We start from the raw sequence: 112,775 nt of genomic DNA, 5'->3' as shown, positions 1-112,775 counted from the left end.
ATGCTGTTGTCGGCGTCCGCAAAAAGAGTGGGCTTCACATAGCATCCGCGGTCGATGCCGTCCGGCATGTCGGTGCCCCCGACGACCATTCGGGCGCCTTCGCGCTCGCCGATTCGGATGTAGCCCAAGACGCGTTCTTGCTGGCGACGGGAGACCAGCGGGCCCAGCTGGGTGTCGGGGTCGTTGGGATCGCCCACCCGCAGCCCGGCCATTTCAGAGGCAAGCGCTTCAACGTATTCGTCGTGGCGTCGCAACGGCACCAGAAGACGCGTCAAGGCGTTGCAGATCTGGCCGCTGTTGGACAAGCTGGCCGATCGCACCCCGGCGGCGACCTGCTCGGGTACCGCGTCGTCGAGGATGATCGCGGCCGATTTGCCCCCGAGTTCAAGACTGACTTTGGTGAGATTGGCGGCGCAGGCCGTGGCCACGGCCCTGCCTGCAGAGGTCGAACCGGTAAACGACACTTTGTCCACACCGGGATGGCTGACCAGCAATTCCCCGACGGTGCTGCCGCCGGGCAGGACGCTGACCACACCCGGCGGCAGCGCGGCCTGCTCCAGCATTTCTGCCAAAAGCAGTGCATCCAAAGGGGATTCGGGAGCGGGTTTGAGGACCACGGAGCAGCCGGCGAGCAGCGCTGGCACCAGTTTGGCGATGATGAGGAACTGCGGCATGTTCCACGGCACGATCGCCGCGACCACCCCGACCGGCTCCTTGCGGATGTGTACCTCTGCGCCGAAGAAACCGGGTCGAGCTTCCTGCCATGGATGCCGCTGCGCCAGGTCGCAGAATGCGCGCATCATCATTGCCGGCAGGCCGACCTGGGCACGTCGGGCGAAGGTGATAGGGGCACCGATTTCGGCGGTGATGGTCTCGGCCATCTGTTGTCGTCGCTGGTCGTACACGTCGGCGAGCCGACGTACCACCGCGATGCGCTCCGACGGTTGGTAACGACCCCACGGTCCCGTATCCAGTGCAGCGCGTGCAGCATTGACGGCAGCGTCGACATCGGCAGGTCCAGCGGCCGCGACTTCGGCGATGGCCTGCCCGGTGTGGGGTGACACGACGTGAAAAGTCGTCCCCGATTGCAAGCGGTCCGTCACCCGAGCCTCCGATCCACGAATATCAACTACTTGTGATTCAGCCGTCGAGCATATACCGTCGGCATCGACCGACTCCTATCGATCACTGAAGCCGGTGCTGCTTGAGACCGGGACAGACAGGAGCGCCGATGGCTCGATTCCCCAAGCCGGCAGAGGGTAGCTGGACGCAGCACTACCCCGAACTGGGTACCGCGCCGGTGTCCTATGAGGATTCCATCAGCCCGGAGATTTACGCCCTGGAGCGCGAGGCGATTTTCAAGCGGGCCTGGCTGAATGTCGGTCGGGTGGAACAACTTCCACGTAAGGGCAGTTTCTTCACCAGGGAGCTCAAGGTCGTCAACACCTCGATTATCCTGGCGCGCACGGCATCCGGGGATGTGAAGGCATACCACAACGTCTGCCGCCACCGCGGGAACAAGTTGGTGTGGAACGACATGCCACTCGAGGAGACCACCGGGGTATGTCGCCAGTTCACCTGCAAGTACCACGGCTGGCGGTACGACCTGGACGGCAACCTGACCTTCGTGCAGCAGGAGGAGGAGTTTTTCGATCTCGACAAGAGCCGTTATGGCCTGGTGGCGGTGCACTGCGACGTGTGGGAGGGCTTTATTTTCGTCAACTTCGCGAAGCAGCCCGAACAGTCACTGAGGGAATTCCTCGGGCCAATGATCCTCGCGCTGGAAGGTTATCCGTTCGACAAGATGACCTCGCGGTGGGTTTACCGCTCGGAGGTGAAGGCGAACTGGAAGCTGTACATGGACGCGTTCGCGGAGTTTTATCATGCGTCGGTACTGCACGGGAACCAGTCGCCGACCGCGTATTCGAAGGCCGCCGCCGAGGCCGGTTTCGAGGCCCCACACTACCGCCTGGAAGGCCCGCACCGGTTGGTCAGCACGTCGGGGGTGCGGGCCTGGGAGCTGCCGGACGAGATGCGCAAACCGATCGACGACATCTGCCAGAGTGGGCTGTTCGGGCCCCGGGACATGCCGGATTTGGGGGAGATGCCGGTGGGGCTGAATCCCGCGAAATGCGATCCGTGGGGGCTGGATTCGTTCCAGCTGTTTCCCAACTTCGTCCTGCTCTTCTGGGGCCAGGGCTGGTATCTGACCTACCACTATTGGCCGACCTCGTACAACAGCCACATCTTCGAAGGCACAGCCTATTTCCCGCGGCCACGCACTCCCCGCGAACGCGTGGCGCAGGAACTGGCGGCGGCGACATTCAAGGAATACAGCCTGCAGGACGCCAATACGCTGGAGGCGACACAGAGCATGATCGAGTCGCGGGCGATCGCCGAGTTCCCGCTCAATGACCAGGAAATCCTGTTACGCCATCTGCACAAGGAGACCGCGGCGTGGATCGATGAGTACCGCCGGATGAGCGGTGCGGGGGTGTGACGACCATGACGACGACATCCCCGGTGCTGCCAACCGAGTTCGCCGACCTGGAGCCTTTCGCCGAGTGGTGCCTGCCCACCGAACCGCAGCGCTACGCCAAGAGGCTGGCGAGCTCGATGACCGAGATGAAGGCCTTTTACGACGCGATCACCGCGCGTGCCGAGGAGGCCCTCACCTACTGCGACAAGTTCCCCCTGGACGACTTGCCCGACGATGTCATGAACCTGATGCACCTGCTGTATTCGATGATCACGGTGTCGTTCCCGGTGGAATGCTGGAAGCAGCCCCGGGTTCCCGACTCCGGTGCCACCACACTGGAATGCGTCTCTGAGCCCGTGCCGTGACCAATGCTTTGACGGTCCTACGTGCGGCCCGATGGACCGACGTCGACGCCGGCCAGGTTCGCTCACCGGCGGTGGTGGTGGTCGAGGGCGACCGCATTGCCGACGTCAATCCTGTTGGACTACATCCTGATTCGGCCACCATCATCGACCTGGGAGACGTCACGCTGCTGCCTGGTCTGATGGATATGGAACTCAACCTGTTCATCGGCGGCCCCGGTGGCCCGGAGGGGCTGCCGGCGCCTATGCATGGCGTGCAGGACGACCCTGCGTATCGCACTCTGCGGGCCGCGGTAAATGCACGGACCACCCTGCACGCCGGCTTCACCACGGTGCGCAACCTCGGGCTCATGGTCAAAACGGGTGGCTATCTTCTCGACGTCGCCCTGCAGCGCGCCATCGACCAGGGCTGGCACGACGGGCCGCGTATCCATCCCGCCGGGCATGCCGTCACACCGTACGGTGGCCACTTGGACCCCACGGTATTTCAGCGGCTGGCTCCCGGGATCATGCCGCTCTCGGTGGCTGAGGGCATCGCCAACGGCGTGCCGGACGTGATCGCCTGTGTCCGCTACCAGATTCGCCATGGCGCCAAGCTGATCAAGGTGTCGGCGTCGGGCGGAGTTATGTCGCACAGCACTGCTCCCGGCTCGCAGCAGTACTCCGACGCGGAATTCTCGGCGATAGCCGACGAAGCGCACCGGGCCGGCGTGCGGGTGGCCGCTCATGCCGTGGGCGATACCGCGATACAGGCCTGTATCCGCGCCGGCATCGACTGCATCGAACACGGATTTTTGGCCAGTGACGAGACGATTCAGATGATGGTCGATCACGGCACGTTCCTGGTCTCGACCACCTACCTGACCGAAGCGATGGCCATCGACCGGATCGCGCCGGAACTGCGCAAGAAGGCCGAGGATGTCTTCCCGAAGGCAAAGTCCATGCTGCCCAAGGCAATCGCGGCGGGCGTGCGCATTGCGTGCGGAACCGACGCACCGGCCATCCCGCACGGCCAGAACGCCAAGGAGCTGATTGCGTTGGTGCAGCGTGGCATGACGCCCCTGCAGGCGATCCAAGCCGCCACTGTGGTAGCCGCCGATCTGATCGAGGCCGACGACGAGTTGGGGCGGATCGCCCCCGGGTTCCTTGCCGACGTCATAGCCGTACCGGGAGATCCGTCGCAGGACATCGCCACCACACTCGACGTCTCGTTCGTGATGAAAAACGGGCAGATCTATAAAAGCCCCTGCGCTACCGTCGAATGATGGCCGAGCCCGGCATGGAACTCACCGACCACATCCTGTGGCTGCTCAAGCAGGCCTTCTACTACTCGCTGACCACCATCAACGAGGCGATGAGTGTGCATGGCGTGAGCACCGCGCAGATCGGTGTGCTGCGCCAGCTCGCCAACGAACCCGGGCTGTCCGGAGCGGAACTCGCCCGGCGCCTGCTGATCAGCCCGCAGGGGGTGCAGGTCGCGCTTGCCTCGCTGGAACGACGCGGTCTGGTGGAACGGAAGAAGGATCCGCAGCACGGGCGCATCCTGCAGGCGTACCTCACCGAAGAAGGTCGCGGCGTCGCCGCGACCGTGGTCAGTAGCGCGTTGTCGGCTCACGAGCAGGTTTTCGGTGTGCTCAATGCGCAAGAGCAGGAGACGCTGCGCGAACTGCTGGGCCGGGTGGTTGAAAAGGGCACGGGCCATGAGCTTTTCAGCGATCACATGGAAGCGTGACGTCGGCCTGCGCCAATCCCATCGGGGCAAATATCTAGTACTTGAGATTAATGACAAGTAGTTGATACTCTTTCCGGGATGCCAGATTCCTGTGCTCTGCCGTACGCCGGTGCCGCACCGGCGGATGCCGGTGCGGTCGGCAATGCCGGCACCGAAGCGGTGACGATCGAGCTCGGCGGCCGGACCACGACGGTGTCGTACTCGGGCGGCGACACCTTGTTGCAGACCGCGCGCATGGCCGGCTTACCCGCTCCGTCTTCATGTGAAGTCGGCAACTGTGGAACATGCATGGCGCGTTTGACCGAAGGCTCTGCGCGGATGCTCAACAACGACGCCCTCGACGACGAGGAGGTCGCCGAAGGGTGGATCCTGACCTGCCAGGGTCTGCCGACCAGCCGGACCGTGCGGGTGGTCTACGAGTGAACAGGACCTCGAATGCCAACTAAGTCCAGGGTCGCCGTGGTGACGGGCGGTGCATCCGGCATCGGCGAGGCCACCTGCCGGGAACTGGGGCGGCGGGGCCTGCAGGTCGCAGTGCTCGACGTCAACGAGGAAGCGGCCCAACGTGTTACCGACGAGCTGCGGGCTGACGGGGGTTTGGCTCTTGCGATCGGTGCCGATGTCACCGACCGCATTGCCGTCGAGCAGGCATTCGCCAAAGTCCGCAGCGAATTGGGGCCGGTCTCGGTGCTGGTGACCAGCGCGGGACTGTTCGGCTACTCGGCGTTCACCGACATCACCATCGAGGCTTGGTCGCGCATCATCGACGTGAACCTGAACGGGACCTTCCACTGCTGTCAAGTTGCGTTGCCGGACATGCTGGCCGCGAAATGGGGCAGGATCGTGTTGATTTCGTCGTCGAGCGCACAACGCGGATCGCCCTTCGCGGCCCACTATGCGGCGTCCAAGGGTGCGGTGATCACGCTCGCCAAGTCGCTGGCCCGCGAGTACGCCGCGCAGGGAATCACGGTCAACACCATCCCGCCCTCAGGGATCGAGACACCTATGCAGCATCAGTCGCAGGCCGCCGGGTATCTGGGGTCCAATGAGCAGATCGCCGCCAATATTCCGGTGGGCTACTTGGGAACTGGCGCCGACATAGCCGCGGCGGTGGGTTTTCTCTGCTCGGACGAGGCCCGATTCATCACGGGTCAGGTCTTGGGTGTCAACGGCGGCGCGGTGCTATGACAGGGAGGTCACCATGACACGATCGGCAAGACCAACTGAAGGATCCCGGGGGTCCTGGACCGAGCACTATCCTGAGTTGGGCACCGGGCCAATCTCTTTCAAAGACTCCACCTCTCCGGAGTTCTTCGAACTCGAGCGCGAAGCGGTCTTCAAGCGCGCCTGGCTCAACGTGGCCCGCGTCGAGGAACTGCCGCGGACCGGCAGCTATGTGACCAAAGAAATCGAGGTGGCGCGGGTATCCGTAATCCTCGTCAGAGGGCGGGACGACGGCATCCGTGCGTTCTACAACGTGTGCCGACACCGGGGAAACAAGCTGGTGTGGAACGACTTTCCCGGCGAGGAAACTCGCGGCACCTGCCGGCAATTCACGTGCAAGTATCACGGCTGGCGCTATGGTCTGGACGGCGCGCTGAACTTCGTGCAGCAGCAGTCGGAGTTCTTCGACCTCGACATGGCTGACTACGGACTGCGTCCCGTGCAGTGCGAGGTCTGGAACGGTTTCATCTTCATCAACTTCGACGACGAGCCGCGCCAAAGCCTGCGTGAGTTCCTGGGCCCGATGATCACCGGCCTGGATGACTACCCGTTCGGCAAGTTGACCGAACGCTACGAATGGGTCGCGCACAACAACAGCAACTGGAAGATCTTCGCCGACGCCTTCCAGGAGTACTACCACGTGCCCTCGCTGCATCCGCAACAGGTGCCGCCGGAGGTGCGCGACCCGAATGCCGGATTCACCTGCGGGCATTTCCAACTCGACGGTCCGCACCGCCTGGTGTCGACGGCGGGACGGCGCCGGTGGCTGCTGCCGCCGGAGTACATGTATCCGATTGAGCGGGCCACCCGAAGCGGACTCGTCGGCCCGTGGCGCACGCCCGACATCGGCGAGCTTCCGGCCGGGCTCAACCCTGGCGGTATCGAGCCGTGGGGGATCAGCAATTTCCAGATCTTCCCCAACACCGAAATACTGATCTACGGCGGCTGGTACCTGCTCTACCGGTACTGGCCGACGTCGCACAACACGCACCGCTTCGAGGCCTATACCTATTTCCATCCAGCCCGCAACGTGCGGGAGCGCATCGAACACGAAGTTGCGGCGGTGGTGCTCAAAGAATTCGCGTTGCAGGACGCAGGAATGCTCGGGGGGACGCAGGCCGCGCTGGAGTACGGCGTCGTCGACGAGTTCCCGCTCAACGACCAGGAGATCCTGGTGCGCCACCTGCACAAGGTAGTCGTCGACTGGGTCAACGAATATCGGTCCGAACGGACGCCGGTAAGAGCATGACCATGTCAGATGCACGGCTGCCCAGCGCATTCGCCGAACTCGAGGCCTATGCCCAAACCTGGTGCTTGCCAACCGAAACCGAACGGTGGAACGCCAGGATGGCCAGCAGCATGCCGGAGATGCAAGAGTTCTACGACGCGTTCTTCCCGCGGCTGGAAGAAGCAATCGAATACTGCGACAAGTTCCCGCTCGACGGTTTGCCCGACGATGCGCTCAACCTGCTGCACCTGATCTATTCGTTGATCATGGTCGCGATGGCGGTGGAGGTCATGCATCAGCCCGCCCCGGTCAACGCAGCTGATGCGGTGATGATCCGCACCGTCGAACCAGTGCCCTGAGTCGCCTGAGAGGTCGGGTTATGAGTCTGCTCACCATCACCAAGCTCACCGAGTCGGTCGGCGCCGAAGTCTCCGGCCTCAACTTGGCCGCCGCCGGCGACGACGAATCGATCGGCGCCACTATCCTTGATGCGCTGGAAGCCAACGGAGTCTTGGTATTTCGCAACCTGCAGCTCGAGCCCGAGGCGCAGGTCGCCTTCTGCCGCCGCCTCGGCGAGGTCGATCACTCCTCCGACGGGCATCATCCGGTCGCCGGAATCTACCCGATCACCCTGGACCCGTCGAAGAATTCGTCGGCAGCGTACTTGAAGGCCACGTTCGACTGGCACATCGACGGATGCACGCCGCTGGGCGAGGAGTATCCGCAAAAGGCCACCATCCTGTCGGCAGTGCAGGTCGCCGACCGGGGCGGAGAAACCGAATTCGCCAATTCCTACGCCGCGTACGAGGCGCTGACCCCGGCAGAGAAGGAGCGGTTCGGCTCACTGCGGGTCGTGCATTCGCTGGAGGCCTCACAGCGACGTGTCACGGCCGATCCCACTCCAGAGCAGCTGGCGCGCTGGCGAGCCCGGCCCACCCATGAGCATCCGTTGGTGTGGACCCACCGCAGCGGCCGAAAGTCGCTGGTGCTGGGCGCCTCGGCCGACTACGTCGTCGGCATGGACGTCGAAGAGGGCCGCGCCCTACTATCCGAATTGCTCGAGCGAGCGACCACGCGTGACCGGGTCTACAGCCACGCCTGGTCGGTCGGCGACACGGTCATCTGGGACAACCGGGGGGTCTTGCATCGAGCGGCCCGCTACGACCCGGACTCGCAACGCGAGATGTTGCGGACCACCGTCCTGGGCGACGAACCAATTCAGTAGCTGACCAAGAAAGACGAAGATGGCTAAGTCCTTGTTATTTGTCGAAAGCAGGCCCGCCGCACCGGCATTGGTCGAGGAGTATCACCAATGGCACGAGCAGGTTCACATACCTGAGATGCTGAGCGTCCAGGGATTCGTCTCTGCCCGCCGCTGGCGCGCCGAAAACGGCGAATCATTCATCACCCTCTACGAAATCGACACGGACGTCGACGCCGCTCGCGCCAACCTGAACGCGGCGTTGCGCAGCGGGCAGATGTCCAGGCCAGTGGCCGTAGAGACCCAACCACCGCCGGTGATGCGTTACCTGAGCGCGATTCGATGACCCGATCACTAGCCGGCAAGGTTGCCATTGTCACCGGCGCTGCGTCCGGTCTCGGATACGGAATCGCGCGCAGGTTTCTCGACGCCGGCGCCGAGGTGGTGATCGCCGATGTCGACGACGAGGGTCGAGAGTTGGCTGCGGGATTCGGCGCCAGTGCGTGGTTTCAGCACACCGACGTCTCGTCCGCCCAGGACGTCAACGCTCTGGTGCAGGCGACGGTCGAACGCTTCGGTGGACTCGACGTGATGGTCAACAACGCGGGAATCTCCAGCACGATGTACCGCAGTTTCCTGGAGTACGATCTGGGCGACTTCTCAAAGGTGATGTCGGTCAACCTGTTAGGGGTGATGCTCGGCACCCGGGAAGCCGCGCGATACATGGCTGCCCACGATGGCGGCAGCATCATCAACGTGTCGTCGATCGGTGGGCTGCAACCCGGTCCCGGAGTCGCGACATATCGTGCCTCCAAGGCAGCGGTCATACACTTTTCGAAGAGCGTGGCCACCGAACTTGCGCCCCTTGGCGTCAGCGTGAACTGCCTTGCGCCGGGCGGAATTCCCACTCCCATCCTCGCGTCCTCGGTCCGCGGACTGAGCGCGGAGGCCGTCGAGAAGTTCGTGGCGAAGACACGTGCGAAAATGCGCGAAGACCGGCCGCTGCCCAGGGACGGAACCCCTGACGATGTCGCCGAGGCCGCGCTGTACTACGCGGCGTGCACGAGCATCACGGGCACCGTCCTTCCTATCGACGGCGGAACATCGGCCGCCGACTCGTGACTGACCCGCCGCCGGGTGCTGAGGAGCTCATGGCAGCGGGTGCCCGTCCGCCTCGCCTGCCGTAACGCGGTACGTCACGGGCTGATATCGTCCCTTGCTTGTGCCTGACATCGGTCGTCGACGCATGATGCTGGCGATTGCGGCTCGAAATGGTGGTCGACTGGGTTCGTGTCTTTTGATGCGCACCGGGCCTGCGCATGGTTTCATAACACCGTTTGCGGAGTTCCGAGTCGGAGGTCCCGGTCTAACGATTGGTGGTTTGTGAGATGGATCGTCGCAGCATGTTGTTGACGACGGGGCTCGGCATGCTGGCGGCTGCAGCGGCGATGCCTTTGCCCGAAGCGCTGGCGCAGCCGGCGTCGCCCCAAGCGCCTGCCGGCGCCGGTGGACCCTACATATTCGCCGACGAGTTCGACGGCCCGGCTGGTGCAGGCCCCGATCCGGGGAAGTGGACCGTGCAGACCTGGCAGGACGACGTGTTCCCGCCGGTCGACGGGATATATCGGGACGATCGCCGAAATGTGTTCCTGGACGGCAACTCCAACCTCGTGCTGCGCGCCACCAATGAGAATGGCCAGTACTACAGCGGCAAACTGCGCGGCAACTTTCGCAGCATGATCAACCAAACCTGGGAAGCGCGGATAAAGCTGGACTGCCTGTACCCGGGGCTGTGGGCCGCCTTCTGGGGCGTCAACGAGGATCCTCTGCCAGACGGCGAGGTCGATATCTTCGAGTGGTACGGCAACGGCTCCTGGCCCCCGGGTAGCACCGTCCACGCGGCATCCAACGGCAAGACCTGGGAGGGGAAATCGATTCCAGGTTTGGTGGATGGCGGTTGGCACACTTGGCGAATGCGGTGGGCTGAGGACGGATTCCAATTCTCCCGCGACGGAGCACCGTACTTCAGCGTCCCGCCGAAGCCCATCCACGTCTATGGCGGCCCTCCTGAGGACAAGCGGTGGCCGTTCAACAATCCCGGCTACTGGATGACCCCCATGTTCACCCTTGCCGTCGGTGGGGTCGGCGCCGGCGATCCGGCCGCGGGTACCTACCCGGCGTCCATGCTCGTGGACTACATCCGCATCTGGTGAGCATCAACGCTCGGCCTTGATCACCTGAACCAGGTTGAACTGCCAACGCTCGACGAGGCGGAAGCCCAGATCGCGCGGCACCGTGAAGGCCGGTGTGGCCCCGTAGCGTGGGCCCGGCGGAATCGCCTGCCCCTGCTGGTGAGCGGGCATCGACTCGTCGGCCTGGGTGATGATCCATACGACCCGACAATGGCCCAGCGGCTGCGCGACGACCTCCGGTATCAGGTTGGTGTCGAAGACGTCGTTGCGATCGGTTGCCCGTTGCCACAGGGTGAGGTCGATCAGTTTCCGGTAGGCATCCGGGCGCGCCGCCATCAGTGGTCGCATGGGGGCAGGCATGAACGTCACGGTGTCGTTCACCAGCAGGCAATCACCCGGTGCGGCCTTGGCGGTGGTCAGATCGGCCACCTGGCTGTAGTCCATCCCATATTTGGCATACGGGTTACGTTGCGCCCGAATATAATTCGGTGCAGCAGCGACGGCAAACAGGGCAACGAGCGCTGTGGCGGCCCACGGTTTGACCGCCACGGCGCCGACGCAGACGCCGAGGACCAGTGCCATTGCCGGCGCGGTGAAGCTCAGGTAGCGCGGTGTATAGATCGGGTGGACCAGCGCCGACCAAGCCACGATAGACAGGGTCGGTATCACCAGCCAACTCACCGCCAAAGTCAGGAGTTGTCGCTCTGGCTCGCCGAGCCTGCCGGATGTGCGGCGCCACAAGACAATAGCCGCCGCTATCACCAGTGCTGACAAAACCGCGAAGGGCGGGCTTCTCTCGAAGTACTGCTGAACCACCACGTCTTCGACCGTTCGGCGCCCGATCGGCGCTATCCACTTGATCTGCTGAACCTGCCCGACCACCTCGATGACGAACGGCGACACGGCGCAAACGGCCAGAAATGAGGCGACGCCGAACTGCCTGAGCACCTTTCGGTGGCGTCGGAAGACGCAGATGAAAATCACGTGGGCGGGCAACACCAGTACCAGATACATGTCAAGCAGAATCGACAGCACCAGGGCGATCCCGTAAATCAGCCACAGCCAACGGCTTTCGCGGCGCGCGGCGACCACCAGCAAGACGGTCAGCCACACCGCCGCCGCCATCGACATGGCGTAGGGACGCGCCTCGATACCCGCCCAGGTGGTCCGCGGCAAAATTCCGCATAGCGCTCCCGCGCTCAAAGCCACAGTGCGCGAAGCAAACTGCTTGCCCAGTACCACCGCCCCGGCCGCGGCGGCCCCAGCGGCCAGACCGCTCGGCGCGCGCGACCAGAATTCGGTCGGCGGGAAGATTTGGAACCAGCCGTGCATGAGCAGGTAGTACAGCCCGTGCACGGCGTCGACGTTGCCGACCATCCGCCACAGCTGACCCAGCGAACGACTGTATGCGGCGGAGATGGTGGCGGCTTCGTCGTACCAGAACGACGGACGACCGGCTCCGCCCAAGCTCACCGCCGCGGCAAGCACGCCGACGATCAGCGGGTCCAGCAGACGCCGAGGAGAGCATTGCGACCGCCACCTCGTACCCGGCGCCGATTGCACGTCGACCATTCTGCACAGCGAGCGCGTTCGAACGTATGATCGATGAATGGCTCCGCTCGGGACTATCGGATACAACGGGCAGCCGCTGCGCAACCCGTTTCGGGTGGTGCGGCCACCGGTCCCGGTGCTGGTGGACCTGACCGTCCTGTTCCCGCGCGAGCCGCATCGCTCGGGCCGGTACCAGCCCAACGGACTGCAGCTGCACAAGGTCGTCGAGGGGCGGCTGAGCTGCTGGGGCATCTGCGAGCAAGGCGACTGGTGGGGGCTGGTGACCTACCCGATCGCCTAGGGGTCCAAGCGGAAGACCGTCACGCACTGGGTCCCGGCGTGGACGTTGCGCCGGAAACGCTGAAGCGCGGCCTCAGCCTTGGACTTTGCCCGGCGGAGGCTGCAGCCGGCGCCCTTGGACGTATGTCTCGGCGATGGACGTCTCCCGGGTCCGCATCAGCAACCCGAACAGCGTCTGGTCGCGGGCCCGCACCGGGTCGCTGGACCGTACGCCCTGGGTGATCACGGCCTTGAGCGCCGGTGTGCGGGTCGGGTCGATGACGACGAAGTCGGCCTCCTTGCCGACGTCGAAGTTGCCGAAACGGTCCTCCATGTCCAGGGCGCGCGCGCCGCCGAGTGTGCCGAGGAACAGCATCTCGGCCGGGTGCAGGGAAACCGCGTCTTCACCCGGTTCGGAGATGTGCACCTTGAAGGCTGCGGCAAGCACCTGCGGTATCGGCCATTCATCGCCGCCACCGAAATCCGTTCCCGCGGAGATGTTTACGCCGGATGCCATCGTGCGCAGCCACGGCATGGTCCCTGAGCCGAGGAACTGCTGGGAAATGGGGCAGTGCGCAATGGAGGTGCCCGTCTGCGCCATCCGCTGCAGTTCCACGTCCTGGCAGTGCACCGCGTGTGCCATGATGCTGCGCCGCCCAAGCAGGCTGAGGCCGCCCACTTTCGATCCGGGCAGGAATTTGCCGTCGTAGGTGTCCAGGCAGGTGTCGACCTGGTAGGTCTGTTTGGTTTCGTCCACATCGCCGGTGCCCGGGCGGTTGTTCTCGTTGAGATGAGTGTGGAAGTAGACGCCGCGGTCGCGAACCGAGTCATAAAGCTCGCCAAGGCTTTTCAGCGTCTGCGGGGTCACCGCGAGAGAGAAGCGCGGCGCGATCGCCACGTGTAGCAGCGCGGTGCGCGGGTCGCCGGTGTCGGCCGCGTGCCACTTGGCGATCTCTTCGCGGGTCAGCCGGATCGCGTCGTCTTCCGACGTCATCAGCGGCGCTGCAGTCTTGGGCCCGACGGTCTGAATGCCGCGCCCGCTGACGATTCGCAGGCCGCGGCGCCGGGTTTCGGTGAACAACGCATCCTGGGCGTGCGGAAACGGCGACCCGAAGACCATGGCCGCGGTGGTCCCCGACGCGATGCGGCGGTCGCAGAACTCGGCGGCCGCCTGCGCAGCGAAGCCAGGGTCGGCGAAGCGGGCTTCCGCGGGATAGATGCACTCGGTCAGCCACTCGAGCAGTTGTCCGCCGCCGTACGAGTCTCCGGCGAACGTCTGGGGGAAGTGCACGTGGGTGTCGACGAACCCGGGGAGCAGAAAGCCGGGCCGGTGATCGGACACCGCCGCGGCGCGGTACTTGAATGGGATGTCGGCGGGTTCCCCGCAGAATGCGATCCTGCCGTCGTCCTCGACCACCAGCGCGCCTTCGGGAATGGATATCAGGGCGTTGGCGGCCTCGGTGATCAGCGGGGCGACGGCGAGATGAAAGATGTGTCCGAGATGAATGCGGCTTGGCACTGGACCTCCCGTTGCGCGCGGCGTTCGGCTCACCCCGGCGGATCATCACACGCCAGGCCGGATCTCGCCACGCGAGCCGCCGCCGTCAGGTCCCACCATCGACACGCGGCGCATTCTGCCCCCACGGCGCCGGTGGCAATGCGATGATTGCTGCCCGTGGCAGGAAGCTGGGGATCTGTGGCGGCCGGGCTCATCTCGCTCGGACTGGTCGTCTCGCTATCACCGATCACGATCATCCCGGCGGTACTGGTCTTACAGGGGTCACGACCGCGGCCGAGCAGTCTCGCCTTTCTCGGCGGCTGGCTGCTGGGCCTGATGGTGTTGACGGCGCTGTCCGTGCTGGCCTCCCGTGCGCTCGGCGGTCTGCACAAGTCACCGCCGGCCTGGGCGTCCTGGCTGCGGGTGGTGTTGGGGTCGGCGCTGATCGTGTACGGCATCTATCAGTGGTTGACCCGGCATCGCCATGGCGATCCGCCGCGCTGGATGCGCTCGTTCGCCGACATCACCCCGGCGCGTGCGGGCGTGACGGGTGCGGTGCTGACGGTGGTGCGGCCCGACGTGTCGCTGATATGCGTGGGCGCTGGTTTGGCGATCGGCAGCAGCGGCCTGAGCGTTGCCGGCCACTGGGTGGCCGCCGCGTTTTTCGTCGCCGTCGCCGCCTCATCGGTCGCTATCCCGATCCTGGCCTACCTAGCCGCCGGTGACCGCCTCGACGAGCAGCTGACCCGTCTCAAGAACTGGATGGAGCGAAACCACGCCGGGCTGATGGCGGCCGTCTGCGTCCTGATCGGACTGATGGTGCTCTACCACGGGATTCACGCTCTGCAGTAACGGTCCAGCAAGGCCAGCGCGGGGCGGCCATGGTGTGCGGCGGTGAGCAAGGCGCGAGAGGCCAGGTCGGTCGGCTGCAGCCGGCCCGACGGGGTCGCCTTGACGGGCAACTTGACGTCGAGGCCCAGTCGCCAGCGCACCGCGTCCAACATGCGGAACGGGGCCAGCACCGGCGGCTCCCACAGCGGCCAGACGCGGCAGGGTTTTGCGTCTGAGTTCGCGGCCTTGAGGATCCCGTTCACCGCCCGGCGGGCTGCCTCGTTGGCGCCTTCCATCGTCGCCAAGTCGGTGTTCGTCCGGACGAAGTCGGAGGCGAGGAAAAAGTTTGGAATCTTGGTGACCGCGTCCGGCCGGTTGGCCCATGAGCCCGCCGTGTTGACCAGCAGCGGCTCGGCGTTGGTCGCCTTGCCCGGGTTGGGCATCTGGATATCCGGATCCAGAAACCACGTGACGACGTTCTTCTTCTTCAGCACGCCTTTGTCGAGATGGTCGCGGATCTGCGCCCACACCTCGGCGTGGATCTCGGGCCTCGAGCACTCCCGGGCGGGTTTGCCGTTGTGCGTGCCCGGTGTGCACCAGTCCGAGATGTCGACGGACAGGATTCCGCCCACCCGTCCGTTGCCGAGACGACTGAAATCGATGTCGTGCCAAAACTGCTTCTGCGAAATAGCGGTCAGCGCCCACGCGGAGTCGATGAACAGGATGTGGCCGTTGACCAGCGGCACGTCCTCGTGGAGGTAGAGCATCATGCCGTTCATCCAGCGGATCTGCAGCTTTTTGTCCTTGATCGGCCGCAGCCGCGGTTCGGCCTCGAGCAACTCCTTGGTCAGCAGCAACCGCAGCCGCTCCAGGGGCATCGCCGAGACGTAGTAGTCGGCTGTGATCCGCCCCGGGTGCCCGCCCTTGCGCACGCTGACCCCGGTGATACGGCGTCCGTCGCAATGGATTTGCTCGACCGCGCAGCGCTCGTGCAGCTCGACGCCGCGGCTCCGCAGATAGCTGACCCACGGGTCGATCCACATCTGGCTCGTCGGTCCGGTCAGCACACCGTCGGCATGCCTGCCGGGGATGCTGGTGCAGAACATCAGCTGCCACAGAATCGACGCGCCGGTGCGGGCGGACATCTCTTCGGCCCGTGCCGCGACGAGCGTGCGGGTCATCCCGGTGGCGATGAATTTCTTGAAGGCCGGCGAGCGGTGTTTGGCGTCGACGAAGTCCATCCAGGACATGCGTTCCCACTGCCCGATGCGGCGCTCTTGACAGGAGGTGAGAAACGTCAGCATCTGCTCGATGAACTCGGCCATTTCGTGTGCCGGAATGCCGATTTGGGTGCCGATGGTCCAGATGAAGTTGGCCGTCAGCTTGAGGTCGTCCAGCGATGCGGGCGGCATCATCGGGCCGATGATTTCGTTGCGCCCCTCGGCTTGGGCGATCATCATCAGCTTCGGCGTGTCGAGGTTGTCGTGAACCGTCCCGTGCCCATCGGGGATGCGGCGCAGCGTGTGGTAGAGGTGCTGGTAAAACCCCGGGAAGAAACGAAACCCGTGCTCGGCCGGCAGATCCGCTCGGCCGCCTTTCCCCGAGCCGGGCACCGGCAGCGAACGGGCCTTGCCGCCGAAAACATCGCGATGCTCGTAGACCTTTACCTTGAACCCGCGCTCTGCGAGTTCATGTGCGGCGCTGAGTCCGCCGACCCCGCCGCCGAGCACCGCAACGGTCGTCACGGCCGGAAGTAGGCTCGGGCGCGTCGCGGCGCCACCGCACACGCCGCTGCGATACTAGGCGACATGCCGCCGAACCTTACCCCAGTCGACGACGTCCTCGACGAAATTCGGTCGATCATCAAATGGTGCAAGGAATCTGAGAGCCCACTCGGGTATTTCGCCGCGCTGTATCTGCGCGTGACCCTGGCCATCAAGCAAGCGATCCAGGACGACAGATTCGACGACGGCAAGCGGATGGTCGACTTCGACGTCACGTTCGCCCGTCACTACTTCGACGCCTTCTATGCCCACCGTGACGGGAAGAAAGCCCCGCCCGAGGCGTGGCAGGTCGGTTTCGAGGATCACGACGGCAAACACCCGCTGATCATCCTGCAGCAGCTGATGACCGCGATGAATGCGCACATCGACCTCGACCTGGGCGTCGTGACCGACGAGATTCGGCGCAAGTATCCGAAGGCTCCGGTGGAGTCGTTGCACCACGACTTCACCGCGGTGAACACGGTCTTGAGCAGCCAGATACCCGGTGTTCTCAATGCGATCTGCACCGTCTCACCGGAAACCAAGACCTATCGAAAGTGGGCGAACGACGACTTCATCAAGGCGGGTCTGGGTGCGTTCCGGGAAGATGCCTGGCGGTTTTCCTGCGCGCTGGCCACCCTGCCGGCGACGCAACGAAAGAACCTGATTGCGCTGCGCGACAAAATGTGTGCCGGGCTGGGCAAGTGGTACATCCATCCGGTGCCGTCGGTGTGGATAGTCGACGACATCCGCAACCGGGAATCAACCGACGTGGCCGACATCATCGACGTGCTGACCAGCAAACCCGCCACGGTGCCCAAGAAACTGTGGTGAGCCGGTCAGGTCGCGTGCTTGGCCCGTGCCAATTCTGCCCGGGCGCGGTCGGCCCATAGCCGCGTTCCCATCCTGTCGAATTCGCGCAAGGCTTGCGCCAACGTCGCCGACGCGGTTTCGCGGTCGCCGCGCCGACGTTGCAATTCCCCGAGCAGTAGTTGAGTTCGGGCCCGTTCGAACGGCATTGGCAGTGCCTCGTGAGCGCTCATGGCCTGCTGGGTCATCCGCTCGGCGGCATCGAGGTCGCCCCGGGCCGCCAACCACATGCCGCGGCCCCGGGCGCCGGCCGCCAGCAGCCACGCCCGGTTGAGCCGCGCGCCATTTTGTTCCAACACCTCGATCAGCGGCACCGCATCGTCGAGGCGGCCAAGTCCGACCATCGCCTCGATCGCGTCGGGGAAGTGCCAGGTCAGCATGAGCTCCACGCCGTGCGTCGGGTTGAAATCGGCCAGCAGGGGTTCCAGCATCGTCAACGCTGCCTGGTAGTCCTCAAGTGACACTTCCAGGAAACCCATTGTCTGAGTGGGCCATTCGGCCATCCGTGCGGACTCGCAGCGCTGCGCGCCCTCGATCACGGCATGCGCATCGGCGCGTGCCTCGCCGACCTGTCCGACGTAGGCGTTTACCAACGCCCGAATTGTCAACGGGATGATGAGGATATCGCCCCCACCGAGTTGTTCGGCGTATTCCACTGCATCCGTGACATTTTGGATGGCTGCGGTGAACTCACCACGCCACATGTCGATCAGCGCAAGAAATCCGGCCATGGCCATCATGTCACGTTCGGCGCCGCGCTCCAGGCAGTGCTGCCGCAGGGCCTGCACCTGGGCGCGCCCCTCGGCCAGGTTTCCGGTCCAGGCCAGGATCATGGCGTTGACGAGGCTGGCGCGGAAATAAATCGGTGCATCGACGTCGCGGTCTTCCAATTCCAGCGCCCGCCGCAAAGCGGCCTCGTCCAGCCCGGTTCCGTGCGAGAAACTCACGAACGCCCAATAGGCCAGCGCCTGGCTCGTCAGCGCCGGTACTCCGAGTTGCTCGGCAATGGTCACCGCCTCGCGCGCGTGATCGAGTGCTTCGTCGAACTCGCCGGTGTTGACTTCAGCCATCGCCAGCATCAGGTCGGTGCGTGCCAGCATTGCCGGATTGTCCTTGGCGTCATCGAGTGCACGCTTGAGCAGACGTGCAGCATCGGCAAACCTGTTGTCGTAGATACGAATTCCGGCAAGAAGGTTGCTTGCCAACGCCCGCAGCGGGCCGGCGTGCATCTGCTCGATCACGGACTCGAGCATGGCGCGGGCCTGCTGGGTGTTGCCGGCCTCGAAATGAAGGCCCGCCGAGTGTATCCGTCGCGAAGGCTTGTCGCCGCCGAGTCCTATTGCCAGATCGAGTAATTCGGCCGCGGCTGCCGGCGCTCCGCGGGCACGGGCAGCGACGGCCGCTTCGTCGAGCGTTTTCAGGATCTCCGGGTCGGCGCTCACCGTGGACAGCGCGAGATGTCTGGCCTTCAGTTCGGGCAGCACCACGACGCCGGCGACCGCACGGTGCATTCGCCGCCTCCGGGCCGGCGTGGCCGCGGTGTACACGCCGCGAGCCAGCAGCGGATGCGAAAACCGGACCCGATTGCCGTCGAACGCCACGATGCCGTTGTTTTCGGCTTCCTCGAGCAGCTCGACGGTCCGCCCGACACTGGATCCGGTGACCTGTGCGAGCAGCTCCACCGTCGGATCGGCGACGCACGCGACGGCGAGCAGCACATCCAGCACGTCGCCTTCGAGGCGACCGATGCGGCGACTCACCAGCTCGGTCAGCGTGCCGGGCAACGCCAGTTCGCCGCTGGGCGACTCGTCGCCTATGGTGCGGGCCAGTTCGATCGCATAGAAGGGATTTCCGCCGGAGATCTCCGCGATACGCAGCAGATTGCGGCGCGGCAGGCTTCGGCCGAGCTTGTTTTTGATCAGCGTGCGCAGACCGTCTAAACCCATGGGCCGCACCTGAATTCGGTCGATGGAGTCGGTCCGGCCCAGGTCGAGCCAGGGTGCGACGGCGTCGGTGTCCGACGCGACCCGCTCGGCTACCAGCACGCCGACCGGACCCCGCAATCTACGGGCCGCGAATGCCAGCGCCTCCTTGCTCGAGGTGTCGAGCCATTGCGCGTCGTCGACGGCCACCAGTACCGGCGCATCGATCGCGATTCTTTCCAGCACCGACAGGAATGCCGCGGCTACCACGCGTTGATCGGTGGCCGGTCCATCGCCGTTGGCGCGCAACGTCACTCGGTCCAGCGCCAGGCGCTGCAACGACGGCAAGCGAGCGAATACTTCTGCTTCGACGTCGGCGATCAGGTCGGCCAGCGACGCGTAGGCCAGCACCGACTCGGTTGCCCCCACTCGCGCCGAAAGCACCCGGAACCCGCGCTCGACTGCCTCGTCCAGCGCCGCCTGCCACAACGTCGTCTTGCCGATGCCCGCCTCGCCGGCAATGACCAATCCCGACACCCGGGCACTTGCCGAGGCCAAAAAGTGTGTCACCGCGTGCAATTCGACCGCGCGGCTGACCACACCGGCAGCGCTGAGCTCTATCGCTTCCGACGGACGCTGCTCGGTTGCCGGCGCGTCGGTATCGGCGGTGTCTTTCTGTGTGCGTTCTGCCGGCGCGGCCGAGCGATGGGCCGAGTGGGCCGAAGGTGGCGGAAGCGATGAAGCCGGCGTGCCGAGCGCGTCGCGGGCCGCCCGCGCCAGATCGGTGACGGTGGCGTATCGCTCGTCGGGATCCTTGGCCATGCCTTTGGCGATGACGTCGTCGAAGGCCCTGGGCACCGAGCGCATGGTCGACGGTCGCGGCGGCGGCGTGGCGAGGTGACCGGCAAGTTGCTGGTCGACGCTGTCGCCGGGGAACGGGCAGCTGCCGGTCAAGCACTCATGCAGCACGCACGCCAGCGAATAGACGTCCGAGCGGACGTCGACCCGACCGTGGGTGAACCGCTCCGGCGCCATGTACTGCACCGTTCCGATCAGGCCGCCGCCGGTGGTCGCGCCTGCTTCGCCGGTGACGCGGGCGATCCCGAAATCGATGAGGTAGGCGAAATCGTCGTCGGTGACCAAGATGTTCGACGGCTTGACGTCGCGGTGCACCAGTCCGGCATTGTGGACGGCCTGCAACGCCTTGGCCGTCTGCTCGACGATCACTACCGCGCGGGTCGCGTCCAGCGGTCCTGCTGCAATAAGCGCATGCAAGTCTCGGCCGTTGATCAGTCGCATGTCGACGAACAGCCGGCCTTCGATCTCCCCGTAGGTGTGGATCGGCAGCACGTGCGGCTCGCTGAGCCGGGCGGCCGCGTGCGCCTCGCGGCGGAAGCGCCGCTTGAACGAGGCGTCCGCGGCAAAGTGCGAGGGAAGCAGTTTCAACGCCACCACGCGATCGGTGGTGGTGTCGTACGCGCGCCACACTTCTCCCATGCCGCCGCGGGCGATCATTTCGATCAGCCGGTACTGCCCGAACGGAGTCCCTTTCACAGCGTCTTGTCCAGGTCCTTCCAGCTAGACCGGCGACTACCACCCTGGGTGAACGATAGACCTGCGCCGCCAGCGCCCGCAGCCACTCGGAACGGCTTGCGTCTCCGAGATGCATCGCGCGGGTGCCGTTAGGGTTGAGGCGATGACCAAGGCCTGGCGTTCGCGCGGCATCGAACAGATCACTCGCGGGCTGGGCTCGCTTGACCGAGAACTGTTTACGGCGATCGCCGACAGCCCCACCCCGTTACTCGACACGGTTATGCCGCCGCTGACCCGGGCCGCCGACCACTCCAAGCTGTGGCTCGCCATCGCGGCGGGGCTGGTTGCCACCAGGCGACCTTCCGCTCGGCGCGGCGCGGTACGCGGGGTGGCGTCGCTGGGAGCCGCCAGCCTGTTCACCAATCAGGTCGCCAAGCGAATCCGTCAGCGGCCCCGTCCGGCCGACGATTCCGTGCCGCTGATCAGGCGAGTCCGGCGACGCCCGACCTCCAACTCGCTACCGTCCGGGCACTCGGCCAGTGCCGCCGCGTTCGCCGTCGGGGTGGGCCTGGAGAATCCGCCGGTCGGGTTCGGGCTGGCGTTGCTGGCCGGGTTGGTCGGGCTGTCGCGGGTGGCCACCGGCGCGCACTATCCGGGCGATGTGATCGTCGGGTTCGGCATCGGGGCCGGCATCGCCGTCCTCGGCGGGCGGCTGGTACCACCGCTCACCCCGGCCACCGCGCCGGAAGCCGAACCGCTGCGCGTCGAGACACCGGAGCGGCCCGACGGCTCCGGAGTTGTTCTGGTGGTCAACCCGGAATCGGGCAGCGGCACCGGGGCCCGGGTCGCCGACCAGGTGCGCGTCGAGTTGCCCAAGGCGGAGATCGTGGAAATCGGTTTGCATGACGATCCGGAGCAGGTGTTGCGTCGCGCCGCGGCGCATGCCGAGGTGCTCGCGGTTGCCGGCGGCGACGGCACGGTGTCGACCGCCGCGGGAGTGGCCAGCGAGGCCGGGCTGCCGTTGGCGGTGTTTCCGGCCGGGACGTTCAACCACTTCGCGAAGGACATCGGTTGCGACACCGTGGCCCAAACCGTGGCGGCGATCCGGCGCGGCAGTGTTGCCTACGTCGACCTGGTGTGTCTGAACGAAAGCCGGATGGTGGTCAACAACGCGAGCATCGGCGCATATCCCAAGTTCGTGCAGCGACGCGAGAAGCTGGAGAAGCGCATTGGCAAGCCGCTGGCGAGCGTCTACGCGATGGTGCAAACGCTGCGCCACGACCAACCGGTACGTATCCGCTACGACAACAAGACAATTCAGACGTCGCTATTCTTCTTGGGCAACTCGGTGTATCTGCCGACCGGGTTTGCCCCGTCTCGGCGCACCCGCATGGACGACGGCTTGATCGATGTCCGCATCCTGGAAACCGGCCGCCGATTCGCCAAGACCAGAATCCTGACCGCCCTGATTTTCGGACGTCTGCCCCGCAGCCCGCTGTACCACGAGATGCAGGTGCCGCGGTTCAGCTTCGCTGCCGTCGACGGGCCGACTGTCATCGCTCACGACGGTGAAGTCGGCGAGCGGTACGACGAGGCCACCTTCACCGCGCAGTACCGGGCGTTGCCGGTCTTTCGGCCGCTGCCGCCCGCCTAGCGGCAATTTGGTTGTCTCGTGGCGCTCGACGCGCCATGGCCGGTACTTACCCGCGATCTTGCGCCAGCCTGGCGAGGTTCTTGAGCGAATTGTCGAGGTGCTGCCGGTCGAACGGCGGGAATCCGATGTGTTCGCGAAGGCCGCAGGCACCGCCGACCAGTCATACGTCAGCGTGACCTGCGTCCGGTGGTCGTCGACCGGCTCGAGGTCGTAGCGCCAGATCCAGCCGCCGAATTCGAGGCTGACGTCGTCGGCGCCCTGGCCGGGAAGCCAGGCAATGGCATGTGGCGGCTGGAAGACCTCGACCCGGTTAGCCATCTCGTAATGCTTCCCCCCAAAGTTCTCGTGGTACATCGCCATCCGGAAGATCTGGCCGACCTCGGTGAGCCGCTTGCCGTCGCGTGACTCCCGCACCCAGCCGGTGCCGTCGATCGCGTGATGGGTGGTCGGGTCCGCCAGCACGTCGAACACGATTTCCGCCGGCGCGTCGACGGCGCAGGTCGCTTTCATGGTTTCGTCAGTCATGCCAGTACTGACCGGCGGCGGCTCACAAACTCATCGCTACCACAGCTCGCCACCGTGGCGACGGTAGGCCGACGGAGGCTGGCCCCAGGCGCTGCGGAATGCCCGGGTAAACGAACTGGCGCTGTCGAATCCGACTCGGGTCGCCACCTGAAGAACGCTCAATTGAGGGTCGGCGAGCAGCGCTGCGGCCTGCATCAGACGCGCTTGCTGAGTGTAGGTGCGCCAGGTCATCTTCAGCTCGCGCTCGCACAGCCGTCGCAGCGAACGCGCAGACATGCCAGCGGCCGCGGCGGCCTCATCAATCGTGATGTCCGCCAAGGCATTACGCGTGGTTCTCAGTGCAGCCGCGAGTTGCGGATGGTTGGTCGTGGGCAGGCTGAACGGACTTTGCGACTCGAGTAGTTCGGCCAACAGTTCGGCGAAGCACTGGAAGTACGCATCGGCTATCGCATCTGACGACGGGCGGTCGATGGGCCAGCGGCAGGCGTAGCTGATCATGTGCCGGATCAAGGGCGACACCGGCAGGATTCCGGCCTGCTGGCGGGCCGGTTGCAAGAGCATCGGATGCAGGAATATCGACACCGAGCGGACCCGCGTGTCGATCGTGCTGATGTGCTCGACCCCGGCGGGAATCCAGGCCGCCTGCCGGTCGGACAGCAGGTAGGCGCCGGCGTCCGTCTCCACCTCGAGCAGACCTTGCACGACGTACTCCAGCTGGTGCAGGTCATGGGCGTGCCGGCCGGTGGTGACCGGCTCTCCTTCGTAGACAAACGCCCCTGCGGTGGGCCGGCCTCCCTGGCGCATGTCAACGATCACGGTGTTGTCCGCTGAGGACAAGATTGCGGCCGTTCGTGCAGAGAAAGTCATCGTTGATCGATGGTACGACTGTCAGTCATGTCAACACAGTCCTTCACACCTGCCGCGGGTAACCCCAAATGGACCAAGTACTACGACACCGTCGTCGCGCTGCTGACGCGCGAACGACGTTGGCGCACCGCGGCGGTCGGGCAGCTGGGATTGCAACCGGGCGACGTCGTCGTGGATATCGGTTGCGGGACAGCGTCTTCGGCGATCCTGATGAGGCGGTCTCAGCCGGGCGCACGGGTCATCGGGGTGGACCCTGACCCGGAGGTGCTCGGCATCGCGCGCGCGAAGGTGCGCAAGGCCGGCTTGGACCCCGAAGACATCGAATTCGTGCCGGGCATGGGCGACAAGGCCGCAGAGCTGCTGGGGCCCCGCACCGCGAGCAAGGTCGTCTCCAGTCTGGTGCTGCACCAATGCCCGGTGCCGATGAAAAAGGCGATCATCACCAACATGTTCGAGCTGTTACGGCCTGGCGGTGAGCTCGTGATCGCCGACTACGGTTGGCAACGCAGCCCCTTCATGCGGCTGGGTTTCCGGCTGGTCCAGTGGGCCGACGGAAAGGCCGATACCCAGCCCAACGCGGATGGGATACTGCCCGAATTGATCGCACGCGCCGGTTTTGTGGACGTCACCGAAGCGGCGGTGATTCCCACCGTCTCCGGATCACTGTCGATCTACCACGCTAGGCGGCCGTCACCGCGCCCGTGAAGGCGAAAACCGCACGGCAACAAGGTTTTTCGAGCGGCACCTGGCACGCAACACCAGCGTGCAGCTCGTCCACGCCGAAAGTGAGACAATTGCTCCATGTCGGAAACGCCGGAGGAGCAGTCCGGGCGCCGGGCGGCACAGCGGGCCCGAGAACTTGCTGAGCGGCGAGACGAGCTGGGGTCGGGAAGTTCGTCATCGGCGGATGCGGTTGAGGGCGCCCGCCGGGCTGCTGCGGAATCGCGACAGCGGTCCGCGGACGCACATCGCGCCGTCGCCGAGCGGCATCGCCAAGCAAGCTGGGTGCACGAACAAGCCGCCGACCTTCATGAGCACGCCGCCGCGGAAGGTATCGGCGATGTGGCTGAGCACCAGCGTGCCGCCGCACGTCATCGTGAAGCCGCCGAAAGCGATCGCCAAGCGGCTCGACGGGACGACGACGAGGCGGACGCCGACGAGTAGCCGCCGCACGGATCGTCAACCGGCCCAACATAATCGGTGTCCGGGCGACGAAATCTCGAGCAACGTCAGCCCCAGACGGTCTGGGCGCTTGCCAGATCGCATCAAAAAAGCCGTACGCGAAGGCGCGCTCTGCCCTAGGCTCCATCCCATCAGGAAGGGCACCCACCATGCGCCAGCTAACAGCCGCGGTCGCCGTTGCCGCGATAGGGATCTTGGTCGCGGGCTGCGGGGGTGGCGACAAGGGCGGCTCGGCTTCGCCGTCGTCTGGCCCCGCCAAGACCACTCCCAGCCCGACGAAGCCTCCGCTCGCCCAGTCCGCGCTGGCCGGCCTACTGCTCACTCCAGCCGAGATCGACGCCGCGTTGGGTGCCACCGGAGCGAAGGTGACCGAGACCGCCGACACGTTGACAGAAGACAAAACGGCCGAGATCTTTTCTTCGGGATACAAGTTGCCCGCCGAATGCCTTTACGCCAGCGGCGCCGGCTTGGTACCGGTCTATGCCGGCAGCGGAAACACCGCAGTCCATCGAGAACGTGACGTGGTGTCGCTCTCCGAATCCGACGAACACAACCCGCAGGTGAACCAGGTCGTGGTGCTGTTCCCGTCGGCCAAAGAGGCGAAGGCGTTTTTCGACAGTTCGGCGAAGGCCTGGCCGGCGTGCGCCAACCGCCAGGACACCGCTCCCGGCGATGCCAACAACCCGGAGATCCATTGGTCGGTGGGGCCGGTCTTGAACACCAACGGAACGTTGAGCACCGTCGTGGGGCTGACCGTGACGTCGAACGGCACCGCCACGTCCGCGAGTTGTCAGCGGGCGCTGACCGTCCGCAACAACGTCGTCATCGACATCGAGTCGTGCCGCAAAGACCCTGGGGACGTGGCGGTCAACGTCGCGAATCAGATCGCGGCCAAGGTGGACAAACAGTAGCCGAGCATCAGTAGTCGGCGACCGCCTTCGCCACCACTCCGTCGACGTCGTCGGTGAGCAAAAGCCGCTGCGCCACAAGAGATTCCGCGACCGCGCGAGCCGCAGCGGCGTAATCGTCGCGGGTCGGATACCGTTCGGTCACCGACGGCCGTCCCGGCGGGAAGGGCAACTTGCTGCCGATCCGCTCATAGAGCACGTCGGGCAGGGCGTCGATGTGCCGCCTGGGATTCCAGCCGGTATAGGTGGCCAGCGGCGCAGCGACCGCGGGCAGTCGGATGCCGGCCACTTCGTTGCCGTCCGCGTCTACCGCCGAAACCACGTCGACGAACGTTTCGCCCAGCCGGACCGGCCAGCGACCGATGCCGCGGTCGGCGTCCGGTCCGAGGTCGACGCGGCGCGGGTAGCGCAGGGAGGCGGGGTCGGGCGCGGCGGCGTGGAAGAAACCGGACAGCACGTCCTTGCGGGTGGCGGCCGTGCCGTCGCTGGTCCGCGGGATCTGGCTGGGCGGCGGCTCGACGCCGTCAATAACCCAGTTCTCCAGGGCGACCAGCAGCGCCCGGTTCACCGGCGCGACGTCCAGCCGATGCACCGGGTTCGCGGCCGGCATGGCCGCCTTGATCTGGCTGCTGCCGAAGTGGTCGCTCCCGGCGATCAAATAGGTGCGGACGTCGGGATCCTCGGGCAGGTCTTCGCCGGTGAACGGGTCGACGTGCAGCAGCGCCCCGTCACCGTGCCAGTACTCCGACGCGCTGTTGGTGAAGATCAGCTTCGGCACGGCGCCGAGCTGCCGCTGCCGCGCCAGCAGGTCGGCATGCCCCAGGGGAGTGAGGTTGCCGAAGCCGTTGGTTTGCGCGACCGACGGCTGTGCGTAGCGGTGGTTGAACTCTCCGGTGAAGGCGCCGGCGAAGTCGCTGAACACGCCGTCGAAAACCGGCATTCCGGATTCGTCGATGTTCAGTCCTTCGGAGACGAAATGGCGCAGCAGCCGACCCGACTGCGAGACCCCGTAGGCGAAGGTGTGGTCGATGCCGTCGGCTCGCAGATGCGAGACGACGTCGCGGATGGCCAGCAATCCGCAGCCGGCGACGGGTGCCCGCGATGTCCGATACACCAGCTCATACCAATGGAACGGTTTGAATCCACCGTCGACCGTCAGGTGCGTCTCGTCGGTGAACCGCCAGGTGTCCCGGGGGATGGTCGTGGGTTCGGCGTCCGGCGACGTGCGGACCGTCAGGACGGCTTGCGGGTCGTCGACGTCGACGGTCGGGTAGTCGGTGAAGGTGAACAGCTCCCGGGCGCCGGGCACCGCGTCGAGTTCGGGCGCCGAAAAGCTCAGCCCATGCACGTCACTTTCCGTGTCCGAGCGCCATTCCAGGCGCATGAAGCCGGCCGGCACGTCGGCCTGGGGAGCTGTCAGACCCAGGATCGCCGGGCCGCGCTGCACATCCCATTGCCACCCGCACGACGCGATCGTCCACCCCCGGTCGAGCAGGAATCCGTTCTTGAGCCACGGCGCGTAGGTGGGTACGCCACGGTTGGGGACAACGAAGAGCAACTTGCCGTTCCCGCCATCGACGGGGCGAAGCAGACGCAGGTCCGCGTCATAGCGAACCAGCCCGTCCGCGTCGCGAGGCGCGAGCTCGAGGTCGACAATCCGCTTGTTCGCCGGACTTTCGGGGTCGACGGCGAAGTTGACGGTCGCCTCCACCCACTCGTAGCGGGTGTCGGTGTGCGGGTAAACCCGGTGGGTGTGAACTGACTCGACGGTCATTGTCAGCTCCTTGGCGGTTGGGTGGTCTCGGCAGCGCCGCCGTTGTCGCATCAAGGTTCTCGCGCGCGTCTCAAAGAATTCTTGGAATCGGCTTGGTGCGGTCGCCAGACTTCGGTTAGCCGTGGGCATCCCGGAATGTGTGCAGCGAACCCGTTGGGCTCGAGGCTATTTCGCGATGGCCAGCGGCTGGGCCTGGGCCGCGGATGGTCGGCGCGAAATGTGGTGCGGCACATGGGCGCGCGGACCGCGCTGTGGGCATCCGTCGGTGCTCACCTGTAACCGGAGTATGCGGCCGCCGATCTTGACGTACACGCCGGGCCGCCATCTCGCGGGCTGCCAGGGGGTGAGCCTGGTCCAAACCCGCTGTCCCGGCTCACGCATGAAGGCCCCGTTGGTGGAGTTTCGGTCGACGACGACCACCTCATCCCGGATGATCCTGACTTCTATGTGGGCCCGGGACATCTGGCCGGCGTGGTCGTCGATTCGTACCGGTCGAAGTCCGCGTCGCACCGCATCCGTGCCGTGGGGTGCCCGGCCGATGACGCAGTTTCGGTCGATGTCGAACCGGGAGTTGTCGTCCAGCAAAACCCATCGCTTCGGACGCTCGATTACCGGCGCCTGCCTGGGTGGCGAAGCGGCCGGCGCCTTCCTGGGCGCCGGAGCGGCCGGCGTCGACCAAACGACGGCGCCCTGCCCGGCCACGATTCCGCCGCTGAGCTGGTACACGCCGCGGCCTTCGGCCAAGCGGCGGGGCCGTTGACCCAGCTCGTCGACGGTGATCACCGTCGCGACCCGCGGTACCGGCACCGAGCGGTGCACCAGGCGTCCGTGGCCGTGCAACAAGGTTTGCTGCGCGCCGTTGTCGAGGGCAACGGTGACGCTGCCGCACAGCAGGATCTCCAGCCCCGCGGGCGTGGGCACGATGATGCCTGCGTCAACCAAAGTGCGGGTCCAGGTCGTTTCACGCGAGAGCCGGGAGAAGGCGCTGACCAACCGCTGCGGGTCGGTTCGCCGGACCATCTCGGCCAGTGCCGCCAGCTGCTGTGCCGCAACGGATTGCGGTGACAGTGGCGACCTGTCGCGGTGGGCCACGACGATAACCGCGCCGTTGACGTTGGCCACCAGGTGCTGACCGGGGATGACCTCGATCTCGCTGGGTGAAGCGGCCGGCCGCTGGCTGGCTGCGGCGGGTTCCTGGGCCGGCGGCTGCGCCGGAACCGGCTTGTCCTCGGGCGTGGGCGGCACCGGCGCCGCGATTGCGGCCTCAGCTTCGGCGTCGGATGGTGCTTCGCTGATGCCGATGCGCGAGTGCAGCCACCGCAGCGGACGTGGTGCCCACCAGTTCAGGTCGCCGGCGACCCGCAGGAACGCCGGTACGACGACGCCGCGGATGATCGTCGCGTCGATGACCACGGCCAGCGCCGTGCCGATGCCGAACATCTTCATGAAGGACAACCCGTTGGCGAAGGAGATCAACGTGATCGTCAACAGCAGCGCGGCGCTGGTGACGATCCGGCCCACCCGGCCCAGTCCGATGACGGTCGAAGCGTCGTTCGACAACCCTGAGTCCCGGGCTTCCTTGATCCGGCTGAGCAAGAAGATCTCATAGTCAACGGACAGGCTGAACGCGATGGCACACAGGAGGACGACCATCGACGGGTTCAGCGGTGTCGGATCGATTCCCAGCAGGTCCGCGCCGTGTCCTTCTTGAAAGATCCAGACCATGACGCCCAGGACGGCGCTCAGCACAAGCAAATTCAGCAGCAGTGCTTTTATCGGCACCACCACGCTGCCGGTGAACAGGAACAGCAGGATGAACGTGGCAATGGCGATCAGCGCAATGGCCAACGGCAGCTGGTCGGTGATCGCAGCGCGGCTGTCGATGAGCGTGGCGGTCGGGCCGCCCACTTCCACCCGGTGGTCGGTGATCTTGGCGCGGATGTCGCGCACCAGATGCTGAGCGGTTTCCGAGTCGGCTCGAACCGAAAGGTAGACGACCGCGTAGCTGGCCCCGGACGTCGCGGGCACCGGTCCGACCGCCTGACCATGCTCGAATTTGCCGGCCGGCCCGTTGACCAGGACCACGCCGTCCATCCGCGACACCTCGGCGGCGAGCTGCTTGAGCGCGTCGGCGTCCGCGCGGGTCACCAGCATGATCGCCTGGGACGGGTTCAGCTGAAAGTCTCGCTGCAATGATTCCGCCACCAGACGCGCGTTGGACTCCTTCGGCAGCGCACGCTCGTCCGGTGTGGCGTATTGGGCGCTGAGGAACGGAATCCCGAGCCCCAACAGCACTGCCACCACCGGCAGGGCGTAGAGCAGCGGCCGCCGGGTCACCACCTCAGCGAAGCGTCGCCAGAACAGCGAGTCCGCCGAAAGCGGCACTTTCCGGCGGATGATCGCAAGCGAGTCGACACGCTTGCCGAGCAGAGCCAGCAGCGCGGGCAACACGATGATCGCGCTGAATGCCGAGAGCAGCACGGTGGCGGTCGCGGCGATGCCGACGGACCGCAGGAAATAGGTGGGGAACACCAGCAGGCTCATCATCGCCAGCGTGACGGTTGCGGCGCTGAACAGGATGGTTCGGCCGGCGCTGGTGACGGTGGCGACGATGGCCTGATGGTGGTCTTTGCCGTTGGCGCATTCCTCTCGGAATCGGGACACCATCAGCAAGCCGAAGTCGATGGACAGACCCAGCCCGAACGCCGTGGCGACGGTGAGGGCATGTACCGACACATCGGTGATGGTCGTCATGAGCAGCAACACCGTCATGGTGGAGACGATCGAGACGATGCCCACGACCACCGGCAGCGCGGCGGCAATGAGGCCGCCGAACACGATGACCAGCACGGCCAGCGAGATCGGCACCGCGATGCTCTCGCTGATCTCGAGGTCGTGTTTGACCTTGTCCCGGATCTCCTGCTGCACACCGAGAGAGCCGCCCGCGCGCACCGTCACGTTCGAGTCGGTCGGAAGGCTTGCGATGATCCGCTTGGCCGTTTCTGCGGCCTCGTCGGTCGTCCCGCCGACATGCACGAGCATCAGGCCGGAACGCCCGTCCTTGCTGCGCAGGTCGGAAGCTCCCGGGTCGCCGAAGGATCGGGTCAGCTGGGTATTCGGCTGGGCCGCGATCAGTTGCCGCACCTGCTCGCGTACCGCGGCAACCGCCGGGCTGTCGACGGTGCCCTCGCGCGGGAGCAGTTGGATGACCAGATTGGAGGTGGTGCCGAAATGCTGGTCCAGGAACTCGTCGGCTTGCGACGATTCCGCCGCGGGATCGGTGTTTCCTCCGGTGCCGAGCTTGTCCGACACCGAGCCGCCGAGTGCGATGCTGATGGCAAACAACACCAGGACGGCCGCCAGCACCACTTTGGGGCGCCGCACGGTGTACGCGGCCAACTGCCTCAACACGTCAGTCGCCTTTCCTGAAGCGCGTTAGGAGTGCCGGATCAGTTCCTGGGCTCGCCGGCGAGCCACAGCCGTACCAGGCAGCGCCGGTCCTGCACCTCGGGCGCGTCGACGAAACTGCGGCGGTTGTGCAAGGTCACGTGATCGTCGGCGAAAAAGACGTCGCCGGGATTGAGCGTGAATTCAACAGCGTGGGCGGGATCGTTCAGTAGACGATCGAAGGCGTCGAGCGCCTCGCGTTGGCGTCCGGTGAGCGGCCGCCCGGCACGCAAGTGACCAATTTCGATGTAGGCGCGGTTGTAGCGAACGCGGACGCCGTCCGTGCTGTCGGTGAAGACCGCGCCGATAGATACCGGATCCTCGCCGGGTGCGGTCTCTTTCGAGCGGTCGAAGCAGAACTCCCCATAGAGTTCTTCCACGAGTTCGGGCTGCGTCTTGAGCAGGGCGTTGTAGGCAGTGTGGCTGCTGACGACCAGCGACTCGCCGCCGGATACCGCCTTGCGCAGGCACAGCAATCCCAGCACGTCGACCTGAGTGCCGAGATAACCGCTGGCTCCGTCCATGTGGAAGATCAGTTCGGAGTTCGTCTTCGACCCGCGTGCCTCCACCAGCGATGCGCCCGTGTCCTGGACCAGGTAGACGCGGTCGCCCTTTCGGTTCTGCGGCTGGGGTCCGCCCAGGTAGGTGCCCAGGCCCCAATAGAGCATCGAGGCTTCCTCGTCCGACCATCCCTGCAGGGGAAGCCCGCGCAGCACGCTGAAGCCAGAGCCGAACTTGAGGTTGTTCCGGATGCCGCGCGCGATTTCGGCGAGGGCCGGCTCCCGGAAGTCGGACGGCTCGACAGTGTCGAGTCGCTTACCGCGACGACGCAGCTGGTCACGGATACGCAGGCAAGCCGCAGCCTGGTGCGGTTCGACCGCGATCATGTAGTCCGAGGCTTTGAGGCTGGCGTGAGTCCAGACCGTTGGTCCGGTAATCGGCTCGCGCCGGGTCGCCGCCTGCGTGGCTGAAGTGGTGAGCATCCCCCTGATCCCCTCTCGTTTGGCATTGGGGTGCGTTTTGGTGAGTCTGGCGGCCGCGGCTCAACAAATTCTTGGAGAAATCTTCAAGCGCGGAGGCAGGCCTACCTGCGCGGGAACCCACGTCGTCGAGCGTGTACTGACTGCGAAATCCGGCGGCGATATCAAGCGCCGGCAGGGACGAGCTCTCGATGGTGCGTGCTGGTCGCCGGGGTTTGCGGGGTGAACCTCATGAAAAGCCGTGCGACGAACGGAGCAGCGGCGAGCATCATCAGAATCCGGATGACTTGCGACGCCATGACGAACGCGACATTGGAGTCGGACGCCACCGCCGTTCCAAGCACCGCGTAAACGCCGCCGGGGCTGGTCGCGAGGTATCCGTCGAGCATGCTGAGTCCGGCCATCTTGGTCAGCAGCACGCCCAGACCGGCCGCTGCGAAGTTCAGCACCATGATCAGCGCGAATGCGCTGGGCAGAATTCGGCGGATCGACCGAAGCGCCTCTCGGTTGAAGGCAAGCACCGTCTGCCAGACGATCAGCATGATGCAGGCCTGAACCAGCACCATCGGAACCGAAAGACCCGCCGCCAGCCCGGAGAGCTCCAACACGATGGTGATCGCCATCGGACCCAGCAACCCAGCTCCCGGCAGCCGAACCAAGCGGCCACCCGCCGCGCCGACCACAACAATGACCGCGATCAATGGCAGCCCGAAATACCAAGGGAGAGATCGGCTTTCGCTTATCTGCGCGGAATGCGTGGCGGTGGTGTGGTAGAAAACCGTCACCACGAGGGGCATGGCCGCCGTGATCAGCGCAACGCGAAAGTATTGGACGGCGGCGACGACGCGATCGTCGGCGCCGAGTTCGCGGGCGATGGCGACCAGTCCGGACGAGCCTCCCGCCACCAGAGCCAGGCCGCCCGTCAGTGGGCTGATCTCACGGTGCAGACCGAGCAGCGCGCCGCCCGCGACGCTGAGGACCAAGGTGCCGACGGCGACGGCGATGACGACCGGCCAGTGCGAGCCCAGGGCGGTGAGCGAGATGCTGCGCACCATCAGCCCGGTGTAGACGCCGAGCACGCCCTGCGCAGCCAGGCCTGCCGTCGGCATCGTGGTCGGAGCGAACCGCGTCAACGCCCAGGCGAAAACTCCGCAGCCAAGGGCGACGACGGCGAGGTCGATCGGGTTCATCATGTGGTCCGTGTTCGTGTGCCAATGAGTACGGACCGAGTGTTCAATCAGTGCCTTGACGGATTCTTGAAATGCAGCTAGCGGGTGCGCACCGGCTCGGAAGGCTTCAGCCCGCAGGCCCGGGCTGAGTCGGTTGGCCGGATACCGGACCGCCCGCCGGCGGCGGACCCGTCGGCGCGTCCTTGACACCGCCGGACATTTGCACGATCGGCGCCGCGGGCACAGCGTCGACGGGAGCACCGCCGAGCGCGATCAACGGAGCGCCCGCGGGGATCACCGGCGCGACTGGCACCGGAGCACCGGCCGGCACCGGCGGCACGATCGGGAGTGGAGCACCGACCGGCACCGGCGCACCCAGGGGCCCGGGCACTGCCACCGGAACACCTGACATGTCAGTGAGGCTTGCGGTGCAACCCGTCGTTACCGGTCCGCCTGCAGCTGGTCCAGCGGCAGTCGGTCCCGCCGCAGGCCCTGCTGCCGGTGCCGGTCCGCCCGCAGCCGGCAGTCCGCCTGCTACTGGTGCGCCAGCCGCCGCTGGTGCGCCGGCGCCTGCCGGCACCTCACCCGCCTGCTGATGCGTACACGCGGCGGGGCCACCCGTGATGAGCGGGGCGGCGGCGGCGTCTGGGCTCAGCGCTATGGCGGCTCCGCACAACCCCACGCTGGCAACTGTTTTGACGTTGACCCAATCGACGATCGCCATCGGCGTCGCCTCCTTATTCGAACCGCATAGTCATACCGAAGTCGTGTTTCGACAACGAGGCCAATTGTCAGTAGGCAGATGTGCAACAGCGACACGCCGCACCGCGGCGTTGCCAAATAGTGACGTCCGACCGGTGCTCAGAAGGCCCGCAGGGCGTCGACGGCGTAACGGCAGGCTGCTGACAACGCTTGCGCGCGTCGCTAATGTGCAAACGTGCTTACCGGGCTAGCCCACACCGGTGTGTGCGTGCCGGACTGCGAAGCCGCAGTGGCGTTCTACCGGGACGTGCTCGGCATGCGGGTGCTCTCGCCGCCGTATGTGATGGCCGGCGACGCGATCCGCGACGACATGGGTCAACTGGTCGCGGACCCCACGATGAAGGCGGCGATCGTCGGTTTCGACGATGACGGCGACCGGGTGCTCGAAGTGATCGAGTACCTGGGTGCCGAGGGGACCGAGCAGCGAAGCAACGCGGCACTCACCGACTTCGGGCTATCGCATGTCGGATTGATCTGTGACGACGTCGAAGCCACCCGCGCGGAACTGGAAAGCAAAGGGGTGCGATTCCTCGTCGATGGCGTCGCGGATGTCGCCCGGGTGCGCACCACATGGTTCGTCGACCCGTGGGGAGTGGTCTTCATTCTGGTGGAGAAGAGCACGCCCGAGCGGCCGTACTTCGCGCAGTGGCCATGAAACCGAGGGTCGCGATCGTCGGCGCCGGCGCCGGTGGGATCGCGATGGGTATCCGACTTCTCGAAGGTGGTTGGGGCGAAGGCGATTTCACGATCTTCGACCGGGCCGACGGGTTCGGTGGGACGTGGCGGCACAACACGTTTCCCGGCGCGGCGTGCGACGTGCCGTCGCACCTGTACTCGTATTCGTTCGCGCTCAACCCGCGGTGGAGCAACACGTACGCAAACCAGCCCGAGATTCTGGATTACCTCGAAGCGGTGGCGATCAAAGGCGGGCTTGACCGGCACCTGCGAGCCAACACGCGGATCGACACGATGCGATGGTCGGACCGCGACCGGCGCTGGACGCTGACAACCGACGACGGCTCCGAGCACGACTTCGATGTGGTGGTCAGCGCGGTGGGAATGCTTGACGTACCGAACATTCCAGCGAGACCCGGCGCGGAGACATTCCGTGGTCGCGCATTTCACTCGTCGCGGTGGGACCACAGTCGTTCGACCGCCGGCGAGCGCGTCGCATCCATCGGCACCGGTGCCAGTGCGATCCAGTACGTTCCGGCAATCGCGCCAGAAACCGCGCACCTCACCGTGTTTCAGCGCTCCCCGATCTGGGTGGCGCCGCGGTTCGATTTTCCGTACACGCCCGAGCAGCAAGAGCTGTTCGAGCGCCACCCGCGCGAGGCGCAGAAAATTCGTGACGAAGTCTGGAACGCGTACGAGGCGTCCAGCTTCGACGCCGAGTCCGACCAGATCCGCGAAGCCACCGAGCTCGCGTACAGCTACCTGATGCGCAAGGTGGCCGATCCCGTGCTGCGCGCGAAACTCACACCCGACTACCCGGCGGGATGCAAGCGGCCGTTGATGTCACGCGAGTGGTTCCCGACGTTCGCGCTGCCGAACGTGCATCTGGAGACGTCGCCGATTATCCGGTTCACCGAGCATGGGCTGCTGACTGCCGACGGTAACGAGCATCTGGCCGATACGGTCATCTACGGCACCGGTTTCAAGGCCGCCGACTACCTCAGCAGCCTCGACGTTTACGGCAGCGGCGGGCGGCGGCTCCGCGACGATTGGCGCGAAGGCGCGGAGGCTTATCTGGGCACGCTCGTCGCCGGATATCCGAGCTTGTTCGTTTTGTACGGACCAAATACCAACGGCGTCAACTCAATTCTGTATATCCACGAGGTCCAGTCCGAGCTCGTTCGGCGCCTGCTGGACCTGATGACTGAGCGCAGAGCCAGCACGATCGAAGTGAAACGCGAAGCGCAGGAGGCGTACAACGCCGAGCTTCAAGCGGCGATGCAGGGCAAGGTATGGCTGGCTTGCGACAACTATTTCCGTCATCCGAGCGGCAAGGTCGTCACTCAGTTGCCGTTTTCCGGCAAAGAATTCGCCGACCGTGCGCGCAATGTGGCTGTCGAGGACTTTCACCTGGGCTGACGGCAGCGAGCCTCGAGGAGGGTTTCAGGAACCCGACTTTGGAGTTGGTCTACTTGAAGGGATTGAAGGTACGGCCCAGGAAGTACTGAATTCGCTGCGGCACTGGTCGTATGGCGGCGGCGGTGAGCTTGTTGACGGTGCCCGGTATGCAGATGGGCTTGCCGTTGGTCACGGCGGCCCATCCCTCGCGGACAACGGGTTCAGGCTGTTGCCACATGAAGCTCGGCAGTCGGTCGGCGGCATCGCGGGTGCCCATCACGTCGTGGAACTCGCTGTGGGTGAAGCCAGGGCAGAGCGCGGTGACATGGATGCCGTGGGGTTTGAGTTCCATGTCGAGGGATTGGGACATGTTCAGTACGTAGGACTTGATGCCGGTGTACAGCAACCCTTCTCCAGGCGGGGACATCGCGGCCAGTGAGGAAAGGTTGATGATGCGTCCCCAGCCTCGTTGCTTCATGCCGGGGACCACTCGGTGGATCAATTCGGTTACGGCGGTGACCATCAGTTGAAGTTCCCCGGCGACCGAGTCCCATGGGGTGTCGGAGAATTTTGTGCTGGCCGAAAGTCCTGCGTTATTGATCAGCACGTCGATGGATAGACCCAATTCGGTTGCGCGGCTGATGATCGCAGCGGGCGCAGCGGGGTCGGTGAGGTCGGCGGCGAACACTTCGGCACGCACACCATGCTGTTGGTGCAGTTGGGTGGCGAGTTCTTCGAGGCGCTCGGCGCGTCGGGCGACGAGCAGCACGTCGTAGCCCTCGTTGGCGAGGTGGCGGGCGAAGGCCGCTCCGATGCCGGCAGATGCCCCCGTGATCAGGGCGACACGTCGGGTTGTGTTCATGGTGGGTGTTCCTCACTGGGTAGACGTCGGCCATCACGGGCCGAGCCGATCGGGGGTGGGCTGCGGGTGTGGGGGTCACACCAGTGGGACGTGGCGATTGAGGAAGTCGATCTGGTCGGTCACGATCCCGTCGAAGTGCGGTTCCAGGTACGGCTCGAAGTGCGCGCAGTCATAGGAGCGGACTTCACCGTAGGGTATGCGGGCCACGATCTTCTTGGCTTTCGCGTATGGCGTCACGTCGTCATATTTCGCGAGCTGCACCAGGGTCGGCGCGGTGATGTCTGCGACCTTGCGTCCCGGGGAGTAGAACGGGATCCGCAACACGATGCGGGCCGCGACGTCGTTCTCGGCAAGTAGTTCTTCGCGCTTGTCCCCGGCCATCCGTTCGACGAGCTCGGCGGCCCCGGGGGAGGTCATCATCGCGACGTCACCTAGGTAGCCGATAGCTGCTGTCCGGTAGGGCGGGCGCCCGAGCCATGCGCCGACTTGGTCGCGGAGGCCGGCGAGGATCAACCGCGCTACCAGTTTTGGGGATTGGGTAAAGGTCGACGCTGGGCCACTGACGTGGGGGACCTGGACGATAGCGGCTGCGAGATCGTGGTCGTGGGCGGCCAAGTTGAGAACGTGGCCGCCGCCGAAAGAGGAACCCCAGGCCACGACCCGGGTGGTGTCGACACCGTCCAGGCTGCGGGCGTAGGCGATGGCGGCCCGCCAATCAGCGTGCTGTTTGGCGATGTCAAGGATGCGGCGGGGTTGTCCTTGGCTGGCGCCCCAGTGCCGGTAGTCGAACACCAGGGCGGCGTAGCCTGCCTGGGCGAATCGTGCGGCGTAGGCGTCCAGGCGCAGTTCGCGGAAGGCGGCGAACCCGTGGGCCAGTACGACGATGGGTGGGTTCTTGACGCCTTCGGGCCGGTAGAGCCACGCCGCGCAAGGTGTCCCCGCCGACATAAAGGTGACGTCGTGTCGGACGTAGCCGAGTGGTTGGTTCATCGTCGTGGTCTCCATCGGGTATCTTGAATGACGTTCAACAAAAGCTAACCTGTTCTTGAATGTCATTCAACAAAGTGTGATCCAGTCGACGCAGAGGGAATGATGGCACGGAACAAACGCCCTCAGGCCGCCGAAGAGAAGCGTGCCGAAATTGTCGCGGCAGCACGACGGCTGTTCATCAACGCTGGCTACGACGCCACCCCGATGAGTCGCCTGGCGAAAGAGGCCGGGGTGGCACCGAACACCATCTACTGGTATTTCGGGGATAAGGACGACGTTCTAATCGCTGTGCTCGACTCCGTCATGGCCGACATCTGGCCGCAGTATCAACAAGTTGCGACCGAACCGATCCCCGCTCGAGTGCTGTGGGTGGTTCGCCAGTTACACCAGATGAGCCGCCTAGTGACGACGGTGCACGCCCGGGTCGGACATTCGGCCTCCGTTGCCGAGTGGCATCGCAACTTCCATCTGATCACCGGCAGCATGTTCCGTTACGAATTGGAGACTGCGGGAGTCCCAACGTCGACTGTGGAAGCCGAAGTAATGATCGGCATCTTCACCGTCGAAGGACTCCTGATGCACGACCTGAATGAGGCCGAGCAACGCACCATTTGCGACGTCCTGGCTTCACGCTGGACTTGAAGCGGGTCTTCGACGGGCGATCGCGAAGCATGGCCGTCGTAGCAACGACGCCGATCAAGGCTCTCGATTGGCCGCCGGCCCAGCGGGCTTGGCACTGCTGCCTGGTTTGCCAATGACACGGAAGGTCCGCGTCGCGCTGTGTTAGCTGCCATCATCGCAGGCATGCTCGTTTTGATCGGAATTGTCGACGACATCGAAGACGGTCTGCATGATCTCGACGAGACCAGCCAGCAGTGACCTCGTTCACGTCGGGACTTCATGTGGACCCTGCCTTGCGGACCGCGGCCAGAATTCTGCCGAGGGGCTATGGCCTCAACCGTGGGCTGGCGGTGCCACGTGCGGCGATGACGTTGTTGGGACGCATCAACGCTGTTCGCGACGTGCCGGTGGTGGCGGTCGATGCTGATGTGAGCCTGCGCCTGCATCGTCCCGCGCGCCTCTCTAATCCGGCGCCGGCGCTGCTGTGGATCCACGGCGGTGGATTCGTGATGGGCAGTGCGCGACAGGAAGATGGCTTCTGCCGCAAGCTGTCTCATCTAGCAAACGTCGCGGTCGCGGCCGTCGATTTCAGGTTGCCGCCCGAACACCCATATCCCGCTCCGCTGGAAGACAGCTACGCGGCGCTGCTGTGGTTGGTGCGGCAGCCGTGGGTTGATCCCACACGGGTCGCAATCGGCGGCCTCAGCTCCGGGGCAGGGCTGGCCGCAGCGCTGGCATTTCTCGCCCGCGATCGCGGTGAGATTCAGCCAGTCTTTCAATTGCTGTCCCAACCAAACCTCGACGACCGCACCGGCACGCAAGTCACGGGTCGCCGTCGCCTGATTTGGTCGGAGGGTGACAACCGCTCAGCTTGGCGGTGGTACTTAGGTGAGACGGACCCGGCCATCGCCGTGGTCCCGGCGCGGCGAAGTGACCTCGCCGGGCTGGCGCCGGCCTGGATCGGCACCGGCTCGTTGGACCTGCTGCACGACGAGGCCGTCGAGTACGGCCGGCGCTTGAATGAGGCGGGCACGCCCTGCCACATCGAGATTGCGGTCGGCGCCTTCCACGCGTTTGATTCGATCGTGCCGAACGCGCCGGTGTCGTTGACATTCTTCGCCAGCCAATGTGACCATCTGCGGGCCGCGCTGGCTGACGGCCCAAAGACAAGGGACGCAAAATGATTCAGCCTCAGGGGCGACCATGCGGGTTTGCCCTGAAAAAGGTGGAGCCGATGACGGGAATCGAACCCGCGTATTCAGCTTGGGAAGCTGATGTTCTGCCATTGAACTACATCGGCACTATCGCCTTGACCTGCGGAAACGTTGCTAAGCGTGCGTGGCCTCGGACATCAGTGTCACATGATGTCACAATTCGGTCCAAACTTGCTGCAGCGTCCTGCAGTGCGGCGAACTGGCTGTGAGCATACAGACGCATGGTGAGGCTTATCTGCGGGTGGCCGACTGCGGGGACGACACGGCGGAACGTGGACGATCGCAGTCAAGCGCCGGTGCTATTCCGGCGCAGCGGGCTCACCGGCGTTATGTCGCAACCCGTGCACGGTGTCAACGGTCACCGTCACGCGAACAGCGCTCGACGACCGGCCCGCTCCGCGAAAGCGTCTAGCGCGCCAAGAACTTCGGGTGAGCGCCAGGCCCGATTACGGCGCTGATCGGTGAACTCGACGATGATTCTGGCCTCGACAAGCGGGTCCAAGTATCGGTAGACGTTGCCGATCGCGATCTGCAGTTGATCGCTGACCAGTTGAGCGTTGATCACTGGGCGTTTGATTAGCAAGTCCGCCACACGGTGCACGGCCGAGTTGCGGCGGGCGGCGATCTTCGATTCCCACTCCCTCCTGATCGTTTGCAGATCATCCACCAGGTGTCGACCATTGACGACGGCCAGGATCGATGCCTCCGAGATTTTCTCGACGATTGGGGCAGGGTCGCCCTCGCGATAGGCAGTCAGTGCCTGGAAGTACGAATTGGTGTCCGTCAGCAGGCCCGCTGAGACGGGGACCGTGACCTGACGAGTTAACCGCTTGTTGCGCAACATCGACTGGACCAAGGCTCTGCCGGTGCGTCCGTTGCCGTCGGGGAACGGGTGAATGGTTTCGAATTGTGCATGTGCAATTGCGATTTGCGGAAGGATCGCTATGTCACTGCGCTTGGCAAATCGGACTAGATCATCGATGGCACCGGGGACCCGATCCTGGTGCGGTGCGATGAAATCGGCGCCGCGTGGGCCGAAGTTGCCGCCGCCGACCCACACCTGCTCGGTGCGCCATTTGCCGGCGGTATTCGGTTCACTCTCGTGCATCAGGGCGTAATGCATGGCCAGAATTGCCCCGCCGCTGATTTGGTCCGCTAGGTCGATGGCTGCCTGCATCGCCTTGGTGTTCGCGACGATCATTGAAGCGTTGCGGCGCTTGGTGTTTCCAAGTGTTTCGGCTTCGGCGATCGCGCGTGCAGATGCTGTCAAGTTCTCGATTTTGGAGCTGGCTGCCGATTCTGTCCGCAGCAGCACGGAGGCGAATGGGGCGATCTCGCTGCCGAGTTCCGTATCGAATCGCGCGATCTCCTGGCTGGCTTCCTCGGCGTCAGCTTGAATAGCAGACGGCAGGCTGACGTCGAGTTGGGCAATCTCGGCGGGGATGGCGGCCTGGTACTCACCGGACTGGCGCTGGGCGGCACGCAGGTCGGAGCGCTGATAGTGCGCCTCGGTCGGCATACCCCAGGTGAGGGCTTCGTACCCCACTGCGGTGCCTGACCTAACTGATGACATGGATTGATCTTATCATCACTTAGACGGCTAAGTGATGATAAGCGCAATCGTTGTTATCATTTCCGCCGGCCGTCGCCCAGAGGGGAGGCCTCTGCCGACACGGCGGCCCCGCGGCAAACAGCCATTTAAGCGATCCGGTTAGTTGCGACACACGCCTAATAGCGTGCGGTCAATTCCGGGCTTCCAACGTTATCGTTTCGTGATTTGGCCGTTATCTCGTATCCTCCTTCAGGTGGGCAAGCACTCACTTCCCAAAAAGCGCCGAAATCCGTCGGTGCTACTTGCTCTCGGACTGGGCCCTGCCGCAGCATTCCTGGCTGCGGCAGGCGACGTCCACCCAGGTCCAGCCCCCGCCGCGGCCAAGTCGGCCGCGGACGTCAACGATGCGCCGTGCTGCGTGCAGATTGTGGCGGCATCGGTTGCGCCCAAACGGAATATGCCCAATGGCGCACCAGGAATGGATACCGAGGGCGAATTCCCGGCGGCGTCGAGATTGCGGATGGAATCGCGTTTCCTGCCCGTCGGCGTCGCGCCGGAGCACGGTCTGCAAGTAAGGACCATTCTGGCCGCCCGCGCCATCAGCGCCGCCTTCCCCGAGATTCACGAGATCGGCGGGTGCCGGCCCGACCCGCTGCCCTGGCATCCCAACGGCCTGGCGATCGACGTCATGATTCCCAACCCCAGCAGCGATGAAGGCATCGAACTAGGCAACCGGATCGTCGAGTTCGTCCGGGCCAACGCGGACCGGTTCGGGATGCAGGACGCCATCTGGCGCGGCGTCTACTACACGCCTAATGGTGCGCAACCGAGCCGCCTCGGCCACTACGACCACGTCCATGTCACCACCACCGGCGGCGGATATCCGACCGGCCGGGAAATCTACCTACGCTGAACCCCGGGCTACTCGCGACCAGGGCGATAGGCTCGTCGGGTGCTGCTCTCCGATCGTGACCTCAGGGCCGAAATCTCCGCGGGGCGGCTGGGCATCGACCCCTTCGACGACGCGCTGGTCCAGCCGTCCAGCATCGACGTGCGTCTTGACCGCATGTTCCGGGTGTTCAACAACACCCGCTACACGCACATCGATCCCGCGCAGCAGCAGGACGAGCTCACCAGCTTGGTCGAGCCCATCGACGGGGAACCCTTCGTCCTGCATCCGGGCGAGTTCGTACTCGGGTCGACGCTCGAACTGTTCTGCTTGCCCGACGACCTCGCCGGACGGCTGGAAGGCAAATCATCGCTGGGCCGGCTGGGGCTGCTCACCCACTCGACCGCGGGCTTCATCGACCCCGGTTTCAGCGGTCACATCACCCTCGAACTGTCCAACGTCGCCAACCTGCCGATCACCCTCTGGCCCGGCATGAAAATCGGGCAGCTGTGCATTCTGCGATTGACCAGCCCATCTGAACATCCTTATGGCAGTTCGCGTGTCGGGTCCAAGTACCAGGGCCAGCGCGGACCGACGCCGTCCCGCTCGTATCAGAACTTCATACGATCTACATAGCTCCGCCGGGGTGCCAATCGGGTCGATCTGCGCAATACTTAGATGGTCTGCGCTTTTCTCCTCCGCGCACCCAACGCGACCGGCAGAGCCTTTGGAGGGGTCTTGGATATCGTGCTCGGGATGTCGATGGCACCGTCGTCCATCCAGATGGTTCTGTTAGAGGGCGAAAACGCCGACGGCGCCACGGTGGAAGAGGAGCAGATCGACGTCACGGCCGCTGACGTCTCCACCAGCGCATCCGGTCAAGCGGTCGCAGCGATTCTCGGTACCCGAGAAGGTGCGCAGGATGCCGGCCTGAAATTGTCTTCCATCGGCGTGGCGTGGACCGACCAGCTCGAAGCCCATGCTCTGCGCGACGCGCTCGCTGCCCACAAGGTCACCAACGTGATGTTGGTTTCGGCTTTTCTTGCTGCGGCCGCCTTCACCCAGTCCGTCGGCGCTGCAACAGGTTACGAGCGCACCGCAGTGCTATTCGTAGAGCCTGACACCGCGACTTTGGCCGTCGTCGAGACGGCCGACGGTTCCATCTCCGATATCCGTACCGGACGGACTGCTGTCGCAGACCTGGTCGACATGGTGGTCGGGCTCGAGAAGGTGGGACCAGCGGTCGGCGGCGTGTTCGTGGTCGGCTCCGGCGTCGAGATCGCGCCGCTCAAGCGGCATTTGGAGGCGGCGACGTCGCTTATTGTGAGCGCGCCCGAGGAACCGGCCAGCGCGCTGGCCCGCGGGGCGGCCCTGGCCTCGGCGAACGCGCCGCTGTTCGTGTCGTCAACGGCGGCGCTGGCCTACTCGCTAGACCCCGGCACCGGCGCAGTTGGACCGTCGGCCCTGCCCGAGTACCTCAGTGTCCCCGACGTGTCCGCGGGCTCGCTTGGGGGCGAAGAACTTGCCTACAGTGCGGTGCCCGACGACGACGCCGACTCCCCGACCGTCGTCATCGACACCACTGCCAGCCCGGGCGACACACGATCACAGCGCAGGCCGGCCCTTCTACTCGGTAGCGGCGTGGCGGTGGTCGCTATTGCAGCGGTGGTGGCGCTGGAGATTGCTTCGGCGGTGAACATTCGCGGTGACGCGGTGGCGTTGCACCCGGCTCCCGACCAAAACCTCATCGTCCCCACCCAGCAGGCGCCTGCGCCGACGCCGGCCGAGGTGCCCGCCGCCCAGCCGAAGGTCGAACTGCCGGCACCGGTGAACTCGCCCAAGCCGGTGAACCCCGCAGTTGCCCCGGCGGCTCCGGCTCCCGCTCCGGCGCCCGCGGCTCCTGCTCCGGCCCCCGCCGCGCCGGCTCCCGCCGCCATTCCAGCGCCGGCTGCGCCTGCTCCCGCACCACCGGTGGTGCCAGTTCCCGTCGTGGTTCCGGTTCCCGTACCGCCGCTTCTCGCGCCTCGTCCCGAGCCGGCGGCACGCCCCCCTGTGGTGCAGATTCCGGCGCCGCAGCCAGCTACACCCCCGCGTAACGCCGGATCGCCCCCGCGAGTGGGCGGCCCGGTGCTGCAGCAGCCCGTCCCGCAAACCCCGCCTGGGCTGGGAACACCGCCCAAGGCAGTGAATCCGGGCGGCGGTAAGAGCCCCGGCAGTCCCGGCAGTGGACCGGTCTGGCCCGGTGGTCCCGGCGACGGCGGCGGGCCGATCAAGGCACCCGCGCCCAGCGGGCCCTTCGGGGGGCTGGGTCCCTTTGGTGGAGGTGGCCACGGTGGTGGCGGGCCGATCAACGCCCCCGCCCCGGCACCCGCGCCGAGCGGGCCCTTCGGGGGCGGTGGGCTGGGTCCCTTCGGTGGGGGTGGCCGCGGCGGCGGCGGACCGATCAACGCCCCGGCTCCGGTGCCCCGTGGCCCCCTTGGTGGCGGTGGCTTTGGTGGCGGCGGCCTCGGCGGGGGTCCCATCGGCGGGGGCAGCCACGGCGGCTTCGGCGGCGGCGGCTTCGGCGGCGGCGGATTCGGTGGCGGCGGCCACAGGTAGCCGTCAACAGCCACCGAAGATGGCATTCGCAGCGGCGACTGGGCGGGTAGAGTTGATTGGCACGGTCGTCCGAAATTTCGGGCCATCCGCAGTCTGAAGAACTTGATAGCGTCCAGCTAATCCTTCTGCTGCCCTAGAAGTGTTGAGGCGGCTCAGCAACTACGTAGGAGGAGCTTGCGCGGTGGTGGACATCGTGCTCGGTGTCTCGATGGCACCAACGAAGGTCCGCATGGTGCTGGTCGAAGGCGAAAGCGCCGACGGGGTCACTGTCGATCAGGAGGACTTCGACGTCGCCGCCGGGGCATCCGGCACTGCGCCCGCGCAGGTCATCTCCGCAATCCTGGGCACCACGGAAAGCGCTGCTGAGGGCGGCTACCAGCTGCATTCCTGCGGTGTGACCTGGACAGATCCCGTCGCGGCGACCGCACTGCGCGACGCGTTGGCCGCCCACAAGATGGAAAACGTCATGCTGGTTTCGGCCTTCATGTCCGCGGCGGCGCTGGCTCAGGCAGTCGGCGACGCAACGAACTACGTCCGGACCGCGTTGCTGTTCGTCGAGCCCCGTAGCGCGACCTTGGCTGTGATCAACTCCGCCGACGGCTCGATCGCCGACGTACATCGGAAGTTGCTACCCGAAGACGACGATCGGGCGGTGGCCGAGCTGATCGACTTGGTCTCCGGCGCCGAATCGCTGGAGACCCACCCCGACGGTGTGTTTGTCGTCGGCTCCGGAGTCGATATCCCGCTGATCAAACCGGCTTTGGAGGCGGCGACATCGTTAACGGTTTCCACCCCCGAGGAGCCGGAAATGGCCCTGGCCCAGGGTGCGGCGCTGGCCTCGGCGAATTCGCCATTGTTTGCGTCGTCCACGGCCGCCCGGGCCTATGCGCGGGAAATCGGCGCCGATCTCCGGCCCGAGTATCGGGATCCTTACCTCGCGGTCGACGCCAATGGCGGAGTCGACAACGTCGCCTACAGCGCCGATCCGGACGAACCCCAAAATGCCGATCCCGACGGGAACGTGTCGCAACGCCGACCGCTCCTGCTGGTCGGCAGCTCGCTGGCGGTTGTCATCATCAGTGCGGTGGTAGCGCTGGAAATCGCGCTGGCATTGGGCATTCGGCCCACAGTTGCGTTGCGGCCCAGCCCGAACGAGAACGTGATTGTCCCGACGCAACAGGCGCCGGCTGCGCCGATTACCCCGAAGCCGGAAGTGAAGGCACCTCCGCCGACGGCCGAACCGCGAGCGATCGCTCCGCGGGTGGTGGCCCCGGCGCCTGCCCCCGTCCCGGCTCCGCTGCCCGCCGCCCCGCCGCCGGCGGTGGCGCCGCCACCGGTGGTGGTTCCGTTGGCACCGATCCGCCTGCCGGCTCCCGAGCCGCCGGCACGCGTCGTGCCGCGGGCGCCGGTGCTGCAACCGCGGGCACCGTTGCCGGAGCCACAGGTGCCGCGAGAGCGAGGCGTGCTTCCCAGGCTGGGCGGACCGACGCCGCGAGGGCCGGTGCCGACCCTGGGCGGCGGCCGCGGACCGCTCGGTGGTGGGCTGTTCGGCCGTGTGCCGTTCGGTGGTGGGCACGGCTTCGGCGGCTTCGGGCGCAGGTAGTCAGCGCTTTCTGCTAGTCGCGCAAACCGGCCTCGACCATGGGCGGTGTTGCCGCCGACACGCGAGCGGGCATTGTAAGCCCGCAGCGGGTAAAATCGCGCAATACGGGGAATTAAGTGGATAAGGAATCCACTTGCAGTCGTGTTCAACCGACAACCAGCCAGATGACTATTGGAGGAGCTGTGGCCACCGTGCTAGGTGTTTCGATGGCGCCGACGGCAGTCCGGATGGTGCTGGTCGAAGGTGAAAACGGCGATGGTGCGACCGTCGACGAGGACAACTTCGAGGTCGCCGACGAGGAGCCGACCACCGCGGCTGGGCAAGTCGTCTCGGCGATCATGGGAACGCAGGAAGGCGCTGCCGAGGGCGGCTACCAGCTGACATCCACCGGAGTTACCTGGACCGACCCCATCGAAGCTGCCGTCCTGCGCGACGCCCTGGCCGCCCACAAGCTCGAGAACGTCATGTTGGTGTCGGCGTTTCTGGCGGCCGCGGCACTTGCTCATGCGGTGGGCAACGAAACCAATTACGCGCATACCGCGCTGTTGTTCGTCGAGCCCGACAGCGCGACGTTGGCAGTCGTCGACACCGCCGACGGATCGGTCGCCGACATCCGGCGGAAGGAACTACCGGAAGACGACGACGCGGCGGTAGCCGAACTGGCCACCATGGTTTCCAGCGCAGAGCAGCTGAACACGCGGCCGGACGGCGTATTCGTCGTCGGCGCCGGCGTCGATATCCCGATGATCAAGCCGGCACTGGAGGCCGCGACCTCGCTTCCGGTGAATGCGCCCGAGGAGCCTGAGACGGCACTGGCCCGCGGTGCAGCGCTGGCATCGGCGAACGCGCCACTGTTCTCGTCGTCCACCGCGGCGGTGGCCTATTCGCAGGATCCGGGCACCGGCGCCGTGAACCCGTTTGCGCTGAATGCCGCCTACTTCGATCTGCCGGCCGCGGCCACGTTGAGCGAGAACGCGCTGGCCTACAGCGCTGTGCCCGACGAACCGTATACCGGCGAACAGCTCCCGGTCACTGGCATCTCCGAATCTCCCGAGCGGCGAAGGTTTGCGCTGCTCGGCACTGCGGCGGCAGCGATCTTCGTCGTCGGGGTGGCGGCCCTGGTGGTGTCGCTGGCGCTCAGCATCCGCCCGCACGCCGGAGTGCGGCCCGCGCCCGACCGCAACATCGTCGCCCCGCCCACGCAATCGGTGCCGGCAGCTCCGGCGCCAGCCCCCGCGCCGCAGGCTCCCACCGTGGAGCCGAAGGCTCCCGCGCCCGCGCCTGCCCCCGCACCGCAAGCCCCCGCTCCGGCACCTGCCCCGGTGCCGCAGGCTCCGGCGCCGGCCCCGGTTCCCGCGGGCCCACCCCCGGCGCCTGTTCCGGTGCCGGTACCTGAATTACCGCCGATCATCAATCTGCCTGGACCGGGCGGCGGGCCCCCCGGACGTGGTGGTGGCGAAGGCCATGGCGGCGACGATGGTCCCCGCGGCGGCGGCGGGATCCCCGGAATTCCTGGATTGGGTGGCGGCGGCTTCCCGGGCGGCGGCGGGGGCGGTCACGGCGGCGGTGGCGGCCACGGCGGCGGTGGCGGCCACGGCGGCGGTGGTGGCCACGGCCGCGGCGGATTCATCGGCATTCCCGGGATTCCTGGCCTGTAGTCGGGCCTGTCCTACAGCGACCAGCTGTCACTTGGCGTTCGTCTGGCGCTCAACGGCGCGATGCAGTCAGCTCACTGCGCCACCCTAGACACGGTGGTATGAGATGCACCGTCTTCGGCACCGGCTATCTGGGCGCCACCCACGCCGTCGGGATGGCCGAACTGGGACATGAAGTCGTCGGCGTCGACATCGATCCCGGCAAAGTCGCCAAGCTGGGCGGCGGCGACATCCCGTTCTACGAGCCTGGCCTGCGCAAGCTGCTCACCAAGAATCTGGCGGCCGGTCGACTCCGCTTCACCACCGACTACGACACCGCCGCCGATTTCGCCGACGTACACTTCCTCGGCGTCGGCACGCCGCAAAAGAAGGGCCAATACGGCGCCGACCTGCATCATGTGCATGCCGTGATCGATGCGTTGGTGCCCCGGCTGACCAGGCCGGCGGTGCTGATCGGCAAGTCGACCGTCCCCGTGGGCACTGCAGCCGAGCTGGGCAAGCGGGCCGAAGCGCTGGCACCCGCGGGAGTCGACGTCGAAATCGCGTGGAACCCGGAGTTCTTGCGCGAGGGCTTCGCTGTGCAGGACACGCTGCGGCCGGACCGTATCGTCCTTGGCGTACAACGTGATTCGGTACGCGCCGAACCGGCTGTTCGGGAGCTGTACGGGCCTCTGCTGGAAGCGGGTGTGCCCTTCCTGGTGACCGACCTGCAGACCGCCGAGCTGGTCAAGGTTTCCGCTAATGCTTTTCTGGCGACGAAGATTTCGTTCATCAACGCGGTCTCTGAAGTGTGCGAAGCCGCGGGCGCCGACGTCAGCGTGCTGGCCGACGCGCTCGGGTATGACCCGCGGATCGGGCGCCAATGCCTCAATGCGGGTTTGGGTTTCGGTGGTGGCTGCCTGCCCAAGGACATCCGCGCCTTCATGGCACGCGCCGGCGAGCTGGGAGCCAACCAGGCGCTGACGTTTCTGCGTGAGGTGGACAGCATCAACATGCGACGGCGTACCCGGATGGTCGAACTGGCCACCACCGCGTGTGGCGGTGCGCTGCTGGGCGCAAATATCGCCGTGTTGGGCGCGGCGTTCAAACCCGAATCCGACGACGTCCGTGACTCGCCCGCGCTCAACGTGGCTGGGCAGTTGCAGCTCAACGGAGCAACGGTCAATGTGTACGACCCGAAGGCTCTGGACAATGCCCGACGGCTGTTTCCCACCCTGAACTACGCGGTGTCGGTGGCGGAGGCGTGTGAGGGCGCGGACGCGGTGCTGGTGCTGACCGAGTGGCAGGAGTTCGTCGACCTGGAACCCGACGACCTGACCGAGCAGGTGCGGGCCCGGGTGGTCGTTGACGGCCGCAATTGCCTGGATGTCCCGCGTTGGCAGCAGGCTGGTTGGCGAGTGTTCCGGCTCGGCGCGCGGTCTACAAACTGATCTCGTTCGGCGCGGTCTGTGCGCCCACAGGTCGTGTGTACGATGCGGCTCATGCCGCTGTCGGCCGGCGCGACTTTCGCCGGATTCACGATTGTGCGACTGCTGGGGTCCGGGGGAATGGGCGAGGTGTATCTGGCCCAACATCCGCGGTTGCCACGGCAGGACGCCCTCAAATTGCTGCCCGCCGAATGGTCGGCCGACGAGGAGTACCGCAGCCGGTTCGCTCGGGAGGCTGATCTGGCATCGACCCTGTGGCACCCGCACATCGTGGGCGTGCACGACCGGGGCGAGGCCGACGGCCAGTTGTGGATCTCCATGGACTTCGTCGACGGTCTGGACGCTGCGCGGCTCTTGACCGATCGCTACCCAAGGGGCATGCCCGCCGACTATGCCATTCGCGTTGTCCTGGCGGTGGCCAGCGCGTTGGATTACGCACACAAACAAGGGCTACTGCACCGAGATGTCAAGCCCGCCAACGTCATGGTGACCCACAGCGAAGACGGCGGTGAGCAACGAATCCTGCTCACTGACTTCGGAATTGCCCGCAACGTCGACGACGTGAGCGGGCTGACTGCGACCAACATGACGATCGGCACGGTCGCCTATGGAGCGCCGGAGCAGCTTCTGGGCGAGGACATCGACGGGCGGGCCGACCAATACGCGCTGGCCGCAACCGCTTATCACCTGCTCACCGGCTCTCAGCTCTTCCCGCACTCAAACCCGGCGGTTGTCATCAGCCGTCACCTGAACACCCCTCCGCCCTCGCTGGCTTCCAGCCGTCCGGAACTGGCCCCGCTGGATCCGGCATTGTCGAGGGCACTGGCCAAAAATCCCGCCGACCGGTTCGCCAGCTGTTCCGAGTTCGCCCGCGCCTTGGCCGGGCAAATGGCGCCGACCCTGCCAGGGTGGGTCGCCCCGCAGACCGCCGCCGCGAAAACCGTGCTCGCCGAGCCCTTTTCGCGCCCAGCGGCGATCAGCAAGGCACCCAGTCGTAAGGCGCACGCTGCGGTGCTCGTCGTTCTGGCGGCAATGCTGGTTGCGTCGGCCGCTTTCACTGCCACGCAGCTGCTGCGTCCGAATCCGCAGCCGACGAGTACTCGAGGGCAATGGCAACCATATGTCGACACGGCAAAGGAATACGTGACGACGATGTTCACCGTGACGCCGGCAACCGCCAAGAGCTCGGTGCAACGAATGCTGGACATGTCGGCCGGTAGCCTGCACGCGATGCTGACCAGCAACAACAATGCCGATAACCTAGCGGCGCTGTTTCAGAACGCGGGAAGCACCTGCACGATCAACGGCGCCGGCCTGGAGGACTTCTCCGGCGACAAGGCCACGGTTCTGGTAGCGGCGACGGTGCAGTCTTCGACGCCGGATTCGGGCACCAAGAAGCCGCAGCCGTATCGAATGCGGCTCGACGTGCAAAAGCAGCCCGACGGCACTCTGAAGATTGTCGACCTCAAGTACCCCGATGGCGGTAACTGATGCGGCGGGCCATGTTCTGGGTGTGCGTCGTCGCGCTGGCCGTAACCATGGTCGCAAGCACGGCAGCGGGCTTCTGGGTGATGACCATCAAGAACCGGCCGTCTGGCACGGTGGACGGTCCGGCGGATCGCGCGGCCGTACTCGAGGTGGCCCGGGCCGGCATTCCCAAGATTTTCTCCTACGACTACCAGACTGTGGAACGGCAGTTAGCGACCGCAAATGAGCTGATGACAGCGAGATACCGCGCCGAATTCCAGAAATCGCAGCCCAAGATCATTCAAGAAGCTCGGCAGCGACAGGTCGTCGTGCAAACGAATGTGGTGGGAGCAGCCATTGAATCGCTCGACCGCGGCTCAGCGGAGCTTCTCGTTTTCATGAATCGCACTGTCACCGACGCCAGCCGCACACCGGTCTACGACGGCTCTCGGTTACATGTGACGATGCGGCGCGCCGACACTACGTGGCTGATCGACTACATGACGCCGATATAAGGCGCTCGGTCGGCGTACCAGAAAAGTGGCCATGTTGCAGTCTCGAACTCGATATCGCGGGTGGTATCACGTTGTGAAATGACATGCCCAGCCTCATAGGGACTGGTGTGGCTGATGTGACTCGGCGCTACCGGCCGACGCACACCTTGGCTCACCGCCGAGCCGGGAATTACCTTGCCCGGCCGGACAATTCGCCAAGCGATCGGTCGGCAGTCTCGGCGACCAGCACCGGGGCGACCCAGCGGCGCAGATAGGCCCGAAGCACCTCGCCGGTGCGCGGCGGCCGGCCGGGGTCGATCATGAAGGACTGCAGAATTCGCAGCAGGTACTCGACCAGGTCGTCGAGATCGTCGGCCGCGACGCCGGCCTGTGCCCAGTCGACGTCGAGCCCCGCCAAGAGGGCGTGCCCGAACTTGAAGCCCATGGCCGAGGTGACGCCGGTTGACGCCTTGGTGAAGTCGTGCACCAGCATCAGCTGCACGTGTTTGTCGCCGGGCAGCCATTCCAAGCTGTGGGCCAGACACTCCACCAGCGCATCGACGGGATCGCTGATATGGGCCAGGTGTTCGGTCAGCCGCCGGACAAACCGCATCCCCGACCGGGTGGCAGCCGCCTCGAGCAGGCTGCTGGTTCCGGGGAAGTAGTTGTAGACCGTCTGCCGCGACACGCCCAGCTTGCGTGCCACATCGGCTATCCGGATGTCGGCCCCGCGTTCGTCGATGGCTTCGCTCGCGGCGTCGAGGATGCGTTCGACCGCCTCTTCGTCGCTCGCGGGCGTGGCGCCGCCCCAACCATGGGTGCGCATGCAGGAGACGTTACGGCTTTACCGGGCTTTCCCGCACCGCGACGTCCTTACTCGGAGCGATCGCGCTTCTTGCCGAACCAGCGCCGCTTGCCGGACTGCGGCTCCTCTTCGGCCGGCGCCGCCGGGGCTGCCCACTGGGAATCTTCGTGCACGGGTGGTGGCTGCTGTGGAGGCGGCCCTGCCCACTGCGGGCCGCCGTACATGGGTGCCGGCTGTGCTGATTGTCCCGGCGGTGGCGGCGCTCCCGGCGGTGGCGGCGCTCCCGGCGGTGGCGGCGCTGCCGACTGTGGCGGCCATGGCGGCCGGGCCTGCTGAGCGGGTGGGGCCGGTTGGGCTCGTCGTTGCTGCGGAGGACCGCTCACCACCGGAGCCGGGGGACGCTCACTTTGCATACGGTCCTGACGCCTGACCGGCATGGGTTCGTCGCCGGACAGGCCTAGTTTTTGCAGAGAGATATGCGAGGTCGGCGCGGCTGTGGGTGGAGCCGAGGCGGCCGCCTTGGCTTCGCGCTGCTGAGACTGAATCCGATGCCGCCAGTAACCGATCGCGTCGAAGGGAAATGGCACGGGTGGTGGCTGCCATTCGATGCGCGGCATTTCATCGGGCTCGCGGTCTTCTGCGCCTCGGGAAGCCAGCTCGGTGTCGATCACAGACCTGGCCGCGGCCATCGCCCGCTCCGCCGTCTCGTAACGACCCACTTCCTCATCGCGAAAGGTGACGACGAACTGCGCAACGGCGGCCATGGACCCATCATCCGCGGTGCCGGGCGAGATAACTAGATAATGGTGAAGTTGAAAAGTTGTGTCGGCTATGTGGGCCGAGCGCCAACACCCCTAAGACATGTGTTAACGAAAAGAAAATTGCTTGATTCGCAGCCGTGACGCAGGAGCGGTTGGACGCTCGCGCGGTTGCCTGACCGGCGCGCTCTAGCAGTGCGTTTTTCGCGGCGACGGCAAAATTGCGTGAAGCCCGTCGCGTTGCAATATGTCGGTCGTGTTAAAGCAATCGCACAGTCATCCGAGCGCCCCGGTGCGATCTTTTGTCCGGCCGAAAACCTCCCTTAATCTCGATGAATGACTGCGCGCTAGTCGCTGTGGAGGGGAGGCGCCATGGTCGATCTGAACACGAATGGCCAAGCCGCCACCGACGCGTTGCTCGGCTTCAGCAAATATTTCCACCGCGGCGAGATCTCTCCGGACCACCGTGCTCTGCACAAGGTGGGAGGCCGATCGGCCGACGACTTCTACCGGGACCGCTGGGCGCACGACAAGGTGGTCCGCTCCACGCACGGCGTCAACTGCACCGGATCCTGTTCGTGGAAGATCTACGTCAAGGACGGCGTCATCACCTGGGAGTCCCAGCAGACCGACTATCCGTCCGTCGGACCGGACAAGCCGGAGTACGAGCCGCGCGGTTGCCCTCGCGGCGCCTCGTTCTCCTGGTACACGTATTCACCTGCGCGAGTGCGCTATCCGTACATACGCGGGATCCTGCTGGACTACTACCGCGAGGCCAAGGAGCGGCTTAACGACCCTGTCCTGGCTTGGGCCGACATCGTCGACGATCCGGTGAAATCTCGTCGCTACAAGGAAGCGCGCGGCAAGGGCGGGTTTGTTCGGGCCGAGTGGTGGGAGGCCGCCGAGATCGCGGCGGCGGCGCATGTGCACACGATCAAGCGGTATGGCCCCGATCGGGTGGCCGGTTTCTCACCCATACCGGCCATGTCGATGGTCAGTCATGCCGTTGGCGCGCGGTTCATTTCGCTTCTCGGCGGTTCGATGTTGTCGTTTTACGACTGGTACGCCGACCTGCCGGTGGCCTCGCCGCAGGTGTTCGGAGACCAGACCGATGTGCCGGAGTCGGCCGACTGGTTCGACGCCGGCTATCTGATCATGTGGGGCTCCAACGTGCCGGTCACCCGGACGCCCGATGCGCATTACATGACGGAGGCGCGCTATCGCGGCCAAAAGGTCGTCGTGGTCTCGCCTGACTACGCGGACAACACGAAATTCGCCGACGAGTGGCTGCCCGCCCGGCCGGGCACCGACGCCGCACTGGCGATGGCCATGGGCCACGTCATCCTCAAGGAGTTCTTCGTCGACCGGACCACCCCGTACTTCACCGACTACGTGAAGCGTTACACCGATCTGCCGTTCCTGGTGACGCTGGTCGAGCGCGACGGAGCGTGGCTGCCCGGAAAGTTCCTCACCGCCGCCGATCTCGGCGACACCGACGACGGCGCCGCTACCAAGACGGTGCTGCTCGACTCGCAGGCCAACCCGGTAGTGCCGAACGGCTCGCTGGGTCATCGGTTCACCGCATCGGGCGAGGGCAAGTGGAATCTCGACCTGCAGGGCGTGGACCCATTGCTGAGCCTGCATGGCGCCGACGGCGACGTGGCGGCGGTCAAGCTACCGCGGTTCGACGGCGAGCGGCCCGGCATCCTGACCCGTGGTATCCCGACGAAAGTTATTGCCGGACAACGGGTCACAACGGTCTTCGATCTGCTCCTCGCCCAATACGGCGTACCCAGGGACGGCCTACCCGGTGATTGGCCGACGGGCTACGACGACGAGACGCAGTCCTACACCCCGGCGTGGCAAGAGCCGATCACCGGCGTGCCGGCCCAGGCGGTGGAACGGATTGCGCGTGAATTCGCCGACAACGCCGAGCGTTCGCGCGGCAGGTCCATGATCCTGATGGGCGCCGGAACCAACCACTGGTTCCATTCCGATCAGATCTACCGCTCGTTTCTGACGCTGGTGATGCTCACCGGTTGTCAAGGTGTCAACGGCGGCGGCTGGGCACATTACGTCGGACAGGAGAAGTGCCGGCCGGTCACCGGCTGGTCGACGTTGGCGTTCGGGCTCGACTGGCAGCGGCCGCCGCGGCAGATGCAGGGCACGGTGTTCTGGTATCTGGCCACCGACCAGTGGCGCTACGACCCGTTCACCTCGGAAGTGATGGCGTCCCCGCTGGCCGAAGGGCGGTTCACCGGCCGGACGGCGGCTGACAACATCGCGCTGGCGAGCCGGCTGGGCTGGATGCCGAGTTATCCGACGTTCAACCGCAATCCGCTGGATCTCGCCGACGAGGCGGCCAGGCTCGGAAAGGACCCCGCGGCGCACGTCGTCGACGGGCTGAAGTCCGGGCATCTGCAGTTCGCGTGTGAGGATCCGGACGCGCCGGAGAATTTTCCGCGCTGCCTGACCGTCTGGCGGTCCAACCTGCTGGGCTCGTCGGCCAAGGGCAACGAGTACTTCCTCAAACACCTCCTCGGCACCGACTCCAGCGTCGCCGCTCGCGATGCGGATGCGGTGCGTCCGCAGGAAGTGCGGTGGCGTGACGAGGCGCCGGTGGGCAAGCTGGACCTGTTGCTGTCGTTGGACTTCCGCAATACCAGCACCACATTGTTTTCCGACATCGTGTTGCCCGCCGCCACCTGGTATGAGAAGCACGATCTGTCCAGTACCGACATGCACCCGTTCGTGCACGCCTTTTCGCCGGCCATCTCGCCGCCGTGGGAGACCAAGACGGACTTCGAGGCGTTTCACCGGATCGCGCGCGGGTTCTCCTGGCTGGCCGAAAAGCACCTCGGGAAACGTCAAGACGTCGTCGCGGTGCCGTTGCAACATGACAGCGCCGACGCCACCGCGCAGCCGGGCGGCCGGGTGCTGGACTGGAAAGCCGGTGAGTGCGAACCGATTCCGGGCAAGACAATGCCGCGACTCGTCGTCGTCGAGCGCGACTACCCGGCGATCGCCGACAAGATGGCCGCGCTTGGGCCGATGGTGGAAACCGTCGGCCTCACCACCAAGGGTGTGACGACGCATCCCGACGCGGAGGTCGAGTACCTGCGTGGCGTCAACGGCGCGGTGGTGAGCGGCAGGGCCGTGGGGCGGCCGTCGCTGGCCAAGGACACCCACGCCGCCGAGGCGATCCTGGCGCTGTCCGGCACGACGAACGGGCGTCTGGCCGTCGAGGGTTTCGAGGCGCTGCAGCGCCGAACCGGCACGCGGCTGGCCGACCTCGCAAAGGAGAACGAGGGCCGGCGAATCACGTTCGCCGACACGCAATCTCGTCCGGTTCCGGTGAACACGTCGCCGGAGTGGTCGGGATCGGAGACCGGGGGACGTCGGTACTCGCCGTTCACCATCAACACCGAACGCCTCAAGCCGTGGCACACCCTGACCGGCCGTCAGCACTTCTACCTCGACCACGACTGGATGAGCGAACTCGGCGAGCAATTGCCGATCTTCCGCCCGCCACTGGACATGACGGCGCTGTTCGACGAGCCCGCGGTCGGTGACACCGGCGGTGGGATCACGGTGCGGTATCTGACCCCGCACTCCAAGTGGTCCATCCACTCCGCCTACCAGGACAACCTGCACATGCTCACGCTTTCCCGTGGCGGGCAGGCGATTTGGATGTCCGATGTGGACGCGGCGAAGATCGGCGTCAAGGACAACGACTGGATCGAATGCACCAACCGCAACGGGGTGGTGAACGCGCGTGCGATCGTCAGTCACCGAATGCCCGAGGGGCTGGTGTTCATGTATCACGCGCAGGACAAGGCCGTCGACGTGCCCCGGACGGAGAAGACGGGCAAGCGCGGCGGCATCCACAACGCGCTGACGCGCATCATGATCAAGCCGTCGCACCTGATCGGGGGCTACGCGCAACAGTCCTTCGCGCTGAACTATCACGGCCCCACCGGAAATCAGCGCGACGAGGTCACCACGATCCGGCGGCGCTCGCAAGAAGTGGAGTACTGACGCATGAGAGTCATGGCTCAACTCGCGATGGTGATGAACCTCGACAAATGCATCGGGTGCCATACGTGCAGCGTCACCTGCAAGCAAGCCTGGACCAACCGCGGCGGCATGGAATACGCCTGGTTCAACAACGTGGAAACCCGGCCCGGACAGGGGTATCCGCGTCGCTACCAAGACCAGGAAAAGTGGAAGGGCGGCTGGACACTCAACAAGCGGGGCAAGCTGACGCTCAAGTCGGGATCGCGCCTGCGCAGGCTGTTGAACATCTTCGCCAACCCGGACCTGCCCACCGTTTCGGACTACTACGACCCGTGGACCTACGACTACGAGACCCTACTGTCGGCGCCCGCGATGGACACCACGCCGGTGGCCCGGCCCAAGTCGCTGATCACCGGCCAGGACACCAAGGTGACCTGGGGTGCGAACTGGGACGACGACCTGGGCGGCGGACCCGAGCAGATCAGTCGAGATCCGTTGCTGGCCAAGGTATCCGACAAGGTGAAGCTCGAGTTCGAGCAGACCTTCATGTTCTACCTGCCGCGTATCTGCGAGCATTGCCTCAACCCGAGCTGCGCGGCATCGTGCCCGTCCGGTGCCATCTACAAGCGCAGCGAGGACGGCATCGTGCTGGTCGACCAGGACAGGTGTCGCGGTTGGCGACAGTGCGTCACGGGCTGCCCCTACAAAAAGATCTACTTCAACCACAAGACCGGCAAAGCCGAGAAGTGCACATTCTGCTACCCGCGCGTCGAGGTGGGCATTCCGACCGTGTGCTCGGAAACCTGCGTCGGGCGGCTGCGCTACATCGGGGTATTGCTGTACGACGCGGATGCTGTTGCGGCGGCCGCATCTGTGCAGGACGAAACAGACCTGTACCCAGCACAATTGGGCGTGTTCTTGAACCCGCACGACCCGCGGGTGGTCGCCGAGGCCGAACGCGCCGGGATCTCGAGCGAATGGATCGAAGCCGCACAGAATTCGCCGGTTTACCGCCTTATCGTCGACTACCAACTGGCGCTTCCGTTGCACCCGGAGTACCGCACCATGCCGATGGTCTGGTACATCCCGCCGCTTTCTCCGGTCGTCGACATCCTGGCCCAGACCGGCCACGACGGGGAGAACAAGAACAACTTGTTCGGTGCCATCGACGCCCTGCGGGTTCCGATCGAATACCTGGCCGAATTGTTCACCGCAGGTGATATCGGTCCGGTTCGCCTTGCGCTGCAACGGCTTGCGGCAATGCGCTCGTACATGCGGGCGGCGAACCTGGGCGAGGAATTCGACGAGACGATCCCGGAGTCCGTGCGGCTGACGGGTGAGGAGATCGAGTCGATGTACCGGCTGCTGGCGATCGCCAAGTACGCCGACCGCTACGTGATCCCCAGCGGCGCAGGCTCGGACGCGCACCGGCTGGACGCGCTGGCCACCGGATGCAGCCTGGACGAAGACGGCGGGCCGGGAATGACGGCGTTCGACGCAATGGCCGACAAGTTCCATCTCACCAACGGCAACGGCAATGGCAACGGCAATGGCAGCAGGCCCCGAGGGGCGAACCTGCTCAACTGGGACGGCAAGAGCACCGACGGGCTGGTGCCATCCAAATGAAGACGCTGACGCTGAGTCGACGGCCGGCACGCAGCGCCGTGTCCGACCGCGACGCACGGCTGCTGTGGCGCATCGCGGCGCTGCTGCTGGACTATCCCAGCCCGCAGATGCTTGCGATTACTGATCAATTGACAGCTGCCACAACAGAATTGCCTGTCGCGCTGGGCGGTCCACTACTCAGCTTTCTCGAGGAGTTCGCTCGCGCGGACCCACTGCAACTTGCCGCACGCTATGTCGAGACATTCGACATGCGTCGGCGCGCGAGCCTGCATCTGACGTACTACGCCTACGGAGACACCCGCAAGCGCGGCATGGCGTTGCTGCGGTTCAAGCACGCCTACCGGCACGCCGGGACGCAGATGTCCGACAACGAGCTGCCCGACTACCTACCGCTGGTACTCGAGTTCGCCGCCACGATCGATCACCTGCAGGGAGAGCGGTTGCTTGCCGAGCATGTTCCGGTGCTCGAGCTGCTACGGCTGTCCTTGCTGGACAGCGATTCTCCGTATGCGAGCGTGGTGGCCGCCGTACTGGCGACGTTGCCGCCGATCAGCGCGGCCGATCGGCGCCGGATCGCCGAGCTGGCCGCGCAGGGGCCTCCGGACGAGGACGTCGGGCTGGAGCCGTTCGCAATGGATCCACTGACCGTCGAAGGCCGTCGATGACCACCCTGCTCTGGCTGATCGCCCCGTACGTCGCGCTCACCTCGTTCGTGCTGGGCCATATCTGGCGCTACCGCACCGATCAATTCGGCTGGACCACGCGGTCGTCGCAAAGCTACGAAAGCAGATTGCTGCGGATGGGCAGTCCGCTCTTTCACTTCGGGCTGCTCGGTGTCTTCGGCGGGCATGTGGTCGGCCTGCTGATCCCAGAATCCTGGACGGCAGCGGTGGGGATCTCTGAACCCATTTATCACCTGATGGCCGTGACCATGGGCTCGCTCGCCGGGTTTGCGGTGGTGGCCGGACTCGGAATCCTGCTGTACCGGCGTATCGCGGTGCCCGCGGTTCGTCAGGCGACGACTCGTTCCGACAAGCTGATGTACGCCCTGCTGGTGGCTGCGTTGGCCACGGGGATGCTCAACACCCTGACCAACGTCTTCGCCGCCTACAACTATCGCGAGACGGTGTCGCCGTGGTTCCGCAGTCTGTTGTCGGTACACCCCGCGGTGGAGCTGATGGCAAACGCGCCGTTGACTTTTCAGCTACATGCGCTGATTGTGCTTGCGCTGCTGGGTATTTGGCCCTACACACGGCTGGTGCACATGTTCAGCGCGCCGCTCGGCTACCTGACCCGGCCGTACCTCGTCTACCGCAGCCGCGATCCACAGAAGGCGTCAGCTAACCGCTACGCCAAGGCCTGGGTGGCTCCGGTCGCCCCGCCCACCCGTAGCCGCTGGGTTTAGTAGTGCGTTGGTCGGCTAACCTGCCGACGTCAACTAATCGCGATTAGAGACGCGTTCCAGGGGGAAGGGTGAGGCATGGCTAATTTCGGGCACCACCCGCCGTCGCGGCGATCCAAGACCCCGCTAGTGCTCTTGTTCGTCTTCCTCGGCATGGCGGCCCTTGGATTCCTGTTGGTGGTGGCGGGGTACTTCGTAGGCATGGCGATCGGCTTCACGATCGGACTGCTGTTCTTAATGATTGGCGTCGTCGGCGCCATCGTCAGCGGGGTCGTGCTGCTCGCGCAGCCGAAGTCCTCGGCACCGATGCGCCCGCAGGGTAGCTGGCCGGGCGGCGCAGCAGCCGGGTGGTATCCCGATCCGCAGAATCCCGGCGTGATGCGCTATTTCGATGGCCGGATGTGGACTGCGTCGATTCAGCCTGCTCGTTATTGAGTAACCTGACCGCGTGGACTTCGCGTCGGCTTACCTTCAGCAGACCCGCGCCTTCGGCGACGTGATAAGCGACGCCGACCCGTCGACACCGGTGCCGACCTGCCCGGGCTGGACCCTCGATCAACTGTTCCGCCACGTCGGCCGCGGGGACCGCTGGGCCGCGCAGATCGTCCGGGAAAAGCGCGACGAGTTCCTGGATTTCCGCAGCGTCGAAGGCGGCAAGCCGCCACCGGACCGCGCCGACGCAATCTCCTGGCTGCACGGCGGGGCGCAGCGGTTGGTCGACGCCGTCGAGCAAGCGGGCGAGGAAACGCCGGTATGGACTTTCCTCGGGCCGCGCCCGGCGAATTGGTGGATTCGCCGTCGGCTGCACGAGACGGCCGTACATCGCGCCGACGCCGTCATCGCCATCGGCGGCGACTTCACACTGGAAGCCGACATCGCCGCCGACGGAATCACCGAATGGCTTGAGCGCGTGGCGATCCAGGCCGGCAACGACGGGGCGCCGCTGCCGCTCGAGGACGGTGAGACGATCCACCTGCACGCCACCGACCCCGGGTTGACCGAGCCAGGTGAATGGACGATCGGCCTGGCCGACGGTGCGATCACCTGGGCGCACGAACACGGAAAAGCCACCACTGCGCTCCGCGGCGGAGCCACCGAGTTGCTGTTGGCGTTGCTTCGTCGGGTCTCTGTCGCGGACACGGCCATCGAGATGTTCGGTGACGACGCCGTCTGGCAAAAGTGGCTGGACCGCACACCCCTGTAATGGCTTCAAGGTAATTTGCACACCATGACCACATCGGAGATCGCTACCGTGCTGGCGTGGCACGACGCGCTGAACTCCGCCGATCTCGATACGTTGGTGGCACTGTCCAGTGACGACATCGACGTCGGCGATGCGCACGGAGCGGCGCAAGGGCACCAGGCGCTGCGCAAGTGGGCCGCTTCGCTCGATACGACGGCGGAGCTGGGCCGGATGTTCGTGCACGACGGCGTGGTGGTCGTCGAGCAGAAGATCACCAGGCGCGACGATCCCGGCGCCGTCACGACCGCCGCGTCGGCTTTCCGGGTGGTGCACGACCACGTCACCGCGGTGTTCCGTCACGAGGACTTGTCGGCGGCGTTGGCGGCCACCGAACTCACCGAGGCCGACGCGGTGGATTGAGCGTCAGGGAGCACATGCGCGGAATCATCTTGGCCGGCGGCTCGGGCACTCGGCTGTACCCGATCACGATGGGAATCAGCAAGCAATTGCTGCCGGTCTACGACAAGCCGATGGTCTACTATCCGTTGTCCACGCTGATGATGGCCGGCATTCGGGACATCCTGGTGATCACCACCGTCCACGACGCGCCGGGCTTTCAGCGGCTTTTGGGCGACGGCGCACAATTCGGGGTCAACATCAGCTACGTGACCCAGGATCAACCCGAAGGACTGGCCCAGGCTTTCGTCCTCGGCGCCAACCATATTGGCACCGATTCGGTGGCATTGGTGTTGGGGGACAACATTTTCTACGGACCCGGTCTGGGTACCAGCCTGACTCGTTTTCAAAGCGTATGCGGTGGAGCGATTTTCGCCTACTGGGTGGCCGACCCGTCGGCTTACGGAGTCGTAGAATTCAGCGCCGACGGCATGGCGCTTTCGCTGGAGGAAAAGCCCGCTACCCCCAAGTCCAACTACGCGGTGCCGGGGTTGTACTTCTATGACAACGATGTGATCGAGATTGCCCGCGGCTTGCGCAAATCGGCGCGAGGCGAGTACGAGATCACCGAGGTCAACCAGAACTACCTCAACCAGGGCCGGTTGACGGTGGAGGTTCTCGCCCGGGGGACGGCCTGGCTGGACACCGGCACCTTCGATTCACTGCTGGACGCCAGCGATTACGTCCGCACTTTGGAACGCCGGCAAGGCTTGAAGGTCAGCGTTCCCGAGGAGGTGGCGTGGCGCAACGGGTGGATCGACGACGGTCAGCTGGCACGGCGCGCACATAGCCTGGCCAAGTCGGGCTACGGCCACTATCTGCTGCAGCTGTTGGAAAGACACTGACCGCTACCGCATCGACGCCAGGTTGCGCCAGAAATTCTTGAGGCTGTCGGTGCCGCCGAACAGCGTGGTGAAGTGGGTGGAATCGACGAGCAGGATGTCACCTGCCCGCCCGCCCGTGGGCGGCATCCAAATGAGCGCGTTGAACTCCGTGTTGCCGGCCGCGGTGAACGGATGCGGGCGATTGGGCTCGACGCGTTGGCGCCCGAGCACGCGAAGCGTACTGCTTTCCGGCGCCGTGAGCTCGTAGTGAGGCAGGTGCGGATGAAAGTTGAAGGTGGTGACGTTCGCGAGTAAGCCAAGCTCGTCGAGGTCGCGCGACATCGTCAGGGCTGCAATGTCTTTGGTCGCTTCGTCGACGGCGGGACGCAATCCCCATTTGTTCTCGACGGGAACCTCGAGGGCTCGCATCAACGAGCGGGTGTATCGGCCGAAGCGCTGTTGGCGCGGCACTAGGGGGTCGCCGTGGTGCTGGTATTCCACTTGACGCTGATCCAGGTCGTCGGTGAAGCCGACATTGTGATGCGGGGCGAGCAGTAGGCAGGTGCCTTCCCGTTGCAGCCACTGCCGGATGGCGCTGACCTCTTCGGGGTCGGCTTCCTGTTGCGAGAGCATATGATCCAGCCCGAACACCATGAGGGTGTCGGTGTCGGCCAGGATTCGCTCGTCGATCGGCAGCCGGTAGCCGGCCTGGTCGATGCGCTGGAAGACGGCGACCGGATGGCCGGTGACCTCGCCGGCCAGGTCTTGAAATGCCAACGCCGAGCGGTGGAACAGCTCCAGCGTGCCGGCGATGCCCTGCAGGAAATGTGCTTCGTCGTACTCGGGTGTCTCGTAACTGGGCCACAACGCATTGCGGACCTCGGTAATAGTCGAAAAGCGGTTGTACAACTCCGTCTGGTCACGCTGAGCTTCCCACGGATAGCTCCACGCCCAATAGATGCTGATGCGCCGCCGGCCGGGAGTGTACTTGCGCGGCAGGTGGTTTTGGTTGTATGTGCGGGCCGGCGACAGTGTGCTCATGGTGCTTCCCCTAGCTGTCCAGTGTCGCGAGGTAGCGAAGACCCGTCAGCCCCGGCAGAAAGAAGTATGCCCCGCCCGTGACCGTGGTAAAGGCAGGCAGTGGCTTGAGGACCTTACGGATGGGCCGGTTCGGAATCTTGAATTCCAGTGTGCCGTCTTGGTTGCCGCAGATGGGGTCGCGTTCGTTACCGAGTTCGTGGAAGTTGCGGTCATTGATCCACACATTCTGCGCGAACTCGAACTGGCGCACCAGGCTGGCGCAGATGATGAACGCCGCGATGCCTCGGTCGACGCCGTCGTCGGGCGCATCTTCGGGGAGCGCCGGACCGTAGGTGGCGCCGCGCCGGATCATCCTGCGGCGGTTCATGTTCACTGCGGTATCACGCGGATTGAGACGCCGGGCATGTGAGCCAAGTGGGACGGCGTAGCCGTGGGGATCCATTTCCCGATAGTTGAAATCGTTGTTACGCATGGGGTCCGCGCCCAGCTCCGGATCGTCCTGCTTGGGGCTGAGCACCAGCGGCGCGCCGCTGCGCCAGCGGCCCATGATCTTGGCGGCCAGCAGCTCCTGGCCGTCAGGTGTGTCGGCGTGCTGGCGCAGATAGTCGCGGAACACGCCGACGTGCTCCCGCAGCCGCCGGTAGGCCATATAGCTGCCGTTGCGGGACAATATCTCTGGCTGAGGCAAATTGACGTTGCCTTCTTCGTCGGGGTAACCCAGGATGAATTCGCCCGCCTTGAGTGCCGGCCCCGACCCGGGTGTGGGTTCCTCACCGGAACCTTCGATGACAGGCTGAGACAGTCGGTCTCGATAGCCGAAGTGGTCATGCGCGTAGTTGAACGGCGGCGTGGCGTTCAAATCGAGAAAAGACAGGGTGCGCACACCGGCACATCGAGCGACCAGTTTGTCGTGTTCGCCGACACACCTGCGGTGCTCGGTGTCGTTGCGCGCGAACAGGATTGCGATGGCGTGCAGGTCGTCCCCGGCCACCCCACCTACCCAGTTGTCGGGATGGCCGGCACCGGTGTCGCCGAGTATGTCGGCCCTGGCCGCCATGCCCTCCCGGAATTCCTGAGGGAAGCCGGCCAGCGAATCATCCGGCACACCAAGGGCTTTCAGACCATTCCAGGTGAAGGCCAGAGTGATCCAGCGATCGGTGCTGTCCATGGTGGACTGCACATCCGCGGCTGACTGCACCCGATCGAGCAGCTCGGTCAGCCAGGCCCGGCCTCCGGCGGGGTCGTCGAATGACAAGAACTCGTAGCGCCCGGTCATCGCGGGGGTGCGGGTCAGCAGAATGTGCTGGATGTCGTGGAGTTCAAGCATGGGCGCACGCTTGAGTCACTGCATCTGGTCGAGCATGTCCGAAAACGCGGTCTTGAGCCGCAACGCCTTCTTGATCTCGTCGGCCGTCACATACGGGTACTCGCCATACTCCAGGAAACTCGGAAACTGGTGCTCGCGTACGAACTTCGCGAATGCGGCCGGGTTTTCCTTCCAGTCCTCCGGGAATCCTTCGAGGTTGGTGAAGACGGTCGTGATGCCGGTTTGGCTGAACAACGTCACCGCATCCTCGGTGTACTTGTCGAAGTCGGTGTCGAAGATGCCCTGATATTGAAAATGCAGGCCTGAGCCGACATCGAACAACACCCAGCGCAGGTAATGTAGCCGCAGCGGTGCGAGCACCTCGGGGCTCGCCGCGATCGCCTCTTCGATCTGCTTACCGTACGCACGGATGGCCTCTTCGCGGCCCTCCTTCACCTTGGCGATGATCGAAAACCCGTAGCAGGCAGGAGTTCTGGGGAAAATCGGGCCGTACCTACCACGCTCGAGCTGGAAATAGCCGTCCTTCGGGATGGCCATCGCGGCGGGTTTGCTCCAGTCATGACCGGTCGTCGCCACGGTTAGCTCCCTACTGGCGGTAGCTGGTCAAGAAGTTGCCCAGCCGTTCGATGGCGGCCGCGAGGTCACGGGCCCACGGCAGTGTCACGATGCGCAGGTGATCCGGCTCGGGCCAATTGAATCCGGTGCCCTGGGTGACCAGGATCTTCTCCGAGAGCAGCAGATCGAGGACCAGCTGCTCGTCGTCGGCGATGTCGTACACCTCGGGGTCCAGCCGGGGAAAGGTATACAGCGCGCCTTCGGGCTTGACGCACGACACCCCGGGGATCTCGTTCAGCTTGGTCCAGGCCACGTCCCGTTGTTCGAGCAGCCGACCGCCGGGAAGGACCAGATCCTCGATGCTTTGGTGACCGCCGAGCGCCACCTGAATGGCATGCTGCGCAGGGACATTCGGACACAACCGCATATTGGCCAGCAGGTTGATGCCTTCGATGAAGCTGCTGGCGTGGTCCTGGGGACCGGTGATCGCCAACCAGCCGGCCCGGTAGCCGGCGACCCGGTAGGCCTTGGACAGGCCGTTGAAGGTCAGGCACAACATGTCGGGGGCCACGGTGGCCACGCTGATGTGCTTGGCGTCGTCATAGAGGATTTTGTCGTAGATCTCGTCGGCCAGCAGCAGCAGCTGATGCTTGCGCGCCAGATCGACCATTTGGCACAGGATTTCGCGGCTGTATACCGCACCGGTGGGATTGTTCGGGTTGATCACCACCAGCGCCTTGGTGCGCTCGGTGATCTTCGATTCCAGATCGGCGATATCGGGCTGCCAACCCTGGGTTTCGTCGCACAGGTAATGCACCGGGGTGCCGCCCGCGAGTGAGGTCGACGCGGTCCACAGCGGGTAGTCCGGCGCGGGGATCAACACCTGATCGCCGTTGTCGAGCAGGGCTTGCAGCGTCATGGTGATCAGCTCGGAGACCCCATTGCCCAGGTAGACGTCGTCGACGTCGAATCGGGGGAAGCCTTCGACGAGTTCGTACCGGGTGACTACTGCGCGTCGTGCCGGCAGGATGCCTTGGGAGTCGGAGTATCCCTGCGCGTAGGGCAGCGCCTGGATCATGTCGCGCATGATCACGTCGGGCGCCTCGAATCCGAATGGCGCCGGGTTGCCGATGTTGAGCTTGAGGATGCGGTGTCCCTCGGCCTCCAGCCGGGCGGCATGCGCGTGCACCGGCCCACGGATTTCGTAGAGAACATCCTGCAGCTTGGACGACTGCGCGAAGGCACGCTGCCGATGATGACTCGGGGCGTGCAAGGGCAGCTGGTGAGTACTCACGTCACCTATGGTGCCATTGCTGTCGACCGATATTTGCTGATTGGCTACCCGCATCGTGCGCCGAGCGTGCTCTCAGGGCGAAATCGCGGCCGATTTTTCGCCCTGAGAGCACACTCGGCGCGGCTGCCCAGAGGCGGGTGATCAGCGTTTGCCCGGTGGACGGGCGCCGCGGGCGATGCCCAGCCCCTTGACCGGCGGGGCGGGTGTGGACGGTTCACCGTCGGTGTCCGACGACGGCTTTGCTTCCGGCTTCGCTTCGGGCTTCGCCTCGGTCTCTGGCTCAGCGGCCTTGGCCGGCGCCTCAGCCGCTGGGGTCGCCTGCGGCTTGGGCGCTGTCTTCTTGGCTCCCGGGCGCTTGGCACCGGCGGCAATACCCAGGCCCTTGACCGGGGCGGCGGGTTTGGCCGGCTCGGCGGCCTTGGCGGGCTCTTCCGGCGCCTCGGCCTCGACGGCCGCCTCTGTTGCGGCGGCCGGCTTAGCGCCGGCTTTCTTGGCGCCCGGGCGCTTGGCGCCTGCGGCCAGGCCCAGCCCCTTAGCGGGCGCCGCCGTCGCTGGCTTGGCTTCTTCGGCCGCCTCAGCAGCCGGCTCAGCGGCCGCCGGAGTAGCGGCCTTCTTGGCGCCGGGCTTCTTGGCGCCGCCGGCCAGGCCCAGGCCCTTGACGGGTGCCGCCGCGGCGGGCTTTGCGGCGGGCGCCTTCTCAGCGGGTGCCTCGGCCGGCTTCTCAGCGGGTGCCTGCGCCGGCGCGGCGGCCTTTGGCTCGGCCTTCTCAACCGTCGCCGCGCGCGCCGAAGCCTCCTTGGCGGCCGTGCCCTTCTCCGGCAGCTTCACCTGGTCGCGGTCCAGAGACCCGAGCAGCACCTGGGCGACGTCGAGCACCTCGACACCGGTGCGGCCGGCCTCTTCGGCCCGGTCGTTCACGCCGTCGGTGACCATTACCCGGCAGAACGGGCAGCCAGTGGCGATCGTGGCCGCTCCGGTGGCCAGCGCCTCGTCCACGCGCTCGTGGTTGATCCGCTTGCCGATGTGTTCTTCCATCCACATCCGGGCGCCGCCGGCCCCGCAGCAGAAGCTGCGTTCGGCGTGGCGGGGCATCTCTGTGAGGTTCGCCCCGGCGGCGCCGATCAGTTCGCGCGGCGCCTCGTACACCTTGTTGTGCCGGCCCAGGTAGCACGGGTCGTGGTAGGTGATGTCCTGGGAAACTGGGGTGACCGGGACCAGCTTCTTGTCCCGGATCAGCCGGTTGAGCAGCTGCGTGTGATGCAACACCGTGAAGTTGGCGCCCAGCTGGCGGTACTCCTTGCCGATGGTGTTGAAGCAGTGCGGGCAGGTGACGACGATCTTGCGGTCGACGGTCTCCACGCCCTCGAACACCCCGTCGAGGGTCTCGACGGCCTGCTGCGCCAGTTGCTGGAACAGGAACTCGTTGCCGGACCGGCGTGCCGAGTCGCCATTGCAGGTTTCCCCGGCGCCCAGCACCAGGTACTTCACCCCGGCAATGGCCAGCAGTTCGGCGACGGCCTTGGTGGTCTTCTTGGCCTTGTCGTCGTAGGCGCCCGCGCAACCCACCCAGAACAGGTATTCGTAGCCGTCGAAGCTGTCGACATCCTGGCCGTACACCGGGACGTCGAAGTCGACCTCGTCGATCCAGTTGGTCCGGTCGGAGGCGTTCTGACCCCACGGGTTGGCTTTGTTCTCCAGGTTCTTGAACAGCACCGACAGCTCAGAGGGGAATTCCGACTCCATCATCACCTGGTAGCGGCGCATATCGACGATGTGATCGACGTGCTCGATGTCCACCGGACACTGCTCCACGCACGCCCCACAGGTGACGCAGGACCACAGCACGTCGGGATCGATCACGCCGCCCTGTTCGAGGGTGCCGACCAACGGGCGGCTGGCCTGCTCCGGCCCGGAACCGAGTACGCGGCCGAAACCCGACTCGGGGACGTGATGCTCCTCGGCATGCTTTTCGCCGCGCAGGTCGTCACCGAGTCCGCCCTCGGGAGTGCTTTCGAGGGGAGTCTCCTTCTCGCCCAGGATGTAGGGCGCCTTGGCCATCCAGTGGTCGCGCAGGTCCATGATGACGAGCTTGGGCGACAACGGCTTGCCGGTATTCCAGGCCGGGCATTGCGATTGACAGCGGCCGCATTCGGTGCAGGTCGCGAAGTCGAGCATGCCCTTCCAGGTGAAGTCCTCGATCTTGCCGCGCCCGAATTCGGCGTCGTCGGGCGGGTTTTCGAAGTCGATCGGCTTGCCGTCGGCCTCCACCGGGAGCAGGGGACCCAACCCGTCGGGCAGTCGCTTGAAGACGACGTTGATCGGCGCCAGGAAGATGTGTAGGTGCTTGGAATGCAGCACGATCAGCAGGAAGGCCAGCATCACGCCGATGTGCAACATCAGCGCGACGGTCTCGATGATCTCGTTGGTGTGCTGACCCAGCCCGGCCATGAGGTGGCCCATGGCGTGGCTGAAGAATGCGCCGTTGCCGTATGGGAATTCGCCCTTGCCCTTCAAGGCGTTCACCGAGGCCCCGCGGAAGATGGCGTAGGTCCAGATGACGTTGAAGATCATGAACAGGATCAGCCATGCGCCACCGGTGTGTGAACCATAGAAGCGGGACTGGCGGCCGTATTCTTTTGGCTCGCTTCGCATTCGGATGATCGCGAAGGTGACGATCCCGGTCAGCACGGCCAGCGCGAAGAAGTCCTGCAAAAAGCCCAGTGCGTCCAGGTGGCCGATGACGGGGATGGCGAAGTCCGGCTTGAACAGCACGCCGTAGGCCTCGATGTAGACCGTGAGCAGGATGAAGAAACCCCACATGGTGAAGAAGTGCGCCAATCCCGGCAGCGACCATTTCAGCAGCTTGCGCTGACCGAACACCTCGGAGAGCTCAGCCCAGATGCGGGTGCCGAGATTGTCGGTTCGCCCCGGTGCCGGCTGGCCCGCCGTGACCAGCTTGTACAACCACCAGACGCGCTTGAGCGCCAACAAGCCCACGAGCGCGGTCATGCCCAGGCCCAGGATCAATCTGATGAGCTGCTGATCCACGGAGATCTCCCCAAATGCTTAGTTACATGCCTGTACTAGCTGGCTGCTTAACCTGCCAATAGTGACATCTGTGGGGTTTTCCACGCGAGATAGGCTGCCCTAAGTTGCTTAGCGGTGTGCGCGGTTCCAGAGAGATTCCGGTTAGGCGAGACCGGATTCAGTAACCGTATCCGGGCGGGATGCTGACCGGCGGAACCGGAGGTGCAATCGTCGCCGTTCCGTGCGGCGTGGTCGTCTGTGGCCAAGGTTTGGTCACCGACGGATAGACGCTGGTGGTCGGCGCAGTGACGCTCGAAGCGGTGGTGGTCGCCCAAGTCGTGGTCGGACGGGTGGTGGGCTGGGTCGTGGGCGCCGGCTCTGTCGTTGTCCCGGTCTGGGTCGGCTCGGTGGTCATCGTGGTGGTCCACGGGGACGACGGCGGTATCGCAGGGCCGGTGGAGGTCGGACCGGTTTCAGAGGGCACCTGGGATACCGGCTTGATCGGCGACGATTCGACCGGTGGGGTGATATTGCTGGGTATTTGAGCGGGACGGGGAACCTTGGCCAGCTCCAACGCCGCGACCACAACCCCGCCCACGAGCAGCAGCGCGGCGACGCCGGCGACACCCAACAGCAAGGCCGGGCGGGTATACCAGCGCGGCGCAGTCGCGGGCTCGACCTCGGGGTGTACCGGCGGGTGCTCCGGCCCGGGTTCGTCGTCGGCCGCGTAAGGGACCGGCTCGGGCGCTGAGCCGGCCTCCTGCGACCAGGCCAGGGCGCGGTACGTCGCTGATTGTGGGTCGTTTTCGTCCGCGTCCGGCTCGGCGCGGGCGGCCCACGCGGCCGGGACAACCTCGGTCGGTTGCCCGACGGCCGTGTCGGCCTGCGCCGCGGCGCCGGCGGCGGTGGGCGCGCCGCTGACCGATCGCTGCTGCCCCAGCACCGCCGCGCCGATCGCGGCGCTGCAGGCCGGTTGCGCCGTCGTGAAGATCGGCGTTTGCAGGCGTTCGGACAATCGTGAGGTGATCAGCGGGATGCAGGCGCCGCCGCCCACGATCGCGGCGGCGGCCAAGTTGGCTTTCGGAACGTCGTTGTGCTGCAACGTCTGCTCGACAAAGTCGACGAATCGGTCCAGCGGTCCGGCAATGATGTGTTCAAACTGGTTGCGGGACAGTGGAATATCTCGTCCGAAACCAGGCATTTCGGCCGGGACGACGCTCATCGTGGCAACCGACAGTTGTTCCTTGGCGCGCCGGCAGTCGTCGAGCCGACGACTCAACGCCCTTAGCGGCGCGGTGCTCGCATGGTCGTCAGCGGTTTCGGCGCCGTCGCGGTGAAGATGGCTGAGGATGAATTGGTCGATGCGATCGCCGGAGAATTCGGTGTACCGGAGCGTTGAGCCGATTCGTTGGAAGTTTGACGCGGCATCGGTCAGCGTGACGTTGGTGCCGCTGGCACCGAAGTCGCACAGGGCGACGACACCGCCGGTGGGAAAACCGGGCTTGGCGTAGAGCGCCCCGAGGGCGGCTGTGGCATCGGGGATCAATACCGGCGGCACGTCGGTGGTCGTCGTCAGCGCGCCCCGGGTGAACAGCGCCTCTCGCAGCGCCGCGAATTGGGCTTCGGACCAGTGCGCGGGAACCGCGATGCTGACCGGGGCTCCGTAGCCGACCGTGCGTGCGATTGCATCCAGGGCTTCGGCCGTCAGCGCCGCACCGAGGTGCTGGGTCCCGTCAGGCGCTACCAGCGGTGTGGGGACACCGACCCGCTCGACAAATCCGCGCATCACCATGCCGGTTCCGGCAGGGTTTGGTGCCTCATCCGGCAGAGCGAGTTCGCTCGCCCGGCCGCCGAACAACGTCAGCACAGACTGGCGGGTCACGGGCGCGCTACCTACCCGAGCCGCAACAAAGTTCGCGACCCCGATAGATAAGCCGAGTGATTCAGCGCGCAGATCAGCGCTCACGACTCCGTGGATACCCTCGCCGGCTCAAAATATATACAGCGGACATTGAATTTTCGCTGTGCATGACGACGCCGAAGCCGGGCCGAACGAACTAGGGGCGGCCGTCTAGCGCCCGGGAGCGGGCCCGAACGGACCGAACCCGGGTCCACCCGGACCGCGGGTGGGCGGCGGCGAGGCCGTCGTCGTCGCCGGCTTGGTGGTTGTTGCTGCCGTGGTCGTCGGCGCCGACGACGTTAGCGTCGTGGTGGTCGGCGCCTGGGTTGTGGTTGTCGGCGCAGCTGTCGACGACCGAGTGGACGGTGCCTGGGTGGTGGTCGCCGGTGGCTGGGTCGTCTGAGACGGCGGCGGGCTCACCGACGGGGAGGGGCTGTTGTTCGGCCCGGTGCTGGTGACCGTTTGCGGCGTTTGCGATTCCTTGGGCGTGGTGTTGACAGGTGTGGTCTTGCCGTGGCCGACGGTGAGGGCCAACACCACCGCCAGCAGCACCGCCGCAAGCGCAGCGACCACGGTGACGACCAGCGCCGTGCGCTTGTACCACGGCAGTGGTCCCGGTTCTTCGTCGCGGCGCTCCTCAGCTGCAGGGACGTGCGCCGGTGGTTCCGCGCCGTAGCCGCCGGTGTGTTCGGGACCGGTGTAGGGGACCGGCTCTTGTCCCGTGGCGGAATCCTGTGACCAGGCCAGAGCGTAGGCGGGTCGGTCGGCGTCCTGATGTGGCAACGCTTCGGTTTCCGGCACGCTGACCAGTTCGGTCGGTACTTCAACCGCGGCACCTGCCGCGGTGGCCGCACCCGCCGACAACTGCTGGGCGCCCAACGCCGCCGCGCCGATGGCAGCGCTGAACATGGGTTGCGGCGTGGTGAGGACGGGGACCCGAAGGCGTTCCGAGAGCCGCGCGGTCACCAGCGGGATGCTGGCCCCTCCGCCGAGCGCTGCCACCGCGGCGAGGTTCTCACGCGGAATCCCGTTGCGCTGCAATACCTCCGCCAGCGTGGCCACAAATCGGTCCAGCGGCGCGGAGATGAGTTGCTCGAGCTCTGCGCGGGACAGCCGGAAATCTGCGCCCGAATCCGTCGTCAGGGTGGCCGCCGTGGCGCTTGACAGTTGCTCCTTGGCGCGTCGGCTGGCCGCGAGCAGTCGCGCCGACACCGGCCGGGTGGCGGCGAGATCGGTGCTGGTGGCGGCGTCTTGACCGCCGGACCGCACATAGCTGGCAACCAGCTGGTCGATCGCTTCGCCGGAGAAGTCGGTGTACCGAATGGACTGGCCGATCTGCTGGAAATTCGAGCCGGCATTGATCAAGCTCACGGTGGTGCCGCCCGCGCCGAAGTCGCACAGCGCGACGACGCCGTCCCTGGGGAATCCCGCTTTGCTCCGCAGCGTCGCCAGGCCGGCCGCGGCGTCGGAGATCAAAACCGGGGTGACGCCCTCGGCGGCCAGGCCGGGTTGGGCGAAGAACTCGCTGCGCAAGGTGGCGGACTGGGCATCGGACCAATACGCCGGGACCGCGATGGTAATCGGCGATCCATAACCGACCGAGCGCGCGAGCGCCTCAAGCGCTTCCACCATCAATGCATCGCCGAGGTACTTCGTGCCGTCGGCCGCCACCAGCGGGTTGCGGTCGCCTACCCGCTCGACGAAGCCTCGCATCACCAGGCCGGACTCGGTCAGGTTCGGGTTCTCTTCGGGCAGGCCGACCTCGGTTGGCCGACCGTCGAAAAGGGTCAGTACCGAGCTACGCATGACTGGAGCGGCACCGGGGTGGACCGCGACCAGGTTGGCCACCCCGATCGACAACCCGAGTGGCTCAGTCATAGTGCATACTCCCGTGCTTGTTTGGGTGCCGGCATTCGGCTCACGGTCCTCACCCTAGTGTTTAGCCGTTCTGACCCCGGCCGTGTCAAAAGTGCGGTAGATGCGGCAAGCGGTGTGGTTGCGACGACGGCGTGTCGGTGTCCACGGTCGGTGGATTCGTGCTCGTCGTCGTCGTCGTTGTTGTGGTGCTGGTCGTCGGCGCGGTCGTCGTCGCCGCCGGACTGGGCATGGTGGTCGTCACCCTCGACGTCGGGGGCGTCGGCGTCGACTCCGGATCGTGCATGAGCTCGACGACCCCGAAGATGATCAGCCCGATCAGCACGACGATGAGTAGGCCGATTCCGGCCAGGCCTAGGGGTTTGCGCCAGCCCGGCACGGGTTCCGGTTCGTGCTCGGCGTCGCCCCTGTTGCCGTGGGCGGTGGGGTCGTTGACGCCATAGCCCGGTGGGTCGTTCCTTGCCACGGCCGCTGAGCGTATCGCCTAGGACTGGCGGCATGTCAGTGCGCACCGGTCGATGGTCAAAACGCGACCTTGCCGCGACCGGGTTGTTAAGGGACGGGCGGCACGGTGATCGGGGTTGGCACCCCCGGAATCGTTATCACCGACGGCAGCGGCGGCAGATGTTTGTGTGTTTTGGTGGGCGCCGGCGAAGGTTGCTGCGACGGCGGCTGTGGCGGCGGTTGCTGCGATGGCCGATGCGGTGGCGGCGGGGCCCCGCTGGGCGGCGGTGCCGCAGGGGGAGCGGTCGTGGATTCCGGCGTCGTCGTGGACTCCGGTGGCGTCGTGGTGGTGGTAGGTGTGACCGTCGTCGACTCGGTGGTGGTCGAACTGGTTGTCGGCGTGTTGCTGGTACCTTCGCCGCCGCCGATCAACTTGGTGATGCCGTAGATGATCAGCGCAATCAGAACCAGCACAAGGAGCCCCCAGAGCAGCAGCCCCAGCCACCGGCGGTACCACGGTGCCGGCTTGGCGTCCGGGTCTACCGGTTCTTGGGGCTGGAATCCCTCGTACGGAGCCTGTGGTTCCGGGGGCCGGTAGGTGTCATGCGGAGCGGGAGGAGGCGGTGGAACGTCCGGCGGAGGCGGCGGCCCCTGGCCGGCCTGCAATTGATCCCACGGCGCCTTTTGGGTTGGCTGCCGGTTGAAGTCATCGGGTGGGCGATAGTTTGCCACGGCACCGATGGTACTGACCGTACCTGGCGATCGCCGCAGGCTTCCTCGGCGTTGGGCAGCACACCGTCACACCAGCCACTGCCGGGTGTGGGCGTTGCCTGTGAAGTAGGCGGCGCTGGCTGTGACGCTAGGGCGGTGGGCGTGAAGCCTGGGCGTTGGGTGTGACGCAGGGGCGGCGGGCGTGAAACCCGGGATTTCAGTGTGAAGCCTGGGCGGCGAGAGGCGGATTTCCGCGCCCTGGCGTAACGCTCAACGCCGCCACTTCACACCCAACGCCGTGAGTACACACTCAACGCCGTGATTGCGCGGCCAACGCCTAGAAGGTGTCGACCTTCTGGATGCTGACGAACATGCCGTGACGGGTGTTGTTGTTGGTGAACCGGGTGCCCTCGACGGTGGCGTTGATCGTCCAGCCCTGCGCGTCGTAGGTCTTGTAGTCGATCGTGACGGCCGGGATGGCCCCGAGATTGCCGAGGACCCACTGCACGGATCCGTTGGCGTTGACGTTGACGCCGTTGGCGTGCTCGCCATCCTGCAGCGGCGAGTTGGTGAACGCGGCTTCGCAGCCGACGCTGTTCGTATTGATCTGGCAGCGCGTCAGCCCCGATTTCGTCTCGATGAAGACGTAACCGTTCTGGTCGGGCTTCAGCGGGATGGCGCCGCCCGGCCCGGGCGGGCTTGTCGGTGTCGGCGGCGGAATCGGCGCTGCGGTCGGCAGCGCGGTGGGGGTGTCCCGTGGGGTGGGAAAGGACGGTTCGGTTGGCCCGGTGCCGGGTACCGCGACCGGCTTGCCCTCGATCAGAGTGCTGCACCCGGCAACCAACAGCACCGGCATTAGGGCCGCGCCGCACAGTGCTTTTCGCGATAAGAGCACGCGCTACTCCTGAAAAATCAGAGATATCGGGAGTCAGATTACGGCCGAGGTAAGGCGAGTTACAGCAGTGACGCGCCTTTGAAACCGCCACGATGACAAAGCGTTACCGCTGCTGCGTCCGCGGGAACGGTGATAATGACCCGGTGGAGCCGACGTCCGCCGAGCAGGGGCCGCGGCACACAGCGGCCCTCGGGGCTGCCCGGCGGCTGCGCCGTGGCGAGGTTCGTAACCTCGGGCCGATCGCGGGGACCGGCGCGCGCGGGGGGATACCCGGCATCGGCGCGGCGGACCTGGGCGAGGTCGTTCGGCTACCCGACGGGTCATATGTGGCCGTCTTCGGCGACGCGTTCGGCGGCAGCAGGGTAGGCACATATCCCCATTACCCCTCGGTCGCAGTGCCGGTGACATTCGACGACCTGGGTCGCCCACATTTCGGGCTGCCCCTGACCGGACCGAGGGGAAGCCTCAATCCGTTGTTCATCCCGCCGCGTCAGGCGCGCGGAATGAACACGCTTCCGGCGGGCAGCATCCAACTCAGCAGTCGGACTTACATGCTGGTGGTCGGTACCAATCAGCTGCGCCCCGAGGGGGGTTCGTGGCTCGTTGAAGTCGACGACCCATCGAAAGGTTGGCGGCCCGTCCCAGGGTCGTGGCGTCCGGGCGGCCATGCGAACGGCGGGCAGTCGCAGATCAGCGGATACCAGAGCAAGGACGGCAAGGTATACATCGTCGCCGACTCCTTCGACCGGAGCCGAAAAGTGAGGCTATATCGGGCCGACCCTGGAACCTGCGCCGACCGCTCCGCCTGGCAGCCCCTGGTTCGACGGCCCGACGGCGGCACCGGCTGGGGCAGACCCAGACAACATGCCGTCGCGATCAGTGACACCAACTTCGGCGAACTCAGCTTCCGGGAAATCGGCGGTGCCGCCGTGCTGTCCGGTTTCAATGTGGCAAGCGGCCCGGATGGCAGGGTGGAGATCCGGGTAGCCGACCACCCCACCGAGGTGTTCAGCAAGGGCAAACTGACCGTTGTCATGCAGCAGCATGACCCTGATGCGCCACACTTCGTGCCACAGAACTATGGCGGCTACATCATTCCCGGATCTACCCTGGAATACCTGAATATCTTTGCCAGCCAATGGAATACGCAGACCGACTCGAACGGGGTGCCGATTGGTGCGCCGTACAACACCCAACACGTCGTCGCCAACGTCCTGCGCTGAATGGGCTCGGCGCTCGTTACTCGCCGAACGTGTAACCACTGCGAAATCTCGGCCCGATTTTCGCAGTAGGTGCACGCTCGGCGACGGCTTAGTCCCCGAATTCCAGATGGTGCCGGATTTCCTCGGCGATCGCTTCCAGGTTACGGGCGACCAGACCGCGCCCGATCATCTCGCTGATCCACGCGATGCCGTAGCCGGTGACGGAAAACGCCAAAGTCATTGTGAGCCGGCTGCCTTCGCCGTCAGGCTCGACGATTGCGTCGAAGGAGTGCCGTGTTCCTCTTACCGATTGCCAGTGCAACCGGCCGTCTTCGGGCGGTGCGATGAGCACCCGTCCGCCCAAATGCACTGTGCCACTGTCCAGATAGACATCCCACAGTTCACCCTCAGCACAGGACTCGATGAACCGGCATCGGCTGAGCGTGGACGTCTTGGAAAGCAGTTTGTGCGGGTCGGTGACGAAGTCGGTAATTTCGTCGGCAGGGCGACGGACGTGGCGCGAGACGGTCACCTGCTGGGTCATGTCACCGGACCATCGGGACGACGGTTCTGCTGGCCAGTTTGGACAGTCCGACCTGCATGACGCTGGTGACGTAGTCATACGCGTAATCCCAGTCAGGTTTATCGCCAAACCGGTCGCGCAGATCGATCGGGTCGAGTACTTGCATGCGGATCTTGGCCGGAAGCGGAACGTGCGGCCATGGTATCGGCGACAGACCCCACGGGACGCTGAGCGTCATTGGCATGCTTTTCACCCGCGCCAGTTTGTCCAGCCGCAGCAACTTGGCGGTGCGACGGCCGTCGTTGAGGATGATCAACGTGTCGTGACCGCCGGTGGCGACCACCGGGACGATCTTGACCTTGCATCGATGAGCCAAGTGCAAAAAACCCTTACGGCCCGAGAAGACGATCTTGTTGCGGTCCCGCCAGGGCCGCAACGCCTCCACGTCGCCGCCGGGATAGACCAGCGCGGACGCTCCGGTCTCGAAGATGCGCTCGGCGAAAGAGTTGGCTGCCGGCACCACGCCGAGTTTGCGGGTCCATCCGCCGATCACGGGCGCGGCCGTGACGGTGTCGTGCGCCAGCCCGTACAGCGGGCGGCCTTCGACGGTGAAGAAGGTGTTGTAGGCCAGCAGGAAGATGAACGTGTCCGGCGTGGAGCCGCCACCGCTGTGGTTCCCGACGAACAGCACCGGCTCGTCGGGCACGTTTTCAAAACCATTCACCTCGGCCCGGAACCACACCGTCGCGGCCAACCACAACGGCGGCAGGACGGCCCGGATGAACTCGGGATCGCGCTGGCGAAGTTCTTCGGGTATCGATGCGCCGCTCATCTGGAGGAGATTAACCACTAACGCGCGTCGATGAACTCGCGAAACTGCTGCGGCACGTCAGATATTTCGATCTTCTGCAAGAAATCGGGCGTGGTGATCGCGGAATAGGTCTCCTCGCCGATGATGAAGCCCTCGGCATCGAACGGCCAGACGATCAGCATGCGCAGCGAAAGGAGGTAGAAGGCCTGCGGATCGTCAACGGGAAAGCCCCTTTTCGCGGCGTCGGCTCCGTAGTAGAGCGAGCGGTAATTGCCCTCGGTAACGATAGTGTCGTCGTCGACCACGATGCGATCCATGTCGAATTCGAGGTAGAACTGGCCGCCCCGCACAATGGTCTCTTCGTAGAACGTCCGGACCGCTTCGCGTCCCACCGGGCTCATATCCGCCGGCGCGCCCCAGGCGATGTAGCGCGGGTTGGCGGTGAGCGTCGACATCACCAGATCGACGTCCAGATTTGCCTCGCCTTTGGCGTGCTGCAGCAGCCGGTCGAGCATCAGGAGCTGGCGTGGATTCGTGGTCTTGGCGATCCGTTGCTCGATCAGCCCGAACATCTTGGTCCGGTCGATGAGGTCGGTCATGTGGCGGCTCCCTCCGCGGTTAGCGTAGCCACCGCCTGGGCGAACATGGTCTGTTTGATCGCGCCCAGCGTGCCCTGGTTTTTGCCGCCGAGCGGTCGCAGCAGGGCCAGGGCCGCATCGGTCACGGCGCCCTCGGCTGCCGCGCTGTCGACGATTCCGATGCCGGCGGCCTCCTCGCCGCCGAAGCGCCGACCGGTCGTCATCGAGGCGACCGCGGCTTGCGGAGTGAGTTTGGCCTGGATCAGCGCCGCCATGCCGGGCGTGAACGGGATGTTGATGTCGACTTCGGGAAAGCAGAAGTAGCCGCGATCGGCACGCATGACCCGGAAATCGTGCGCCAGGGCCAGCATCGCCCCGGCGCCGAACGCATGGCCGACGACCGCTGCCGCCGTGGGGATGGGCAGCGTCAGCATGCGGGCCAGTAATCCCTGGACCCGCCCGACGTACCACTGGGTCTGGTCGGCGTGCGCGGTGAGCCAGTCCAGATCCAGCCCGTTGGTGTAGAACTTGCCGGTGGCCGTCGTCACCAGGCCGTGGGCGCCGCTGGCGACGACCTCGTCAAGGCGGGTGTTGATGTCGTCGAGAAAGGCTGGGGAGAACCGGTTTTCGTCGTCGCCGAGATTGAGGATGGCGATTTTCTCGTCGTAGTCGAGGCTGATTGTCATGGTGTTGTCCTTTCGGGAGGTGGGCCGACGTCCAGCACGGCCGTGACGGCCGCACGAAGTTGTTCACGCGCCGTCTTGCTGCCGAGGCGGTTGCGGCGCAGCAGGATTGCCGTCGGCAGATCGACGATGCAGGTGGTGATGGTGTCCACGGCGGCGGCGTCTTTGCGATCCCATAGGCTGACCGCGAGTCGGATCATCAAACCGACCAGCCTGGTCTCGAGATCTCTTATGGCGGAGGCAATTTCGTCGGGCAAGTCCGAATTCAGAAGGGTGTCTCTGGGCACCGTCAGCAGCAGCCGCCCCGAGTTCGGATACTGCTCGGCGAAAGCTGCTGGGGTATCCGCGGCAGCCAACACGGCCTGGACTCCGGTCGGTGCTTGCTCCACCGATGCCGTCTGCGCGTCCAGAAACCGCTGTCCGGCGCGCAGCCATGCTCGGGCTAATAGACCCATCCGCGACCCGAAGGTGTGGTACAGCGCGCCGTTGGACATGCCGACCGCCGCGCTGATCGCCCGGATGGTCACTGCGGCCGGGCCGGCGGAGACGGCCAACGACTCGACGGCGTCGAGGACGCGGTCGGGGTCATGCAGGCGAGGGCGGGGCATGATCGGCATGATAACAGAGCGAGTGCTCTGTTATCATTGGTCGCGGTGATTTGCGGGCTCAGAGGGTTAACTGTGCACTCACGGCTTTGCGTGTGCATCTACGGCTTTGCGAGTGCGTCTACGGCGGCGAATCCGCGATTTCCTCCGCCTTGGCGTAACACTCAAAGCCGCGGCTTCACACTCGACGCCGCCACTTCACACAGGACGGGACGCGGCCTCAGGCGAATTGCTCAGGCGATTGAGGCCAGGGCGCGTTCGGCGCGGCGCTCGACCTGTGCTTGGCAGACACTCGAGGTTCATAGACCCGGCGCATCGAAGCCGCGCCCGCACGAGAAACCGACGAACTCGCCACCCGGGAACAAGATGTCGGCGCCCGCCGTTAGGATGATCAACAAGTTGAGTGAATCCGGCTCAAGTCTGAGTTGACAGCCCAATCGTCGGGTAGCAGTCTTGAGCCGGGTTCACTCAGCATAGTGCAAGAAAAGAAGCAATCTACTCAGGAGGAATCACTATGGCTCGTGCGGTCGGTATCGACCTCGGGACCACCAACTCCGTCGTGTCCGTTCTGGAAGGTGGCGACCCAGTCGTAGTCGCTAACTCCGAAGGCTCCAGGACCACGCCGTCCGTCGTCGCGTTCGCGCGTAACGGCGAAGTGCTCGTCGGCCAGCCGGCCAAGAACCAGGCGGTGACCAACGTCGACCGCACGGTGCGTTCGGTCAAGCGGCACATGGGCACCGACTGGTCCATCGAGGTCGACGGCAAGAAATACACCGCGCAGGAGATCAGCGCGCGGATTTTGATGAAGCTGAAGCGCGACGCGGAGGCCTACCTCGGTGAGGACATCACCGACGCGGTCATCACCGTGCCCGCCTACTTCAACGACGCCCAGCGCCAGGCCACCAAGGAGTCCGGCCAGATCGCCGGTCTCAACGTGCTGCGCATCGTCAACGAACCCACCGCCGCGGCACTGGCCTACGGCCTGGACAAAGGCGAGAAGGAACAGACCATCCTGGTGTTCGACCTCGGTGGCGGCACCTTCGACGTCTCGCTGCTGGAAATCGGCGAAGGCGTGGTGGAGGTCCGTGCCACCAGCGGTGACAACCACCTGGGCGGTGACGACTGGGACGACCGCATCGTCAACTGGCTGGTCGACAAGTTCAAGGGAACCAGCGGCATCGACCTGACCAAGGACAAGATGGCCATGCAGCGGCTGCGGGAAGCGGCCGAGAAGGCCAAGATCGAGCTGTCCTCGTCGGGCAGCACGTCGATCAACCTGCCCTACATCACCGTCGACGCGGACAAGAACCCGCTGTTCCTCGACGAGCAGCTGACCCGCGCGGAGTTCCAGCGCATCACGCAGGATCTGCTGGACCGCACCCGTGCACCCTTCCAGCAGGTCATCAAGGACGCTGGTATCTCAGTTTCCGACATCGACCACGTGGTGCTGGTCGGCGGTTCGACCCGGATGCCCGCGGTGACCGAGCTGGTCAAAGAGCTCACCGGTGGCAAGGAGCCCAACAAGGGCGTCAACCCCGACGAGGTAGTGGCCGTTGGTGCCGCGCTGCAGGCGGGTGTCCTCAAGGGCGAGGTGAAAGACGTTCTGCTGCTTGACGTTACGCCGTTGAGCCTGGGTATCGAGACCAAGGGCGGCGTGATGACCAAGCTCATCGAGCGCAACACCACCATCCCGACCAAGCGGTCGGAGACCTTCACCACCGCCGACGACAACCAGCCGTCGGTGCAGATCCAGGTCTATCAGGGTGAGCGCGAAATCGCTGCGCACAACAAGTTGCTGGGATCCTTCGAGCTGACCGGTATCCCGCCGGCTCCGCGCGGCGTCCCGCAGATCGAGGTCACCTTCGACATCGACGCCAACGGCATCGTGCACGTCACGGCCAAGGACAAGGGCACCGGCAAGGAGAACACGATCCGCATCCAGGAAGGCTCCGGCCTGTCCAAGGAGGAGATCGACCGGATGATCAAGGACGCCGAGGCGCACGCCGAGGAGGACCGCAAGCGTCGCGAGGAGGCCGATGTCCGCAACCAGGCCGAAACGCTGGTCTACCAGACGGAGAAGTTCGTCAAAGAACAGCGCGAGGCCGAAGGCGGTTCGAAGGTCCCCGAGGACACGCTGAACAAGGTCGATGCCGCAGTGGCAGAGGCTAAGACAGCGCTTAACGGCTCGGACATCGCCGCGATCAAGACCGCGATGGAGAAGCTGGGCCAGGAATCGCAGGCACTGGGACAGGCGATCTATGAAGCCACCCAGGCCGCTCAGGGCGGCGCCGCTGGCGGTGCCAGCGCTCAGCCCGGAGCCGGCGCCAGCTCATCCGACGACGTGGTGGACGCGGAGGTGGTTGACGACGACCGGGAGTCGAAGTGACGGAAGCAAATCCGGAACAGGTGACGGTCACCGACAAACGGCGCATCGATCCCGAAACGGGCGAAGTTCGGCACACCTCTCCCGGCGCCGCGCCGGGAGAGGCCCAGCCGACGGGCCAAGCCACGGCAGAAGCGGTGGACAGGACGGCGGACAAAGTCGCTGAGCTGACCGCTGATCTGCAACGGGTGCAGGCCGATTTCGCCAACTACCGCAAGCGGGCGCTGCGCGACCAGCAAGCGGCGGCGGATCGAGCCAAGGCCGCCGTCGTCAGCCAATTGCTGGGCGTGCTCGACGATCTCGATCGGGCCCGTAAGCACGGTGATCTGGAGTCTGGTCCGCTGAAGTCGGTCGCCGACAAACTGACGAGCGCGCTGAACGCGTTCGGCCTGACGGCCTTCGGCGCCGAGGGCGAGGACTTCGACCCCGTCCTGCACGAAGCCGTGCAGCACGAGGGCGACGGCGGCGAAGGCACCCGACCGGTGATCGGGACGGTCATGCGGCATGGCTACAAGCTGGGTGACCAGGTCCTGCGCCATGCCCTGGTCGGTGTCGTCGACACGGTGTCCGCCGACACCACTGAGGCGGCTGATGCCGCCGGGGCCGCCGATGACACCGGAGAAACCGGGCAGGCCGAGCCGGGCGATAACCCTGACATCGCCGGTGAGCAGGGGACAGAATCGAATTCATCGGAAAGTCAGTGACGACCAATCCCAGAAGGCGAAAGGAGGTGACGCGAAATGGCCCAGCGTGAATGGGTCGAAAAGGACTTCTATAAGGAGCTGGGCGTCTCCTCCGACGCCAGCGCCAAAGAGATCAAGACGGCTTACCGCAAGCTGGCTTCCGATCTGCATCCGGACAAGAACCCTGCCGGTGCGGAACGGTTCAAGGCGGTCTCCGAGGCGTACAGCGTGTTGTCAGACGAGGCCAAGCGCAAGGAGTACGACGAAACGCGGCGGCTGTTCGCCGGTGGTGGTTTCGGTGGCCGGCGGTTCGACACCGGTGGCTTCGGCGGCTTCGGCATGGGTGGTGACGGCGCCGAGTTCAACCTGAACGACCTGTTCGACGCCGCCGGCCGATCCGGCGGCACGAACATCGGCGACCTCTTCGGTGGCTTGTTCGGCCGCGGCGCCAGCCCCCGTCCCACCCGGCCGCGCCGGGGCAACGACCTGGAGACCGAAACCGAGCTGGACTTCATCGAGGCCGCCAAAGGCGTCGCGATGCCGTTGCGGCTGACCAGCCCGGCCCCGTGCACCAACTGCCACGGCAGCGGCGCACGGCCGGGCACCAGCCCGAAGGTGTGTCCCACCTGCAACGGCTCCGGCGTGATCAGTCGCAACCAGGGCGCCTTCGGTTTCTCTGAGCCCTGCACCGACTGCCGGGGCAGCGGGTCGATCATCGAGCACCCCTGCGAGGAGTGCAAAGGCACCGGCGTCACGACCCGCACCCGCACCATCAATGTGCGCATCCCCCCCGGTGTCGAGGACGGACAGCGGATCCGGCTGCCCGGGCAGGGCGAGGCCGGGTTGCGCGGCGCCCCCTCGGGTGACCTGTACGTCACGGTGCATGTCCGGCCGGACAAGCTCTTCGGCCGCGACGGCGACGACCTCACCGTGACCATCCCGGTCAGCTTCGCCGAATTAGCCTTGGGCTCAACGCTTTCGGTTCCGACACTGGACGGCACCGTGGGTGTCCGGGTGCCGAAGGGCACCGCCGACGGCCGCATCCTGCGGGTGCGCGGACGTGGTGTGCCCAAGCGCGGCGGCGGCAGCGGCGACTTGCTGGTGACCGTCAAGGTTGCCGTCCCGGCGAACCTGGACGGCGCCGCAAAAGAGGCGCTGGAGGCTTATGCGGCGGCCGAGCGGGCCAGTGGTTTCGACCCGCGGGCCGGATGGGCAGGTAATCGCTGATGGCGCCAAACCCCAGGAACTCGAGGAAAGAAGAGTCCCGCACCTTTCTGATTTCGGTGGCCGCGGAGCTGGCCGGCATGCATGCGCAGACGCTGCGAACCTACGACCGGCTCGGTCTGGTCAGCCCGCAGCGCACCTCCGGCGGTGGGCGCCGCTATTCGGAGCATGACGTGGATCTGCTGCGCGAGGTCCAGCGGCTCTCCCAGGACGAGGGCGTCAACCTCGCCGGCATCAAACGGATCATCGAGCTCACCAACCAGGTCGAGGCGCTGCAGTCCAGGCTGCAGGAGATGAGCGAGGAGTTGGCCGCGTTGCGGGCCAACCAGCGCCAGCGCCGCGAGATCGCGGTGGTACCCAAGAGCACGGCCCTGGTGGTCTGGCAGCCGCGTGGTGAGCGAGGCGCGCGGCGTTGACTGTGACGTCACGGCGTTGACTGTGACGTCACGGCGTTGACTGTGAGCCGACGGCGTCATCAGCCGCCCGAATCCCGCCCTGGTTACACGCTCAAATCCCTACGTGCACAATCAAATCCGTAGATTCACACGCAAAACGCCAAACTCACACGCGAATCGCGAACTGGGCCTCCGCCGGCTCCCCGGGATGCGCGCGGCGATAACCTCCCCGACGTAACGCGTCGGTTGGCGCGGCCATCGGCTCGAAACACACCAGGTCCTCGGCGGTGGGCGCGAATATCTGCGCGGCCGGGAAGCCGTGGTCGAAGCGGACCTCGATGCGGCGGTCGTCGCCCGACACCGCAAACACCGCGCCGTCGGCCACCTGGTCGTAGCCGTCGTCGAAAGCCTTGTCGCCCAACGGTTCCGAGCTGGCCGGCTGCATGACGCTCTCGCCGGTCGGCAGTCCACGCTCGTCGACCAGCAGATGGCGCATCGCGGGCGTTTCGATGCGCCACTGGCTGCGCGGCACGCCGGGCAACCGAAGGTAGGGGTGGAAGCCGAAACACAGCGGAACCGCCTTGTCGGTGGTGGCCGCGACGGTGGTGTGCACGCTGAGCGTGCGGTCGGCCAGTTCCACCCGCACCACCAGCAGGTGCGGGAACGGGAATCCGGCCAGCAGCGACGGATCGGCGCCGAAGTCCACTTCGGCGATCAGTTCGTGGGCCGTCTCGCTCATCACGCGCCAGCCCCGGTAACCGGCGAGCAGGCCGTGGATCGGCAGCCCGTTCGGGTCGGCACGCACGCCGCGAGCGCCCGGCTCCAGGGTGATCACCTCGCCGTCGACCGTATAACTGGTGGAGCCCAATCGGTTTGCCCACGGGTAGAGGATCGGGATGCCCATCGTCTTGCCCTCGGCGAGGTAAGCCTCCAGCCCGCGTCGCTGGCCGAGCAGTTCCACCTCGCCGTCCGACAGCGAGACGCCGATCATGCCGGCCTCCGGTACGAACTGCGCGGCCACCGGCGACGACGGGTCACGCAGGGTGACGACATGCATGGCTCACCTCTAGTTAGCTGGACAGCGGATCATGCTGAATACGTTGCGGCGAAGCGCCTTTGGCGATCAGAGCGGCCTTGGTGGCGCGGACCATGGCCGGACCGCCGCAGATCAGGATCTGCCGGTCGCCCCATCCGCCGTACTTGGTCACCACCTCGGGCAGCCGGCCGTTTTGGGGCACGTGCAGCCCGCGCGGCGGCGTCACATCCGGGTAATCGGCCGCCCAGGCCGGGTCGCGGCTGTACTCCGACACCGGCGAAACCGACAGCCACGGGTTGTGGGCCGCGATCTGCCACAGGGTGGGCAGGTCGTAGAGCTCGCAGCGATAGCGCGCGCCGAAGAACAGATGCACCCGGGGGTTGTCCACGTAGCGGGCGAGGTCCATGATCAACGTCCGCAGTGGTGCGAGCCCGGTGCTGCCCGCGACCAACAGCACGTCGCCGCCGTTGCGGTCGACCCGCATGGCGCCGTGCGGGCTGGACAGTCGCCACCGGTCGCCGGGCCGGGTCTCGTTGACAATCGCGGTGCTGACCAAACCGCCGGGCACCACGCGAACGTGAAATTCGATCGCGCCGTCCGGGTTGGACGGAATGGCTGGGCTGAGGTACCGCCAGCGCCGCGGGCATTGTGGGACGTGGACGTTGACGTACTGGCCCGGGTGATAGGGCATCTCGCTATCCAACAGCAGCCGGATGACGGCGAGATCACGCGACACCCGGCGGTGCTCGGTCACCGTGCCGTCCCACCACGCCGGTCCCTGCTCGGCGTCGGCGGCGCCGCTCATCACCCCGGTGATCAGGTTCAGCGATTGGGTCGCGGCGTCGTCCACGGCATCGGTCCAGGCGTCGGCAAGCTCGTCGCGCAGCGTGGTGTACAGCGCCTGCCGCAACGTCTCGTAGTGCGGCGCGACGACCCCGTACTTGCGGTGGTCGCGGCCGAGTTGGGCCAAGAACGCCACCGGCGGCTCGGCACGCTGCGCGACCAATTCGCCGTATACCCAGCCGAGAGCCTGGGCGAATGCTGCCCGTTGGCCGGTCATATCCGGCGGAAACAGATCTCGCACCGCGACGTCAACAGAAAACCACCGCGTGTAGAACCGGTCGACCAGGCCGTTGCCGTCGCTATCGAACGCGGCGTGCAATACCCGCAGCGCTTCGGCGTCGTCGAGGCCCACGGCCGACGATTCTAGGCGAGCAGCCTATTGGGCGTGAATTCCGTTGTGCCGCTGGCAGTGCACGATCCACGTTCGGTCAGCGCCTTACCCGACTCGCTGCAAAAATCTGGTCATCGTCGCGACCGTCTCTTCGGGTGCTTCGAACGGCCAGAAGTGCCCGGCGTCAAAGAAGTACACGTCGCTCCCGGCCGGGAGAAGCGCCAAAACGTCTGGGTCAGAATAGAATTCACGCGGCTGCAGCGGATCCTTCGACCCTTGTAGCAGCAGGACGGGCGCGGTCCAGGACCGGATCAGCGTCGTACGCCGATCGACCCACTCCTGACGGAACGACGACGAGTGGAAATAGCGCGGCACGGCCGTGGCGATGCCGGGATGGCTGAACTCGGCAACGGTACGGACCAGGTCGCTGGCGCCCCGCGCGCGTACCCGACGACGCGCCCAGCGGCGTTGCTGGCGCGATGATCGCCGACCGGGCTGCCGCGGTCATGCGTTACCCAGACGAATCTGTCCACCCCGATCTCGTCCAGCAGCGCCTCGAGCTGGAGGGCCACTCCGCGTTGGCGATAGTCGCCGGGGCGCTTGTCCGACTGACCGTATCCCTTCAGGTCCACGGCGATGCAGTGGTAGCCGCCGGCCAGTGCTTCCAGCGCATGGTGACGACATCGTCATCCGCTGATCCTCGCACTCGTGTCGCGGCATCGCTGCCGTCCATGCCGGCGTGGAGGGCTGGGACGAAATTGGGTAAAGTTGAGCGGAACAGACTCAACCTTGACGGCGTTGAACAACGCGACAAGCATTTTTTCGAGATACCAGAAACGGAGGTGTCGTGGACTCTTTCAACCCGACGACCAAAACGCAGGCGGCTCTGACGTCGGCCCTGCAGGCGGCGGCTGCCGCCGGTAACCCCGAGATCAGGCCCGCTCATCTGCTGATGGCGCTGCTGACGCAGAATGACGGGATCGCCGTGCCGTTGCTGGAGGCCGTCGGCGTCGAACCCGCGACCGTGCGCGCCGAAGCGCAGCGCCTCCTGGACCGGCTGCCGCAGACCACCGGGGGCGGCTCACAGCCGCAGCTGTCCCGTGAGTCGCTGGCGGCCATCACCACGGCTCAGCACCTGGCCACCGAAATGGACGACGAGTACGTCTCCACCGAGCACCTGATGGTCGGGCTGGCCACCGGCGACTCCGACGTCGCCAAATTGCTGACCGGCCACGGCGCCTCGCCGCAGGCCTTGCGGGAGGCGTTCGTCAAGGTGCGCGGCAGCGCCCGAGTCACCAGCGCCGACCCCGAGTCCACCTATCAGGCCTTGGAGAAGTACTCCACCGACCTCACCGGTCGCGCCCGCGAGGGCAAGCTCGACCCGGTGATCGGCCGGGACAACGAGATACGCCGCGTCGTGCAGGTGCTGTCTCGTCGCACCAAGAACAACCCGGTGCTCATCGGCGAGCCCGGCGTCGGCAAGACCGCGATCGTGGAGGGCCTGGCGCAGCGCATCGTGGCCGGTGACGTGCCGGAGAGCCTGCGCGACAAGACCGTCATCGCCCTGGACCTCGGGTCCATGGTGGCCGGCGCCAAGTATCGCGGCGAGTTCGAGGAACGGCTCAAGGCCGTGCTCGACGACATCAAGAACTCTGCCGGGCAGATCATCACCTTCATCGACGAGTTGCACACCATCGTGGGCGCCGGCGCAACCGGCGAGGGCGCGATGGACGCGGGCAACATGATCAAGCCGATGCTGGCCCGCGGCGAGTTGCGGCTGGTCGGCGCGACCACGCTAGACGAATACCGCAAGCACATCGAAAAGGACGCCGCGCTGGAGCGGCGCTTCCAGCAAGTATTCGTCGGCGAGCCGTCCGTGGAGGACACCGTCGGCATCCTGCGCGGGCTCAAGGACCGCTACGAGGTGCACCATGGTGTGCGCATCACCGACTCCGCGCTGGTGGCCGCCGCCACGCTGTCCGACCGCTACATCACCGCACGGTTCCTGCCGGACAAGGCCATCGACCTGGTCGACGAGGCGGCCAGCCGGTTGCGGATGGAGATCGACTCGCGGCCCGTCGAGATCGACGAGGTCGAGCGCCTGGTGCGCCGGCTGGAGATCGAAGAGGTGGCGCTGGCGAAGGAAGAGGACGCGGCGTCCAAGGAGCGGCTGGCCAAGCTGCGCGCCGAGTTGGCCGACCAGAAGGAGAAGCTCGCCGAACTCACCGCGAGGTGGCAGAACGAGAAGAACGCGATCGACATCGTCCGCGAGCTCAAAGAACAGCTGGAGACGCTGCGCGGTGAGTCCGAACGCGCCGAACGCGACGGCGACCTGGCCAAGGCCGCCGAGCTGCGGTACGGCCGCATCCCCGAAGTCGAGAAGAAACTGGACGCCGCGCTGCCGCAGGCCGAGGCCCGCGAGAACGTGATGCTCAAGGAAGAGGTCGGCCCGGACGACATCGCCGACGTCGTGTCGGCCTGGACCGGCATCCCGGCCGGACGACTGCTGGAAGGCGAGACGGCCAAGCTGCTGCGGATGGAAGACGAGCTCGGCAAGCGGGTTGTCGGGCAGCGGAAGGCCGTGCAGGCCGTCTCCGACGCGGTTCGACGGTCCAGGGCCGGGGTGTCCGACCCGAACCGGCCGACCGGGGCGTTCCTGTTCCTCGGCCCCACCGGCGTCGGCAAGACCGAGCTGGCCAAGGCGCTGGCCGACTTCCTGTTCGACGACGAGCGCGCCATGGTTCGCATCGACATGAGCGAGTACGGCGAAAAGCACTCGGTGGCCCGGCTGGTTGGTGCGCCTCCCGGCTACATCGGCTATGACCAGGGCGGTCAGCTGACCGAGGCGGTCCGTCGTCGGCCCTACACCGTGGTGCTGTTCGACGAGGTCGAGAAGGCCCACCCGGACGTGTTCGACGTGCTGCTGCAGGTGCTCGACGAGGGGCGGCTGACCGACGGGCAGGGTCGCACCGTCGACTTCCGCAACACGATCCTCATCCTGACCTCCAACTTGGGGTCCGGCGGTAACGAGGAACAGGTGATGGCGGCCGTGCGTGCCACGTTCAAGCCGGAGTTCATCAACCGGCTCGACGACGTGCTGGTCTTCGACGGGCTCAACCCCGAAGAGCTGGTGCAGATCGTCGACATCCAGCTGGCCCAGCTGGACAAGCGGCTGGCCCAACGACGGCTGCAGCTGGAGGTGTCGCTGCCGGCCAAGCGCTGGCTGGCGCAACGCGGGTTCGACCCGGTCTACGGGGCGCGTCCGTTGCGGCGGTTGGTGCAGCAGGCGATCGGCGACCAGTTGGCCAAGATGCTGCTGGCCGGCGAAATCCACGACGGCGACGTCGTGCCGGTCAACGTCAGCCCCGACGGCGACTCGCTGGTCCTGGGCTAACTCATGCCGCGCCGAACGTGCTCTCACGGTGAGAATCGAGCGATTTTTTCGCCCTGAGAGCACGTTCGGCAGGTAGTTTTACCGGCGCCGGTCTCCCGGGCAAACTTTGATTCGGTTGTGACCTGGTCGGATTCTCGTTTCTGGCCAAACAGCAGATACGCTAGTCGGAATGGTTCCGCTTTGGTTCACGCTGTCCGCACTGTGCTTCGTCGGTGCGGCGGTGTTGCTATACGTCGACATCGATCGGCGCCGCGGACGAAGTAGACGCCGCAAATCGTGGGCGCGGTCCCACGGCTTCGACTACGAGCGCGAGTCGACCGAGATCCTGCAGCGATGGAAGCGCGGCGTGATGTCGACGGTCGGCGATGTGGTGGCCGAGAACGTCGTACTGGGCCAGATCCGCGGCGAGGCGGTGTACATCTTCGATCTCGAGGAGGTCGCCACGGTGATCGCGCTGCACCGCAAGGTGGGCACGAACGTCGTGGTGGACCTGCGGCTCAAAGGCATCAAAGAGCCGCGGGAGAGCGACATTTGGCTGCTGGGGGCGATCGGGCCGCGGATGGTGTACTCCACCAATCTCGATGCCGCCCGACGGGCCTGTGACCGGCGCATGGTCACCTTCGCGCACACCGCGCCCGACTGCGCCGAGATCATGTGGAACGAGCAGAACTGGACCCTGATCAGCATGCCGATCAGCAGCACTCGCGCCCAGTGGGACGAGGGTCTGCGCACCGTGCGCCAGTTCAACGACCTGTTACGGGTGCTGCCGCCGCTGCCCCAGGACACCCCGCAGGAAACCGCGCCGGCGCCGCGTGTCGCGGCGCCGAGTAGGCCGTTGGCACAGTCCGCACGAGCGGAGTTGCCGTCCCGACGGGCCGGGACCGACGTCGCCGGGCTGTTGTCCGACACCGGCCGCAGGCCCGAGCCGATGCACCGGGACGAGAGTCGTTCCCCGGGTACTCGGCGCCAGCCGCCAACCGGGCGCAACGGCCAACAGGCCACCAAATATCAGCACTGACAGGGCACCGGGTATGTGCGACCCGGCTCAGTACACTGTCGCTCATGCCTCGACCCGTCGCCCTGATCACCGGGCCTACCTCCGGGATCGGCGCAGGGTACGCACGACGCTACGCGCGCGACGGATACGACTTGGTCTTGGTCGCCCGCGATGTCGACCGGTTGACGCAGTTGGCCGAAGAGCTGCGGACGGACGCCGGCCAGATCGAGGTTTTGCCCGCCGACCTGGCCGAGGCCGCCGACCGTGACAAGGTCGCCGACCGGCTTTCCTCGGGCGTGCAAGTTTTGGTGAACAATGCCGGATTTGGAACCTCCGGCGAATTCTGGACGGCCGATCCCGCCCTGCTGCAAAAGCAGCTGGACGTCAACGTCACCGCAGTGATGCAGCTGACCCGGGCCGCGTTGCCGGCCATGCTGGACGCCGGCGCCGGCACCGTCGTCAACATCGCCAGCGTGGCCGGCCTGGTCCCCGGCCGGGGGTCGACCTATTCGGCGTCGAAAGCCTGGGTGATCTCGTTCACCGAGGGCCTGGCCGGGGGACTGCAGGGCACCGGTGTGAGCGTGCACGCCGTGTGTCCCGGGTTCGTGCACACCGAATTCCACACCCGGGCCGGCATCGACCAACCCCAGGTGCCGTCGTTCATGTGGCTCGAGGTCGACGACGTGGTCAGCGAAAGCCTGGCCGAGATCGCTCGCGGCAAGGTGATCATCGTCCCGAGTATTCAGTACAAGGCGATCGTCGCCGCCGGGCGGCTCATGCCGCGAAACCTGTTGCGGCTCACCGGCAGACGAGTCGGCGGCGGTCGTGGCCGAACCTAGCCGGACAGAGCGGGCGGAGCTGGCCGAGCTGGTGCGTCGACTCTCGCTGGTACACGGTCGCGTCACGCTGTCGTCGGGCAAGCAAGCGGATTACTACGTCGACTTGCGTCGCGCTACCCTGCATCACCGGGCCGCCGCGCTGATTGGCCGCCTGATGCGCGAGCTCACTCGAGACTGGGACTACGCCGTCGTCGGCGGCCTGACCCTGGGCGCTGATCCGGTGGCGACGGCGATCATGCACGCTCCGGGCCGCCCGATCGACGCGTTCGTGGTTCGGAAGTCCGTGAAAACCCATGGCCTGCAACGTCTTATCGAGGGATCTGAGGTGTCCGGCCGACGCGCGCTGGTGGTGGAGGACACCAGCACCACGGGTGGATCGGCGCTGACGGCGGTGCGGGCCGTCCGAGAGGCGGGTGGCGAGGTGATCGGCGTGGCGACGGTGGTGGACCGCGACACGGGCGCCGCGGAGGCGATCGAAGCTGAGGGACTGCCGTACCGCAGTGTGCTGGGCCTGGCCGATCTGGGGCTGAGCTAGGGCGCTATCGTGCGGACGTTCATGGTTCTGGCCTGCCTGACGGCCTGTCTGGTGGGCTGCTCGGGCTCGGACCACGCCGCTCGCCCCTACGGTGCTCAGGCTGCGCGGCTCGGCGAAGCGCTGGGTTTGCTCGGCTGGAACATGTCGGTGTCGAATCTGCGCTGGGACGACGACTACGTGCTGATCGACGTCGACGCATCGCCGACGGACCCCAAGGCGCCGCACGCCAAACCCGAGGACATCCGCTTCGGCCTTTACGGCGCTTTGGCGCACCCGATGGAATCCACCGGCATGGCTAGCTGCGACGAGGCGATGACCAAGGTCCACGACATCACCACGCCGTTGTCGGCGCCCTCGGGCCGGCTCACCGGCACGGTGTGTCTGGGTCCGCTCAAGGACCGAAGCCAGGTCCGTGGGGTGTACTGCTACTCGCCGCAGGACCGGATCCCGAAAACCTCGGCCGCCTATCCAGCGGCGTTTCCGGTCGGCCTGCTGCCGACCAACGAGAACGACACCGGCTTGGTGGTCAAGACCACCAGCATTTCGGCCTGGCACGCCGACGGTACCCCGGTGACCAAGGCGCAGCTGGGTGATGCGGGCGCGTTCGCCGGCAATGGCTACATGCTGCTTGGGCTGCAGGCCGACGCTGTGGCTGCCCGATACCGCGACGAGTCAGCGACGCGTGGCGGCCCGCTGATGCTGCTGGCCGCGCCGACTTTACCCGGCCAGGGGCTGAGCCAGGCCTGCGCGGCATACGGGTCAGCGGTGCTGGTCCTGCCCGATGCGTCGTTGAACTCGGTGCACGTCAACGCGTCGCTGTGTACCCAGGGCGAAATCAACCAGGCGTTGCTTTATGCGACCGTGGCGATAGTCGGCACCCACGCCGGCGTCTGGACGCTGCGGTGAGCGAGCCCGGCCCCACCGAATGGGGAACACCGGGCGGCGGAGTCGGGCCGTGGGACGGCGAGCTCCCCGAAGATCCGCGGTATGACCCAATCTTGTTGCGGGATGGGGATACTCGCAATGTCGTCGACGCCTACCGGTATTGGACCCGGGAAGCGATCGTCGCCGACATAGACAGTCGTCGTCATCCGCTGCATGTGGCGATCGAGAACTTTGGGCACGACGCCAATATCGGTTCGGTGGTGCGTACCGCCAACGCGTTCGCCGTGCACACCGTGCATATTGTCGGCCGGCGGCGCTGGAATCGCCGCGGCGCCATGGTGACCGATCGCTACCAGCGGTTATGCCATCACGACACGGTAGCTGAACTGCTGGACTTCGCGGCCGGCGCGGGATTGACCGTCGTTGCGGTAGACAACGTCCCGGGTGCGGCGCGCCTGGAGCAGACTGCGCTGCCGCGGGACTGTCTGCTGGTATTCGGACAGGAAGGCCCCGGTATCACCGACGACATTCGCTCTGGCGCGGCGATCACCGTGTCCATCGCCCAATTCGGCTCGACGCGCAGCATCAATGCCGGCGTCGCCGCGGGAATTGCAATGCACGCATGGATCAGGGAGCACGCCGACATGTCGCGTGCCTGGTGAACGGCGTCGGGTGTGAAACGGTGGCGTCGAAAGTGAAGCGGTGGAGTCAACGGTGACGCCAGGGCGTTGATTGTGAAGCGGCGGTGAGGATTTCGCGATTTGTCCGCCCTGGCTTCACAGCCAACGCCGACGTTTCACAGCCAACGCCGTGGCTTCACAGCCAACGCCAACGTTTCACACCCGACGACCGACGGCGTCAGCTCGGCCGCGCGGGCCTCATCTTGAACGAGACCTCCAGCTTGATGCGGAAGGTGATCTTGCCGGCGCTGTCCACCGACATGTCCTGTTCGATGACGCGTGCCACGCGGATGTCGTCGACGCTTTCCCGTGCGCGCTGCACAGCCTCGGCGGCGGCCTGCTCCCAGGAGGTCGGACTGGTCCCGATGATGTCGATCACCTTGTACACGCTCATGGGCAGAAAGCGTAGCCGCCGGTTGCTCCCGCCACATCGACTCCAGGGCTAAGGCAGGATCTAACCCATGGAGCAGGTTTGGGCGAACCGGGCGGCGAGTGCGGAAGCCGCCGTCACGCAACGACACCTGAAACGGCTGTGGGCGCTGCCCGGAACACAGCTAGGGGTGGTGGCCTGGCCGTCGGACCGCAAAGACCGGTTGTTCGGCACCTGGCACTACTGGTGGCAGGCGCATTTGCTGGATTGTCTGATCGACGCGCAGCTGCGCGACCCGCAGCCACAGCGGCGGACCAGGATCAACCGGCAGGTTCGTTCCCACCGGTTACGCAATAACTTCTCCTGGACCAACAACTACTACGACGACATGGCGTGGCTGGCGCTGGCGCTGGAACGTGCGGCCCGAGTGGCCGGGGTGGAACGCCGTCGCGCGCTCCCCAAACTCGCAGACCAGTTCATCAAGGCATGGGTGCCGGAGGACGGCGGCGGCATACCGTGGCGCAAGCAAGACCAGTTCTTCAATGCCCCGGCCAACGGCCCGGCCGGGATCTTCTTGGCGCGTTACGGCGATCGGCTGCAGCGTGCGGTGCAGATGGCCGACTGGATTGACCGCACGCTGATCGATCCGGAGACGCACCTGGTGTTCGACGGCATCAAGGCCGGCTCGCTGGTCCGCGCGCAGTACACCTATTGCCAGGGAGTGGTGTTGGGGCTGGAAACCGAGCTGGCCGCACGCACCGAGGACCGGCGGCACGCGGAACGAGTACATCGACTGGTCAAAGCCGTCGCCGAGCACATGGCGCCGTCGGGGGTGCTGCAGGGCGCCGGCGGTGGCGACGGCGGTTTGTTTGCCGGCGTCACCGCGCGATATCTCGCGCTCGTCGCCACGGCATTGCCGGGCGACTCCACCGAGGACGTATCGGCGCGCCGCAGCGCCGGCGCGCTGGTGCTATCGTCGGCGAAGTCGGCATGGGACTATCGGCAAACCGTCGACGGGTTACCGGTGTTCGGAGCGTTCTGGGACCGCGACGCGGAGCTGCCCACCGGCGCCGGCAAGCGAGCGCAATTCGTCGAGGGTGCGGTCAACGCGTCCGAAGTAGCGGAACGGGACCTGTCGGTGCAGCTTTCCGGGTGGATGCTGATGGAGGCCGCGCACAGCGTCGCGGTGCACGACGACGCAGAGTCGGCCTGATGGTGGCGACCCGCCGCGCCCGGCTGCGCCGCGCTTGCGATCGCCACTAGTCAGTCGGTTAACGCCGCCCGATCCGGCTCATCCGTCGGCTCTGGCTTCGGCCCGCGGTGCCGTGACCGGTAGATCCGAAACGCCGAGATGAACGCCGGCAGCAGCGATACGAACAAGATGGCCAGGATGATCTTTTCCAAGTTGTGGTGCACGAACGGCACGTTCCCCAGGAAGTAGCCCGCCAGCGTCGCACCCCCGCCCCACGCGATACCGCCGATGATGTCGAATCCCAGAAACACCGGATACCGCATGTAGGACACCCCGGCGACCACCGGCGTAAATGTCCGGATGAACGGCGCGAACCGGGCCAAGATGATCGCCCACGGGCCGTACTTCTCGAAGAACGCGTGGGACTCCGTCACATAGTGCTTCTTGAAGAACCGGGAATCTTCCTTCTTGAACAGCGCCGGGCCGATCCGGCGCCCGATGAAATACCCGGTCTGATCGCCCAGTACCGCGGTCACCGCAACGCAGGGCGCCAGCACCCAGATGCTGACCGGGGGGTCCGGGTGTGCGGCCAGCAGACCTCCGGTGAACAGCAGCGACTCGCCGGGCAGGAAGGGGAACAGCAGGCCGGTCTCGATGAAGACGATGATGAGGATCCCGGGCAGCACCGCCGAGCCGAAGACACCATGGGCGCCCAACCAGTACATCGGGTCGAGGATGTTGCCCAAGGCCACCACGGTGGTGCTCATGACCTCACAACATACCGGGGTCGACACAAATCCAGGTGTTGCGATACTGATGAGACCCAGCACTCAGGAGGAAGATCCATGCCCATCGCAACGCCCGAGGTCTACGCCGAGATGCTGAAACGCGCCAAGGAAAACGCGTACGCCTTCCCGGCCATCAACTGCACCTCCTCGGAAACCATCAACGCCGCAATCAAGGGCTTCGCCGATGCCGGCAGCGACGGCATCATCCAATTCTCCACCGGCGGTGCGGAATTCGGGTCCGGCCTGGGCGTCAAGGACATGGTGACCGGCGCGCTGGCGTTGGCCGAATTCGCCCACATCATCGCGGCCAAATACCCGGTCAATGTCGCGCTGCACACCGACCACTGCCCCAAGGACAAGCTCGACAGCTACGTCCGACCGCTGCTGGCGATCTCGGCCGAGCGGGTTTCAGCAGGCCAGAATCCGCTCTTCCAGTCGCATATGTGGGACGGGTCGGCAGTGCCGATCGACGAAAACCTCGAAATCGCGCGGGAGCTGCTCAAGGAAGCCGCGGCGGCCAAAATCATCCTGGAAATCGAAATCGGCGTGGTGGGCGGCGAGGAAGACGGCGTCGCCCACGAGATCAACGAGAAGCTCTACACCACGCCGGACGATTTCGAGAAGACCATCGATGCGCTCGGGCATGGCGAGCATGGCAAGTATCTGCTGGCCGCGACGTTCGGCAACGTGCACGGCGTGTACAAACCCGGCAACGTCAAGCTGCGTCCCGATATTCTGGCCCAGGGGCAGAAGGTGGCGGCGGCCAAACTCGGACTATCCGATGATGCCAAGCCGTTCGACTTCGTGTTCCACGGCGGCTCGGGCTCGGAGAAGTCGGAGATCGAGGAAGCGCTCCGTTATGGAGTGGTCAAGATGAACGTCGACACCGACACCCAGTACGCGTTCACCCGCCCGATCGCCGGCCACATCTTCACCAACTACGACGGCGTGCTCAAAGTCGACGGCGAAGTGGGTTCCAAGAAGGTCTACGACCCGCGCAGCTACCTGAAGAAGGCCGAAGCGGGAATGGCCGAACGGGTAGTGGAAGCCTGCGACGACCTGCACTGCGCCGGCAAGGCATTATCAGGCTAACTCCCGCGCCGAGCGTGCTCTCAGGGCGGAAAAATCGCAAAAAAACCGCCCTCAGAGCACGTTCGGCGAAGCGCGCATAGCCGGCCTAGCCGGTGGGAGACTGACAGACCTTCCACTGACCGTCGCGATACTGCAGGTCAAAACTGCGCGTCGAGCGAACCTTCGGGTCGTATGCCATGTACGTGGTGACGTTTGCCTCGGCGTGCTGGCCGTCGACGGCTACTTGGTCGATGCTGTCGATCACCGGAATCTGCTTGGCCGCGGCGACCCGGTGATAGGTCTCCTGCCACGAGTGCTCGTCGAACTCCACGTAGCCGTCCCGGGTGGTGCCGCAGGTGATGCTGCGCAGCGTTGCCAGGTCGCCGGACTGCAGCGCGGCATCGAGCTGCCGGATCGTTTGGCGCACCCGGTCCTCCTCCGAGGCTTTCCGGGAGTGGTGCTTATCGAAGTACACGGCGAGCAGGATCGCGATTGCCGTCACTGCCAAAAGCAGGACGATTATCGCCAGCGCCCAGCCCAGCTTCTGATTCCTGGATGCCGGTGCCTTTCCCGCGTCGCGAGCCGGGATCGATTGTGGCACAGCCGTTTTGGGTGGCAAGCCCTGGACCGGTGGGCCGGCTTGCGGCTGCGACTGTGATCTCGACGGCGGTTTCGGGATGACCTCGGTTTCGGCGTCGGGACCGGTCTGGATGATCGCCGTCTCGTTCGCGTCGAAGCCCGGGGCGGTGAAGCGGCGCTCGCGCATGAGTTCCGGATTTGTCTCGGAATCCTGCTCCGGATCGCCCTTGTTTATGACGACGGTCTCGGCGTCGCCGGGCATCGACGGCTGGTCTTCGGCAGACCCTGCACCCCGACCAGCGGTCCGCTCGCCGGCCGGGTCTGGATCCGGCGGGCCACCGCGATCGGGCCTGGGTTTGTCAGACATGGTTCGTAGCTTAGCGACCGCATAGCCGGTTGGGGGCATGGCGAGCTAGGGCGTCGGCAAACACGACGGCAAAATGGAACCCATGACGCCGATGGGTGATCTTCTGGGACCCGACCCGATCCTGCTACCTGGTGACAGCGAGGCCGAGGCGGAGCTGCTCGCCGGCGAAAACCCGGGCATTGTTGCCGCCGCGCATCCGTCGGCATCGGTGGCCTGGGCGGCCCTCGCCGAGGAGGCACTGGCCGACGACAAGGCCATCACGGCCTATGCGTACGCCCGCACCGGCTACCATCGCGGCCTGGATCAGCTGCGCCGCAACGGCTGGAAGGGTTTCGGCCCGGTGCCCTATTCGCATGAGCCCAACCGCGGCTTTTTGCGGTGTGTGGCGGCACTGGCGCGCGCCGCCGACGCCATCGGGGAGACCGATGAGTACGCACGCTGCCTGGATCTGCTCGACGACTGCGACCCATCCGCGCGCTCCGCCCTGGGACTCTAGAAGCTTTCTGCGCAGCCACCGCCGTCCGGGCACTCGATCTGGACGGTGGCGTGATCCAGCCCGCGCGCCGACAGCACCGCGCGCGCGTCGTGCAGTATCCGAGCGGAATTGCCGTCGCTGGTCAGGTGCACGGTGCACATGTCCTTGCCCGGTGACAGCGTCCATACGTGCAGGTCGTGCACGTCGGTGACGCCGTCGACCGTGCCCAGCGCCGCTCGCAGCTCCTCGACGTCGATGTGGGTGGGCGACGCCTCGGACAGGATCCGCAGCGCTTCGCGGGCCAGTGCCAGCGCCCGAGGCAGCACCCACAGCGCGACCAGCACCGCAACCACCACGTCGGCGTACGGCCAGCGGGCGGTGATGGTGACCACGCCCGCGACCAGTACGCCAAGGCTGCCCACAGTGTCGGCCACGACTTCCATGTACGCGCCTTTGACGGCCAGGCTGTCGGTCGCGTGCGAACGCAGCAGCAGCGCGACGACGAAGTTGGCGGCCAGGCCGGCCAGCGCCACCACCACCATCGGCGCGCCCGGGACCGACGGCGCCGCCCCCAGCCGCCGGATCGCCTCGTACAAAATGAAGGTCGCGACCCCGATCAGCAGCGCGGCGTTGGCCACCGCGGTGAACACCTCGGCGCGATGCCAACCGTAGGTGCGGGCCGGCGATGTGCTGCCGCGTCGGGCCAGCACCACGGCGGCCAGGCCCATGAATACGGCCACCACGTCGGTGAGCATGTGCCCCGCGTCGGCCAGCAGCGCGATCGAGTTGATCAACACCGCGGTGATCAGCTCTATCAGGAAGAATGCCGCTAGGATCGCCGCGGCCATAATCATGCGGGGGACAACCCGATCGCCATGGGACGGGATATGACTATGCCCGGCGCCCATGCGCAGAATATATGCGTGCTGACGCATATATGGCAAGGCTCAGAGCCATTGCCGCCAGAAGAGCGTCAGGTTGAAGCCCGCACCGGCCAATCCCTGCCGGACACCAGAGAAGCCGAAGAGCCAGCCCACAACCGCGAACAGCCACCGGCTCAGCCCCGGCGCAAAAAACAACAACAGCAGAATGAAAACGCCGTACTGCTTGGCGGGTGCCACCGCGCGTTGCGTCTCGGGACTCAGGTGCGGCTCCAGCGCGTCATAGCCGTCCAGTCCCGGGATGGGCAGCAGGTTCAGCACCACCGCCATGATCTGCAGAAACCCCAAGAACGCCAAGCCGGCCCATAGCACGGCATGTCGGGGGTCATAGAACAGCCGGGTAAGGGCCAACAGCAGCACCGCCAGCACCAGGTTGGCCGCCGGCCCCGCCAGGCTGACTAGGGTGCGACGGGTTGGTGTCATGAAAGTGGTCTGCAGATACACCGCCGCGCCCGGTAGGCCGATCCCGCCCAATGCGATGAAGATCATCGGTAGTACCAGCGACAGCCCGACATGGCTGTAGCGCCGCGGGTCCAACGTTAGGTAACCGCGGACGGCGGCGTCGCGGTCGCCGAACCGCCACGCCGTGTAAGCGTGCCCGAATTCGTGCAGGCACAGCGACACCAGCCAGCCGGCGATCACGAAGGTGAACACCCCGGCATAGGACAGCGGCCGCACGCTCGCCCCGGCCAGCCAGGCCAGCACGCCGCCGACGGCCGTCGCTCCGACCAGGGCCAGGAAAATCGGGCTAGGTCGCACCGGTCGAAACTACCGGACCAGCACCCAGCCCTCGATGTTGCGATAGAACGTGCCTTCTTGCGGGGCCCGGTACGGTCGCACCATGATCTACCGCTGGTTCGTACGCAGGCAGGTGCGGGCTGGATGGCAGCGGCTGGCTGAAGCGACTATCGACGAGCTCCCACTGGCTGACGACGTCCACTTCGTGTACCTGGGCGACCACCCGCTGGCGGCAGACCTCCGCGGTGCCGACGCGCTGCGGGCGTGGCTACGTGATGAGCTCTTCCGTCGCCTACCCGGGCTGCGCTTCAAGGCTGAGGACGTAATCGTCGAAGGTGGTCCGTGGTTGACCCGCACTGCCACTCGCTACGCGGCGATGCGGGACAGCGAGATTGTCTATCGAGGCATCACATTCCACCGGATTGCCTGGGGCAAGCTCGTCGAGGAAGTCGTCTTGCCGGACACAAAGGCGTTGGCAGCTGCCCTCACTTGAGGCCGCCCGTTTCATGGTGTTCGCGGGCGTCGCCAATGTCTTGTTTCTCGTCGGCGTGCCGCACTGGCCGCAGGGGCAGACAGCGTGGGTCGCTTTGTACGGCGTCTTGTTCCTCTATGAGATCGCGTACTTTGCGGCTTGGCAGGCCGCGGTTGGGGCGACGCCGATGATGCGCTTATTGCGGCTGCGTGTCTTGGGGCCGGGGAGGCATCGGCAATCCGCCCGTCGCCGCTGCTGCGATCAGGAACGCCGTGCCACTCGCGGTGGTAGTCCTCGGTCCGGCGGTGGACCAGCTTGCCCAAATGACAGCCGGTACCGCGAAGGTTGTGCTGGACGCTCTCGGTTACGTTCTCTTTTTCGGCATCGGCATCGGCATAGTCATCACGATCGCGAACAGTCCCGGCCGGCAGGGCATACATGACCGGATGGCCGGAGGAACATTCGTCATCCACCGCGGCAAGTTCTAAGCCGACAGCTGGCGGAGCCCACAGGTCCAAGCGGGCCGTAGCGGTCGAAACTACCGGACCAGCAGCCAGCCCTCGACGTTGCGATAGAACGTCGAGCGGCGAGCGTTGCGGGCGGCCGGGACGCCCTCTCGGACGACGGTGACGCCGGTAGTACCCAGCTGGGCCGCTCGCCCGCTGATCCATCGGCGAGTCCAAATGGGCCGGGCGACCGCAGCGCGCAGGCCCGGCAGGGTCAACGTCGGCTCGATCCACGCTTCGGCGACGTCGCCGTCGAACAGCACGGCGTCGTCAACCACCGCTTCGCCGTGTACCGACTGCGTACCGGCCGGCGGTAGCCAGCTGGCCCGCCCCACGATCACCGAACCGGTTTCGTCGCGGATCAGTGGCACCCGTCGGGCTGAGCCTCGCCGCGCCCGCCGTGCCGCCCGCCGGCCGGCCGGCAGCCGGTAGACCCGGGTCGCCCTGGTCCGCCGGCGCGGCACGTACGCCACTTCGACGTCCAGCCGGTCGGAGCGCAGTAGCCGGGTCAGCACGGCGGCCAGCTGGGCATCGTCGCCGACGACGACCAGCCGTCGGGATGGCGGCAGGTCGATGTCGGTCGTGTCGAGCCGGCGCGTGGTCAGACCGGCCAGCGGGCGGGGTGCCGGCCGATCGCCGAACATCAGCACCGCCATGCTTGGGGTGTAATCCGCCGTATTCACCCCGATATTCATGGCTCCTCGCAAAGTGCTGGGTAGGGTAAGTCACCGGCTGGACCACAATTATGGTGGTGACCCGCTGCGCCCGGCTGCGCCGCGCTTGCGATCACCACGAATAAGCATCCGTACGACAGGCCAGAGCAGGCGGGAGCATGTCATGCCGGCAATCGTCCTGATCGGCGCCCAGTGGGGCGACGAGGGCAAAGGTAAGGCCACTGACCTGCTCGGTAGCCGTGTTCAGTGGGTCGTGCGCTACCAGGGCGGCAACAACGCCGGGCACACCGTCGTACTACCCACCGGCGAGAACTTCGCGTTGCACCTGATCCCGTCGGGCGTGCTGACGCCCGGCGTCACCAACGTCATCGGCAACGGCGTGGTGATCGACCCCGGCGTTCTGCTGGACGAACTGAAAGGCCTCGAGGACCGTGGCGTCGACACCTCCAAGCTGCTGATTTCCGCGGACGCGCATCTGCTGATGCCCTACCACGTCGCCATCGACAAGGTGACCGAGCGCTACATGGGCAGCAAGAAGATCGGTACCACCGGCCGCGGCATCGGGCCGTGCTACCAGGACAAGATCGCCCGGATGGGAATCCGGGTGGCCGACGTCCGCAACCCCGACCAGCTGGCGCACAAGGTCGAGGCCGCGCTCGAGTTCAAGAACCAGGTGCTGGTCAAGATCTACAACCGCAAAGCGCTGGACCCCAATCAAGTGGTCGAGACGCTGCTGCAGCAGGCTGAGGGCTTTCTTCATCGGATCGCCGATACCCGGCTGCTGCTGAACAACGCGCTGGAAGCGGGCGAGACGGTGTTGCTGGAAGGCTCACAGGGCACCCTGCTCGACGTCGACCACGGCACCTATCCCTACGTGACGTCGTCGAACCCGACGGCGGGCGGCGCGGCCGTCGGCTCCGGCATCGGGCCCACCCGGATCGGAACCGTGTTGGGGATTCTCAAGGCCTACACCACCCGGGTCGGGTCTGGCCCTTTCCCCACCGAGCTGTTCGACGAAAACGGCGAATACCTGTCCAAGACCGGCGGAGAGTTCGGCGTGACCACCGGACGACGGCGCCGCTGCGGCTGGTTCGACGCGGTCATCGCGCGCTACGCCACCCGGGTGAACGGCATCACCGACTACTTCCTGACCAAGCTGGATGTGTTGTCCAGCCTGGAAACCGTGCCGGTCTGCGTCGGATACCGCATTGACGGGGCGCTCACCCACGACATGCCGATGACCCAAAGCGATCTCTGTCGCGCCGAGCCGGTGTACGAGGAGCTGCCTGGTTGGTGGGAAGACATTTCCGCGGCGCGGGACTTCGACGACCTGCCCGCCAAGGCGCGGGACTACGTGTTGAGGCTGGAAGAGCTTGCCGGAGCACCGGTTTCGTGTATCGGCGTCGGCCCGGGGCGGGATCAGACGATCGTGCGCCGTGACGTCCTGCAGGCCCGCCCGTGACGGATGCGGTGCAGGATCCTGAAGAGCTAGACCCCGAATATCACCATCACGGCGGCTTTCCGGAATACGAGCCGGCCACTCCGGGTCCTGGTTTCGGCCGGTTCGTCGCGGCCATGCGACGGCTGCAGGACCTGGCGGTATCGGCGGCTCCGGACGATTGGGACGAAGCGGCGGACCGCGCCGAGGCGCTGGTCGATTTGTTAAGCCCGTTCGAGGCCGCCGAGGGCAAGGCCCCGGCGGGGCGGACGCCCGACTTGCCGGGAATGGGCAGCCTGCTGCTGCCGCCTTGGACGTTGACGCGCTACGGGCCCGACGGCGTCGCGATGACGGGATACTTCAGCCGCTTCCACGTCGGCGGCAACATGGCGGTGCACGGCGGTGTGCTGCCGCTGCTGTTTGACCATATGTTCGGCATGATTTCGCACGCGGCAGGACGGCCGATCAGCCGGACCGCTTTCCTGCATGTGGACTACCGCAAGGTCACCCCGATCAACGTGGCGCTGGCGATTCGGGGACGGGTCACCCGCACCGAGGGTCGCAAGGCATTCGTATCCGCGGAATTGGTCGACGCCGAACAGACCCTGCTGGCCGAAGGCAACGGCCTGATGGTGCGGTTGCTGCCCGGCCAGCCGTAGGCGCGGCCCGCGAGCGGCCGCAAATGTACGCCCGAAACGGCCTTTCGCTGTACAAATGCGGACGCTCGACGACAAAGGTGGCGCCCTTATTCTGGAAAGCGTGACCGAGGCCCCCGTCGAAGGACAGCACGAGCCGGCGACGCCGGAACCCGCCGATACCGACGGCCAGGCCAGGCCTGTGGTCATGCTGGTGGGCTCCGACGAGTTCACCGCCGAGCTCACCATCGCCTTGCGGCGCCTCGGCGCGGAGGTGATCGAGCAGCCGGTCGACGCCGAGAATCTGTCCGCCCTGGTCGGCCGTCTGAAACCGGATGTCGTGGTCAGCACCGCCGAGCTCGACGGCCTCGATGACCGCACGGAGCTGGTGCCCAGCGCCCGCAGCATCCGGCTCATCGCCGATCGGGAAGGGCTGCGCCGGCTGGCCGCCGACGAACTCGGCCTGCCCACCGCGCCGTTCTGGTTCGCCGGAACGGTCGAGGAACTCGAGGCGGTGGCGTCCCACGCGGGATACCCGTTGCTGGTGAAACCCGTGACCGGCCCGGTCGGACCGGGCCAGTCCCTGGTGCGGGGGCCCGAAGACATCGCCGCCGCCTGGCAGCGTGCGGTGGGCCATGACAAAGCGCATCGGGTGCTGGCCGAAGCGGTGGTCGAGGTCGAAGTGCTGGTCACCCTGCTCGTCGTGCGCACTGAGGGCCCGGCCGGGCCGGCTATCGAGTTCTGCTCACCGATCGGTCACGTCGACGCCCATGCCGAGGTCGTCGAGTCCTGGCAGCCGCAGAAGATGAGCACGGCCGCGATGGACGCCGCCAAGTCCGTGGCCGCCCGCATCGTCAAGGCCGTCGGCGGACGCGGCGTGTTCGCCGTCGAGCTGATGATCAACGGCGACGAGGTGTACTTCGCCGACATCACCGCCTATCCGCGACACAGCGCGTGGGTGACGTTGCGCACTCAGCGGCTTTCGGCATTCGACCTGCAGGCGCGCGTCATTCTTGGCCTTCCGGTGGACACCATGATGATTTCGCCCGGCGCCAGCCAGCTGCTGAACGCGGTTCCCGCCACCGCCCAAGCGATGCGGACCGCGCTGGCCGCCACGCTCGGCACGCCGGAAAGCGATGTCCGGGTGTTCGGCCAGCGCGACGGGCGGCCGGTGGGAGTGACGTTGGCCACAGGAACGGATGTGGCGATCGCGCGCGAACGTGCCCGGGAGGCGGCGGGCCGGCTGAATGTGCGAGACTCACGCGAATGAGTTACGCAGGAGATATCACGCCCGAGCAGGCCTGGAAGCTGCTCAGCGACAACCCCGACGCGGTCCTGGTCGATGTGCGCACCGACGCCGAATGGCGATTCGTCGGCGTGCCCGACCTGTCGAGCCTGGGTCGTGAGGTGGTCTTCCTCGAGTGGAACAGTTCCAACGGGCAGCGCAACCAGAACTTCTTGACCGAACTGAAAGAGCGGATCCCGCCGGCAGCCGGCGAAGGAGAGCGGCCGTTGGTCTTCCTGTGCCGCTCGGGTAACCGCTCCATCGGCGCCGCGGAACTGGCCACCGAGGCCGGCCTCACGCCGGCCTACAACGTGCTCGACGGCTTCGAGGGACATCTCGACAGCGACGGTCACCGCGGCGGAACAGGTTGGCGGGCAATCGGTTTGCCCTGGAAACAGGGGTAGCAGGGGTGAAACGGCAATGACGGATCAGCCCTCGGTCCGCACGCCGAAGGGGCTGCCCGACGGCGTCAGCCAAGCCACCATTGGGGTGCGTGGCGGGATCCTGCGGTCCCGGTTCGACGAGACCGCCGAGGCGATGTATCTGACGTCGGGCTACGTGTACCCGTCGGCGGCCGTCGCGGAAGAGGCGTTCACCGGCGAGCCCGACCACTTCGTGTACTCGCGCTACGGCAACCCGACGGTGACGATGTTCGAGGAGCGGCTGCGCCTGATCGAGGGAGCCCCGGCGGCTTTCGGCACCGCGAGCGGGATGGCCGCGGTGTTCGTCTCGCTGGGCGCGCTGCTGGGCGCCGGCGACCGGCTGGTGGCAGCCCGCAGCCTGTTCGGGTCGTGCTTCGTGGTGTGCAACGAGATCCTGCCGCGGTGGGGAGTGGAGACCGTCTTCGTCGACGGCGACGATCTTTCGCAGTGGGAGCAGGCATTGTCGGTCCCCACCCAGGCAGTGTTCTTCGAAACGCCGTCCAATCCCATGCAGTCGCTGGTGGACATCGCCGTGGTGAGCGATATGGCCCACGCGGCGGGCGCAAAGGTGGTGCTGGACAACGTCTTTGCCACTCCGCTGCTGCAGCAGGGTTTTCCGCTCGGTGTCGACGTGGTGGTGTATTCCGGCACCAAGCACATCGACGGTCAGGGTCGTGTGCTCGGCGGCGCCATCCTCGGGGACAAGGAGTACATCGACGGCCCGGTGCAAAAGCTGATGCGTCACACCGGCCCGGCGATGAGCGCCTTCAACGCGTGGGTGCTACTGAAAGGCCTTGAGACAATGGCCATTCGGGTGGAACAGAGCAATTCCTCCGCGCAGCGGATTGCGGAGTTCCTGGAAAGTCATCCGGCGGTGCGCTGGGTGCGCTACCCGTATCTGGTGTCACACCCGCAGTACGACCTGGCCAAGCGTCAGATGTCCGGCGGCGGAACGGTTATCACCTTCGAGCTCGACGTACCGGAGAGCGCCGCAAAGCAACGGGCTTTCGAATTGCTCGACAAGCTGCGGCTGATCGATATTTCGAACAACCTCGGCGACGCCAAATCCCTTGTCACCCATCCGGCGACGACGACGCACCGGGCGATGGGCCCGGAGGGTCGCGCGGCGATCGGCCTCGGGGACGGCGTGATCCGCATATCGGTCGGGCTGGAAAGCGCCGACGATCTGATCGCCGATATCGACCAGGCCCTCAGTTAGCCGACCGCTTTCTTTTCGGCCTCTTCGGCCTGCTCGGCGGCGGCCAGCGGTCCCTGGCCCTGGGTCTGCGTCATCCAGTTGATCACCGATCGGGCGTAGATCATCTGGCTGGTGATCGCCATCTGGCCGCGGCTGCGGCCCACGAACGAAATCCACCAGGAGAACAGGGCGGCAATGCGGTTGCGGTGGCCGACCAGGTAGTAGAGGTGCAGCACCAGCCAGGCCAGCCAGGCGAAGTACCCGCCGAACTCCAGCTTGCCGACCTGCGCGACGGCGCTGTTCCGCGAGATCGTCGCCATGCTGCCCTTGTTGAAGTACTTGAACGGCTCCCGGTTGGCGGGGTCGTCTTTGCCTTTGACCGTGTTCTTGATGACCTTGGTGGCGTAGTGCGCTCCTTGGATCGCCCCCTGCGCCATCCCCGGTACCCCCGGCACCGACATCAGGTCCCCGACGACAAAGACATGCGGATGTCCCTTCACGGTGAGGTCCGGTTCGACGATCACTCGTCCGGCGCGGTCGGTCTCGGTTCCGTCGGACTGTTCGGCGATCATCTTGCCCAGCGGGCTGGCCTGGACGCCGGCCGCCCACACCTTGCATGCGCATTCGATGCGGCGTTCGGCGCCGTCCTTGTCCTTGATGGTGATGCCCTTGTAGTCGACGGCGGTCACCATCGCATTGAGCTGAATTTCGACGTCCATCTTCTCCAGCCGCCGCTGCGCCTTGAGCCCCAGCTTGGGGCCCATCGGGGGCAATACCGCGGGCGCCGCGTCGAGCAGGATCACCCGGCACTCACTGGGTGTAATGGTTCGGAATGCGCCTGCCAAAGTGCGCTCGGCGAGTTCGACGATCTGCCCGGCGACCTCGACACCGGTCGGGCCGGCACCGACGACGACGAACGTCAGGCGCCGTTCCCGTTCGGCCGGGTCGGTGGTCACTTCGGCGGCCTCGAACGCGCCGAGGATGCGGCCGCGCAATTCGAGCGCGTCATCGATGGTCTTCATGCCGGGCGCGTAGGTGGCGAAGTGGTCGTTGCCGAAGTAGGACTGCTGCGCGCCGGCGGCCACAATCAGGCTGTCGTACGGCGTGACCGTCTCCATGGCCATCAGCTTCGAGGTGACCGTCTTCGCCTTCAGGTCGATGGCGTTGACCTCGCCGAGCAGCACCCGCACATTCTTCTGTTTGCGCAGGACCAATCGGGTAGTCGGGGCGATGTCGCCTTCGGACAGGATGCCGGTCGCCACCTGGTACAGCAGCGGCTGGAACAGGTGCGTGGTGGTCTTCGAAATCAGCGTGACGTCGACGTCGGCCCGTTTGAGCGACCTAGCCGCATTCAGCCCGCCGAACCCACTTCCAATGACGACGACCTGATGGCGCCTGCCGGCAGCCGCCTCGCTGGATTGCGTCATACTCGTCCCTCCCGGTCGCTATTGCTTGTCGGAGCTCACAGTCCTCGCAGCGCCTTCCCACCGTACGACGGCACCTATGGCATCGTCACCTATCTGACGCCGAGCAGACGCAAAAGCCCCTGAGCGCCCGGTGTGTCGGGCAACTTTGCGCCTGCTCGGCAGAGCAAATCAATCACTATGTGCTGGAACGCATTTCACGTATGCGTTTGAGGGTGCGCCGGGCGGCACGCGTCGTCAAGGACGGAAACCAGCGGTCCAGATACCACGCGGCCTTCCACCAGGCCGGCACCACAATGAATGCGTCTCCACGCAACACCCCGCGAAGGGCGCGTTCGGCGAAGTTTTCGGGGGCCATCGGGCGGGTCGGCTCCCAGAATTTCAGTAGATCCTCGTCGCTGAGGCCGGTCATGGTCATCCGTCCGTACACTCCGCCGGTGAGGATCGGGGTCCGGACCGCACCCGGACAAAGCACCGACACCTTTATGGCGTGCCGCTCGGCCTCTAGCCGCAACGTTTTGGACAGCGCGACAACGGCGTGCTTGGACGCGGTGTAGCTCGCCGAACTGGGAGAGGCGACCAGGCCGGCCACCGAGGCCGTATTGACGATGTGTCCCGAGCGCTGCCGAATCATGATCGGGTACACCGCTTGGATGCCGTGCACCACACCGCGAACGTTTACGTCGAAGACGTTGTTCCAGTCGTCGAGTGTGTATGAGTCGACCTCGCCGCCCACCCCAATGCCGGCGTTGTTGAACAGGTAGTCGATCCGCCCGGAGTGCTGCATCGCTTCGCCGACGGCGCGCTCGAACGACGGGTAGCTGCGCACGTCGAGCTCGATCGCGTGCGCCGTTGCACCGCCATCGTTCACCGTCGCGCCAGCTCATGTGCCGCGTCTAATTGGCGATCGGCGATCCAGACGTCGGCGCCCTCGTCGGCCAGCTTGGCGGCCAGCGCGGCACCGATGCCTGATGCGCCACCGGTAACGAATGCGATCTTGCCTGAGAAGCTCGCTGGCATTCGGGTCGGCTCAGGGCCACGCCGACGCGAAGTTGCGGTAGTTCGCGTCCGGCACGCTACAAAAGTCCGACGCCGTACCGGCCAGCAAGATGTAATACGTTTCCGGACGGCGGTTTTCGCCAGAGGTGAGATATGTCCAGCCGTCGTTGCACATCGACGTCGCCCCACCTGCCGTCGGCTTGGCCCAGTTGGAGCTGACGCAGTTGGTCAGTGCGTCGACGTCCGAGGTGGCGCTCTTGGCGACGACCAGCACCGCGCCACCCCACTGTCCGTCGGCCCGACGATAGGCCCGCGCGCCGAACCCCGCGTTGTCCTTCTGACAGCCCAGCGCCCGCTGCAGCAACTGGAACGGGGCGGCCAGCCGCGGGTCGGACAGCCCGGCCGCGGCGTTGATGAACGCGGCCGCGTCGGACCCGTCGACCTCTTGGATGTCGGGGCTGTTGCGGCTGGTCAGTTGCAACGACATCCGCCCCTGCGCGGCCTCATCACCGCCGCCGATGATCGGCCCGCCGCCACTGGAAGTCATCGGCGGCAACGCGACGGGGGGATCGCCAGCTGCCCGCGGTAGCACACCCGCCGAGACCATGATGGCGCCCGCCGCCACCCACACGCCCATTCGATAAGCCGTAACACTCATGTTCATCTCCGGGGTCGTGGGACAGACGATGCCGTCATCGCCTGGATTCGGCAGCTTGTTTGATGCGGGCGAGTGTCTCGTGGATGCCCCGGTTCATCTGGCGTCCGCGGGGCAGGAACATCTCGACTGTCCGGTTGGCAACCGAACACCAGAGAAACTCGAAGGACTCGGTGAGAAACGTACCGCTCGGAGAAGGTTCCATCGTGTAGCGCCAACGGGTTTCGTGCCGTCCGGTGCGGGCGTCGAGCGTGGTGAAGGCGAACTCGCGGCCCCGGTCTGCGACGTCGACCATGGCCGTGCGCTGCCAGCGATAGCCCCGAATCCGGTTGTAGCCCCGAAACCTCGCCCCGGGCGCCGCCCCGGTCGCTCCGTCCAGCCACTCGCATCGATAGCACTCCGGACTCCACTCACCCATGCGGGTGATGTCGGCGACGAGGTCGAACACTTCCTCCGGGGCGGCTGCGATTTCGATACGTTCCTGCCCGCGTCGCGGTGTCGGCATTGGCTAAGTCTCTCTCAGCCCAGTGGTTGTGGATAGTCCGCATCGGAACCGTCAGCGGAACGCGGCCAAATCGGTGAAGGCCTGGCCGAGGACGAGCTGGTGCATCTCGGCGGTGCCCTCGTACGTCAGTACCGACTCCAGGTTGACCATGTGCCGGATCACCGGGTACTCCAGCGATATTCCGTTGCCGCCCAGTATCGTTCGGGCGGTCCGGCAGATCTTGATCGCCTCTCGGGTGTTGTTGAGCTTGCCGAAGCTGACCTGATCGGGCCGCAGGCCCACGGTGTCTTTGAGCCGGCCGAGGTGCAGTGACAGCAGCTGCCCTTTATGCAGTTCCACTGCCATGTCGACGAGTTTGGCCTGGGTCAGCTGGAATCCGGCGATCGGACGGCCGAACTGAGTCCGTTGCGTCGCATAGTCGAGCGCGGATTGCCACGCCGAGCGCGCCGCTCCCATCGACCCCCAGATGATTCCGTAGCGTGCCTCCGACAGGCACGACAGCGGGCCCTTGAGGCCCAGCGCGTCGGGCAGCATCGCCTCTGCGGGCAGCCGCACGTCGTCGAGGACCAGCTCACTGGTGATCGACGCGCGCAGCGACAGCTTGTGGTGAATGGTGTTGGCGGAAAACCCCGCGGTGTCGGTGGGCACGATGAAGCCGCGAATCCCGTCGTCGGTGTTTGCCCAGACGATGGCGACGTCGGCCACCGACCCGTTGGTGATCCACATCTTGCGTCCGTTGAGGATCCAGTCCGAACCGTCTTGCTGCGCACGGGTTTTCATGGCGGCGGGGTCGGACCCGGCGTCGGGTTCGGTCAGCCCGAAGCAGCCGATCAGATCGCCGGCTGCCATGCCGGGCAGCCACTGCTGCTTCTGCTCCTCGGAGCCGAAATTCCAGATCGCGAACATCGCCAGCGAGCCCTGCACCGACACCATGGACCGGACGCCGGAGTCGGCGGCCTCCAGCTCGACACAGGCCAGGCCGTAGTGCACGGCCGACGACCCTCCGCAACCGTAGCCTTCCAGGTGCATGCCGAGCAGGCCGAGTTCACCGAACTGCTTTGTCAGTTCGCGAACCACCGGAAGGTCGCCGGCCTCGAACCAATCCGCCACGTACGGCGTCACATGCTCGGCGCAGAACTTCCTGACGGTTTCGCGCACCGCGATTTCATCGTTTGACAGGGACGCGTCCAGTCCAAGCGGGTCGTCAGGATCGAAAGTCGGTGGTGCTTGGGATGAACTGGCGCTCATTCCTGCTGAATCTAGGTTCACCCCAACAGCGTGGTCAAGGATCCGCGGTAGTCTCGCTGCATGTCATCGCGGCGCGGGCCGGCGTGGCTGAGCGCCGACATCCTTGCGGTACTGCTGTTCTGCGCGGTGGGACGGCGCAGCCACGACGAAGGAGTCACCATCACCGGCGTCGCGTCGACCGCGTGGCCATTCCTGTCCGGGACCCTCGTCGGGTGGGTGGCCTCGCGGGCGTGGCGGCGGCCCACTGAGGTAGTACCGACCGGGATGATCGTGTGGCTGTGCACTGTTGTTTTCGGCATGTTCCTACGCAAGGTCAGTTCCGCCGGGGTGGCGGCGAGTTTCGTCGTGGTGGCCTCGTCGGTCACCGCGGTACTGCTGCTGGGGTGGCGAGGCGGCGTGGCGCTGGCGCTACGAGGAAGAGCGGACAGCTGAGCCGATGGTGCGGACGCAAAACGACACGTCGGCTGTGACAACCGGTGTCGGAGTGACGGCCACATTCGGCGCGACGGCCAGGGCGGTGGCCAACAACACCGGCCTGCTCCAGGATCCGTTCGCGGAACCACTGGTCCGCGCCGTCGGCGTGAAGTACTTCACCCGCCTGATCGAGAACCAGATCTACACCGACGACGGCGACGGCAACGACCGAAT

Annotated in this window: 105 protein-coding genes, 1 tRNA gene and 4 pseudogenes (2 of these 110 running past the window's edge); 62 read left to right on the top strand and 48 right to left on the bottom strand. The window is 65.8% G+C overall.

Going from position 1 to position 112,775, the window contains the following annotated elements:
- Window positions 1–1,103, bottom strand: the 5' portion of a protein-coding gene (locus AC5Y2L_RS02270; RefSeq protein ID WP_499934565.1) for an aldehyde dehydrogenase. It extends 316 nt beyond the left edge of the window; only the first 1,103 of its 1,419 coding nucleotides appear in the window; the start codon lies at window positions 1,101–1,103; its stop codon lies beyond the left edge, outside the window.
- A gap of 128 nt (window positions 1,104–1,231) precedes the next feature.
- On the opposite strand from AC5Y2L_RS02270, the gene AC5Y2L_RS02265 reads away from it, so the two are divergent.
- The 12 genes and pseudogenes from AC5Y2L_RS02265 to AC5Y2L_RS02210 all read left to right on the top strand — a co-directional run bounded on the left by AC5Y2L_RS02265 (window position 1,232) and on the right by AC5Y2L_RS02210 (window position 10,439).
- On the top strand, window positions 1,232–2,500 hold the full coding sequence (locus tag AC5Y2L_RS02265) for an aromatic ring-hydroxylating oxygenase subunit alpha (protein WP_499934566.1): 1,269 nt from the start codon (window positions 1,232–1,234) through the stop codon (window positions 2,498–2,500).
- 5 nt (window positions 2,501–2,505) lie between these two features.
- A complete protein-coding gene (locus tag AC5Y2L_RS02260) occupies window positions 2,506–2,844 on the top strand; it encodes a hypothetical protein (RefSeq protein WP_499934567.1) in 339 nt (112 codons plus the stop codon).
- Window positions 2,841–4,106 (top strand): metal-dependent hydrolase family protein, encoded by a 1,266-nt coding sequence (locus tag AC5Y2L_RS02255; RefSeq protein ID WP_499934568.1) that lies wholly within the window; start codon window positions 2,841–2,843, stop codon window positions 4,104–4,106. The genes AC5Y2L_RS02260 and AC5Y2L_RS02255 overlap by 4 nt, the downstream gene beginning before the upstream one ends.
- 14 nt (window positions 4,107–4,120) lie before the next feature.
- On the top strand, window positions 4,121–4,573 hold the full coding sequence (locus tag AC5Y2L_RS02250) for a MarR family winged helix-turn-helix transcriptional regulator (protein ID WP_499934656.1): 453 nt from the start codon (window positions 4,121–4,123) through the stop codon (window positions 4,571–4,573).
- A 120-nt stretch (window positions 4,574–4,693) separates the two neighbouring features.
- Window positions 4,694–4,996: pseudogene (locus tag AC5Y2L_RS02245) on the top strand (2Fe-2S iron-sulfur cluster-binding protein); the annotation flags it as partial.
- A gap of 12 nt (window positions 4,997–5,008) precedes the next feature.
- Window positions 5,009–5,761: an SDR family NAD(P)-dependent oxidoreductase gene (locus AC5Y2L_RS02240; RefSeq protein ID WP_499934570.1), complete on the top strand. Its 753-nt coding sequence runs from the start codon at window positions 5,009–5,011 to the stop codon at window positions 5,759–5,761.
- Between the two features lie 13 nt (window positions 5,762–5,774).
- Window positions 5,775–7,046 (top strand): aromatic ring-hydroxylating oxygenase subunit alpha, encoded by a 1,272-nt coding sequence (locus AC5Y2L_RS02235; RefSeq protein WP_499934571.1) that lies wholly within the window; start codon window positions 5,775–5,777, stop codon window positions 7,044–7,046.
- Window positions 7,043–7,384, top strand: a complete 342-nt coding sequence (locus AC5Y2L_RS02230) for a hypothetical protein (RefSeq protein ID WP_499934572.1) — start codon at window positions 7,043–7,045, stop codon at window positions 7,382–7,384. Before AC5Y2L_RS02235 ends, AC5Y2L_RS02230 begins: the two co-directional genes overlap by 4 nt.
- 20 nt (window positions 7,385–7,404) lie before the next feature.
- Window positions 7,405–8,250, top strand: coding sequence for a TauD/TfdA dioxygenase family protein (locus tag AC5Y2L_RS02225; protein ID WP_499934574.1), 846 nt, complete (start codon window positions 7,405–7,407; stop codon window positions 8,248–8,250).
- A gap of 19 nt (window positions 8,251–8,269) precedes the next feature.
- The gene (locus tag AC5Y2L_RS02220; protein ID WP_499934575.1) at window positions 8,270–8,572 is read left to right on the top strand and encodes a hypothetical protein; all 303 of its coding nucleotides are present in this window, start codon (window positions 8,270–8,272) and stop codon (window positions 8,570–8,572) included.
- On the top strand, window positions 8,569–9,348 hold the full coding sequence (locus AC5Y2L_RS02215; protein WP_499934577.1) for an SDR family oxidoreductase: 780 nt from the start codon (window positions 8,569–8,571) through the stop codon (window positions 9,346–9,348). Before AC5Y2L_RS02220 ends, AC5Y2L_RS02215 begins: the two co-directional genes overlap by 4 nt.
- A 266-nt stretch (window positions 9,349–9,614) precedes the next feature.
- Complete coding sequence (locus AC5Y2L_RS02210; protein WP_499934578.1) at window positions 9,615–10,439, top strand: glycoside hydrolase family 16 protein; 825 nt, start codon at window positions 9,615–9,617, stop codon at window positions 10,437–10,439.
- A gap of 3 nt (window positions 10,440–10,442) precedes the next feature.
- Here AC5Y2L_RS02210 and AC5Y2L_RS02205 read toward each other — a convergent pair whose 3' ends face one another.
- Window positions 10,443–11,990, bottom strand: coding sequence for a glycosyltransferase family 39 protein (locus tag AC5Y2L_RS02205; protein ID WP_499934580.1), 1,548 nt, complete (start codon window positions 11,988–11,990; stop codon window positions 10,443–10,445).
- 37 nt (window positions 11,991–12,027) lie between these two features.
- Here AC5Y2L_RS02205 and AC5Y2L_RS02200 point away from each other — a divergent pair.
- Window positions 12,028–12,267, top strand: a pseudogene (locus tag AC5Y2L_RS02200) (hypothetical protein); the annotation flags it as partial.
- 75 nt (window positions 12,268–12,342) lie between these two features.
- Here the strand turns inward: AC5Y2L_RS02200 and AC5Y2L_RS02195 are convergent.
- A complete protein-coding gene (locus tag AC5Y2L_RS02195) occupies window positions 12,343–13,767 on the bottom strand; it encodes an amidohydrolase family protein (RefSeq protein ID WP_499934582.1) in 1,425 nt (474 codons plus the stop codon).
- A 156-nt stretch (window positions 13,768–13,923) separates the two neighbouring features.
- Between AC5Y2L_RS02195 and AC5Y2L_RS02190 the strand changes: the two genes are divergently transcribed.
- Complete coding sequence (locus AC5Y2L_RS02190) at window positions 13,924–14,598, top strand: GAP family protein (protein WP_499934583.1); 675 nt, start codon at window positions 13,924–13,926, stop codon at window positions 14,596–14,598.
- On the opposite strand, the gene AC5Y2L_RS02185 is transcribed toward AC5Y2L_RS02190, so the two are convergent.
- Window positions 14,583–16,322, bottom strand: a complete 1,740-nt coding sequence (locus tag AC5Y2L_RS02185) for a hydroxysqualene dehydroxylase (RefSeq protein WP_499934584.1) — start codon at window positions 16,320–16,322, stop codon at window positions 14,583–14,585. The genes AC5Y2L_RS02190 and AC5Y2L_RS02185 overlap by 16 nt on opposite strands.
- Before the next feature lie 63 nt (window positions 16,323–16,385).
- Between AC5Y2L_RS02185 and AC5Y2L_RS02180 the strand changes: the two genes are divergently transcribed.
- The gene (locus tag AC5Y2L_RS02180; protein ID WP_499934586.1) at window positions 16,386–17,174 is read left to right on the top strand and encodes a DUF5995 family protein; all 789 of its coding nucleotides are present in this window, start codon (window positions 16,386–16,388) and stop codon (window positions 17,172–17,174) included.
- Window positions 17,175–17,179: 5 nt separating this feature from the next.
- On the opposite strand, the gene AC5Y2L_RS02175 is transcribed toward AC5Y2L_RS02180, so the two are convergent.
- On the bottom strand, window positions 17,180–20,686 hold the full coding sequence (locus AC5Y2L_RS02175) for a serine/threonine-protein kinase (protein WP_499934587.1): 3,507 nt from the start codon (window positions 20,684–20,686) through the stop codon (window positions 17,180–17,182).
- Window positions 20,687–20,828: 142 nt separating this feature from the next.
- Here AC5Y2L_RS02175 and AC5Y2L_RS02170 point away from each other — a divergent pair, with 142 nt between their 5' ends.
- Window positions 20,829–22,319, top strand: coding sequence for a bifunctional phosphatase PAP2/diacylglycerol kinase family protein (locus AC5Y2L_RS02170; protein WP_499934588.1), 1,491 nt, complete (start codon window positions 20,829–20,831; stop codon window positions 22,317–22,319).
- 46 nt (window positions 22,320–22,365) lie between these two features.
- Here the strand turns inward: AC5Y2L_RS02170 and AC5Y2L_RS02165 are convergent.
- Window positions 22,366–22,844, bottom strand: a pseudogene (locus tag AC5Y2L_RS02165) (SRPBCC family protein).
- Between the two features lie 36 nt (window positions 22,845–22,880).
- On the bottom strand, window positions 22,881–23,711 hold the full coding sequence (locus AC5Y2L_RS02160; protein WP_499934590.1) for a helix-turn-helix transcriptional regulator: 831 nt from the start codon (window positions 23,709–23,711) through the stop codon (window positions 22,881–22,883).
- 27 nt (window positions 23,712–23,738) lie between these two features.
- Between AC5Y2L_RS02160 and AC5Y2L_RS02155 the strand changes: the two genes are divergently transcribed.
- From AC5Y2L_RS02155 to AC5Y2L_RS02145, 3 genes are all read left to right on the top strand, one after another.
- Window positions 23,739–24,416 carry a class I SAM-dependent methyltransferase gene (locus tag AC5Y2L_RS02155; RefSeq protein ID WP_499934591.1) on the top strand — a complete coding sequence of 226 codons (678 nt, stop codon included), beginning with the start codon at window positions 23,739–23,741 and terminating at the stop codon, window positions 24,414–24,416.
- A 96-nt stretch (window positions 24,417–24,512) separates the two neighbouring features.
- Window positions 24,513–24,875, top strand: a complete 363-nt coding sequence (locus AC5Y2L_RS02150) for a hypothetical protein (protein ID WP_499934592.1) — start codon at window positions 24,513–24,515, stop codon at window positions 24,873–24,875.
- 167 nt (window positions 24,876–25,042) lie between these two features.
- Entirely contained in the window at window positions 25,043–25,804 is a 762-nt protein-coding gene (locus AC5Y2L_RS02145; protein ID WP_499934593.1) for a sensor domain-containing protein, read from the top strand.
- A 7-nt stretch (window positions 25,805–25,811) separates the two neighbouring features.
- Here AC5Y2L_RS02145 and AC5Y2L_RS02140 read toward each other — a convergent pair whose 3' ends face one another.
- The 5 genes from AC5Y2L_RS02140 to AC5Y2L_RS02120 all read right to left on the bottom strand — a co-directional run bounded on the left by AC5Y2L_RS02140 (window position 25,812) and on the right by AC5Y2L_RS02120 (window position 33,895).
- The gene (locus AC5Y2L_RS02140; RefSeq protein WP_499934594.1) at window positions 25,812–27,575 is read right to left on the bottom strand and encodes an alpha/beta hydrolase domain-containing protein; all 1,764 of its coding nucleotides are present in this window, start codon (window positions 27,573–27,575) and stop codon (window positions 25,812–25,814) included.
- Between the two features lie 165 nt (window positions 27,576–27,740).
- Window positions 27,741–30,986, bottom strand: a complete 3,246-nt coding sequence (locus AC5Y2L_RS02135) for an MMPL family transporter (RefSeq protein ID WP_499934596.1) — start codon at window positions 30,984–30,986, stop codon at window positions 27,741–27,743.
- Between the two features lie 38 nt (window positions 30,987–31,024).
- On the bottom strand, window positions 31,025–32,005 hold the full coding sequence (locus AC5Y2L_RS02130) for a TauD/TfdA family dioxygenase (protein ID WP_499934597.1): 981 nt from the start codon (window positions 32,003–32,005) through the stop codon (window positions 31,025–31,027).
- Between the two features lie 161 nt (window positions 32,006–32,166).
- A complete protein-coding gene (locus AC5Y2L_RS02125; protein ID WP_499934598.1) occupies window positions 32,167–33,192 on the bottom strand; it encodes an AbrB family transcriptional regulator in 1,026 nt (341 codons plus the stop codon).
- A 106-nt stretch (window positions 33,193–33,298) separates the two neighbouring features.
- Window positions 33,299–33,895, bottom strand: a complete 597-nt coding sequence (locus tag AC5Y2L_RS02120) for a hypothetical protein (RefSeq protein ID WP_499934600.1) — start codon at window positions 33,893–33,895, stop codon at window positions 33,299–33,301.
- A 213-nt stretch (window positions 33,896–34,108) separates the two neighbouring features.
- On the opposite strand from AC5Y2L_RS02120, the gene AC5Y2L_RS02115 reads away from it, so the two are divergent.
- Window positions 34,109–34,588, top strand: coding sequence for a VOC family protein (locus AC5Y2L_RS02115; RefSeq protein ID WP_499934601.1), 480 nt, complete (start codon window positions 34,109–34,111; stop codon window positions 34,586–34,588).
- The gene (locus AC5Y2L_RS02110) at window positions 34,585–36,027 is read left to right on the top strand and encodes a flavin-containing monooxygenase (RefSeq protein WP_499934602.1); all 1,443 of its coding nucleotides are present in this window, start codon (window positions 34,585–34,587) and stop codon (window positions 36,025–36,027) included. Before AC5Y2L_RS02115 ends, AC5Y2L_RS02110 begins: the two co-directional genes overlap by 4 nt.
- Window positions 36,028–36,076: 49 nt before the next feature.
- On the opposite strand, the gene AC5Y2L_RS02105 is transcribed toward AC5Y2L_RS02110, so the two are convergent.
- A complete protein-coding gene (locus AC5Y2L_RS02105) occupies window positions 36,077–36,868 on the bottom strand; it encodes an SDR family NAD(P)-dependent oxidoreductase (protein WP_499934603.1) in 792 nt (263 codons plus the stop codon).
- A 75-nt stretch (window positions 36,869–36,943) separates the two neighbouring features.
- The gene (locus AC5Y2L_RS02100; RefSeq protein ID WP_499934605.1) at window positions 36,944–37,858 is read right to left on the bottom strand and encodes an alpha/beta hydrolase; all 915 of its coding nucleotides are present in this window, start codon (window positions 37,856–37,858) and stop codon (window positions 36,944–36,946) included.
- Window positions 37,859–37,960: 102 nt separating this feature from the next.
- Here AC5Y2L_RS02100 and AC5Y2L_RS02095 point away from each other — a divergent pair, with 102 nt between their 5' ends.
- Together AC5Y2L_RS02095 and AC5Y2L_RS02090 are read left to right on the top strand one after the other, a co-directional pair.
- Window positions 37,961–38,500: a TetR/AcrR family transcriptional regulator gene (locus AC5Y2L_RS02095; RefSeq protein WP_499934606.1), complete on the top strand. Its 540-nt coding sequence runs from the start codon at window positions 37,961–37,963 to the stop codon at window positions 38,498–38,500.
- Window positions 38,501–38,733: 233 nt separating this feature from the next.
- Window positions 38,734–39,663: an alpha/beta hydrolase gene (locus AC5Y2L_RS02090; protein WP_499934607.1), complete on the top strand. Its 930-nt coding sequence runs from the start codon at window positions 38,734–38,736 to the stop codon at window positions 39,661–39,663.
- Window positions 39,664–39,705: 42 nt separating this feature from the next.
- Here the strand turns inward: AC5Y2L_RS02090 and AC5Y2L_RS02085 are convergent.
- Window positions 39,706–39,779: transfer RNA gene (locus tag AC5Y2L_RS02085), tRNA-Gly, on the bottom strand.
- A 278-nt stretch (window positions 39,780–40,057) separates the two neighbouring features.
- Entirely contained in the window at window positions 40,058–41,266 is a 1,209-nt protein-coding gene (locus tag AC5Y2L_RS02080) for a Fic family protein (protein ID WP_499934608.1), read from the bottom strand.
- A 232-nt stretch (window positions 41,267–41,498) separates the two neighbouring features.
- On the opposite strand from AC5Y2L_RS02080, the gene AC5Y2L_RS02075 reads away from it, so the two are divergent.
- The 8 genes from AC5Y2L_RS02075 (at window position 41,499) to AC5Y2L_RS02040 (ending at window position 51,399) form a co-directional block, all read left to right on the top strand.
- Window positions 41,499–42,158 carry a VldE C-terminal domain-containing protein gene (locus AC5Y2L_RS02075; protein ID WP_499934610.1) on the top strand — a complete coding sequence of 220 codons (660 nt, stop codon included), beginning with the start codon at window positions 41,499–41,501 and terminating at the stop codon, window positions 42,156–42,158.
- 39 nt (window positions 42,159–42,197) lie between these two features.
- Complete coding sequence (gene dcd, locus AC5Y2L_RS02070) at window positions 42,198–42,770, top strand: dCTP deaminase (protein WP_499934611.1); 573 nt, start codon at window positions 42,198–42,200, stop codon at window positions 42,768–42,770.
- Between the two features lie 120 nt (window positions 42,771–42,890).
- Entirely contained in the window at window positions 42,891–44,732 is a 1,842-nt protein-coding gene (locus AC5Y2L_RS02065; RefSeq protein WP_499934613.1) for a DUF7159 family protein, read from the top strand.
- A gap of 181 nt (window positions 44,733–44,913) precedes the next feature.
- Window positions 44,914–46,335, top strand: a complete 1,422-nt coding sequence (locus AC5Y2L_RS02060; protein WP_499943493.1) for a DUF7159 family protein — start codon at window positions 44,914–44,916, stop codon at window positions 46,333–46,335.
- A 182-nt stretch (window positions 46,336–46,517) separates the two neighbouring features.
- The gene (locus AC5Y2L_RS02055; RefSeq protein WP_499934614.1) at window positions 46,518–47,993 is read left to right on the top strand and encodes a DUF7159 family protein; all 1,476 of its coding nucleotides are present in this window, start codon (window positions 46,518–46,520) and stop codon (window positions 47,991–47,993) included.
- Window positions 47,994–48,091: 98 nt separating this feature from the next.
- Window positions 48,092–49,420 carry a UDP-glucose dehydrogenase family protein gene (locus AC5Y2L_RS02050; RefSeq protein ID WP_499934616.1) on the top strand — a complete coding sequence of 443 codons (1,329 nt, stop codon included), beginning with the start codon at window positions 48,092–48,094 and terminating at the stop codon, window positions 49,418–49,420.
- Window positions 49,421–49,471: 51 nt separating this feature from the next.
- Complete coding sequence (locus AC5Y2L_RS02045; RefSeq protein ID WP_499934617.1) at window positions 49,472–50,908, top strand: serine/threonine-protein kinase; 1,437 nt, start codon at window positions 49,472–49,474, stop codon at window positions 50,906–50,908.
- On the top strand, window positions 50,908–51,399 hold the full coding sequence (locus AC5Y2L_RS02040; RefSeq protein WP_499934619.1) for an Rv1363c family protein: 492 nt from the start codon (window positions 50,908–50,910) through the stop codon (window positions 51,397–51,399). Before AC5Y2L_RS02045 ends, AC5Y2L_RS02040 begins: the two co-directional genes overlap by 1 nt.
- Before the next feature lie 169 nt (window positions 51,400–51,568).
- On the opposite strand, the gene AC5Y2L_RS02035 is transcribed toward AC5Y2L_RS02040, so the two are convergent.
- Window positions 51,569–52,204, bottom strand: coding sequence for a TetR/AcrR family transcriptional regulator (locus tag AC5Y2L_RS02035; protein ID WP_499934620.1), 636 nt, complete (start codon window positions 52,202–52,204; stop codon window positions 51,569–51,571).
- Window positions 52,205–52,251: 47 nt separating this feature from the next.
- Window positions 52,252–52,947 (bottom strand): hypothetical protein, encoded by a 696-nt coding sequence (locus AC5Y2L_RS02030; RefSeq protein ID WP_499934622.1) that lies wholly within the window; start codon window positions 52,945–52,947, stop codon window positions 52,252–52,254.
- 429 nt (window positions 52,948–53,376) lie between these two features.
- Here AC5Y2L_RS02030 and AC5Y2L_RS02025 point away from each other — a divergent pair.
- The 8 genes and pseudogenes from AC5Y2L_RS02025 to rfbA all read left to right on the top strand — a co-directional run.
- Window positions 53,377–56,979, top strand: a pseudogene (locus AC5Y2L_RS02025) (nitrate reductase subunit alpha); the annotation flags it as partial.
- A 3-nt stretch (window positions 56,980–56,982) separates the two neighbouring features.
- A complete protein-coding gene (gene narH / locus AC5Y2L_RS02020) occupies window positions 56,983–58,584 on the top strand; it encodes a nitrate reductase subunit beta (RefSeq protein ID WP_499943488.1) in 1,602 nt (533 codons plus the stop codon).
- Window positions 58,581–59,249 (top strand): nitrate reductase molybdenum cofactor assembly chaperone, encoded by a 669-nt coding sequence (narJ, locus tag AC5Y2L_RS02015; RefSeq protein ID WP_499934624.1) that lies wholly within the window; start codon window positions 58,581–58,583, stop codon window positions 59,247–59,249. Before narH ends, narJ begins: the two co-directional genes overlap by 4 nt.
- Window positions 59,246–59,989 carry a respiratory nitrate reductase subunit gamma gene (gene narI, locus AC5Y2L_RS02010; RefSeq protein ID WP_499934626.1) on the top strand — a complete coding sequence of 248 codons (744 nt, stop codon included), beginning with the start codon at window positions 59,246–59,248 and terminating at the stop codon, window positions 59,987–59,989. Before narJ ends, narI begins: the two co-directional genes overlap by 4 nt.
- Window positions 59,990–60,115: 126 nt before the next feature.
- On the top strand, window positions 60,116–60,421 hold the full coding sequence (locus AC5Y2L_RS02005) for a DUF2510 domain-containing protein (RefSeq protein WP_499934627.1): 306 nt from the start codon (window positions 60,116–60,118) through the stop codon (window positions 60,419–60,421).
- Window positions 60,422–60,434: 13 nt separating this feature from the next.
- The gene (locus tag AC5Y2L_RS02000) at window positions 60,435–61,190 is read left to right on the top strand and encodes a maleylpyruvate isomerase family mycothiol-dependent enzyme (RefSeq protein WP_499934628.1); all 756 of its coding nucleotides are present in this window, start codon (window positions 60,435–60,437) and stop codon (window positions 61,188–61,190) included.
- A 24-nt stretch (window positions 61,191–61,214) separates the two neighbouring features.
- Complete coding sequence (locus tag AC5Y2L_RS01995) at window positions 61,215–61,589, top strand: nuclear transport factor 2 family protein (protein ID WP_499934630.1); 375 nt, start codon at window positions 61,215–61,217, stop codon at window positions 61,587–61,589.
- A 14-nt stretch (window positions 61,590–61,603) separates the two neighbouring features.
- Complete coding sequence (gene rfbA / locus AC5Y2L_RS01990; RefSeq protein WP_499934631.1) at window positions 61,604–62,470, top strand: glucose-1-phosphate thymidylyltransferase RfbA; 867 nt, start codon at window positions 61,604–61,606, stop codon at window positions 62,468–62,470.
- Between the two features lie 3 nt (window positions 62,471–62,473).
- Here the strand turns inward: rfbA and AC5Y2L_RS01985 are convergent, their stop codons facing one another.
- The 10 genes from AC5Y2L_RS01985 to AC5Y2L_RS01940 form a co-directional block, all read right to left on the bottom strand.
- On the bottom strand, window positions 62,474–63,490 hold the full coding sequence (locus AC5Y2L_RS01985) for a hypothetical protein (protein ID WP_499934632.1): 1,017 nt from the start codon (window positions 63,488–63,490) through the stop codon (window positions 62,474–62,476).
- A gap of 10 nt (window positions 63,491–63,500) precedes the next feature.
- A complete protein-coding gene (locus AC5Y2L_RS01980; RefSeq protein WP_499934634.1) occupies window positions 63,501–64,817 on the bottom strand; it encodes a Dyp-type peroxidase in 1,317 nt (438 codons plus the stop codon).
- A 15-nt stretch (window positions 64,818–64,832) separates the two neighbouring features.
- Window positions 64,833–65,354: a hypothetical protein gene (locus AC5Y2L_RS01975; protein WP_499934657.1), complete on the bottom strand. Its 522-nt coding sequence runs from the start codon at window positions 65,352–65,354 to the stop codon at window positions 64,833–64,835.
- 49 nt (window positions 65,355–65,403) lie between these two features.
- Entirely contained in the window at window positions 65,404–66,720 is a 1,317-nt protein-coding gene (locus tag AC5Y2L_RS01970) for a pyridoxal phosphate-dependent aminotransferase (protein ID WP_499943486.1), read from the bottom strand.
- Window positions 66,721–66,807: 87 nt separating this feature from the next.
- Window positions 66,808–69,675, bottom strand: a complete 2,868-nt coding sequence (locus tag AC5Y2L_RS01965) for a (Fe-S)-binding protein (protein ID WP_499939146.1) — start codon at window positions 69,673–69,675, stop codon at window positions 66,808–66,810.
- A 196-nt stretch (window positions 69,676–69,871) separates the two neighbouring features.
- Entirely contained in the window at window positions 69,872–71,575 is a 1,704-nt protein-coding gene (locus AC5Y2L_RS01960) for an Hsp70 family protein (RefSeq protein WP_499943485.1), read from the bottom strand.
- Window positions 71,576–71,764: 189 nt separating this feature from the next.
- Window positions 71,765–73,471: an Hsp70 family protein gene (locus AC5Y2L_RS01955; protein WP_499938972.1), complete on the bottom strand. Its 1,707-nt coding sequence runs from the start codon at window positions 73,469–73,471 to the stop codon at window positions 71,765–71,767.
- A gap of 85 nt (window positions 73,472–73,556) precedes the next feature.
- Window positions 73,557–73,934 (bottom strand): hypothetical protein, encoded by a 378-nt coding sequence (locus AC5Y2L_RS01950; protein WP_499938973.1) that lies wholly within the window; start codon window positions 73,932–73,934, stop codon window positions 73,557–73,559.
- 86 nt (window positions 73,935–74,020) lie between these two features.
- Window positions 74,021–74,644: a hypothetical protein gene (locus AC5Y2L_RS01945; protein WP_499938974.1), complete on the bottom strand. Its 624-nt coding sequence runs from the start codon at window positions 74,642–74,644 to the stop codon at window positions 74,021–74,023.
- Between the two features lie 316 nt (window positions 74,645–74,960).
- Entirely contained in the window at window positions 74,961–75,479 is a 519-nt protein-coding gene (locus AC5Y2L_RS01940; RefSeq protein ID WP_499939147.1) for a hypothetical protein, read from the bottom strand.
- Window positions 75,480–75,661: 182 nt separating this feature from the next.
- On the opposite strand from AC5Y2L_RS01940, the gene AC5Y2L_RS01935 reads away from it, so the two are divergent.
- A complete protein-coding gene (locus AC5Y2L_RS01935) occupies window positions 75,662–76,741 on the top strand; it encodes a DUF4185 domain-containing protein (RefSeq protein ID WP_499938976.1) in 1,080 nt (359 codons plus the stop codon).
- An 88-nt stretch (window positions 76,742–76,829) separates the two neighbouring features.
- Here AC5Y2L_RS01935 and AC5Y2L_RS01930 read toward each other — a convergent pair whose 3' ends face one another.
- Genes AC5Y2L_RS01930 through AC5Y2L_RS01910 form a run of 5 tightly spaced genes read right to left on the bottom strand, consistent with a single transcriptional unit; the run spans window position 76,830 to window position 79,923 of the window.
- The gene (locus AC5Y2L_RS01930) at window positions 76,830–77,264 is read right to left on the bottom strand and encodes an SRPBCC family protein (RefSeq protein ID WP_499938977.1); all 435 of its coding nucleotides are present in this window, start codon (window positions 77,262–77,264) and stop codon (window positions 76,830–76,832) included.
- Between the two features lies 1 nt (window position 77,265).
- Window positions 77,266–78,075 (bottom strand): 1-acyl-sn-glycerol-3-phosphate acyltransferase, encoded by an 810-nt coding sequence (locus AC5Y2L_RS01925; RefSeq protein WP_499938979.1) that lies wholly within the window; start codon window positions 78,073–78,075, stop codon window positions 77,266–77,268.
- Between the two features lie 17 nt (window positions 78,076–78,092).
- On the bottom strand, window positions 78,093–78,653 hold the full coding sequence (locus AC5Y2L_RS01920; RefSeq protein WP_499938980.1) for a nuclear transport factor 2-like protein: 561 nt from the start codon (window positions 78,651–78,653) through the stop codon (window positions 78,093–78,095).
- A complete protein-coding gene (locus AC5Y2L_RS01915; RefSeq protein ID WP_499938982.1) occupies window positions 78,650–79,318 on the bottom strand; it encodes an enoyl-CoA hydratase-related protein in 669 nt (222 codons plus the stop codon). Before AC5Y2L_RS01915 ends, AC5Y2L_RS01920 begins: the two co-directional genes overlap by 4 nt.
- The gene (locus tag AC5Y2L_RS01910) at window positions 79,315–79,923 is read right to left on the bottom strand and encodes a TetR/AcrR family transcriptional regulator (RefSeq protein ID WP_499938983.1); all 609 of its coding nucleotides are present in this window, start codon (window positions 79,921–79,923) and stop codon (window positions 79,315–79,317) included. The genes AC5Y2L_RS01915 and AC5Y2L_RS01910 overlap by 4 nt, the downstream gene beginning before the upstream one ends.
- 511 nt (window positions 79,924–80,434) lie before the next feature.
- Between AC5Y2L_RS01910 and dnaK the strand changes: the two genes are divergently transcribed.
- The 4 genes from dnaK to AC5Y2L_RS01890 are packed head-to-tail and all read left to right on the top strand — an operon-like array spanning window position 80,435 to window position 84,626.
- Window positions 80,435–82,306, top strand: a complete 1,872-nt coding sequence (gene dnaK / locus AC5Y2L_RS01905) for a molecular chaperone DnaK (protein WP_499938984.1) — start codon at window positions 80,435–80,437, stop codon at window positions 82,304–82,306.
- Window positions 82,303–83,007 (top strand): nucleotide exchange factor GrpE, encoded by a 705-nt coding sequence (gene grpE / locus AC5Y2L_RS01900; protein ID WP_499938986.1) that lies wholly within the window; start codon window positions 82,303–82,305, stop codon window positions 83,005–83,007. Before dnaK ends, grpE begins: the two co-directional genes overlap by 4 nt.
- A gap of 36 nt (window positions 83,008–83,043) precedes the next feature.
- Window positions 83,044–84,213: a molecular chaperone DnaJ gene (dnaJ, locus tag AC5Y2L_RS01895; protein WP_499938988.1), complete on the top strand. Its 1,170-nt coding sequence runs from the start codon at window positions 83,044–83,046 to the stop codon at window positions 84,211–84,213.
- Window positions 84,213–84,626, top strand: coding sequence for a heat shock protein transcriptional repressor HspR (locus AC5Y2L_RS01890; RefSeq protein ID WP_499938989.1), 414 nt, complete (start codon window positions 84,213–84,215; stop codon window positions 84,624–84,626). Before dnaJ ends, AC5Y2L_RS01890 begins: the two co-directional genes overlap by 1 nt.
- A gap of 145 nt (window positions 84,627–84,771) precedes the next feature.
- Here the strand turns inward: AC5Y2L_RS01890 and AC5Y2L_RS01885 are convergent, their stop codons facing one another.
- From AC5Y2L_RS01885 to AC5Y2L_RS01875, 3 genes are all read right to left on the bottom strand, one after another.
- Window positions 84,772–85,662, bottom strand: coding sequence for an aldose 1-epimerase (locus AC5Y2L_RS01885; RefSeq protein WP_499938991.1), 891 nt, complete (start codon window positions 85,660–85,662; stop codon window positions 84,772–84,774).
- 13 nt (window positions 85,663–85,675) lie between these two features.
- A complete protein-coding gene (locus AC5Y2L_RS01880) occupies window positions 85,676–86,836 on the bottom strand; it encodes an FAD-binding oxidoreductase (RefSeq protein ID WP_499938992.1) in 1,161 nt (386 codons plus the stop codon).
- 290 nt (window positions 86,837–87,126) lie between these two features.
- Complete coding sequence (locus tag AC5Y2L_RS01875; RefSeq protein ID WP_499943614.1) at window positions 87,127–87,474, bottom strand: alpha/beta fold hydrolase; 348 nt, start codon at window positions 87,472–87,474, stop codon at window positions 87,127–87,129.
- 188 nt (window positions 87,475–87,662) lie between these two features.
- Between AC5Y2L_RS01875 and clpB the strand changes: the two genes are divergently transcribed.
- The 6 genes from clpB to AC5Y2L_RS01845 all read left to right on the top strand — a co-directional run bounded on the left by clpB (window position 87,663) and on the right by AC5Y2L_RS01845 (window position 94,127).
- A complete protein-coding gene (gene clpB, locus AC5Y2L_RS01870) occupies window positions 87,663–90,209 on the top strand; it encodes an ATP-dependent chaperone ClpB (protein ID WP_499938993.1) in 2,547 nt (848 codons plus the stop codon).
- 169 nt (window positions 90,210–90,378) lie between these two features.
- Complete coding sequence (gene ttfA / locus AC5Y2L_RS01865) at window positions 90,379–91,227, top strand: trehalose monomycolate transport factor TtfA (RefSeq protein WP_499938995.1); 849 nt, start codon at window positions 90,379–90,381, stop codon at window positions 91,225–91,227.
- A 44-nt stretch (window positions 91,228–91,271) separates the two neighbouring features.
- Window positions 91,272–92,045 carry an SDR family NAD(P)-dependent oxidoreductase gene (locus AC5Y2L_RS01860; RefSeq protein ID WP_499938996.1) on the top strand — a complete coding sequence of 258 codons (774 nt, stop codon included), beginning with the start codon at window positions 91,272–91,274 and terminating at the stop codon, window positions 92,043–92,045.
- Window positions 92,032–92,580: an orotate phosphoribosyltransferase gene (gene pyrE, locus AC5Y2L_RS01855; RefSeq protein WP_499938998.1), complete on the top strand. Its 549-nt coding sequence runs from the start codon at window positions 92,032–92,034 to the stop codon at window positions 92,578–92,580. The genes AC5Y2L_RS01860 and pyrE overlap by 14 nt, the downstream gene beginning before the upstream one ends.
- Window positions 92,581–92,601: 21 nt before the next feature.
- Window positions 92,602–93,486, top strand: coding sequence for a hypothetical protein (locus AC5Y2L_RS01850; protein WP_499939150.1), 885 nt, complete (start codon window positions 92,602–92,604; stop codon window positions 93,484–93,486).
- Window positions 93,483–94,127, top strand: coding sequence for a TrmH family RNA methyltransferase (locus AC5Y2L_RS01845; RefSeq protein ID WP_499939000.1), 645 nt, complete (start codon window positions 93,483–93,485; stop codon window positions 94,125–94,127). Before AC5Y2L_RS01850 ends, AC5Y2L_RS01845 begins: the two co-directional genes overlap by 4 nt.
- Window positions 94,128–94,323: 196 nt before the next feature.
- On the opposite strand, the gene secE2 is transcribed toward AC5Y2L_RS01845, so the two are convergent.
- A complete protein-coding gene (gene secE2 / locus AC5Y2L_RS01840) occupies window positions 94,324–94,539 on the bottom strand; it encodes a calcium dodecin (RefSeq protein ID WP_067229813.1) in 216 nt (71 codons plus the stop codon).
- A 67-nt stretch (window positions 94,540–94,606) separates the two neighbouring features.
- On the opposite strand from secE2, the gene AC5Y2L_RS01835 reads away from it, so the two are divergent.
- Window positions 94,607–95,728, top strand: a complete 1,122-nt coding sequence (locus AC5Y2L_RS01835) for a glycoside hydrolase family 76 protein (RefSeq protein ID WP_499939002.1) — start codon at window positions 94,607–94,609, stop codon at window positions 95,726–95,728.
- A gap of 50 nt (window positions 95,729–95,778) precedes the next feature.
- Here the strand turns inward: AC5Y2L_RS01835 and AC5Y2L_RS01830 are convergent, their stop codons facing one another.
- Window positions 95,779–96,474 (bottom strand): DedA family protein, encoded by a 696-nt coding sequence (locus AC5Y2L_RS01830; protein ID WP_499939004.1) that lies wholly within the window; start codon window positions 96,472–96,474, stop codon window positions 95,779–95,781.
- A gap of 78 nt (window positions 96,475–96,552) precedes the next feature.
- Here AC5Y2L_RS01830 and fbaA point away from each other — a divergent pair, with 78 nt between their 5' ends.
- The gene (gene fbaA, locus AC5Y2L_RS01825; protein ID WP_499939006.1) at window positions 96,553–97,587 is read left to right on the top strand and encodes a class II fructose-bisphosphate aldolase; all 1,035 of its coding nucleotides are present in this window, start codon (window positions 96,553–96,555) and stop codon (window positions 97,585–97,587) included.
- An 85-nt stretch (window positions 97,588–97,672) separates the two neighbouring features.
- Here the strand turns inward: fbaA and AC5Y2L_RS01820 are convergent, their stop codons facing one another.
- Window positions 97,673–98,512 (bottom strand): Rv0361 family membrane protein, encoded by an 840-nt coding sequence (locus tag AC5Y2L_RS01820; protein WP_499939008.1) that lies wholly within the window; start codon window positions 98,510–98,512, stop codon window positions 97,673–97,675.
- An 82-nt stretch (window positions 98,513–98,594) separates the two neighbouring features.
- On the opposite strand from AC5Y2L_RS01820, the gene AC5Y2L_RS01815 reads away from it, so the two are divergent.
- On the top strand, window positions 98,595–99,008 hold the full coding sequence (locus AC5Y2L_RS01815; protein ID WP_499939010.1) for a DUF3151 domain-containing protein: 414 nt from the start codon (window positions 98,595–98,597) through the stop codon (window positions 99,006–99,008).
- Here AC5Y2L_RS01815 and AC5Y2L_RS01810 read toward each other — a convergent pair.
- Both AC5Y2L_RS01810 and AC5Y2L_RS01805 read right to left on the bottom strand, forming a co-directional pair.
- Window positions 99,005–99,895, bottom strand: a complete 891-nt coding sequence (locus tag AC5Y2L_RS01810; protein ID WP_499939012.1) for a cation diffusion facilitator family transporter — start codon at window positions 99,893–99,895, stop codon at window positions 99,005–99,007. The genes AC5Y2L_RS01815 and AC5Y2L_RS01810 overlap by 4 nt on opposite strands.
- 39 nt (window positions 99,896–99,934) lie before the next feature.
- Window positions 99,935–100,687: a site-2 protease family protein gene (locus tag AC5Y2L_RS01805; RefSeq protein ID WP_499939014.1), complete on the bottom strand. Its 753-nt coding sequence runs from the start codon at window positions 100,685–100,687 to the stop codon at window positions 99,935–99,937.
- An 82-nt stretch (window positions 100,688–100,769) separates the two neighbouring features.
- Here AC5Y2L_RS01805 and AC5Y2L_RS01800 point away from each other — a divergent pair, with 82 nt between their 5' ends.
- Together AC5Y2L_RS01800 and AC5Y2L_RS01795 are read left to right on the top strand one after the other, a co-directional pair.
- A complete protein-coding gene (locus AC5Y2L_RS01800) occupies window positions 100,770–101,159 on the top strand; it encodes a nuclear transport factor 2 family protein (RefSeq protein WP_499939016.1) in 390 nt (129 codons plus the stop codon).
- Window positions 101,160–101,461: 302 nt separating this feature from the next.
- Entirely contained in the window at window positions 101,462–101,626 is a 165-nt protein-coding gene (locus AC5Y2L_RS01795) for a hypothetical protein (RefSeq protein WP_499939018.1), read from the top strand.
- 50 nt (window positions 101,627–101,676) lie between these two features.
- Here the strand turns inward: AC5Y2L_RS01795 and AC5Y2L_RS01790 are convergent, their stop codons facing one another.
- Window positions 101,677–102,339: a peptidase M50 gene (locus AC5Y2L_RS01790; protein WP_499939019.1), complete on the bottom strand. Its 663-nt coding sequence runs from the start codon at window positions 102,337–102,339 to the stop codon at window positions 101,677–101,679.
- A gap of 142 nt (window positions 102,340–102,481) precedes the next feature.
- On the opposite strand from AC5Y2L_RS01790, the gene AC5Y2L_RS01785 reads away from it, so the two are divergent.
- The 5 genes from AC5Y2L_RS01785 to AC5Y2L_RS01765 all read left to right on the top strand — a co-directional run bounded on the left by AC5Y2L_RS01785 (window position 102,482) and on the right by AC5Y2L_RS01765 (window position 107,317).
- A complete protein-coding gene (locus AC5Y2L_RS01785; protein ID WP_499939021.1) occupies window positions 102,482–103,780 on the top strand; it encodes an adenylosuccinate synthase in 1,299 nt (432 codons plus the stop codon).
- Window positions 103,777–104,415: a PaaI family thioesterase gene (locus AC5Y2L_RS01780; protein WP_499939023.1), complete on the top strand. Its 639-nt coding sequence runs from the start codon at window positions 103,777–103,779 to the stop codon at window positions 104,413–104,415. Before AC5Y2L_RS01785 ends, AC5Y2L_RS01780 begins: the two co-directional genes overlap by 4 nt.
- Before the next feature lie 100 nt (window positions 104,416–104,515).
- Window positions 104,516–105,661 (top strand): formate-dependent phosphoribosylglycinamide formyltransferase, encoded by a 1,146-nt coding sequence (purT, locus tag AC5Y2L_RS01775; protein WP_499939024.1) that lies wholly within the window; start codon window positions 104,516–104,518, stop codon window positions 105,659–105,661.
- Window positions 105,658–106,080, top strand: a complete 423-nt coding sequence (locus AC5Y2L_RS01770; RefSeq protein ID WP_499939025.1) for a rhodanese-like domain-containing protein — start codon at window positions 105,658–105,660, stop codon at window positions 106,078–106,080. The genes purT and AC5Y2L_RS01770 overlap by 4 nt, the downstream gene beginning before the upstream one ends.
- Before the next feature lie 16 nt (window positions 106,081–106,096).
- Window positions 106,097–107,317: an O-succinylhomoserine sulfhydrylase gene (locus tag AC5Y2L_RS01765; RefSeq protein ID WP_499939027.1), complete on the top strand. Its 1,221-nt coding sequence runs from the start codon at window positions 106,097–106,099 to the stop codon at window positions 107,315–107,317.
- Here AC5Y2L_RS01765 and AC5Y2L_RS01760 read toward each other — a convergent pair.
- The 6 genes from AC5Y2L_RS01760 to AC5Y2L_RS01735 form a co-directional block, all read right to left on the bottom strand.
- A complete protein-coding gene (locus AC5Y2L_RS01760; protein ID WP_499939028.1) occupies window positions 107,314–108,723 on the bottom strand; it encodes an NAD(P)/FAD-dependent oxidoreductase in 1,410 nt (469 codons plus the stop codon). The two genes, AC5Y2L_RS01765 and AC5Y2L_RS01760, sit on opposite strands and share 4 nt — an antisense overlap.
- A 175-nt stretch (window positions 108,724–108,898) precedes the next feature.
- Window positions 108,899–109,591 carry an SDR family NAD(P)-dependent oxidoreductase gene (locus AC5Y2L_RS01755; RefSeq protein ID WP_499939030.1) on the bottom strand — a complete coding sequence of 231 codons (693 nt, stop codon included), beginning with the start codon at window positions 109,589–109,591 and terminating at the stop codon, window positions 108,899–108,901.
- On the bottom strand, window positions 109,588–109,740 hold the full coding sequence (locus AC5Y2L_RS01750) for an SDR family NAD(P)-dependent oxidoreductase (protein WP_499939031.1): 153 nt from the start codon (window positions 109,738–109,740) through the stop codon (window positions 109,588–109,590). The genes AC5Y2L_RS01755 and AC5Y2L_RS01750 overlap by 4 nt, the downstream gene beginning before the upstream one ends.
- A 10-nt stretch (window positions 109,741–109,750) precedes the next feature.
- Window positions 109,751–110,377, bottom strand: coding sequence for a hypothetical protein (locus AC5Y2L_RS01745; RefSeq protein WP_499939033.1), 627 nt, complete (start codon window positions 110,375–110,377; stop codon window positions 109,751–109,753).
- Window positions 110,378–110,411: 34 nt separating this feature from the next.
- Window positions 110,412–110,879 (bottom strand): SRPBCC family protein, encoded by a 468-nt coding sequence (locus AC5Y2L_RS01740; RefSeq protein WP_499939035.1) that lies wholly within the window; start codon window positions 110,877–110,879, stop codon window positions 110,412–110,414.
- Between the two features lie 51 nt (window positions 110,880–110,930).
- Window positions 110,931–112,127 (bottom strand): acyl-CoA dehydrogenase, encoded by a 1,197-nt coding sequence (locus AC5Y2L_RS01735; protein ID WP_499939036.1) that lies wholly within the window; start codon window positions 112,125–112,127, stop codon window positions 110,931–110,933.
- A 60-nt stretch (window positions 112,128–112,187) separates the two neighbouring features.
- Between AC5Y2L_RS01735 and AC5Y2L_RS01730 the strand changes: the two genes are divergently transcribed.
- Together AC5Y2L_RS01730 and AC5Y2L_RS01725 are read left to right on the top strand one after the other, a co-directional pair.
- Window positions 112,188–112,559 carry a DUF3054 domain-containing protein gene (locus tag AC5Y2L_RS01730; RefSeq protein WP_499939038.1) on the top strand — a complete coding sequence of 124 codons (372 nt, stop codon included), beginning with the start codon at window positions 112,188–112,190 and terminating at the stop codon, window positions 112,557–112,559.
- A gap of 4 nt (window positions 112,560–112,563) precedes the next feature.
- Window positions 112,564–112,775, top strand: partial view of a class I SAM-dependent methyltransferase gene (locus AC5Y2L_RS01725; protein ID WP_499939040.1) — the 5' end (the start) only. It continues 691 nt past the right edge of the window; only the first 212 of its 903 coding nucleotides appear in the window; the start codon lies at window positions 112,564–112,566; the stop codon falls past the right edge of the window.

It is taken from the genome of Mycobacterium sp. NGS66, assembly GCF_059812225.1.
This window is presented reverse-complemented; position numbering and strand designations above follow the sequence as displayed.

Excerpts from the sequence above, each read along its gene's own strand:
- AC5Y2L_RS02265 (WP_499934566.1), top strand. The coding sequence starts at position 1,232 with ATGGCTCGATTCCCCAAGCCGGCAGAGGGTAGCTGGACGCAGCACTAC.
- AC5Y2L_RS02260 (WP_499934567.1), top strand. The coding sequence starts at position 2,506 with ATGACGACGACATCCCCGGTGCTGCCAACCGAGTTCGCCGACCTGGAG.
- AC5Y2L_RS02250 (WP_499934656.1), top strand. The coding sequence starts at position 4,121 with ATGGAACTCACCGACCACATCCTGTGGCTGCTCAAGCAGGCCTTCTAC.
- AC5Y2L_RS02240 (WP_499934570.1), top strand. The coding sequence starts at position 5,009 with ATGCCAACTAAGTCCAGGGTCGCCGTGGTGACGGGCGGTGCATCCGGC.
- AC5Y2L_RS02235 (WP_499934571.1), top strand. The coding sequence starts at position 5,775 with ATGACACGATCGGCAAGACCAACTGAAGGATCCCGGGGGTCCTGGACC.
- AC5Y2L_RS02230 (WP_499934572.1), top strand. The coding sequence starts at position 7,043 with ATGACCATGTCAGATGCACGGCTGCCCAGCGCATTCGCCGAACTCGAG.
- AC5Y2L_RS02225 (WP_499934574.1), top strand. The coding sequence starts at position 7,405 with ATGAGTCTGCTCACCATCACCAAGCTCACCGAGTCGGTCGGCGCCGAA.
- AC5Y2L_RS02220 (WP_499934575.1), top strand. The coding sequence starts at position 8,270 with ATGGCTAAGTCCTTGTTATTTGTCGAAAGCAGGCCCGCCGCACCGGCA.
- AC5Y2L_RS02215 (WP_499934577.1), top strand. The coding sequence starts at position 8,569 with ATGACCCGATCACTAGCCGGCAAGGTTGCCATTGTCACCGGCGCTGCG.
- AC5Y2L_RS02210 (WP_499934578.1), top strand. The coding sequence starts at position 9,615 with ATGGATCGTCGCAGCATGTTGTTGACGACGGGGCTCGGCATGCTGGCG.
- AC5Y2L_RS02205 (WP_499934580.1), bottom strand. The coding sequence starts at position 11,990 with ATGGTCGACGTGCAATCGGCGCCGGGTACGAGGTGGCGGTCGCAATGC.
- AC5Y2L_RS02180 (WP_499934586.1), top strand. The coding sequence starts at position 16,386 with ATGCCGCCGAACCTTACCCCAGTCGACGACGTCCTCGACGAAATTCGG.
- AC5Y2L_RS02170 (WP_499934588.1), top strand. The coding sequence starts at position 20,829 with ATGACCAAGGCCTGGCGTTCGCGCGGCATCGAACAGATCACTCGCGGG.
- AC5Y2L_RS02160 (WP_499934590.1), bottom strand. The coding sequence starts at position 23,711 with ATGACTTTCTCTGCACGAACGGCCGCAATCTTGTCCTCAGCGGACAAC.
- AC5Y2L_RS02155 (WP_499934591.1), top strand. The coding sequence starts at position 23,739 with ATGTCAACACAGTCCTTCACACCTGCCGCGGGTAACCCCAAATGGACC.
- AC5Y2L_RS02150 (WP_499934592.1), top strand. The coding sequence starts at position 24,513 with ATGTCGGAAACGCCGGAGGAGCAGTCCGGGCGCCGGGCGGCACAGCGG.
- AC5Y2L_RS02145 (WP_499934593.1), top strand. The coding sequence starts at position 25,043 with ATGCGCCAGCTAACAGCCGCGGTCGCCGTTGCCGCGATAGGGATCTTG.
- AC5Y2L_RS02140 (WP_499934594.1), bottom strand. The coding sequence starts at position 27,575 with ATGACCGTCGAGTCAGTTCACACCCACCGGGTTTACCCGCACACCGAC.
- AC5Y2L_RS02130 (WP_499934597.1), bottom strand. The coding sequence starts at position 32,005 with ATGCTCACCACTTCAGCCACGCAGGCGGCGACCCGGCGCGAGCCGATT.
- AC5Y2L_RS02125 (WP_499934598.1), bottom strand. The coding sequence starts at position 33,192 with ATGAACCCGATCGACCTCGCCGTCGTCGCCCTTGGCTGCGGAGTTTTC.
- AC5Y2L_RS02120 (WP_499934600.1), bottom strand. The coding sequence starts at position 33,895 with ATGGCGATCGTCGATTGGGTCAACGTCAAAACAGTTGCCAGCGTGGGG.
- AC5Y2L_RS02110 (WP_499934602.1), top strand. The coding sequence starts at position 34,585 with ATGAAACCGAGGGTCGCGATCGTCGGCGCCGGCGCCGGTGGGATCGCG.
- AC5Y2L_RS02105 (WP_499934603.1), bottom strand. The coding sequence starts at position 36,868 with ATGAACACAACCCGACGTGTCGCCCTGATCACGGGGGCATCTGCCGGC.
- AC5Y2L_RS02100 (WP_499934605.1), bottom strand. The coding sequence starts at position 37,858 with ATGAACCAACCACTCGGCTACGTCCGACACGACGTCACCTTTATGTCG.
- AC5Y2L_RS02095 (WP_499934606.1), top strand. The coding sequence starts at position 37,961 with ATGGCACGGAACAAACGCCCTCAGGCCGCCGAAGAGAAGCGTGCCGAA.
- AC5Y2L_RS02080 (WP_499934608.1), bottom strand. The coding sequence starts at position 41,266 with ATGTCATCAGTTAGGTCAGGCACCGCAGTGGGGTACGAAGCCCTCACC.
- AC5Y2L_RS02065 (WP_499934613.1), top strand. The coding sequence starts at position 42,891 with ATGTCGATGGCACCGTCGTCCATCCAGATGGTTCTGTTAGAGGGCGAA.
- AC5Y2L_RS02050 (WP_499934616.1), top strand. The coding sequence starts at position 48,092 with ATGAGATGCACCGTCTTCGGCACCGGCTATCTGGGCGCCACCCACGCC.
- AC5Y2L_RS02045 (WP_499934617.1), top strand. The coding sequence starts at position 49,472 with ATGCCGCTGTCGGCCGGCGCGACTTTCGCCGGATTCACGATTGTGCGA.
- AC5Y2L_RS02040 (WP_499934619.1), top strand. The coding sequence starts at position 50,908 with ATGCGGCGGGCCATGTTCTGGGTGTGCGTCGTCGCGCTGGCCGTAACC.
- AC5Y2L_RS02035 (WP_499934620.1), bottom strand. The coding sequence starts at position 52,204 with ATGCGCACCCATGGTTGGGGCGGCGCCACGCCCGCGAGCGACGAAGAG.
- AC5Y2L_RS02030 (WP_499934622.1), bottom strand. The coding sequence starts at position 52,947 with ATGGCCGCCGTTGCGCAGTTCGTCGTCACCTTTCGCGATGAGGAAGTG.
- narH (WP_499943488.1), top strand. The coding sequence starts at position 56,983 with ATGAGAGTCATGGCTCAACTCGCGATGGTGATGAACCTCGACAAATGC.
- narJ (WP_499934624.1), top strand. The coding sequence starts at position 58,581 with ATGAAGACGCTGACGCTGAGTCGACGGCCGGCACGCAGCGCCGTGTCC.
- narI (WP_499934626.1), top strand. The coding sequence starts at position 59,246 with ATGACCACCCTGCTCTGGCTGATCGCCCCGTACGTCGCGCTCACCTCG.
- AC5Y2L_RS01995 (WP_499934630.1), top strand. The coding sequence starts at position 61,215 with ATGACCACATCGGAGATCGCTACCGTGCTGGCGTGGCACGACGCGCTG.
- rfbA (WP_499934631.1), top strand. The coding sequence starts at position 61,604 with ATGCGCGGAATCATCTTGGCCGGCGGCTCGGGCACTCGGCTGTACCCG.
- AC5Y2L_RS01985 (WP_499934632.1), bottom strand. The coding sequence starts at position 63,490 with ATGAGCACACTGTCGCCGGCCCGCACATACAACCAAAACCACCTGCCG.
- AC5Y2L_RS01980 (WP_499934634.1), bottom strand. The coding sequence starts at position 64,817 with ATGCTTGAACTCCACGACATCCAGCACATTCTGCTGACCCGCACCCCC.
- AC5Y2L_RS01975 (WP_499934657.1), bottom strand. The coding sequence starts at position 65,354 with ATGGCCATCCCGAAGGACGGCTATTTCCAGCTCGAGCGTGGTAGGTAC.
- AC5Y2L_RS01970 (WP_499943486.1), bottom strand. The coding sequence starts at position 66,720 with ATGCGGGTAGCCAATCAGCAAATATCGGTCGACAGCAATGGCACCATA.
- AC5Y2L_RS01965 (WP_499939146.1), bottom strand. The coding sequence starts at position 69,675 with ATGACCGCGCTCGTGGGCTTGTTGGCGCTCAAGCGCGTCTGGTGGTTG.
- AC5Y2L_RS01955 (WP_499938972.1), bottom strand. The coding sequence starts at position 73,471 with ATGACTGAGCCACTCGGGTTGTCGATCGGGGTGGCCAACCTGGTCGCG.
- AC5Y2L_RS01940 (WP_499939147.1), bottom strand. The coding sequence starts at position 75,479 with ATGCCGGTGCTGTTGGTTGCCGGGTGCAGCACTCTGATCGAGGGCAAG.
- AC5Y2L_RS01930 (WP_499938977.1), bottom strand. The coding sequence starts at position 77,264 with ATGACCCAGCAGGTGACCGTCTCGCGCCACGTCCGTCGCCCTGCCGAC.
- AC5Y2L_RS01925 (WP_499938979.1), bottom strand. The coding sequence starts at position 78,075 with ATGAGCGGCGCATCGATACCCGAAGAACTTCGCCAGCGCGATCCCGAG.
- AC5Y2L_RS01920 (WP_499938980.1), bottom strand. The coding sequence starts at position 78,653 with ATGACCGACCTCATCGACCGGACCAAGATGTTCGGGCTGATCGAGCAA.
- AC5Y2L_RS01915 (WP_499938982.1), bottom strand. The coding sequence starts at position 79,318 with ATGACAATCAGCCTCGACTACGACGAGAAAATCGCCATCCTCAATCTC.
- AC5Y2L_RS01910 (WP_499938983.1), bottom strand. The coding sequence starts at position 79,923 with ATGCCCCGCCCTCGCCTGCATGACCCCGACCGCGTCCTCGACGCCGTC.
- dnaK (WP_499938984.1), top strand. The coding sequence starts at position 80,435 with ATGGCTCGTGCGGTCGGTATCGACCTCGGGACCACCAACTCCGTCGTG.
- dnaJ (WP_499938988.1), top strand. The coding sequence starts at position 83,044 with ATGGCCCAGCGTGAATGGGTCGAAAAGGACTTCTATAAGGAGCTGGGC.
- AC5Y2L_RS01890 (WP_499938989.1), top strand. The coding sequence starts at position 84,213 with ATGGCGCCAAACCCCAGGAACTCGAGGAAAGAAGAGTCCCGCACCTTT.
- AC5Y2L_RS01885 (WP_499938991.1), bottom strand. The coding sequence starts at position 85,662 with ATGCATGTCGTCACCCTGCGTGACCCGTCGTCGCCGGTGGCCGCGCAG.
- ttfA (WP_499938995.1), top strand. The coding sequence starts at position 90,379 with ATGGTTCCGCTTTGGTTCACGCTGTCCGCACTGTGCTTCGTCGGTGCG.
- AC5Y2L_RS01860 (WP_499938996.1), top strand. The coding sequence starts at position 91,272 with ATGCCTCGACCCGTCGCCCTGATCACCGGGCCTACCTCCGGGATCGGC.
- AC5Y2L_RS01850 (WP_499939150.1), top strand. The coding sequence starts at position 92,602 with ATGGTTCTGGCCTGCCTGACGGCCTGTCTGGTGGGCTGCTCGGGCTCG.
- secE2 (WP_067229813.1), bottom strand. The coding sequence starts at position 94,539 with ATGAGCGTGTACAAGGTGATCGACATCATCGGGACCAGTCCGACCTCC.
- AC5Y2L_RS01835 (WP_499939002.1), top strand. The coding sequence starts at position 94,607 with ATGGAGCAGGTTTGGGCGAACCGGGCGGCGAGTGCGGAAGCCGCCGTC.
- AC5Y2L_RS01830 (WP_499939004.1), bottom strand. The coding sequence starts at position 96,474 with ATGAGCACCACCGTGGTGGCCTTGGGCAACATCCTCGACCCGATGTAC.
- fbaA (WP_499939006.1), top strand. The coding sequence starts at position 96,553 with ATGCCCATCGCAACGCCCGAGGTCTACGCCGAGATGCTGAAACGCGCC.
- AC5Y2L_RS01820 (WP_499939008.1), bottom strand. The coding sequence starts at position 98,512 with ATGTCTGACAAACCCAGGCCCGATCGCGGTGGCCCGCCGGATCCAGAC.
- AC5Y2L_RS01815 (WP_499939010.1), top strand. The coding sequence starts at position 98,595 with ATGACGCCGATGGGTGATCTTCTGGGACCCGACCCGATCCTGCTACCT.
- AC5Y2L_RS01810 (WP_499939012.1), bottom strand. The coding sequence starts at position 99,895 with ATGGGCGCCGGGCATAGTCATATCCCGTCCCATGGCGATCGGGTTGTC.
- AC5Y2L_RS01800 (WP_499939016.1), top strand. The coding sequence starts at position 100,770 with ATGATCTACCGCTGGTTCGTACGCAGGCAGGTGCGGGCTGGATGGCAG.
- AC5Y2L_RS01795 (WP_499939018.1), top strand. The coding sequence starts at position 101,462 with ATGACAGCCGGTACCGCGAAGGTTGTGCTGGACGCTCTCGGTTACGTT.
- AC5Y2L_RS01790 (WP_499939019.1), bottom strand. The coding sequence starts at position 102,339 with ATGAATATCGGGGTGAATACGGCGGATTACACCCCAAGCATGGCGGTG.
- AC5Y2L_RS01785 (WP_499939021.1), top strand. The coding sequence starts at position 102,482 with ATGCCGGCAATCGTCCTGATCGGCGCCCAGTGGGGCGACGAGGGCAAA.
- AC5Y2L_RS01770 (WP_499939025.1), top strand. The coding sequence starts at position 105,658 with ATGAGTTACGCAGGAGATATCACGCCCGAGCAGGCCTGGAAGCTGCTC.
- AC5Y2L_RS01765 (WP_499939027.1), top strand. The coding sequence starts at position 106,097 with ATGACGGATCAGCCCTCGGTCCGCACGCCGAAGGGGCTGCCCGACGGC.
- AC5Y2L_RS01760 (WP_499939028.1), bottom strand. The coding sequence starts at position 108,723 with ATGACGCAATCCAGCGAGGCGGCTGCCGGCAGGCGCCATCAGGTCGTC.
- AC5Y2L_RS01750 (WP_499939031.1), bottom strand. The coding sequence starts at position 109,740 with ATGCCAGCGAGCTTCTCAGGCAAGATCGCATTCGTTACCGGTGGCGCA.
- AC5Y2L_RS01745 (WP_499939033.1), bottom strand. The coding sequence starts at position 110,377 with ATGAGTGTTACGGCTTATCGAATGGGCGTGTGGGTGGCGGCGGGCGCC.
- AC5Y2L_RS01740 (WP_499939035.1), bottom strand. The coding sequence starts at position 110,879 with ATGCCGACACCGCGACGCGGGCAGGAACGTATCGAAATCGCAGCCGCC.
- AC5Y2L_RS01735 (WP_499939036.1), bottom strand. The coding sequence starts at position 112,127 with ATGAGCGCCAGTTCATCCCAAGCACCACCGACTTTCGATCCTGACGAC.
- AC5Y2L_RS01730 (WP_499939038.1), top strand. The coding sequence starts at position 112,188 with ATGTCATCGCGGCGCGGGCCGGCGTGGCTGAGCGCCGACATCCTTGCG.